The organism is Pseudomonadota bacterium (genome assembly GCA_008501635.1).
Classification (GTDB): Bacteria; Pseudomonadota; Gammaproteobacteria; order QQUJ01; family QQUJ01; genus QQUJ01.
The window spans coordinates 57,672-143,427 of record QQUJ01000023.1; the positions used below are offsets into that span (position 1 = coordinate 57,672).

Annotated in this window: 75 protein-coding genes, 1 tRNA gene and 1 pseudogene (1 of these 77 running past the window's edge); 37 read left to right on the plus strand and 40 right to left on the minus strand. The window is 60.8% G+C overall.

Annotated features, from left to right (window positions below; genetic code table 11):
• Positions 1 to 230 carry the 5' portion of a pyruvate dehydrogenase (acetyl-transferring), homodimeric type gene (gene aceE, locus DWQ09_14770; protein ID KAA3626846.1) on the minus strand. 2,446 nt of this gene lie to the left of the window's left edge, so the window shows 230 of its 2,676 coding nt (coding positions 1-230); it begins with the start codon at positions 228 to 230; its stop codon lies beyond the left edge, outside the window.
• A 331-nt stretch (positions 231 to 561) separates the two neighbouring features.
• Between aceE and DWQ09_14775 the strand changes: the two genes are divergently transcribed.
• On the plus strand, positions 562 to 1,305 hold the full coding sequence (locus DWQ09_14775; GenBank protein KAA3626847.1) for an FCD domain-containing protein: 744 nt from the start codon (positions 562 to 564) through the stop codon (positions 1,303 to 1,305).
• A 68-nt stretch (positions 1,306 to 1,373) separates the two neighbouring features.
• The gene (locus tag DWQ09_14780; protein KAA3626848.1) at positions 1,374 to 2,258 is read left to right on the plus strand and encodes a DMT family transporter; all 885 of its coding nucleotides are present in this window, start codon (positions 1,374 to 1,376) and stop codon (positions 2,256 to 2,258) included.
• On the opposite strand, the gene DWQ09_14785 is transcribed toward DWQ09_14780, so the two are convergent.
• From DWQ09_14785 to DWQ09_14795, 3 genes are all read right to left on the minus strand, one after another.
• Positions 2,201 to 4,672, minus strand: coding sequence for a thioredoxin domain-containing protein (locus DWQ09_14785; protein KAA3626849.1), 2,472 nt, complete (start codon positions 4,670 to 4,672; stop codon positions 2,201 to 2,203). The genes DWQ09_14780 and DWQ09_14785 overlap by 58 nt on opposite strands.
• 86 nt (positions 4,673 to 4,758) lie before the next feature.
• Positions 4,759 to 5,133, minus strand: a complete 375-nt coding sequence (trxA, locus tag DWQ09_14790; protein KAA3626850.1) for a thioredoxin — start codon at positions 5,131 to 5,133, stop codon at positions 4,759 to 4,761.
• A gap of 178 nt (positions 5,134 to 5,311) precedes the next feature.
• On the minus strand, positions 5,312 to 5,899 hold the full coding sequence (locus DWQ09_14795) for an exonuclease (protein KAA3626851.1): 588 nt from the start codon (positions 5,897 to 5,899) through the stop codon (positions 5,312 to 5,314).
• Here DWQ09_14795 and DWQ09_14800 point away from each other — a divergent pair.
• From DWQ09_14800 to DWQ09_14810, 3 genes are all read left to right on the plus strand, one after another.
• Positions 5,898 to 7,466: a DUF945 domain-containing protein gene (locus tag DWQ09_14800; protein ID KAA3626852.1), complete on the plus strand. Its 1,569-nt coding sequence runs from the start codon at positions 5,898 to 5,900 to the stop codon at positions 7,464 to 7,466. The genes DWQ09_14795 and DWQ09_14800 overlap by 2 nt on opposite strands.
• Positions 7,467 to 7,626: 160 nt before the next feature.
• On the plus strand, positions 7,627 to 8,367 hold the full coding sequence (locus DWQ09_14805; GenBank protein ID KAA3626853.1) for a hypothetical protein: 741 nt from the start codon (positions 7,627 to 7,629) through the stop codon (positions 8,365 to 8,367).
• 33 nt (positions 8,368 to 8,400) lie between these two features.
• Positions 8,401 to 9,096 (plus strand): HAD family hydrolase, encoded by a 696-nt coding sequence (locus tag DWQ09_14810; protein ID KAA3626854.1) that lies wholly within the window; start codon positions 8,401 to 8,403, stop codon positions 9,094 to 9,096.
• Positions 9,097 to 9,273: 177 nt separating this feature from the next.
• On the opposite strand, the gene DWQ09_14815 is transcribed toward DWQ09_14810, so the two are convergent.
• From DWQ09_14815 to DWQ09_14830, 4 genes are all read right to left on the minus strand, one after another.
• Positions 9,274 to 10,305 carry a GGDEF domain-containing protein gene (locus DWQ09_14815; protein KAA3626855.1) on the minus strand — a complete coding sequence of 344 codons (1,032 nt, stop codon included), beginning with the start codon at positions 10,303 to 10,305 and terminating at the stop codon, positions 9,274 to 9,276.
• Positions 10,306 to 10,540: 235 nt separating this feature from the next.
• Positions 10,541 to 11,401, minus strand: a complete 861-nt coding sequence (locus DWQ09_14820) for a hypothetical protein (protein ID KAA3626856.1) — start codon at positions 11,399 to 11,401, stop codon at positions 10,541 to 10,543.
• Positions 11,402 to 11,794: 393 nt separating this feature from the next.
• Positions 11,795 to 12,163: a hypothetical protein gene (locus tag DWQ09_14825; GenBank protein ID KAA3626857.1), complete on the minus strand. Its 369-nt coding sequence runs from the start codon at positions 12,161 to 12,163 to the stop codon at positions 11,795 to 11,797.
• Between the two features lie 134 nt (positions 12,164 to 12,297).
• Entirely contained in the window at positions 12,298 to 12,579 is a 282-nt protein-coding gene (locus tag DWQ09_14830; protein KAA3626858.1) for a hypothetical protein, read from the minus strand.
• A 593-nt stretch (positions 12,580 to 13,172) separates the two neighbouring features.
• Here DWQ09_14830 and DWQ09_14835 point away from each other — a divergent pair.
• The 3 genes from DWQ09_14835 to DWQ09_14845 all read left to right on the plus strand — a co-directional run bounded on the left by DWQ09_14835 (position 13,173) and on the right by DWQ09_14845 (position 16,955).
• Positions 13,173 to 15,350 (plus strand): tRNA(Met) cytidine acetyltransferase, encoded by a 2,178-nt coding sequence (locus DWQ09_14835; GenBank protein KAA3626859.1) that lies wholly within the window; start codon positions 13,173 to 13,175, stop codon positions 15,348 to 15,350.
• Between the two features lie 158 nt (positions 15,351 to 15,508).
• Complete coding sequence (locus tag DWQ09_14840; GenBank protein ID KAA3626860.1) at positions 15,509 to 16,369, plus strand: hypothetical protein; 861 nt, start codon at positions 15,509 to 15,511, stop codon at positions 16,367 to 16,369.
• A 19-nt stretch (positions 16,370 to 16,388) separates the two neighbouring features.
• Positions 16,389 to 16,955 (plus strand): hypothetical protein, encoded by a 567-nt coding sequence (locus DWQ09_14845; GenBank protein ID KAA3626861.1) that lies wholly within the window; start codon positions 16,389 to 16,391, stop codon positions 16,953 to 16,955.
• A gap of 89 nt (positions 16,956 to 17,044) precedes the next feature.
• On the opposite strand, the gene DWQ09_14850 is transcribed toward DWQ09_14845, so the two are convergent.
• Positions 17,045 to 17,767, minus strand: a complete 723-nt coding sequence (locus DWQ09_14850; GenBank protein KAA3626862.1) for a divalent cation transporter — start codon at positions 17,765 to 17,767, stop codon at positions 17,045 to 17,047.
• A gap of 220 nt (positions 17,768 to 17,987) precedes the next feature.
• Between DWQ09_14850 and DWQ09_14855 the strand changes: the two genes are divergently transcribed.
• On the plus strand, positions 17,988 to 18,311 hold the full coding sequence (locus DWQ09_14855) for a PepSY domain-containing protein (GenBank protein ID KAA3626863.1): 324 nt from the start codon (positions 17,988 to 17,990) through the stop codon (positions 18,309 to 18,311).
• A 98-nt stretch (positions 18,312 to 18,409) separates the two neighbouring features.
• Positions 18,410 to 19,729 carry a ferric reductase gene (locus tag DWQ09_14860; GenBank protein KAA3626864.1) on the plus strand — a complete coding sequence of 440 codons (1,320 nt, stop codon included), beginning with the start codon at positions 18,410 to 18,412 and terminating at the stop codon, positions 19,727 to 19,729.
• 306 nt (positions 19,730 to 20,035) lie between these two features.
• Here DWQ09_14860 and DWQ09_14865 read toward each other — a convergent pair whose 3' ends face one another.
• From DWQ09_14865 to DWQ09_14880, 4 genes are all read right to left on the minus strand, one after another.
• Entirely contained in the window at positions 20,036 to 20,827 is a 792-nt protein-coding gene (locus tag DWQ09_14865; protein KAA3626865.1) for an MBL fold metallo-hydrolase, read from the minus strand.
• A gap of 220 nt (positions 20,828 to 21,047) precedes the next feature.
• Complete coding sequence (locus DWQ09_14870) at positions 21,048 to 22,013, minus strand: sodium:calcium antiporter (protein ID KAA3626866.1); 966 nt, start codon at positions 22,011 to 22,013, stop codon at positions 21,048 to 21,050.
• A gap of 155 nt (positions 22,014 to 22,168) precedes the next feature.
• Positions 22,169 to 24,139, minus strand: coding sequence for a hypothetical protein (locus DWQ09_14875; GenBank protein KAA3626867.1), 1,971 nt, complete (start codon positions 24,137 to 24,139; stop codon positions 22,169 to 22,171).
• Positions 24,140 to 24,371: 232 nt separating this feature from the next.
• A complete protein-coding gene (locus DWQ09_14880) occupies positions 24,372 to 25,784 on the minus strand; it encodes an aminotransferase class V-fold PLP-dependent enzyme (protein KAA3626868.1) in 1,413 nt (470 codons plus the stop codon).
• Between the two features lie 621 nt (positions 25,785 to 26,405).
• Between DWQ09_14880 and DWQ09_14885 the strand changes: the two genes are divergently transcribed.
• Positions 26,406 to 27,212 carry a kinase/pyrophosphorylase gene (locus DWQ09_14885; protein KAA3626869.1) on the plus strand — a complete coding sequence of 269 codons (807 nt, stop codon included), beginning with the start codon at positions 26,406 to 26,408 and terminating at the stop codon, positions 27,210 to 27,212.
• A gap of 34 nt (positions 27,213 to 27,246) precedes the next feature.
• Here the strand turns inward: DWQ09_14885 and DWQ09_14890 are convergent, their stop codons facing one another.
• From DWQ09_14890 to DWQ09_14930, 9 genes are all read right to left on the minus strand, one after another.
• Positions 27,247 to 28,314, minus strand: coding sequence for a peptidase M48 Ste24p (locus DWQ09_14890; GenBank protein ID KAA3626870.1), 1,068 nt, complete (start codon positions 28,312 to 28,314; stop codon positions 27,247 to 27,249).
• Positions 28,302 to 29,726 carry a DUF898 domain-containing protein gene (locus tag DWQ09_14895; protein KAA3626871.1) on the minus strand — a complete coding sequence of 475 codons (1,425 nt, stop codon included), beginning with the start codon at positions 29,724 to 29,726 and terminating at the stop codon, positions 28,302 to 28,304. The genes DWQ09_14890 and DWQ09_14895 overlap by 13 nt, the downstream gene beginning before the upstream one ends.
• A 79-nt stretch (positions 29,727 to 29,805) precedes the next feature.
• The gene (locus DWQ09_14900; protein ID KAA3626872.1) at positions 29,806 to 30,981 is read right to left on the minus strand and encodes a hypothetical protein; all 1,176 of its coding nucleotides are present in this window, start codon (positions 30,979 to 30,981) and stop codon (positions 29,806 to 29,808) included.
• Between the two features lie 91 nt (positions 30,982 to 31,072).
• Positions 31,073 to 32,272 (minus strand): hypothetical protein, encoded by a 1,200-nt coding sequence (locus DWQ09_14905; GenBank protein ID KAA3626873.1) that lies wholly within the window; start codon positions 32,270 to 32,272, stop codon positions 31,073 to 31,075.
• Positions 32,269 to 33,315, minus strand: a complete 1,047-nt coding sequence (locus DWQ09_14910; GenBank protein KAA3626874.1) for an AAA family ATPase — start codon at positions 33,313 to 33,315, stop codon at positions 32,269 to 32,271. The genes DWQ09_14905 and DWQ09_14910 overlap by 4 nt, the downstream gene beginning before the upstream one ends.
• A gap of 144 nt (positions 33,316 to 33,459) precedes the next feature.
• Positions 33,460 to 34,227, minus strand: a complete 768-nt coding sequence (locus DWQ09_14915) for a DeoR/GlpR transcriptional regulator (protein KAA3626875.1) — start codon at positions 34,225 to 34,227, stop codon at positions 33,460 to 33,462.
• A gap of 1 nt (position 34,228) precedes the next feature.
• Complete coding sequence (locus tag DWQ09_14920; protein KAA3626876.1) at positions 34,229 to 35,908, minus strand: ABC transporter permease subunit; 1,680 nt, start codon at positions 35,906 to 35,908, stop codon at positions 34,229 to 34,231.
• Entirely contained in the window at positions 35,908 to 36,936 is a 1,029-nt protein-coding gene (locus tag DWQ09_14925) for an ABC transporter ATP-binding protein (GenBank protein KAA3626877.1), read from the minus strand. The genes DWQ09_14920 and DWQ09_14925 overlap by 1 nt, the downstream gene beginning before the upstream one ends.
• A gap of 100 nt (positions 36,937 to 37,036) precedes the next feature.
• Positions 37,037 to 38,050, minus strand: coding sequence for an extracellular solute-binding protein (locus DWQ09_14930; protein ID KAA3626878.1), 1,014 nt, complete (start codon positions 38,048 to 38,050; stop codon positions 37,037 to 37,039).
• Between the two features lie 165 nt (positions 38,051 to 38,215).
• Here DWQ09_14930 and hisN point away from each other — a divergent pair, with 165 nt between their 5' ends.
• Positions 38,216 to 39,034 carry a histidinol-phosphatase gene (gene hisN, locus DWQ09_14935; protein ID KAA3626879.1) on the plus strand — a complete coding sequence of 273 codons (819 nt, stop codon included), beginning with the start codon at positions 38,216 to 38,218 and terminating at the stop codon, positions 39,032 to 39,034.
• A gap of 179 nt (positions 39,035 to 39,213) precedes the next feature.
• On the opposite strand, the gene DWQ09_14940 is transcribed toward hisN, so the two are convergent.
• Positions 39,214 to 39,290: transfer RNA gene (locus tag DWQ09_14940), tRNA-Met, on the minus strand.
• Between the two features lie 260 nt (positions 39,291 to 39,550).
• Here DWQ09_14940 and DWQ09_14945 point away from each other — a divergent pair.
• Positions 39,551 to 42,163, plus strand: a complete 2,613-nt coding sequence (locus DWQ09_14945; protein KAA3626880.1) for an EAL domain-containing protein — start codon at positions 39,551 to 39,553, stop codon at positions 42,161 to 42,163.
• On the opposite strand, the gene DWQ09_14950 is transcribed toward DWQ09_14945, so the two are convergent.
• The gene (locus tag DWQ09_14950) at positions 42,153 to 43,247 is read right to left on the minus strand and encodes a redox-regulated ATPase YchF (GenBank protein KAA3626881.1); all 1,095 of its coding nucleotides are present in this window, start codon (positions 43,245 to 43,247) and stop codon (positions 42,153 to 42,155) included. The genes DWQ09_14945 and DWQ09_14950 overlap by 11 nt on opposite strands.
• A gap of 92 nt (positions 43,248 to 43,339) precedes the next feature.
• Here DWQ09_14950 and DWQ09_14955 point away from each other — a divergent pair, with 92 nt between their 5' ends.
• Positions 43,340 to 44,014: a DUF1295 domain-containing protein gene (locus tag DWQ09_14955; protein KAA3626926.1), complete on the plus strand. Its 675-nt coding sequence runs from the start codon at positions 43,340 to 43,342 to the stop codon at positions 44,012 to 44,014.
• A 477-nt stretch (positions 44,015 to 44,491) separates the two neighbouring features.
• On the opposite strand, the gene DWQ09_14960 is transcribed toward DWQ09_14955, so the two are convergent.
• Positions 44,492 to 45,586: a sensor domain-containing diguanylate cyclase gene (locus tag DWQ09_14960; GenBank protein KAA3626882.1), complete on the minus strand. Its 1,095-nt coding sequence runs from the start codon at positions 45,584 to 45,586 to the stop codon at positions 44,492 to 44,494.
• Positions 45,587 to 45,716: 130 nt separating this feature from the next.
• Positions 45,717 to 48,131 carry an ATP-binding protein gene (locus DWQ09_14965; protein KAA3626883.1) on the minus strand — a complete coding sequence of 805 codons (2,415 nt, stop codon included), beginning with the start codon at positions 48,129 to 48,131 and terminating at the stop codon, positions 45,717 to 45,719.
• A gap of 158 nt (positions 48,132 to 48,289) precedes the next feature.
• Here DWQ09_14965 and DWQ09_14970 point away from each other — a divergent pair, with 158 nt between their 5' ends.
• From DWQ09_14970 to DWQ09_14980, 3 genes are all read left to right on the plus strand, one after another.
• Positions 48,290 to 49,048 (plus strand): DUF4197 domain-containing protein, encoded by a 759-nt coding sequence (locus tag DWQ09_14970; GenBank protein ID KAA3626884.1) that lies wholly within the window; start codon positions 48,290 to 48,292, stop codon positions 49,046 to 49,048.
• A gap of 644 nt (positions 49,049 to 49,692) precedes the next feature.
• On the plus strand, positions 49,693 to 50,814 hold the full coding sequence (locus DWQ09_14975; GenBank protein KAA3626885.1) for a hypothetical protein: 1,122 nt from the start codon (positions 49,693 to 49,695) through the stop codon (positions 50,812 to 50,814).
• Positions 50,815 to 50,940: 126 nt separating this feature from the next.
• Positions 50,941 to 51,471, plus strand: a complete 531-nt coding sequence (locus DWQ09_14980) for an NlpC/P60 family protein (GenBank protein KAA3626886.1) — start codon at positions 50,941 to 50,943, stop codon at positions 51,469 to 51,471.
• Positions 51,472 to 51,484: 13 nt separating this feature from the next.
• Here the strand turns inward: DWQ09_14980 and DWQ09_14985 are convergent, their stop codons facing one another.
• Both DWQ09_14985 and DWQ09_14990 read right to left on the minus strand, forming a co-directional pair.
• Positions 51,485 to 52,138 carry a cation/multidrug efflux pump gene (locus DWQ09_14985; GenBank protein ID KAA3626887.1) on the minus strand — a complete coding sequence of 218 codons (654 nt, stop codon included), beginning with the start codon at positions 52,136 to 52,138 and terminating at the stop codon, positions 51,485 to 51,487.
• Entirely contained in the window at positions 52,138 to 53,148 is a 1,011-nt protein-coding gene (locus DWQ09_14990; protein KAA3626888.1) for a hydrolase, read from the minus strand. Before DWQ09_14990 ends, DWQ09_14985 begins: the two co-directional genes overlap by 1 nt.
• A 95-nt stretch (positions 53,149 to 53,243) precedes the next feature.
• On the opposite strand from DWQ09_14990, the gene DWQ09_14995 reads away from it, so the two are divergent.
• From DWQ09_14995 to DWQ09_15030, 8 genes are all read left to right on the plus strand, one after another.
• Positions 53,244 to 54,602, plus strand: a complete 1,359-nt coding sequence (locus tag DWQ09_14995) for a YihY/virulence factor BrkB family protein (GenBank protein KAA3626889.1) — start codon at positions 53,244 to 53,246, stop codon at positions 54,600 to 54,602.
• A 91-nt stretch (positions 54,603 to 54,693) separates the two neighbouring features.
• Positions 54,694 to 55,371 carry an FKBP-type peptidyl-prolyl cis-trans isomerase gene (locus DWQ09_15000; GenBank protein ID KAA3626890.1) on the plus strand — a complete coding sequence of 226 codons (678 nt, stop codon included), beginning with the start codon at positions 54,694 to 54,696 and terminating at the stop codon, positions 55,369 to 55,371.
• Positions 55,372 to 55,506: 135 nt separating this feature from the next.
• On the plus strand, positions 55,507 to 57,969 hold the full coding sequence (locus tag DWQ09_15005; protein KAA3626891.1) for a CHASE2 domain-containing protein: 2,463 nt from the start codon (positions 55,507 to 55,509) through the stop codon (positions 57,967 to 57,969).
• A gap of 361 nt (positions 57,970 to 58,330) precedes the next feature.
• Positions 58,331 to 58,690 (plus strand): FHA domain-containing protein, encoded by a 360-nt coding sequence (locus DWQ09_15010; protein KAA3626892.1) that lies wholly within the window; start codon positions 58,331 to 58,333, stop codon positions 58,688 to 58,690.
• 48 nt (positions 58,691 to 58,738) lie between these two features.
• Positions 58,739 to 59,251 (plus strand): peptidyl-prolyl cis-trans isomerase, encoded by a 513-nt coding sequence (locus tag DWQ09_15015; GenBank protein ID KAA3626893.1) that lies wholly within the window; start codon positions 58,739 to 58,741, stop codon positions 59,249 to 59,251.
• A 40-nt stretch (positions 59,252 to 59,291) separates the two neighbouring features.
• Complete coding sequence (locus DWQ09_15020; protein KAA3626894.1) at positions 59,292 to 59,867, plus strand: molecular chaperone DnaJ; 576 nt, start codon at positions 59,292 to 59,294, stop codon at positions 59,865 to 59,867.
• The gene (locus DWQ09_15025; GenBank protein ID KAA3626895.1) at positions 59,864 to 61,747 is read left to right on the plus strand and encodes an ATP-binding cassette domain-containing protein; all 1,884 of its coding nucleotides are present in this window, start codon (positions 59,864 to 59,866) and stop codon (positions 61,745 to 61,747) included. The genes DWQ09_15020 and DWQ09_15025 overlap by 4 nt, the downstream gene beginning before the upstream one ends.
• Positions 61,748 to 61,916: 169 nt before the next feature.
• On the plus strand, positions 61,917 to 62,201 hold the full coding sequence (locus tag DWQ09_15030; GenBank protein ID KAA3626896.1) for a diguanylate cyclase: 285 nt from the start codon (positions 61,917 to 61,919) through the stop codon (positions 62,199 to 62,201).
• Positions 62,202 to 62,535: 334 nt separating this feature from the next.
• Here the strand turns inward: DWQ09_15030 and DWQ09_15035 are convergent, their stop codons facing one another.
• The gene (locus DWQ09_15035; GenBank protein KAA3626897.1) at positions 62,536 to 62,742 is read right to left on the minus strand and encodes a cold-shock protein; all 207 of its coding nucleotides are present in this window, start codon (positions 62,740 to 62,742) and stop codon (positions 62,536 to 62,538) included.
• A gap of 306 nt (positions 62,743 to 63,048) precedes the next feature.
• Here DWQ09_15035 and DWQ09_15040 point away from each other — a divergent pair, with 306 nt between their 5' ends.
• The 5 genes from DWQ09_15040 to DWQ09_15060 all read left to right on the plus strand — a co-directional run bounded on the left by DWQ09_15040 (position 63,049) and on the right by DWQ09_15060 (position 66,357).
• A complete protein-coding gene (locus DWQ09_15040) occupies positions 63,049 to 63,918 on the plus strand; it encodes an HDOD domain-containing protein (GenBank protein KAA3626898.1) in 870 nt (289 codons plus the stop codon).
• A gap of 36 nt (positions 63,919 to 63,954) precedes the next feature.
• On the plus strand, positions 63,955 to 64,641 hold the full coding sequence (locus DWQ09_15045) for a DUF502 domain-containing protein (protein ID KAA3626899.1): 687 nt from the start codon (positions 63,955 to 63,957) through the stop codon (positions 64,639 to 64,641).
• Between the two features lie 24 nt (positions 64,642 to 64,665).
• Positions 64,666 to 65,532, plus strand: coding sequence for an alpha/beta hydrolase (locus DWQ09_15050; protein ID KAA3626900.1), 867 nt, complete (start codon positions 64,666 to 64,668; stop codon positions 65,530 to 65,532).
• On the plus strand, positions 65,529 to 65,816 hold the full coding sequence (locus DWQ09_15055; protein ID KAA3626901.1) for a YcgL domain-containing protein: 288 nt from the start codon (positions 65,529 to 65,531) through the stop codon (positions 65,814 to 65,816). The genes DWQ09_15050 and DWQ09_15055 overlap by 4 nt, the downstream gene beginning before the upstream one ends.
• A 157-nt stretch (positions 65,817 to 65,973) precedes the next feature.
• Positions 65,974 to 66,357 (plus strand): hypothetical protein, encoded by a 384-nt coding sequence (locus DWQ09_15060; protein ID KAA3626902.1) that lies wholly within the window; start codon positions 65,974 to 65,976, stop codon positions 66,355 to 66,357.
• A 49-nt stretch (positions 66,358 to 66,406) separates the two neighbouring features.
• Here DWQ09_15060 and DWQ09_15065 read toward each other — a convergent pair whose 3' ends face one another.
• The 8 genes from DWQ09_15065 to DWQ09_15100 form a co-directional block, all read right to left on the minus strand.
• Complete coding sequence (locus DWQ09_15065) at positions 66,407 to 66,811, minus strand: hypothetical protein (GenBank protein KAA3626903.1); 405 nt, start codon at positions 66,809 to 66,811, stop codon at positions 66,407 to 66,409.
• Between the two features lie 296 nt (positions 66,812 to 67,107).
• Positions 67,108 to 70,794, minus strand: coding sequence for a methionine synthase (locus DWQ09_15070; protein ID KAA3626904.1), 3,687 nt, complete (start codon positions 70,792 to 70,794; stop codon positions 67,108 to 67,110).
• Positions 70,795 to 70,872: 78 nt separating this feature from the next.
• Positions 70,873 to 71,775 carry a hypothetical protein gene (locus tag DWQ09_15075; GenBank protein KAA3626905.1) on the minus strand — a complete coding sequence of 301 codons (903 nt, stop codon included), beginning with the start codon at positions 71,773 to 71,775 and terminating at the stop codon, positions 70,873 to 70,875.
• Positions 71,776 to 72,079: 304 nt separating this feature from the next.
• Positions 72,080 to 72,538: a hypothetical protein gene (locus tag DWQ09_15080; protein KAA3626906.1), complete on the minus strand. Its 459-nt coding sequence runs from the start codon at positions 72,536 to 72,538 to the stop codon at positions 72,080 to 72,082.
• A gap of 397 nt (positions 72,539 to 72,935) precedes the next feature.
• Positions 72,936 to 73,319, minus strand: coding sequence for a DUF454 domain-containing protein (locus DWQ09_15085; protein ID KAA3626907.1), 384 nt, complete (start codon positions 73,317 to 73,319; stop codon positions 72,936 to 72,938).
• A 197-nt stretch (positions 73,320 to 73,516) separates the two neighbouring features.
• On the minus strand, positions 73,517 to 75,142 hold the full coding sequence (locus DWQ09_15090) for a formate--tetrahydrofolate ligase (protein KAA3626908.1): 1,626 nt from the start codon (positions 75,140 to 75,142) through the stop codon (positions 73,517 to 73,519).
• Positions 75,143 to 75,349: 207 nt separating this feature from the next.
• Positions 75,350 to 76,528, minus strand: coding sequence for a CoA transferase (locus DWQ09_15095; protein ID KAA3626909.1), 1,179 nt, complete (start codon positions 76,526 to 76,528; stop codon positions 75,350 to 75,352).
• A 36-nt stretch (positions 76,529 to 76,564) separates the two neighbouring features.
• Entirely contained in the window at positions 76,565 to 77,095 is a 531-nt protein-coding gene (locus tag DWQ09_15100) for a hypothetical protein (GenBank protein KAA3626910.1), read from the minus strand.
• A gap of 204 nt (positions 77,096 to 77,299) precedes the next feature.
• Here DWQ09_15100 and DWQ09_15105 point away from each other — a divergent pair, with 204 nt between their 5' ends.
• The 4 genes and pseudogenes from DWQ09_15105 to DWQ09_15120 all read left to right on the plus strand — a co-directional run bounded on the left by DWQ09_15105 (position 77,300) and on the right by DWQ09_15120 (position 79,322).
• On the plus strand, positions 77,300 to 77,668 hold the full coding sequence (locus DWQ09_15105) for a terminase (protein KAA3626911.1): 369 nt from the start codon (positions 77,300 to 77,302) through the stop codon (positions 77,666 to 77,668).
• A gap of 21 nt (positions 77,669 to 77,689) precedes the next feature.
• A pseudogene (locus DWQ09_15110) lies at positions 77,690 to 78,188 on the plus strand (hypothetical protein).
• Positions 78,189 to 78,386: 198 nt separating this feature from the next.
• The gene (locus DWQ09_15115; GenBank protein ID KAA3626912.1) at positions 78,387 to 78,944 is read left to right on the plus strand and encodes a hypothetical protein; all 558 of its coding nucleotides are present in this window, start codon (positions 78,387 to 78,389) and stop codon (positions 78,942 to 78,944) included.
• A 144-nt stretch (positions 78,945 to 79,088) separates the two neighbouring features.
• On the plus strand, positions 79,089 to 79,322 hold the full coding sequence (locus DWQ09_15120; protein KAA3626913.1) for a hypothetical protein: 234 nt from the start codon (positions 79,089 to 79,091) through the stop codon (positions 79,320 to 79,322).
• Between the two features lie 27 nt (positions 79,323 to 79,349).
• Here the strand turns inward: DWQ09_15120 and DWQ09_15125 are convergent, their stop codons facing one another.
• Both DWQ09_15125 and DWQ09_15130 read right to left on the minus strand, forming a co-directional pair.
• On the minus strand, positions 79,350 to 80,834 hold the full coding sequence (locus DWQ09_15125) for a M20/M25/M40 family metallo-hydrolase (GenBank protein ID KAA3626914.1): 1,485 nt from the start codon (positions 80,832 to 80,834) through the stop codon (positions 79,350 to 79,352).
• Entirely contained in the window at positions 80,788 to 81,369 is a 582-nt protein-coding gene (locus tag DWQ09_15130) for a DUF1043 family protein (GenBank protein KAA3626915.1), read from the minus strand. The genes DWQ09_15125 and DWQ09_15130 overlap by 47 nt, the downstream gene beginning before the upstream one ends.
• Positions 81,370 to 81,478: 109 nt before the next feature.
• Between DWQ09_15130 and DWQ09_15135 the strand changes: the two genes are divergently transcribed.
• On the plus strand, positions 81,479 to 82,177 hold the full coding sequence (locus DWQ09_15135; GenBank protein KAA3626916.1) for a glutathione S-transferase family protein: 699 nt from the start codon (positions 81,479 to 81,481) through the stop codon (positions 82,175 to 82,177).
• A gap of 233 nt (positions 82,178 to 82,410) precedes the next feature.
• Here DWQ09_15135 and DWQ09_15140 read toward each other — a convergent pair whose 3' ends face one another.
• Entirely contained in the window at positions 82,411 to 82,623 is a 213-nt protein-coding gene (locus DWQ09_15140; protein ID KAA3626917.1) for a hypothetical protein, read from the minus strand.
• Positions 82,624 to 82,955: 332 nt separating this feature from the next.
• Here DWQ09_15140 and DWQ09_15145 point away from each other — a divergent pair, with 332 nt between their 5' ends.
• The gene (locus tag DWQ09_15145) at positions 82,956 to 83,438 is read left to right on the plus strand and encodes a YajQ family cyclic di-GMP-binding protein (protein KAA3626918.1); all 483 of its coding nucleotides are present in this window, start codon (positions 82,956 to 82,958) and stop codon (positions 83,436 to 83,438) included.
• Between the two features lie 55 nt (positions 83,439 to 83,493).
• On the plus strand, positions 83,494 to 85,407 hold the full coding sequence (locus DWQ09_15150) for an ATP-binding cassette domain-containing protein (GenBank protein ID KAA3626919.1): 1,914 nt from the start codon (positions 83,494 to 83,496) through the stop codon (positions 85,405 to 85,407).
• Positions 85,408 to 85,756 lie beyond the last annotated feature (349 nt).

The window sequence follows — 85,756 nt, forward strand, 5'->3', positions numbered from 1 at the left end:
TCGATGGCCAGATCGCCGGGATGTTGGGGCTCGCGCGCCACCGGAATCGTGTTCAGATACGGCGTGCGGCTAGTATCCGGGGGCTCGGCGCCACCCGCCGAAGCCGTATCGATCGCTTGCTTGAGCAGGAATTTGGCCCGCTCCGGTCCCTCGCGCTCCAGCACCACATCGATGGCCTCCTGCCATTCGCGGGTCTCCTGGGGATCTACGTCTTGGTATTGATCACGCATCTGCTCATGCTCCTTTGGTTATTGGCCGGCCGCGTTCCTGACGCACCGCCGGTCCCTCTCAAATCTACGCCTGATTGGCGTTTGCCATGGTTTTATTATCCAATATTTAAATGGCCAGACCATTTTCGTCTTTTTTCCATTCTTGTCAACTGAGAACCCCACTTTGTGTGGGACAGGAAAATCAGGATTCGGTTAATCGCGTTGTTTCTATTCACTATAATCAGGCCTATCAACATTCATACTATAGAGGCTGTCCATTGATGAGCTGAATTTAGAATGGTCTGACATCTTGGTTCTATGTATACTTTCGGCTAGTCAACGGAGAAGACCCATGCAACTGCAACCCATCAAACCGTCGCGTGTCTCCGACACCATCGCTGATCAAATCATGGCACTGATTCGTAAGGGCGTGGTGCGCCCGGGCGAAAAACTGCCCGCCGAGAGGGAGCTCATGTCCCAACTCAAGGTCTCGCGCGCCTCGGTCCGCGAAGCGCTGCTCAAGCTCGAGGCAAAGGGGCTGATCTACAGCCGCCAGGGTGGCGGCACCTTCGTCTCGCAGGTACTGACGCCCAACATCACCGATCCCCTGGCTCACCTCATTCACGACAATCCCGAGGCGCTTTCCGATGTACTGGAGTGCCGCCACGGTCTGGAGGTGCTCGCCGCCAGCCATGCCGCCGTGCGCGCCACGCCCACGGTCCGCGAAGTCATCCGCGAGCGCTTTTCCGATCTTGAGGCCGCCTATCAACGCCGTGACCTGACTCAGGAGGCCAAGGCCGACACCGAATTCCATATGGCCATCGCCGAGGCGTCGAACAACGTCGCGCTGATCCATCTGACCCGCAGCCTCTTCAACCTGCTGGGCGATCAGATAATCCACAACTGGGAGCGGATCTATCAGCAGCAGGAGAGCCGCAACGCCATCCACAGCCAGCACAAGGCAATCCTGGACGCGATCCTGGCACGCGATGCCGAGCGGGCCCGCGCGGCGGCCCAGACCCATCTCGCCTATGTCGCCCGGTGCCTGCGCGAGGGCGAGTTCGGCGTTGTCGCGGCGCCTTCCGTCAACGCCTAGGCACCACCCGGCAGCGGCAGCGCAAACCCTCTTCGCAAGCCGTGGGCAGGTCCGCACTTTTTCTCCCGATGCTCGCCCTGGGTATCGCGGTAATCATCTGGGGCACTTCGTTCGCCGCCACCAAAGCGGCGCTGGCCGCCTTCGCCCCTATCACGCTGATCTGGCTGCGCATGGCGATCGCCAGCGTCATCGTGATCGCTCTGTGGCGCTACATCCCCAAGCCGCAATACCACCGTGGTGACTGGCGTTGGCTGGCACTGATGGTGCTGTGCGAACCGTGCCTCTACTTCCTGCTGGAAGGTTATGCGTTGCGCTACACCAGCGCCGGACAGGCTGGCGTGATCTCGGCGCTGGTGCCGCTGATGGTGGCGGCTGGTGCCTGGCTGTTTCTCAAGGAGCGCATCACGGTGCGCATCATCGGGGGACTGGCCATTTCCCTGGCCGGCGTGGTCGTGCTTTCGCTGCTCGGCGTCAGCGACGCCCACGCCCCCGATCCCCTGCTGGGCAACCTCCTCGAACTGGCCGCGATGATCTGCGCCGCGGGCTACATCCTCACCCTCAAACATCTCACGTCGCGCTACCATCCGTGGCTGCTCACCAGCCTGCAGGCGTTGGCCGGCGCCCTTTTCTTTCTGCCCGGGCTCGCGCTGGATCAGCCTGTGAACTGGACCGAGGTGCCAGGCGGGACCTGGCTGACGGTGTTCTACCTCGGTACCTTTGTCACCTTGGGTGCTTTCGGACTCTACAACTACGGCGTCAGCCAGGTGCCTGCCTCGCGCGCCGCCCTCTTCATCAATCTCATCCCGGTGGTTGCCGTGATATCGGGCTGGATGGCGTTCAACGAACAGTTGACGCTGTGGCAGCTCGCCGCTGCGGCAGGGATACTCCTCGGCGTCTATCTGGGCGAGAGCCGTTCGCGGTCCCCAAGGCCCACCGTAGGGGCCGCCGAGTAGGCCGCGGCCGCGCCCGAGGGATAGAGCAGCAACCGTTCGGGTTGCAGGCAGAGCCGATCGTTGCAGGCCTGGATGCGCAGGTGCAGGGGAACCAGCGCCGGGACTGCCGGAGAGGGGTCACCGACCCGCTCCACCTGCGCACGGATCAGAACCTCCTCCTCATAAAGGGCCAGCGGTTCGGACTGGAATCCCAACGATCGCTCCACCGCGCCCGGGTAGTCAATCGCCACCATGCGCCAGCCGGGGCGCGTTCCACCCAGTTGCACCTCGGTTGCCATCAATTCCGCCTGCAGCGGCTGATGGGCATTGACGTGCCACCCGGGTTGCAGACGCAGGCGAATCACCAGTTCCGCGCTATCGCCGTGCCACGCGATGATTTCCGCCGTCGCCTCCAGGTTGCCCTGCGCCGCATAGGCCCGGGCATTGACCTCGCCGTATTGGCCTTCGTTGACCGCCAACAGCGTGGCGGCGAACCGATCGGGTGCGGCAGCGATGCCCGGCGACAGGCTGGCCAGAGTCGCCTCGGCACGTTCGCGGAAGCGGTACTCCCCGCTGCGTCGATAGAGACGCTGCAGCAGGTCAAACGCCGCCGCATTGCCCGATGCAAGCGTTTCGTCATGGACACTTTTGACTCGCATCGGTACCCATTTGGCGGATTCAACACTCACCGAGTAAAATCCGCCATCCTTAGGGTCCCAGAACTGCTCGATCATCACCTCCGCGAGCGCGCGGCTGCGACTCAACCAGCGCAACTCCTGCGTCGCATCGTAGAGCGCCACCAGCGCCTGACCGAAATAGGCGTAATCCTCTAGTTGGGCCGCAACCGATGTCCGCCCTCCCCGCGAGACGCGCCACAAGCTGCCATCCTCTGCCCGGTGGATGCGCCACAGGTAGTCGGCGGCACGCTCCGCCGCCAGGCGATAGCGGTTATCGCCCGCGAGCACAGCGGCCTCCGCCAGCGTGGCGATCATCAGTCCGTTCCAGCCCAGCAGCACCTTGTCATCGCGCGCCGGCGGAATACGGCGCTGCTCGCGCTCCTGGCGTAACCGCTCCCGGATGCCGTTTAGGCGGGTGATGACCGCCTGCTCCGTCGCGCCCGTTCGGGCAGCGATCGCCGCGGGGGTTTCGGTCAGCCGCAGAACATTGGCGCCCGCGAAAGCACCGACTGCCGTGACACCCAACAGGTCGGCAGCCCAATCAGCGTCAATTCCCGGGAGGGCGCTGCGGAGCTGATCGAGTGTCCAGAGGTAATAGATCCCCTCCTCACCCGCACTGTCGGCATCGATGGCTGCATGGAACGCTCCCTCGGGGGTACGGAAATCACACAGCGTCGCATCCAGGGTCCGCAGTGCCGTATCGCGGTAGAGCAGACTGCCGTTGCGCGCCCAGGCCCGTAGATAAACCCGCGACAGACCGGCCTGGTTGTAGAGCATCTTCTCGAAATGCGGGGTGTCCCATCCGGGATCGATGGCGTAACGGTGGAACCCTCCCCCCGCCTGATCGTGGATTCCGCCCAGGGCCATGGCCGTGAGCGTGGTGTCGAGCGGTTCAACCAGTGCAATCCCGCCCTCGAGGACCACGCGTGCCTGCAGAAACAGCAGCCAGGGTTCGCGGGGAAACTTGGCGGTTTCGCCGAACCCGCCCTGCAGATCGTCGAGGCGGGCGCGCAGATTCCGCTCCGCAGCCAGGAGCACGGCCTCGTCCACCGCCTGAGTCCCGCCCCGCAGCTCCGTCGCCTCACGGAGCTTCGCTTGAGCCGCCTGCGCCTGTTTGCGCAGCGCGGACCGCTGATCGCGCCATTGTTGGGCTACGTGATCGATGAATTCAGTGAAGGGCTCGTTGGGGAGGTAGGTAGTACTCACTATCGGGTGACCCTCGGCCGTCAGGACAAGGGTCAGCGGCCAACCGCTCTGTCCCTGCAGCAGCCGTGCCGCCAGGGCGTACAAGCGGTCGACTTCCGGGTGCTGCTCGCGATCCAGCTTGATGGCGACGAAGTGCCGGTTGATCGACGCTGCGGTGCGCGGATCGTCGAAGCTTTCGCGCGCCATCACATGGCACCAGTGGCAACTCGAATAGCCGATCGAAAGCAGGATGGGTTTGCCGGAGCGCCGCGCTTCGGCGAACGCCGCCTCGCCCCACGGGTACCACTCCACCGGATTGTGGGCATGCTGCAGCAGGTAGAGGGCATCCTCCAGGATCAGGCGATTGGTAAAACGGGGACGACCGTCGGGCAGCAGATGCCTGGTGCGCGGTCGATAACTGCTTCCCGTCTGCGCCAACACCCGTTGCAGCTGCAATGGCGAGGGTGGCGAGCGGGATTCGTCACTCGCCGCATTCGCCGCACGCGTATCGGGCAATACGGTCACTCCCACGCTCAGCGCTATGAGGCAGATCGATACGAGGCGCACGTTCACCTCCTCGTGGAGCCGCGATCAGATCCTCATAGTAAAACACCCCCGCGGTGCGGGAGATGTCCGCAAGTGAACCACAGAAGTCTGGATCAAGCGTTACTCGCGGCCTGCTGGCTGACAATCTCCTTGCGCACCTCGTCCATGTCCAGCTCCCTGGCCTTCTGAATGATCTCCTCCAGGGCCGACTCCGGCAGCACGCCCGCCTGCTGAAACAGGATGACCTTCTCGCGGAACAGCATCAGCGTCGGAATGGAGCGAATGGCGAAATGCCCGGCCAGTTCCTGCTCCTCCTCGGTATTCACCTTGGTGAAGACCACATCGGGGAAACGCTCCGAAACGGCCTCGTAGACGGGCGCAAACATCTGGCACGGACCGCACCACGAAGCCCAGAAATCCACCAGGACGATGTCGTTGCCCTGCACGGTCTCCTCAAAATTGGCGCCGGTCAGCTCAATGACAGCCATATCGCCACTCCTTTCAATTAAGTAATTTAGCAATTACTAATATAGTAGTGGCTACCACCAGCGACTTCAAGCCGTGTCAGTGAACTATTGTGTAGCCCTCAGTCGCTGCAATTTCGCTCCGGATCCGTCTCTGGCGGGCCACCCTCCCGGTCCCGCGCCTCCCGAGCTTCCCTCTCGATCACTCGCTCTGTCCTGCCGTGTTCTCCTTGAGCATATTGATGAACAGCAGCCCCTGCTCACGCGCATCGTCCAACGCCACATGCGAGTGCCCCTGCTCGGGGAACCAGCGCTGCGGCAGGTAGTTCTTGCCACATTTCATGAACTCGCGTTGCCGCATGCCCATGGCGTATGAGCGGATATCGATCCCATGCTCGGAGAAAGGGCGCTTGCCGGTGAAGCGGACGAGGTACCAGTAGATCCACATGAAGTCCCAGGTGGCCGGCCAGGCCGTGAAGATGGGCAGTCCGGGGAGCTTTTCCACCCAGCGCACGAACTCCGCCATGACGGTTTTCGGCTCGCGCGGATTCACCTGACACGCCTCCCACGCAGTGGGAAACTGACTCCACCACTCCATGGTTTTGGGATGAGGGGACGCCTCGGGCAAGGGGATGAGGTTGGCGCTGTACTCGGCCACTGTCTCCCCGTTCGGCGCGAGAGCGACCGCGCCAATGCTCAACATCGAGTGCGGGCCGGGAATCGGGCCATCGGCCTCGATATCGACGCTGACATAGATTTCGTTCTTGGACCTGGTCTTGGAAGTCGGCATGAAGAATCTGCTGCGGGCGAGGGAATCGCCCTATTATGCCTGCAATACGATCAAGGGTTTGGCCGTTGCAATTCGTGGCTTCACTTCGCCTTGTCCGGAGCCACACCTGATAAACTCCCCTGCAAGGCGACCCAAAGGATTTCACATGAAAAGATTGCTCATCATCCTGATCGTTGTCCTGATCGTGGTTTTTGGGCTTGCACCGCGTCTGGTGGGCGGCAGGGCGCAAGGCCAGTACGAGCAGATGATCGAGCAGTTACGCTCCGGCGGCGCGCAGGTAACCAGTGTGAAATACAATCGTGGCTGGTTCGGCGCCCAGGCCAATACCGAGTTGGTTTTCCCATTGCCACCGGCCGCAAAAGAGATCCCGGAGCTGCCGCAAGAGTTACGTTTCTCGCTGGCCAGCACGCTGCGCCACGGCCCGCTGACCTCGCTGGGAGGATTCGGGCTGGCCGAAATCGATACCCAGATCCTGCTCAACGGCAAACAGCTCTTCCCGGCCGACTACCCCGCGCAGTTGCGCACCCTCGTGGCGCTGAATGGGGGAACGCGTACCCTGCTCGAGCTCCCCGCAGTGAATATCCCGGCCGCCGGCAATCGACCCGCAATCGATTTCCGCGGCCTCTCGGGCATCCTCAACGCCGATGCAGCATTCAATCGGATTGACACCCGGCTGGAGTCGCCCGGTGCGGATATTGCCGGGGGCAAGATTCAACGACTTGTCATCGGCGATATCACCATCGACTCCAGGACAGCCCGCAGTATCGCAGGCCTGATGCTGGGTGATGTCAAGATCGCCTTGAGCCACCTGAGCCTCACCGCTGCCGATGCAGGCGATACGTTGCAGATGAAGCAGCTGTTTATTGAGGGGCTCAGCAACGCCGAGGGCGAGATGGTGAGTGGTTCGGCCCGTTACCACATCGGCTCGCTGAAAATCGGCGGGAAAGAATTCACGGGAGCCGAACTGAAGGTCACAGCAGGCAATCTCTCCGCGCCGGTGTTGGCCGGGATTCAAACCGCACTGAATGATATCCAGTCCCAGCGTATCGAACCCGATATGCAGGGTACGGCCATCATGAATACGCTCGTGACACAACTCCCGCTGTTGCTTCCGCACGATCCCACCCTCGCCATCGATAACCTGCAGATCGATACACCCGATGGACGTATTGAAGGTCGCCTCAAGGTCCAGGCGCTGGGCATGCGGTTGCAGGACCTGCAGGGCGGTATGGGTTTCATCAACAAGCTACAGGCCGATGCCGAGATCAAGGTGCCCGAAACCGTATTTCGCCACTTGAGCAGGCTGCAAACCGAGAAAGAGATCAACCGCGAAATAGAGATGCGCCGTGAACTGGGCGAAGAGGTGGTAGTACCGTCACCGGCCGAGTTGAAACAATTGATCGACGAAATCACCGAACAGCAGATTGCCAACCTTCTGGAACAGCGGTTGATAGTGCGCGAAGAGCAGCAACTGGTATCGACAGCCACCTTCCGCAACGGCAGGCTGACGGTCAACGGCACACTTGTGCCGTTGCCCTTCCTGCCGCCTCCCGTTGCCAAAAAATAGGATCCCGGTCGGTACGACTTCAAACCAGTGAGGACATACGCGCCTGCGCAGTGACGGCAGGCCCAGCGCACCCCTGGGGCTCAACACAGCACGCGCGGGATTTTGAGATAGGTTCTAGAATTCGGGTGACATCCTTAATGATCGAAAGAGGTCAAACGTGATGAGTTGGATCAAGGACCTGCTTCTCCCGTCGGGTTTGATCATGCTGCTCCTGCTGCTTTCCAGCGTCTTACTGTTCCTACCGCGGTGGCGACGGATCGCTTACCTGGCGATTGCATCGGCGACGTCTTTTTATCTGGTCTTCAGTTCCGGTTGGACATCCTCGTTGCTGTTGTCGCCCCTGGAATACCGTTATGAATCGTTGCAACAACCGGGGAACTATCCAGACGTCGAGAACATCGTCGTCCTCACGGCGTATGTCGCGGATGATCCGCTGATGCCCTTAAGCTCCAGGTTCAACAGCAACTCGCTCTTCCGCATCGTGGAAGCACACAATATCTACAAGGCCTGCGAACGCTGCAGGATCATTGTCTCCGGTACCGCTCGTTACGTTGAGCTGATGCATGAACAACTTCTGGCGCTTGGCATACCGGGCACCGATCTGCTCACCGACCCGATTGACGGACACACAGTGGATAGCGCAGAAAGCCTGGCCTGGAAACTAGAGTCAAAACAGTTCTTCCTGGTCACTTCCGCCGGCCACATGGTGCGTTCCATGGGGGTTTTCAGGAAACAGGGCTTTCGGCCGGTGCCGGCCCCGACCGATTACCTGATGCCGAAGGACTTCACCCGGGCCTCGATCATGCCCACTGCGCAGCACCTGATGTTTACCGATCTCGCCGTCAACGAGTACCTGGGAATACTCTGGTACCGGATGACAGGAAAAATAGAGAGCCTGTAGAAAAGTAAATTCCCGCCAATCAAAGGATCCCGGATGCAGCAAACCCCACTAAACCAGCCACCCCGGCCCGAAGCAGCAAACCTCCGCCGTCGGAACTGGAGCAATGCGCAAGCGATTCTGCTGGATCTCGATCGTACCCTGATCGACATAGAGAGCGAGGTGGACTACTGCGCAGCATTGGCACGTCTGCAGCGTGCCGGATTCGGGTTACGCGATGATCTCGGCGCAGCCACTTCGTGGGGCGACTGCACGCGACGCGTGATCGATCTGCTCATCGGGCAGCCGGACCGGGAAACGTGGCAGCGCGCCGACGCGATCGTCGTGCCCTGCGAATTGGAGGGCGCAGAGCGCGCGCGTGCGATGCCCGGGCTCGAAACGTTGTTACGCGCCCTTACCGGGCGCCCGGTGGGCATCGTCACGCTGGCATCGGCAGCCGCGACACAACGGGTGATCGAACGCTACGGACTGATTGTCGACGCTGTGGTGGCGCGCAGCTTTGAAGTGCCCGCCAAACCGCATCCCGATCAATTGCTGGTCGCCCTCGGCACGCTCGGAGTGGAACCGGCACACGCCGTCATGGTCGGCGACAGCGAGCGCGACGAAATGGCGGCGCAGGCGGCAGGGTTGGCGTTTATCGGGGTGACCAACGGGCGCAATGATCACCGTTTTGACACCGCAGCGGCATTGGCGATGGATCTGAACGAAGTCGCCGCACTGCTAAGCGAGTAAACCGCAGTTATTGGAGCCGTGCTCAGCGGCAGACCCGGTTACCGATCAACGAGTCCGTAGTTCAAAGGGTAGTGTCCGGAATTTTCCGCACTTTTATGGGCGGGTGGCATCCGGTTGCTTGGAAATCTGTTCCTCAAGTCATCTACTTGATGGGGAAGCTTACGATGCCCCCCACTTTTACATTTTCTTTTTCTCAGGGAAAACCTGGTCTGTGTCGGACCGTTCTGATTGCCCGGCAATTCTGCCAGCCATCACACGGTTTTTTCCGGCATGTTTCGCCTCGTAGAGTGCCCTGTCGGCGCTATCCAGCAGAATGTGGGCGGACATTCGGTCGTTCGGCACGGCGCAGGCGGTGCCGAGACTGACGGTAATCTCCCGCGGGAGCGGATCGGAAATTCGCGTGTTGATCGATGCAACACTCAGGCGAATGTTTTCCGATATCTTCAGTGCATTGTCGAGATCGGCTTCGGGCAGCAATACAGCGAACTCCTCGCCGCCGATGCGGGCAACGAGATCGCTGCGCCGGTGCAGACATGCCTGGATAGCAGTCGCGACCTCTTTCAGGCAGCGATCACCTTGTATGTGCCCGTGTTGATCATTGAACTTCTTGAAGTCGTCGATATCGATGATCGTTACGGCAAGCGCGAATTTCAGCCGTTGACCGCGATCCCACTCCCGCACAAGTATGCTGTCGAAGTAGCGGCGATTCGCCAAACCGGTCAGATGATCGTAGTTGGCCTGCTTTTCCAACTCGCCGCGCAGCTCGCGATTGTTCTTATCGTAGATGCGACCGATCCAGAAACAGTACGCCGAACCACAAAGTATGACGAGTGCCAGTACGATCTCCCTGTTACCACCACTCAGGTCGGTGGGGGGAATAAAGCCCCAGCGATTCGCCAGATAGAGCAGCGGCAAAATCGTGCATACCCCCAGCATGCTCGCCCACGCACCTTTTCCTTCGTTGGCGTATGACGCCATCACAACAATGACCGGCAGCAAGGCGACGGCGGGCGCAGACAACCCCCCCGCATAGTAGGCCGCAACAGCCACGAGCATGAATGCCCCACCAATGCCCACGATCAGGCCGAAGGTCAGGGATTGCGTCTTGTTGATCGACCACGGCACCAGGGCCAGCAAGACCATGTAGGAGACAAACACCGCGACGACCGGGAGGGCGTACGGATTGCCCGTAATCAGGCGCGTCGCCATCAGCAAGCTGCCTGCCACGATTACGGAGAGGGCAAGCCTTTTTACAAAAACAAGTTTATGTCGATTATTTTGCACGATGTCGGTCGATGTTCTTTTTTTCGATCGCCATAAGCGATTCTTGACTCTGAATCCACGGCTTTCCAATCACTTTATCACGCTGCACATCCCTACAGCGCATGGCATTACCAAAATAGCCATGGCATATCGTAGGGAGAATGGATCGCGCAGCTTCCCCTCACTCATTCATAATAAACGCGGATTCCTCATAGAACCGAATCCGCCCGCGCACCTCCAGATCATCCACATAGTCGCGCAGATGTTTCTCTTTCGCCGCATCGCTGTCGAGCGCTGTCAGAAACGCGAGATCGATGTTCAGACCCAGAGCGCGCCCGGGGATGTTGTGACGTGAAATGCCCGTGGGGATCATCACCCCGGCATCCACCAGCTGCAGCAGCTCCACCTTGGTCAACTTCGGGTACAACACCAGTTGATGCTCCATGGTCTTGAACACATCCGGCAGGTTCGAGTAGTCGGCGAGCTTGATGCGTTCCAGGCGGGTCTTGCCCTCGTAGGCGGCGACCACCTGTTCCAGGATCCGCATCCAGCCGATGAGATCGGCGGGGCCGGACTCATGCTCTGACGACAGACCCCAGCAGGTGGTGGTTTCATCGACCAGCACTGCGTACAAGCGGCGCAGTTCGAGTTGGGGGGTCAGCTCCTCGCAGTCGATCCTGCGCAGCGTAACGCCCGGGATGGCTTCGTACCTGGCGCGCAGATCCAGAGAACGACCCTCCTGCAACAGGTGATGCCAGCCCTTCAGTGTGACGTGCGGGTCGCCGTAGTCGACCACCTGCACCGGGACGTGCGAATAGCCGAGTGCGCGGAAAGCGCTGACGCGGTTGGCGCCATCGAGCAGCACGTACTCGCCGGGGCGCAGCGTGGCGACGATGGGGGGGTTGCGCAGAAATCGGTCTTCGCGCAGACGCTCGACCAACCGCAGGGTGCGGTTGTGCTCCGGGTTCTCGTGGAAACGGATACTGCCGCTGGGAGCCAATACCAGGTGGGGGATGTGCTCGAAAGCTTTCACGATGCGCAATCCTCTCCCTGGTATGAAACGTCGACTTCGCGGCGGCCGTCTATTTGGAGTTATCCAAGGCAGCGCTCGGGGGAGCCGTTGCCATTGGGGATACGCAGAGCATAGGAGCCCTGCCCGCCGATGTAAACGACCCCTGAGACACCGCACGGCTACGCGTTTCCCGCCGGATTCGGGCATTCGGGGTGCTCAAACCCATCTCAAGATTGTTGTTTTGGATCAAGCGCCTCAATTCACAGGTCCCGCAACGTCGATCGTGATACCGGGCTTGACCCGCCATTCAAAGCCTTCCCGGATTCCGATCACCGCTGCGCTTCATCCGGAATGACGACACTACCGGGACAGGTCCAGCCGACCATCGCCGTCGGGCGTCAGCGAGCGGCGGATCAATCGCAGTCAGGCATCTTTTTTGGTGTTTTCGCCAAACAGGGAATTGAGCGCGGCGAAAGGATCTTCCTTGGGCTTAGTCTGTGCCTCATCCGCCTCCTCCTCCTTCGGTTCCGGGCGGCCGAACAGATCATCGAGCCGGCTTCTGGCCTCCGCCGCCTCGCGCTGCTCGCGCCCGATGAAGGCATCGGGATCGGGTTTGAAGTACTGACAGAAGTTGGCGAGTTCGCGATCACGCGGCGGTTCCGCCAGCTCGTGATCGCACTGGCTGATGTAGCGCGGCGCGTAGTGGCGGCACAGGCGGCACACATGCAGGTCGGTGCCGCACTGCTTGCACTGCTCAAGGCGCGGAAAGGTGCGCGGCAGATCCTTGCGCAATGGATGTCCACACCTCCAGCACACCAGCTTGGCTGACATAACACCCTCCGATGAGCGCGAACCGGTTTCCAACTATGCGTTGGCGGGCCAGCGGATGCAACGGTCGGACACCCGATGGCACAGGTCGGTGATACTCAACTCTTGCCGGAAATGTTGATGATGTGCTCGGGTCGGCCTCCTGCAGCGAGCGCACCATCAGCGGCAGGCTCGGGCACCGCCGCTTCCACTTCGACCGGCGGCACCCAGATACCACCGCTCTTCAACATGTCATCGGTGCGCCCGGCATAAAGGAAATGGCCGGCATCGCCTTGAAAGAATTTGTCCCCCGTATACAGCCCGGAGCCGAGCATGGTCTCTTCGGTCTTCTCGTGCTTGTTCCAGTAACAAGCCGCGGCGCTGTCGCCCGGGATCAGCAGGGTGCCGGCCCCACCGGGGGAACATCGTTGAACTGTTCATCGACGATGCGCGCCTGATAACCGGGGACCAGCAATCCGGTGCGACCGGGACGCGCTTCGCCCGGCAGCTTGGAGATGAAGCAGTGCGACATTTTGGTCGCGGTGTTGAGCACCGTCTTCCCGTTTACCCAGTCAAACGGCGCGCCAACTCTGATAGTTATGTCTGCGGCGGCGCCAAGACTCTGGAACAAAAGGGATAATTGTTGGCCTCGGCCCACCATGAAATGCAGCATTCAGACGGGCTGCGCTGCCAGTCGTGCAAAAATCGGAGCATCGGTGTAAACGACCTTTGCACGCGAATCCGCCGCCACCCCCGCGAAGTCAGAGCTCCAGGAAGTTCAGCTTCGGTTCTCCCGCCAAGACGCAGGGAGCGCCAAGAACGGCCTGTTTCTGTTGAGCCTCGGAAGATTGCGATCTCAGCAGCAGGGCGGGTCGTGATCGTTATCTCGGGTCCTCCTGGCGCCTTGGCGAGAATCCACGCCTTCAACCCCGTAGGGACACACCCACGAGCACGTTACAATCCACCCCTGCCGGATCAACCGCGAATCGATAGGATGTTTGATTCAAATCTCACGCAGCTTCGCCACAAGGCCCGGGATCTGCATCAGCGCCGCCTGATCGTCGTATCGGGAAGCGTCGCCTGGTGCCGCGAACGCGCTGTCGAGATTTTCGCGACCAGCACCGGTGAGACGTTGTGGATCGGCGACGAGGCACGGCACGGCATCGCAACACTCGGTGCCGCGCGCAGCCGCAAGGTGTTGGGCCGCGAAGTGGATACCCTGGTCTTCGACGCCCACTGCGGTTTCGATCCCGATGCCTTCGGCGCCACGCTGGGCGCGGTACGCGGTGGCGGGTTGGCGGTACTGCTCACCCCGCCGGTGGTAACGTGGCCCACCTTCAACGATCCGCAGAACCGACGCATCACGGTGGCGGGTTACGATCCGGCAACTTTGAGCGCGCGCTACATCACTCGCCTGCTGCGCGTGCTGCGCGCGGACCCACACCTCTGGTGGCTGCAAGAGGGAGAGCCGATACCACCGCTTCCATCCGGTGCCTTGGAAACCCTTCCGCAGCCTGCCGAGCATGTCGCTCACGCACCCTGCCGCACCACAGATCAAGCCCGCGCTGTCGAGGCCATCCTGCACACCGCCACCGGACACCGCCATCGCCCCGCCGTTCTGATCGCCGATCGCGGGCGCGGCAAATCGGCTGCTCTGGGTATCGCCGCCGCGCACCTTTTGCACGAACGCGACTGCTACATCGTCGTTACCGCTCCGCGCCGTGATGCCGTCGAACCGGTGTTCGCGCTCGCTCGATCGCTCGCTGCGAGTGAAACGCCCCACGGCGGCGGCCTGCTGGAGTTCGTGCCTCCGGATGAGCTGGTGCGCCATCCGCCCGCCGCCGATCTGGTGATGGTCGACGAAGCAGCGGGCATCCCCGCGCCTTTGCTGGCACAGATGCTGGTGCACTTTCCGCGCATCGTCTTCGCCACAACCGTACACGGCTACGAAGGAACCGGGCGCGGTTTTGCGCTGCGCTTTCAGCGCCTGCTCGACCGCGAAACGCCTGGATGGCGCGCACTGCAACTGAAAACGCCGATCCGCTGGTCGCCCAACGATCCCGTCGAAGCGCTGGCGTTTCGCGCCCTGCTGATGGATGCCAGGGCGGCCCCGGAAGAGGCGATCGCCGACGCTGATCCGGATGGCTGTCCCATCGACTTTATCGATCGCGACCAATTGATCAGCGATGAACCGTTGCTGTGTGAACTCTTCGGCCTGCTGGTCAACGCCCACTACCGCACCACGCCGCTGGATCTGCGTCATCTGCTCGACGGTCCCAACCTCGACATCGCGGTGCAGCGGCACCAGGGTCATGTCGTCGCGACGGCGTTGATGGCGCGTGAGGGCGGCTTCGATGCGGCAACGGCGCGCGCCATCTGGTCCGGCCGCCGCCGTCCGCAGGGACATCTGCTCGCGCAATCGCTGGCGGCGTATCTTGGCATCGAAGAGGGACCGCAATTGATCGGTGCGCGCATTCTGCGCATCGCCGTGCATCCCGCAGTACAACGGCGCGGTTTCGGCACAGCGTTGATCGCGCACCTCACGGCCACCAGCCAGGCGCAGGGACTGGACTATCTCGGATCGAGTTTCGGCGCCACAGCGGAACTGATGCGTTTCTGGGCCGCCTGCGGTTGCCGCCCGATCCGCATCGGTCACCGTCGTGAGGCCTCCAGTGGCCAGCACTCCGTGCTGGTTTTTCATCCGCTATCGCAACGTGGGCAACGCATCGACGCGCAAGCACGCGAACGCTATCGGCGCAACCTGCAGGTCGGACTCAACAGCAGTTTTGCCGACCTTGAACCGGAGTTGCTCACGTTGTTGCTTGAGGAGACTGTCCCGACTTCAGGCGACACGCTCGATACGCACGACTGGCACGATCTCGTCGCCTTCGCCTTCGCGCTGCGCGGTTACGAATCCGCGCAAGCGGCAATCGAGCGCTTCACCCCATTCGCGTTGACACAGGCCAGCGCCGATGGGCAGATTGCGGACGACGTCCGCGCACTGCTCATCTTCAAGATCATCCAGCGTCACGACTGGCCCGAAACCGCGGCGCAATTCGGCTTCGCTGGACGCCGTGAATGCGTGGAACGACTGCGCGCAGCACTACGGCCGTTGCTGCTGCGACATGGGGATGATTCGGTACGAGATCTGATCGAACAGCTGTCCAATTAGCTCAGCACCGATCCGAGTATGGCGAATCACTGCGCCGGTAGGGCACGTGGGCCCCGACAACACCCTCATCATCACCCTACCCGCGATCGCCTATACTTTGAACCGTACCGCGCGCAGCCACGACTGAGTGTCTGGACACGAGTGCAAAGGAGAACAGGGTGGCGCAACGATGGACCCGCAAGCAGATATTGGGTGCCTGGCTCGCCGTCGTGTCATCACCCGCGCTGGCGGCACCCGCTGACTTCGGCGCCAAACCCATCGCGCCACCCGCGAAATCTGCTCCCACCATCGCCCGCTATACCTACACCGCGCAGATACGCACCGCGGTACGCCCATCAAATCCGGTCGTTGCCGGCGGTATCTCCTGGCAATGCACTGGATCGTGGTGCACCGCCAGCGGACCCTGGCTCGTGCCCTCCGTGGAGAGTTGTCGCGCCCTGGCCGAAATCGTCGGCGCTATCACCGCCTATGGACGACCCGGAAGAACACTGAGCGCGGCAGATCTGGCACGATGCAATGCTACTCAAGCGAAATTCAATTCGGGCAGTCAGCATAGCGAGATCAACCAGAAAACCCGGAAACGTATTCCCGCCAAGACACCTGAATGGAGCAGCTTTCAACCCAGCGATCCCGGCACTCCCCTCCTCAAACACAATGAAATGGCGGAACATGGCCATCGCGGAGCAGCACAATCGAAACTCCCGCCCATTACCGGTGCGCGGTTGCCGAAGCCCGCAGTAAAGCCTGCGCGCCCCCCTGCGCCAGCTACAAGTTCAGCGCGCTTCGAACTCAACTTTCTCGCCACCCCGAGGGCGGGCGCAACACCAGCTGCGCCTGGCGCCCCGGCAGGCTCGGCGAGTGGCGGGCCGCGCGCGCAACGGTTCGAGCATAACTTCATCGCGACGCCCAGGGCGGGTGTGGTTCCGGCGGCCCCGACAAGACCCGAAGAGACCACCGGCGCCGATCTGCGCACAACTCGGTTCGAACTCAATTTCATTGCGCAACCCAGAACGCGCTAAGCACCCGGGAGGATCCCTTATGAAACCGTTATCGAAGCATTGGCCACTGTATCTGCTGCTCGCAACATTGCCCGGTGGGACAACAAGTTACGCGCAATTCCCGCAGCCGGGAATCGGACATCAATCCTATGGCGGTCCGCGCGAGACAATCACCATCAGCGGGCGCGTCGTCACCGATGACGGAACTCCCGTTTCCGGTATCGAGCTCGGGGTGCCGATCAGTGGTGGTCTACTGGGCTTGCCTGTCAGGCGGCCATTCCGTGGCATGAGTTCCATGTGTTTCGATAACTTCCGCGGTAGCTTTACCACCGACGAGATGGGGCGCTACAGCTTCACCGTCGATTATCTGCCCGAAGCGCCCAGCGGTCTGGGGGGTGACGAACGTTGCCACCAGCAGCGCAGCCGTATGACTCAAAACAATATCAACGTCATTCCGTCGCCGTTCGGCCCGATCAACTCAAACTACACCCTGCGTGTGGCGACCGGTCCATTGCCCACGCGCCCGCTACCGACACCAACGCTCCTACAAAATCCGAATCCCGCGCGCCGGACCCCGGGGGGCTTCGCGCCGAGTCTATCGCGCTAACTCTGAAGTTCCAGTGCGAGGAACGATGCGCATTCAATCAGCGCATCGAGCAGTCGCCCGTTAGCCCCCCTGGCTGATCAAAGGAGCTTTCAGGTGCCGCTGATAATCAGTTTCCCGAGCAACCCCACGGCAAACCCCGACACTGCACCCAGCGGAGGAAACCAATGACGTCGCAAGTGCGACTGCGGCGCTATGTCCTGGAAAATCAGATACAGGATACCGCCGGACGCAACCAGCATCAGTGCACCGAGGAAATGGGTGTGTACGGAAATAAATGCCCACCCGAGAAGACCCATGACAGGCCCGATCGGGACGAGAAGGCACATTAGAACAAGTACTCGACGGGATCTTGCACCTTTCACCGACATCAATTCCCGATACGAATTAAAACCCTCGGGCAGGTTTTGCAGTCCGATGAAAATCGCCAACAAAGGGGCGGCACCCGACCCCACGGCAAACACCCCTCCCAGCGCTATCGACTCCGGTACATAGTCAAGCAGCGTGGCACTGAACTGTGGGGAGTCGCGTCGGCGAAGTCCTAACGCGCGCTCCATCAGGAAAAACAGAACACCGCCCAACAGAAAGTAGAGCACGCAAAAGTATGGCTGCTGCACATAGTCCACACCCTCGGGCAGCAACACCAATGCCACCGCGGCCAGCAGAATACCGCCGCCAAATGCAATGACAAAATGCCTGAACTCCTTCTCCAGCCATTGGGGACGGATGCGTTCGATCTTTGCAATGAAACCCCCCAATGGGATACAAGCACCAGCCGCCGCCGTGTAAGCCACTATCTCAACGATTTCCTCCATAACCTGCCCCAAGCGGGTTCGTCTCCTTGTCGGTTTTCAATCAATGGGTGCTCTTGGTTTCAGGACAACACCCGTTTTCGCCTGAAGGTCTGCAAACGGCTGTTTCCATACTGCCATCACCTGGATGTTTTTTCAGGATGAATTCAGCTGGCTGTTTCATACTGCGCTCACGGTCGTTACCCAGATCACCATTTAACACTGCCCAACTGGAGATTTAATCATGAAAACATCACATGCCATTTTGGCCATCGCCCTGACCAGCGCCACCATTGGTGGTAGCGCGTTTGCCGTATCGGCAAACGATACCGCCAACAGGTCCAGCACAACTCCCGCGAACTGGCTGGAAATACCCGCCATCTACGCCAAGGTAAAAGCCGCCGGCTTCAACGATATTTATGAAATCGAGCGTGAGCACAATGGCTATGAAGTAAAGGCCATCGGCCCCAATGGCGAGCGCGTCAAGCTGCTGGTCGACCCGGTGACCGGAGAGGTGCTTCAGTCCCGTTTCAAGCAGGACAAATATCGCGGATACCGCAGCGATTAATCGACCATGAGACGCCCCTGTCACCCCGTTGAAGCGGGGAGCAGGGGCGCCCCTCGGAGTAGCAAAATCAGTTCCATACCTGATCACTGAGGCCGCCCATGAAGACCATCCTCACCAGCTTTCTTGCTCTCATCACCGTTGCCTGGGGCTGGGAGATACTCTCGCCGCAGCACCTCACGGCCGGCTCATTGCCTTGGACCCTGCGCCAGGAGGCGCTCTATCTGACCGGCCTCTGGTCCATCTCCCTGATGTCGCTGGCGATGGTGCTGGCCACCCGCCCCGCCTGGCTGGAACGGCCGCTGGGCGGCATGGACCGTATCTACCGACTGCACAAATGGAGCGGCATCCTGGCGGTCGGATTCGCGGCCGTGCACTGGCTGGTGGAGATGTCGGACGACCTGCTCAAGGCAACCGTCGGACGCGCCGGCCGCATCAGAAAGGATGACTTCTCGGCCTTCGCCGAGCCGGTACAAGATTTTGGTGAAGCCCTGGGCGAGTGGGCAATCTATGTACTCTTCGTGCTGCTGGCGTTGACCCTGTGGAATCAATTTTCCTACCGCCTGTGGCGGCCGCTGCATCGCGCGATGCCGGTGCTCTATCTGCTGCTCGCTTTCCACTCAATCGTGCTGGCACCGGCAAATTACTGGAGTCAGCCCACGGGGCTGCTGCTGTCCGTGCTGCTCACAGCCGGTGTGATGGCCAGCGTGTTGTCACTTACCGGGCGCATCGGGCGCGGAAGGCGGGTAACCGGTCATGTAGTCGCGGTGGAAAACCCGACTCCCGATATCGTTGAGGTACGTTGCCGTCTGGCTGATGGGTGGCGCGGCCATCGCCCGGGCCAGTTTGCCTTCGTGACCTTTGACAGCAGCGAGGGCGCACACCCCTTCACCATCGCCAGTGCCGATCACGGCGACCACATCGTCACCTTCGCCATCAAGTCATTGGGCGACTATACCCGCAAACTGTCCAGGCAACTGGTAGTCGGCAACCCGGTTCAGGTCGAGGGTCCCTATGGTCGATTCGAGCTCGACCGTACCAACCGCCGTGCACGGCAGATCTGGATCGCGGCCGGCATCGGCGTCACGCCATTTATCGCCTGGCTGGAATCCCTCCAGGGTGAGCGTGCCGCAGAGGTCGCAGCCGATCTCCACTACTGCGTACGTGACCGCACGACCGACCCATTTGTACAGCGTCTGCAGGAATTGTGCGCGGAGCTGCCGGAGGTCCGGTTGCATCTGCATGACGAGCAGAGCGGCCCACTGACCGCCGAGGCCCTGGCGGCGACATCCGGCAATGTCAAACGCGCCGAGGTGTGGTTCTGTGGACCCCGCAGCTTCGCCGAGACCCTGCGCAACGGTCTGCGTCAGGTCTGGCCGGGAAGCGTCCGTTTTCATCAGGAAGCGTTCAAGATGCGCTGAGCAGGTTAATTTTCCAGTCCTGGCGGGAACCAAGTTGTGTAACGTGTTGAAGTCAGTGTGCAGCGGGTGTGGGACCCCGGCATCCGCTGGTTGCACTGCATTAACCGGTTGTCGGTGCTGGCCCCGTCAGGCAGCGGAATGGTTATCTACAACGGCTGGGATCTTGGCACATCGCCGGCGACGCCAGGATCTGGCTCAAGGAGTTACATGTATGGAGAAACCGGGTCAGAGCGCAATTGTTTCCAATATTGGAATGTATTGCTCTCTGACCCGGTTTTTAAATATGAGCAGGGTCGGTCTCGCTCACTAAATCGTAATCTCCTCCCCATACCCCATGACCTGGCACTCTGCGCCTCTGCTCTCCACCTGTTTCTTAAAGTAGCGAACATCAGCCGAGTTACCGCCTCTTATCCAAAAAAACGCACCATCGTAATGGCATGGGATCACCAGTTTGGGTGCGATGAGCTCAACCGCTGCCAGCGCCTCGTCTTCGTTCATCGTGTTCTTTGGAAGGCGCCCTCCGATGGGAATCATCAGTACATCGGCTTTCAGGTCTTCCCATTCCTGTTGCAGCAAGGTGTCGCCAAGGTTGACGAGCGTGGTTCCACCGACCGTAATCTTGAATCCAATGCTACCCAGGCCTATACGTTCTCCCGGCCCGGGTGTGATCTCGTGCCGCAGGAGACCAAAAAAGAAAGAGAGGGCCAGGGGACCGTGAACCGTTTTGATCCCCTCGATCCGCACGCCGTCGACCTCGACAGCCTGACCAACCTCCAGGGGATACAACCGATCGAGCCTGGTGGAATACCGAATCCCCCGTTTCCTCGGATCCAGCAGCACCCTCTCTTTTCCGTTCTCCTTTACCAGCGCCTTCCCGCAGATGACGGGCGCATTAGCACACCGCGCCACGCGATCAACGTACCAGTAATGATCGGGATCACCGTGGGTGGCCAGTACGTGCGTGACATCGCCCCACTCTACCTTGGGTATCAGGCTGTTCAGCTTGCCGATCCAGAGATTGAGGCCGGGATCGATAGCGATCTTGGTCGCGGCCTCTTCTATCAAAAAGGCGTTGTACAGAAAGTATCTCAATCGCATGGCATATACGCCTCATTTCAGTGGTGGGCCACGCCGATGGTCACCCTCTGCAATCGACGTTTACGTGAATAGATCGTGTCGCTGTCGCGCGGCTTGCACCGGTCCCACTGTCGCATCGACAAAACGTGGTACCGCTGAGTGTGTGAAATTAAATCCGTCCCCCTTTTGCTGCCTTTTTGCTTGAGATCATTCTATGCAGCCAGCATACAATCTTCTGACGTTACCCACTGAGTGCATTAAAACTCAAGCCGACATAAACACTATAACCGGCCAAGAGTATTCCACCTTCCACCCTGCTCAGACAACGCCCCGTATACAAGAACACCAACAACAGTATAGAAGTTCCCAGCATGACCCATTGGTCGAACTGCAGAATCCTTGCGTGCACAGGGAGTGGCTGAAGTAGAGCGGATACGCCTAAGATTCCCAACAGGTTGAAGATATTACTTCCAAGTACGTTTCCAACGGCCACATCCGCGTGCCGACGTAGCGCTGCAATCACGGAAATCGAAAGCTCTGGAAGGGACGTGCCCACTGCGACAAGCGTCAAGCCGATTACCGCCTCCGAAACCCCCAATTCCTCGGCAATCCCAACAGCTCCCTTTAGCAGCACCCGTGAACCCACGATTAACAGTGTTAGACCAGCAATTACATTCGTTACAGTCCATGTGGCAGATTTCGGCAGAGCGGTTAGTTCTTCGGCTTCAGCCTGATGAAGTTCCGAAGCAGGTGCATCGTGAAAGCGTTCGCTACGATAGGCCCATATCAAATAAGCCATCAAAGCCATCAAAAATATCACAGCATCCGCACGCCTTAGCTCACTGCCACCGACCAGAATCAGAAACAATATGCTTGCCGCCACGACCGTGACCGCGTCTCGGCGTAGTGCCAGTGGCTTGACTGCCAAGGGTGTGATTAGGGCGCATGTTCCAAGGATCAGCAAAACATTGGCGATATTACTACCCACGACATTGCCGATAGCAATATCCGGTTGTTGGTTTAATGCAGCATCTACAGAGACCACCAACTCCGGCGCTGAGGTGCCGAAGCCCACAATAACTAGACCGCTTAGCAAGGGCGATACACCAAGACGCTTGGCGGCAGCCAACGAACCTCGAATCAGCCCTTCACCACCAACAGTAAGCAAGCCAATACCGATCACCAAGTACAGTACATTATTAACCATCGTCAACTGCTATTAAGTATTGAAATAGAAGGACTCCTAAAAACCATATCAGTGGCCCAGCAAACATTGAAAATAGATCTATCCCCCCATTTACCAAACAGACGAACCCGGCTTGCGCCGGGCTCGTCTGTTCCACTGACTGCTGTAATTGGCCGCTATTCAAAATCGGTCAGATAAGCCAGCACCAGATCATTACCTTCGATGCGCACCGAGTTCAGCGTGCCGATACGCAGACCGCGCAGCGACGGCAACAGCGCTATGGCGACCTGGTCGCGCACGGCCGGTGTATCCAGCACATTCATGAAGCTGGACTCGACGATGGTTCTGATCAGGCCGCGATAGTCGCTGATCGCGGAGCAGAGTAAATCCACCACCCGGCACAGGCCGTCGGCTTGCGCATCCACATTAGGAACGACCCGTACGCGGGAGAAGCTGAGGCTGATGGGTGCCGTGCGCGAGTAGTAGCGATCGAGCGTGAAGAAGATGTCGACCGCGATACTTGCCTGCACGTCGGGCGCGCCGGCGCCACAGAACAAATCCCACCCATCCTGGCCGCAGGTGCCGATCAACTCCGTGCCGTTGGACTCGAAGACCATGGCGACGCGCAGTTCGTTTTCCGCGGGCAGTACGCGGGTGCTGGCGAGGTTGATGTCGTTGATGTAGTACTTACGCGGACCGCTGACCGCGGGACCGATGTTGAAGCGACGCTCGGTGCCGCCCAGCGCATCGGAGAGCCGCACGAAAGAGTCATTCTCGCGTGTGCGCCGCGTGGCCGGATCGTAGTTGTTGATACGGATCTGGGTGCCGTTAAAGGCGCTCTGAACCAACCCGGATACGATGCGCATCGCAATACGGCGCGTCTGCATGCCGACGCGAAATTCGAACGCCCTCGTCGCGCGCGACTGATCGTAGCTGAGGCGTACCGTACCGCGCTCCGGCACCCAGGCGCCGCCGGTGCAGGTAATACCGACCAGTTCGGGTCGCAGCTCCACTTCATCCGAAGAGGTCGAAGGCGGCAGGTTCATTTCGTAGCGAATGGCAAAGTCGTTGCCGGGCACGCCCTGCCCCATCGTTGAGCCAATCTGACGGCCTTCGCGAAACGCACGGACCCGCACGTTACCCGCCCCGGCGCCGCAGTTGGTGACACGGATATCACCCACCGCCGTGAACTGCGTCGGGCAGACGCGAAGCTCGCGGGTGGTGTTGCTGATCGGGTTGTTGCGCTCATCGACCATCGCCACCACGTAACGTTGTCCCGGCAGTACAAATGAACGCTCGGGCAGTTGCGCGGTGATACGCCCATCGCTCCAACTGTAGACACCGAAGACGGCACGGATGGGCGTATGGCGCACCGGGGTCATGAACATCAGCCGCCGCGAACCGGCTTCAGCACCGAAGTTGCGGCCTGTCACCGTGAAATCGCGTCGCGAGCAACTCAGTCCATCACTGTCCGTAACACGATCGATGACCGGACGGCTGCCGATGCCGGCAGCCGCTTCGCGGATGGTTTCCGCAGCGCCGCGCGGTGGTGCACTACCGAAACCGCCCGGTGAACCCGAGGGCGTTGATCCGGGGCGGATACCGGGGGCAGGCAGGGCGGGCGCCATCGCGGGCCCGGCGGCCGATTGCCGCGGTACCACCGGGCGCGTCGGCGGTTCGGGCTGCGGACCGGCTTGCGCACGACTGGATGGTTTGATCTGCGTGGCAATGGCGGGCGCCTTCTGTTTCGCGCCGCCACTCGGCGCGGTAGCAGCGGATGCGGTCGCGTTGCATTCACCCAGTTGAGCCGCATTCAGCTGCGCGCCCTTGTAACCGTAGGATTTGATGCGCCCTACTTCACCTGCCAACGCTTTGCAGGCCGCGACCCCCGGTTTGGGCCACGGCCCACTCGCCGTGCAGCGGGCGCCCTGGCACTGCCACTGGATACCCAAGGCGGTGACTGCGCCCTGCTTGGCGGCCGTCGCTTGGATAGCGGCAGAATAGTGATAGATCTTGGGTGGGGCGACACTGTTTAGCGATCCGGTCGGTGGTGCGGCAAAGATCGCGGTCGAGGTCAACAACAAGGCCGCGATTGCGATCTCGTTTCTAATGCGGAGTGGCGTGCTACTGCGGATCTTCCTGTTCATTGTTCTCTCCTCCGGGTCGGCATTCTGCTGCTGGGTATGCCTGTGGGTCGCTTTTTTTTGCACCGAGGTTCAACTCTGATCGGTTGAGTTAGGTATAGCGCACGATCAGCTTCCTCGGGAGGAAATTGAGATCAGCATTGCGAGGTGCCGGCCCGGAACGCTTGGCCGTTATTCACGATCCGTCGCTGCAGCAGATTCGCGTGTTCCCTGCCGGGGAAGTACTACCGCCGGTTTACTGCCCCATGGCACGCAGTGCCGCGACCAGCGCCTCGATCTCCGCCAGGCCGGACCGCGGATTCATGAACACCGCCCGCAGATACCAGCGTCCGTTGAGCTGTGCGGTGGAGAGATGGAAGCTGCCCTCCCCGATCAGACGATCCCGCGCACGCAGATGCTCTTTGTCCCAGTCCCGGTACGCGAAGCAGATGATGTTGCTCTGCGGTTCGATGGGCGCGCTGAAATCGGGTTGGCTATTGAGGAAATGATAGGCCTCCAGCGCAATTCCCGTCTGATGATCCACATACTCGGCGAGGCCGGACTCGCCCATGGCGCCCAGCACCATGAACAGCCGCAGGCCCAGCGCCGCCTTGGTGCATTCGATGGTGCGATGGATCAGATCGATGCCGGGTTGCGCCTTGTCGTGAAAGAGGTAGCTGGCCTGTTGATGGAAGGCGCCATCCAGAGCGCGATGATCGCGCACCAGCACCGCGGCGCACAGCGACGGTGCGCGCATCAGCTTGTGGGCATCCCAGATCAGCGAATCGGCCTGTTCGACACCGCGCAGCCGCAGGCGCTGACGCGGTGACAACAGCGCGCTGGCCCCATGCGCGCCATCGACATGAAACCAGATACCGTGCTCACGGCAGAAAGCCCCGATCTCGGCCAGGGGATCGTACAGACCCGCTGCCGTACTGCAGGCGTTGGCCACCAGCGCCATGGGGCGACGCCCCTCCTCCGTCACCCGCTGCAAGGCGTGAGGCAGGCGATCGGGGATCACCACGCCCCGCTCATCCACCGCCAGCGCGATCACGCCGCGCGCGCCGATGCCGAGGATGCCGGCGGCGCGTGCCACCGAGTAGTGCGACTGTTCGGGCGCCAGTATCGCCAGGTCGGCGGGGACGCCGTTCTCCCACACATCGGGTGCCATGCGGGTGCGCGCCGCGATGAGTGCGGTCAGATTGGCCAGCGAGCCGCCGTGGGTCAGCACGCCGCCGCCGTAACTGCCGGGTTCGCCCGTTCCCGGCGGCAACGGCGCCGGCGTCCATCCGACCTTGTGCAGCAACCAGTTGATCATGTAGTACTCGATGGCCGCGGCCGGTGGGCCCATCTCGTAGATCGCCATCGGGTTGCTGGTGAAGGCATCGGTGAAGGCCCCCAACGCCCCCGCGTAGTGCGGTACCGACACCTGGTGCGCGAGCGAGGCAGGATGGTAGAGGCGCGTCGTCGCGTCGAGATAACGCTCCAGAAACTCCCGCAGCTCATCCCCGGTGAGACCGCCCTGCTGCGCGTAGCGCTCGAGTTCCAGCCGCTCCACCAGCTCGCGCAGCGGCGGCAGCGCGATGACCGGCTTCGCGGCGGCCTCCGATTCGTGCTGGTAGCGAGCCAGCAGCCCGATCAGCAGTTCGGCGTCGGCTTCGAATCCCATGGCTCAATACTCTCCCTTGGCATGACATTGTAGGAGCGGCTTCAGCCGCGATTGGGGCAATTGCCAGCACTTCGTTTTCGCGGCTGAAGCCGCTCCTACGGGTGCTCAACAGTCGCGCGACGCGACGCCGGGAGCACAAGGATAAGCCTGTCCCCCGCGTTTTTTCCTTGTTATTTGCGGCGCCAAATCGAGTAAAGGTACTGTATTCGTGCTGTGTTCATTCAATTTTTGGTTGATTCCTGCGCCAATTCCGGGAGAGATGCGATGACCGACAAACCGCTGGACAGCTTTGACTGGCAGATCCTCGCCATCAAGACCGGCGGGGGGCTGCCGCTCGCGGGGCAACCGGGTCGACTGTAGGTGCAGGTTCAACCGCAAATGCCATGGTTGGCTGGGCTGCGGTTCGCGGCTGAAGCCGTTCCTACGGGCGGATAGATTCACTTGGAACGGCGTCAACCGCGAACAGCGGAGCTCGATAAGGGAAGCGGATCGCGAATGAATCCGCTCCTGCAAGGGGGTACGATGACGATGGGTCGGTGGACGCAACAGAAGGGGGGTGAGTAGCACGGGTGCTAACCGCTACAATCCCCGGGCACTCACCACAGCAGCGAGCCCGCTCCGATGTCCGACGAAAAGACCTTCTTCCTGCTATCCGACGCCACCGGCGAAACCGCCGAAACCATCGTCGAAGCGGCACTTACACAGTTCCAATCCGAAGTGGTGCATGTGCGTCGCGTCAGCAACATCCGCACCCAGAAGCAGCTTTTCGAGTTGCTGCCCGAGGCCGAGGCGTGCAACGCCCTGGTCTTCTTCACCTTTGTCGACCGTGAACTCGCCACCTTCACCGAGCGCGAATGCGCAGCGCTGGGCCTGGAGTGCCTCGACCTGATCAGCCCACTGTTGCACAAGATGGCGCGTTACTTCGGTCACTTGCCGATGGGGACGCCGGGACTGCTGCACGAAGTGGGTGAGGAGTACTACCAGCGGGTCGAAGCGATGGAGTTCGCACTAAAGTTCGACGACGGGCAGAACCCGACCGGACTCAGCGCGGCCGACATCATCCTGGTGGGCGTTTCGCGCACCAGCAAGACACCGCTCTCGATCTATCTCTCCTGCCGCGGCTGGAAGGTGGCCAACGTGCCGTTGGTCAAGGGGATCGCCATACCGGCCGAGTTGGAGCTCATCAATCCCAAACGGGTGGTGGGCCTGTTCATCGACGCACAACGCCTCATCGAACGGCGCTCGGCGCGCCTGCAGAATATCGGCGAAACACCGCTGACCGACTACACCGACTACGAAGAAGTGCGCGACGAACTGCGCTGGGCGCGTGCGCTGTGCCGCAAGCACGGCTGGGCGACGGTCAATGTCTCGGGAAGATCAATCGAAGAGAATGCCCACGAGATACTGGTAGCGCTCAAACTCAAATAGACTACGGGCGTTCAGCATCGATACCCGGATCACCCTAACGAGCCGCCTCCGCCCGCGCCGCGCGCTCGTCACTGCCGGGGTGCGAGGAGAGGTAGTCGTGCCACTGCGATAATTCCCCGGGATCGCACTCCTCCCTGTTCTTGCCGGCGCAGGCGTGCGCCGCCTCGAGACGGCGCATGACGGCGGCGAAATGGGTGGCGGAGGTTCCCCGCCCGCTCAGGTAGGCAATGGCATAGCTATCGGCTTCGCGCTCGAAGTCCCGCGAGTAGGCAAGTTCGGTAAGCAGTATCGGAATTCCGAGAAAGAATTCCGAAGTGCCCGAGATATCGCCGGCGATCACCGTCAACAGAAACGCCAGCACCGAGCCCTGAATCAGGCGGCGCATGCTGTGCCGATACTCGACATGCCCGATCTCGTGCACGAATACGGCGAGCAGCTCATCGTCGTGCTCAGCCAGGCGCACCATCGCATCGGTCATGATGATGGTGCCGTCGGGCAGCGCAAAAGCGTTGGGACCGATCTCCTCGCTGGTGCGAAACTCCAATCGCAGACGCAGATGGGGATGATCGGCAATGGCCGGCGCCAGATGCTTCACGACGCGCTCGCGCACCGCATCGGACAGTTCGCTGGGCTCAAACAGGAGATCGTCCAGGGTCTCCAGAGCCTGTTCGCCAATCAGTTGCACCGCCGCATCGGGCACCCACGCCGCGCCCACCCTGGCGATCGCAGGCGCACCATAACGACCCACCAGCCCGATAAAGACGATGACCAACAGCAGGGTCAGCACGACGAAGCGTTTGTGACTCTCCAGCCGATGCACCCAGTTGTGTCGCGCATGGGGCTGCAGCCGTGCCAATGCACGATCCACCGCCTCGTTGTCAGTGGTTTCGACGCGTTGCCCTTCAGGAAAATCGAGAAAGCGTGGCGTGTTGCCCAAACGCGACGAGACACGCAGCGTTTCGAAGAGACCGTGATGGAGCTCCGCGCCAGAGGCGTCGAGCACATCGACGCCGCCGACATCGTCTATGCGCAGTAGGCACGGCACCCGGGCGGAGGTCCGCCCGTCATACCAGTGGCCGTTGATTTCGATCACAAGCCAAATTCGAAGTCGAACATCTCGCCCATCTCTTCGCCCAGCGCGCTGAGCTCAGCTTCTTCTTGAGCGACGAAGCCGTCCAGATTCTCCTCGGCCAGGAGGTGCAGATGTTCGCACTTATAGCGCACCGTACGCACCATGGCCCAGGGGCGGAACAACCCTAAAGTGAAGACGGTCGCCAACGTATTGACCACTACCAGCTTGGTGTAACCGCCCAGCTCCATGTCGGCCGCAAACCCGCTATGGCTCAACAGCGTGTTGTTGAAGCGCAGGTTGAACGCCTGCACCGAGAAATAGATGAAAACGAAGAGGTATGCGGCAAGGATCATCGGCAATCCGATGAACGGCAGAAAGCCACTGATCATTGCGCCACCAAAAACACCGCCGAGAAAGACCAGCACCAGTACGACGAACATCTTGATGTAGTCCTTGGCGCCGGCCTCGAAATGAAAGCGCGCCGTCCCGTAGCTGTGGTTTTCCACGAAAAAGCGTTGCTGATAGTAGAAGGCGAAGGGTGCGAGGATACCAAATGTCACCACCGTCGCCAGTGGCAGCATCGCAAAAGCGATATAGGCGTGTTTCAGCGATCCGTCGAAGCGCAGTCGCACATTACGATAGATGCTGTTGCGCGCATTGAACATCAGCGAGCGCGTGATCATCCACGGCATCACCGCGAGCAGCAGCAGAAACAGCAGCAAACCCAACGCCGGGAAAAGCTGACTGACAACCGAGTAGACAATGAACAGCGCGCCGGCGATGAGACGTCCCTTGAGGATGGCCTTGGGTTTTCCAGTGTACTCGAAAGGCGCACCATCCAACTCGGTGCTGCCGTAGAAGTACTGCTTGTTGCGTACCTTCGCCCACGCGGAATAGATACCCAGGGTCACGATGGTGAGCAGGATATTGACGATCCAGATACTGAAGTACTCCCTGCCCTGGCCATGAAACACAAAACGGACGGTGCGCGGCTCGGCGTAGGTGTCGCTGGTGGCTGTCGCCGGTGTCTCTGCCCGCGGCGGGGCAGCGTCACCTGCGGCGGATTGCTGCGCCTCCGGCGAGCCCTGCGCCGCCCCTTCCCGACCGACGGGCACCAGACCCCAACTGCTGCTGTCGTCGGTGGCGCTTGCCGGTGCCTGCGCCGCCGCGGCGGTGGGTACCTGGCCATCGGGCCGCGGAGTAGCCAGGGCAAGCGGCTTGATATGCACGACCAGGCCCGCCTTGGCCAGCGTTGATCTGAAGTGCTCGGCCTTGCCTTCGTTCAATCCGGATTTGATGACCGTGCCTGGACGCGCAAAGATCTTTTCGATCTGCTCGACCGGCTGCTTGAACAGCGTAACGAGCCGAGCCTTCACATCGGCGAGTTCGAACCCCTCGACAAGATCACCGTTACATACGATCGCGTATTCGGTACCCGACATTCCCGGCCCCCCTTTCTGTCGCGCAGCGGCTTGGCGCCACTAGTGCTGCATCGGCAGCTTGTTCATTGTTCTTGAGGGCTTATTTTCCGCGCCTGGATCGTCGTGCCCGTTGTGGTGCGGGATCGCTGTACCCGGTCGCGTCACGCAACGCGGCGATATGCGCGATGAGCGGCCTGAGAGTGGGAGTGAGTTTGCTCTGCAGCAAACTACCCGAGGCGGTGCTGCGCGCAAAAAGTTCGAGAAATATGCGCTCGCTGACGCCCGCCAGTATGAACAATGAAGTCACCAGCGGCGCAAGGTCGGAATGGTGCTCGGCCACTTCCCGATACGGGGAAGATCCCGTACCCGTTACGGCGTTCACGGCATCGGCGACGATCTCCTGCAGATCGCGGCTGGCGACATCGCGATCGACCAGACCGAGATAGTCGCCCAGGACATTGGCCCCCGCGCAGACGACGCTCTGATCTACAGCGTGCTGCAGCAGCGCCTGACTTTCACGCAGAAAGGTTTGTCCCTGGGCGTCGAGCAATCGATACAGCGTTGCGGCCACCGCATTGCCTTGCTGTCGCAACGTCTGCAACACTTCGCCGTGGGTTTCGAGCAGTGGATGCGGCGGTTCGGGTTCGGGAAGACGATCCGCCGCCCCTTGCAGAAATCCGACCCGATACTGCGGTTTGCTTTCGCGCCGCGACCACAACCGGGTGACCGCCGCCGGATTCAGCAACCCCGGGCGCAACAATTGGCGCACCGTCTCCATCTCCGCCTCCGGGTCGTTCTCGAAAGCCAGATGATCCACCAGATACTCGGCCAGGCGACAGCCCAACGGGCCCGCTTCACGCATCGCAGCCAACAGCGTGCGCGCCACTTCCGGCGACGGATCCGCCCACCACGCCAACTCGGCGAGCCCGGCCTCGAGATCCGGCAAGCGGGCAACAGCACGCACCGCCTCGGGTTCACCGAGTTTCAACAACTGCCGCGCCTTGATGCCCGACAGTGCGCCACTGTCGCTCCAGCGCTTGATGTAGACCGGAAACCCCGATGGCTGGCCGAGCACGATCTCCGACAACAGACAACGCACATTGTGCAGATAGCGGTACTCCGCGCCGCGCGGATGGAGCTGCACCGTCCACTCACGATCACCCGCCCGACCCAACACGCACATGGCGCCCTCGTCGACACGCACCGCGTCCACCTGCGCCATCAGCACGCTGAGCCGCAGATGGTCTTCGCTGGTCAGTTCACTTGAAGTACTCATGCTTCAGCCAATGTAGGTCGGGTTGGCGAAGCGTAACCCGACACACCCTTCATTCGTCGGGTTATGCTTCGCCAACCCGACCTGCGTTTACTCAATTGAGCTGTATGCGTTCACCCCAGGGCACCGATGCGGCGCCCTTCACCAACCACACCACCGGGTACTCGGGCGGTGTCGCAGGAAATTCTCCGCGGGCGTCGGTGAAGTAGATCAGCAGATCGGGGCGGTGCCCTTGCTCGTTGAGCCAGCGAAAGACGGGGCAAAACGAAGTACCACCACCGCCCGCCACTGTTTCGGGTAGCGCCAGCGCCTCCCACACCTCGTACACCCAGGGCCCGGCACCGGCCAGTTCGTTATCGCAGGCGTGCAGCGTGATGCGCGCGCTCACCTGGCCCTTGAGCGCATTGAGCTCGGCAACGAACTCGTTCAGCTCGGCGGCGGTAATGGATCCACTGGTATCGATCACCGCGACGACGTCGATCTGATGACTGCGCAGGGTGGGCAGGATCGCCGCCCCTTCACGCCGCGCGGGTCGGGCGTAACTGTAGTCCTCGCGTCCCGCCGCCTGCAGGTAGCGGGCGAGCAGCGCACGCCACGGCAGACGCGGTTGGATCAGCCGATCGACATAGCGGGCCATCGTCGGGCTCAGACGTCCGGCCTGCAACGCCTGTTGAGCGGCCGTGGCCAGATGCTGGCGCCACTGCGCGGCGAGGCGTTCGCGCTCGTCGTGATCGGGTGGTGAAGGCGCTGTCTGCCGCCCGCCGCCGGGTGGCGGTTCCCCCTCCCCGGCTTGTGGCGACTGGCTGCCCTCCGCCCCGCCGCCCCCCTGGCCCTGGTCGGTCGAATCCTGATCATAGAGGTGCTGGTCCAGCGTCTCCTGATCATCGTTGTCGTCGAGACAGGGATAGATCTCTTCGGCCGTCATGCCGGCGAACGCATCCAGCGCCAGGGTGCCGGGCGGCGCTTTCAACCCTTCGGCCTGTAGCAACGGATTGATGGCGAAATCGCAGGCCAGATCCCAGCGGCTGCGGTTGCGATGCTGGCGGCGATGGAAGTGACCCAACGCGCAATGCAGCGCTTCGTGCGCGAGCACGAACTCGGTCTCACCGCCGGTGAGATCGGCGAGATAGTCACTGTTGAAATAGATGGCGCGGGCATCGGTGGCGCTGGTCTTGCACCACCTGGGATCGCCTGCGCGTAACGGCAGGCGCAGCGTGAGCGCCCCAAGAAACGGGTGATCGAGGATCAGGCGGGCGCGCGCCGCGGTCAGCTTGTCGTGCAGCTCGGGGGTCATGCCTCGGCGTCGGAGAGGATGACGTGCCCGACATCCTGCGCCCACTCTTTGAATTGCGGCAGCTGGCAGATCTGGGGTCCCACCGTGCGGTGCAGATCCACCACCAGCATCACCCCCATCTCGCGCAGCGGAAAGCGCCGCGCGTAATCCAGCAAGTGGCCGTTGAGGCGCGCCGAGTCGGCGCTCGCGCGCGCCGCCAGCGCGCGCTTGACCAGGGCGGTGGCGACCGCGTACTGCAGATCCACCCCGTCGGGGACCTCCGCGGATTCGCCGCGGGCAATGGCCTCGACATCGGGCATCTGCGCCAGACTGCGCAGAAAGGCCGCCAGCTCGAGCCCCGCCGCTTCGCCGACGCAGGCCTGCAGCGCGCCGGTCAGCAGGTCGCCGTCGAATTTCTGCAACGCGCGATGGGCGAACTCCCAGGTGCGCGGCGAGGGGAAGGCGGTCGGGTTGTGGGCGGGATCGAAGTCGAAGAGCAGGTCGGGCCGGAAACGCAGAAAGGCGATCAGGCGTTCGTCGATGTCACTGGCGTAGGCCCACGCCACCCAATCGTCGAGATGGGGTTCCACCTCCAGATGCGCAAAACGGTTGGCCAGCGGGGCGGGCATCACGTAGGTGACCGCCCGATCCCCCTGCCGGTTGCCTGCCGCGAAGATGGCCCAACCCGCGGGGACCTGATACTCCCCCAGTCGCCGATCGAGAATGAGCTGATAGGCCGCCGCCGATACCGAGGGCGGCGCGGCGTTGACCTCGTCGAGAAACAGGATGCCGCGCGCACCTTGACGAGCACTGTCGGGCAGCAGTGCGGGTATCGCCCACTCCACCCGCTCCTCGACCCGGAACGGGATGCCACGCAGATCGGAAGGCTCCAGTTGCGAAAGCCGCAGATCGATCACCGGCACCCCATGACGCTCGGCCACCTGACGCACCATATCCGATTTACCGATCCCCGGCGGCCCCCACAGCATCACCGGTGTGTGGTGGCCCTCGGCCGCGCTGAGAAACTCCCGTTCCAGGATCTGTTGCACCTGTGAATGCCGCATTGTTATCCCCGTCCAAGCCAGTCAACTATTTTAGTTTGACGAAGCCTGGCGGCAGGAATCAACCCAAGCGGGCCGTTCTATCTCGGGTGGGATAGTGTTTGAAGAAGGATCCCGGCAGGTTGGCGATGGCGGCGGCGGTGTAAATCACCGCGCCTTGACTACGCTCTTCACACCCGCGCGTTTAAGCTGGGCAAGCTTTTCCGCGCTGGCACTGGCACCGGTGACCAGGGTATCGATTTGCCCGCAGGTGCAGAACCGCACCTGGCTGGAGACGCAGAGCTTGGCATGATCGGCCAGCATGATCAGTTTCGCCGACTGCTCGATCATGGCCCGCGCCACCTCCGCCTCGTGCAAATCGTAATTGCCCGCGCCGCCCTCGGGATGGAGGGCGACCGGCGAAACCACCGCGACATCGGTGCGAAACCGCGCAATCTCCGAGAGCGTCAGTTCCCCGTAGGTCCCCGGCACATCGGTCACGATGCGCCCGCCGAGCAGCAGGACACTGGTGCCCGACTCCGCGCGGCGCAGCGTGGTTGCGATATCGAAGGAGTTGGTGACGACCGAGATGCCCGAGACCTTGGCCAGTTCGGCGGCGAACACCGAGGTCGTGGTGCCGGCATCGACGAACAGGCTCTGCCCCGGCTTGATCAGGCGGGCGGCTGCCTTGGCGATGGCGATCTTCTCGTCCCGATGGGCGGCCATGCGCTTCCTGAACGGCTCCTCCGGCGCCGGGCCGGGCAGCACGACGCCACCGTGGACACGCCGCAGCAAGCCCGCATTCTCCAACTCCATGAGGTCGCGGCGCACGGTCTCGCGCGAGACCTCGAGCTCCCGGCTCAGTGCATCCGTGGTCACCTGCTGGCGCGCCGCCAGTAGCGCGAGGATCTTCTGATGTCGATTTTGCGACCACATCTCAAACGGCTCTCTGCTTGCCTAAGCGGTTGACCACCGCGTTCATGGCGATCATCGCCACCCCCACGATCAGCATCACACACGTGGAGTAAGCGGCGGCCTGCGACGTGAGCCCCGCATCGTCGAGCCGCATGATGGTGACGGAGGCCACCGTCAGCGTCGGCGTGGTGAGGAAGATAATCGCGGAGAGCGTCACCATGGAGCGCATGAAGAGGAAGAAAAACACCGAAACCAGCATTGGAAAGACATACGGAGCGATCACATCCGCCGCGATGCGCAACAGGCCCGAACCGAGGCAGGCCGACGCCTCCTCCAACGCCACCGGAATCTGGCGAAAACCGGCCATCATCGTGAGAAAGCCCTGGGTGTGAAAATGATAGAAATTGCTCAACGCGAGCAGCGCCACTGTCCCATAGAGCAGATGCAGCGGCGTATCCAGTGAATTGAACGCGAAGACATACGACAAGCCAAGCACCATCCCCGGCACCGCTGCCGGCAGCATGGAGAGGAAATGAAGCAGCTTGGCGATGCCCCTCGGCATGCGCCGGATCCCCATGCCCAGTAGAAACAGCGCAACCACGCCACCCACCGCAGCCAGCAACGAGACCTCGATAGTGGTCCACAAGGGTGAGTAGCCGCCAGCCAGCGTGATGTCGTAGTGCTTGAAGGTGAGATCGAACCGGTAGGGCCAGAGTCTGACGAAACTGGCGTAGACCACGATGGCGATGACACTGGCGGTGGCGGCGGCGATCAGATACGAGGCGATCGCCATGGGCACATCGCGCGCGGCGCGAAAGCTCGGCACGAAGGGCACGGCGCTCTCCGACTGTGCACCGAACTGCCGTTTCTCGGCGAGTCGTTCGATGTAATAGGAGATCACCGTCGGCAGCAGCAGCAGGATACCCACCACCGCACCCAGGTTGAAGTTCATCTGGCCGATCACCTGACTGTAGATCTCGGTGGCCAGCACCGAGTAGTCGCCGCCAATCACCGCCGCATTGCCGAAATCAGTGATGGTGACCGTGAAGGCGACGAAGGCCGCGCCGAGGATGCCAAACCTGGCGTTGGGCAGGGTGATATCCAGAAACTGCCGCCACGGCGACGCGCCTATCACCTCCGCCGCCTCGTAGGTGCGCGCATCGGAGAGCGAGAGCGTCGCGCCGATGATCATCACCACCTGCGGCAGGGCGTAAAAAACGTTGGCAAGCAGCAGCCCCCAGAACCCGTAGATGTCGAGCTCCAGACCGAACCAATTGTTGATCAACCCGTTGCGGCCGAGGAGAAAGATCAGACCCAGGCCCTGCACCAGCGAGGGCGCCAGTAACGGCAGCACGATGGCGGCACGGATCAGCGTCTTGCCGCGAAACGAACAGCGGTGGGTGCCATGCGCGATGACAAAGCCCAGCAGCAGGCTGATCGCGGTGGTGGAAAGCCCCATCTCCAGGCTGTGCCCGGTGGCACGCCAGAAACCCTTGGAGGAGAGGATCTCCAGGTAATTACCGATACCGTAACCCCCATCCGCCTCGGTGATGGAGCGCAGAAATACCTGCGACAGGGGGTAGACAAAGAACGCCAGCAATCCCAGCACCGGAACCACGACGCACGCTGCAATGAGGAGTCGGTCACCGTCCCATCCGCGCCTGCGTGCGACCGGGACAACCGCCTTTTCAACCACGCTCATCAGCCACCGCTGGCCCGGGTCTCGGTCCTCACCCAGGAGCAGTCTTCCGGTCGGATATCGAGCCGCACCGGCTGCCCGACGGTGATTTCCATGCGTCCGTGCGCCTCGATCAGGAGATCGCCCGCGGGACAGTCCACCCTGATACGGCTGACATTCCCCAGGAAGGAGATGTCCTTCACTACCGCGTGACCCGTGGGATCGGGAGCGAGGGCAATCTGTTCGGGCCGGATACAGGCGACATAGGCGTGATCGTCGCCGGTGGGGCGATGCGCCATCAGGGCAGGCATGCACTCGCGTATCGACGGAGTCTGAATGAGATTGCTGACCCCCATGAAGTCGGCGACGAAATGGGTCGCCGGGCGCAGGTAGAGATCCTCCGGCGTACCACTCTGCTCCACCCGGCCATCCTTCATGCAGATGATGCGGTCCGCCAGCAGCATTGCCTCTTCCTGATCATGGGTCACCATCAGCGTCGGAATGCCCAGGGATCGCTGCAGTTCGCGGATCTCGATCCGCAGCTCCGCCCGCACCTTGGCATCCAGGGCGGAGAGCGGTTCGTCGAGCAACAGCAGAAGCGGATCCACCGCAATGGCGCGCGCCAGGGCAATGCGCTGCTGCTGCCCACCCGAGAGTTGGCGCGGAAACCGGTCGGCCAGTTCCGGGAGCTTGATGGTCTCCAACAGGCCATCGACGCGCGCGGCGATGTCCGCTTTGGTCGCACCGCGAATTTTCAGACCATAGCCGATGTTCTCGCTGACGGTCATGTTGGGGAACAACGAGTAGGACTGAAACACAATGCCGAAGCCGCGCTTGCGCGCGGGCAGGCCGGCGAGATCCTCGCCCTGCAGGCGAACCGATCCCGAGTCGTGATCAGTCAATCCGGCGATGATGCGCAGCAGGGTGGTTTTGCCACAGCCGCTGGGACCCAGCAGGCAGACGAACTCGTGACGCTCCAACTGGAAAGAGACGTTTTCCAGCGCGGTGAAATCGCCGAAGGTTTTCGTCAGATCATGAACGTCGAGATACATTCTGACTGGTCCTTTTGGCACCCGCAGAACACCGGGGGGTGCTGCAGGAAACCGGCGGGCGACTCCACCTGCCAGAGTGCCCGCCGGAAACGCAGCTCGATCAGCGACCGAACTTCTCTTTCCAGGTCTTCTTGATCTCTGTCTGCGCTTTCGCGGAGGCGGCAAAATCGATCTTTGCCAGCGCACCGCTCAGATCCGCCGGCAGACCCGCCTTTTCCGCCGCTGCCGACGGCTTGACGCCCGGCACGGTGATCAGAGCCTTGAAAGCACCGTACAGGTCCGTTGCATCCTTGGAAAGCGTCCAGTCGAGAAACCGCTTGGCGTCGCCTTTGTTCTTGCTGGACACCATCAGCGCCGAGGCCTCCAGCTCGTAGCCGGCACCGCCCTTGGGAATCACCATTTTCAGCGGATAGCCGCTTTCGATGGACTTCAGCGCCGTAAAGGCCAGCGAGGCTCCGACGGTGTATTCCCCGGCGCGTGCCGCCTTGCACGGCTTGGAACCCGACGAGGTGTACTGCGCCATGTTGGGATCGACGGCGGCCAGCTGTGCCCAACCCTGCTCCTCGCCCATGCCCTGGAGCAGCGAGATCACGTGCAGGTAACCGGTACCGGAAGAGTTGGGATCAGGCATCAGCACCTCGCCTTTGAAGCGCGGATCGGCCAGATCCTGCCAGCTGGTCGGCATGGGCAGCCCTTTCTGCGCCAGCCTTTCGGTGTTGACGCAGAACGCCCCCATGTACCCGGTGGGCGCGAACCAGCGCCCCTGCTGATCGCGATGGGCGGCGTTGAGCTTATCCGCTCCCTTTGCCGCATAGGGTTCGAGCATCGCCAGGATGCGCGGATCCATCATCGCGGTAACCGCCCAGCCCCAGATCACGTCGGCCTGCGGATTCTCCGCTTCCGCCAGTATCCGTGCTCCCAGCTTGCCAGTGGATAGACGCAGCACATTTACCTTGATATCGGGCATCGCCTTGCTGGCGGCAGCAATATAGTCGGCGATCTCCTCTTCTTCGAGGGCCGTGTAGACCGTGATTTCACCGGCATGCGCCACTGTGGAGCCAACAAGGCAAACCGCAGCAGCCATAAGCGATAACAGCCAATTGGAATTTTTCATTGTGTCCTCCTGAGAGGTGGGTTCAGGCTCCCTGGACCTGAGGGGGGTGAGATTCCACGAACGGTTGGCACCTTGCCTCGAATGTGGAATATTGTGGATTATTGCATTTTTATGGTTGTTGTCTAGGGTGTCAGAAGAAGTGCAGCGAAAGGCGATCGGCCATCCATGAGCCCCCAGGACACGGATAGCAACCCTGCCGGGGCCGCCCCGGAGCCCGAACTGATCCGGTTCGCAGAAGACCTCGCGGATGCCGCCCGGCCGGTGGCGTTGCGCTATTTCCGCAATCCCCTGGAGGTGGAGCACAAAGCCGACGCATCGCCGGTTACCATTGCCGATCGGACGGTCGAATCGACCATGCGCGAGATGATCACCGCCCGCTACCCGCACCACGGCATCCTCGGTGAGGAACATGGCGGGAGCAACTTGGAGGGTGCGGAAACCTGGGTGCTGGATCCCATCGATGGCACCCAGAGCTTCATCACCGGCATGCCGACTTTCGGCACCCTGATCGCCCTGCTGCAACATGGCCGGCCGGTGATCGGCATCGTCGACATGCCGGCCCTGGGCGAGCGTTGGGCGGGGGCATCGAGCCGGGCGACCACGCTGAACGGGCGGCCCTGTCGCACGCGCGCCTGCCGTGAACTCCGCCAGGCCAGCGTCTACGCCACTTCGGTCGACATCTTCACCCCCGAGGAACTCGATGCGCTGAACACCGTCACCGCCCGCGCCGCCCTGCGCCGCTTCGGCGGTGACTGCTACAGCTACGCGCTGCTTGCTGCGGGATACGTGGACGCCGTGATGGAGTCCTCCCTGAAACCCTACGATTACCTTCCCCTGGTGCCCATCATCGAAGGCGCAGGCGGTGTGATAACGGACTGGACGGGGGCAGCGCTGCATCTGCGTTCCGACGGGCGCGTGATAGCCGCGGCCACTCCGGAACTGCACGCAGAGCTACTCTCGACGCTACCCGAAGCGTTCAGATAAGGTGTCGATGCACCGCCGGACGGCCATCACCCGCATGGTCTTCGCTCCGATCGGAACCGCCTCGCTTCCCGCGTTGACCGGCGAGCGGAACCTTTGTAGCCGTAGACACGTGGTGCTCATTCGCTACTGAGAATAGGAAACGCAAAAAAGCCCGCCGGAAGGCGGGCCTGGAGGTCATCTGGTGGCTATGCCCTGACTCGAACAGGGGACCCCATCATTATGAGTGATGTGCTCTAACCAACTGAGCTACATAGCCATTTTGCTCGGCTTCGGCAGCTAACCGAAAGAGACCGCGTATTTTCATGCCCGCATCATCCTGTGTCAAGGCAAGCTCCAGTTTCAATTATGGGTTGACCTTGAGGCTTGTACTGGTACCGTTACCCCAATCATCCACCTTTATCCGGTGTGTTGTTTCCCGCCTTCGTCATCGCACAGCATCGGAATGGCTGATCGCGTTTCATTTTTTTAGTTAAAACAAGAACGATTTTGATTGTTGCTCTGCATAAGGAAGTAAGGATGCTTTCCACGTTACGAAGCCGCTTCCGGCGTGTCGTGTTTGTCGCGTGCGCGGTACTGGCCGGAACCGCGCCGCACCATGCCGCGGCGAGTGTGGTGTTCGGAAGCGACCGCGACTACCCTCCCTTTGAGTACCTCGACAGCGATGGCATACCCCGTGGTTTCAATGTCGATCTGATCCGCGCCGTTGGCGAGGCGGGCGGCTTTGAGATCGCCATAAAACTCGGGCCCTGGGCGGAGATCCGCCGCGCCTTTGAGACCGAAAAAACCGTCCATATCGCCGACATGACCCGCTCGCGCGAACGCGAGATACGCCTCGATTTCGCCACACCGTTCGCCATCATCACTGACCAGCTTTTTGCGCGCAAAGGCGAGAGCGCTCGCTGCGACCCCGCCAGACTCGACGGCACGCGCGTACTGGTTCAGGACAGCGCCAGCACGCAAGAGTATCTTGCCACGCGCTTCCCTGGCGTGATCACGCTGCCCGTTCCCTCGGCACCCGATGCAATCCGGCAGCTGCAGGCCGGCAACGGTGACTGCGCGATTGTCACCAACCTGATCAGTCAGTATCTGATCACCCGCCAGCAGATCAGGAACGTGGTCCCGGTCGGTCGCCCCTTCATGCCCCGCGAATACGGTTTTGCCGTCCTCAAGGGCAATACGGCGCTGCTTGACCGGGTCAACAGCGGACTCAAGAAGGTGCTCGAATCCGGTGAATACGCAACCATTTATCAGAAGTGGTTTACGCCGAAACGTGTCACACCGCGAACCGCGGGCGAGCTTGTCCGCGATGCACTGCCGATTGCCGGGCCCATCGCCGCGGCTCTGCTCCTGACCGGTTTCTGGGTCATCTCTCTGCGTCGCCTGGTGCGCTCGCGCACCTTTGATCTACGGGAAGAGCTGGCGCGCCGTGAAACCGCGGAACAGGAGGCTCGCACCAGCCACGAGCAGTTCAATCAACTGGCGAACAATGTCGATGAGGTGCTGTGGATCAAGGATCAGCGCAGCGGCGCCAAGCTTTATGTGAGTCCCGCCTACGAGCGGATCTGGGAACTGTCCCGTGAAGACCTCTACCGCGATCCGCTCGATTTCCTGCGCCGGGTCCATCCCGAGGATTACGATCGCGTCAAGGTCGCGCAGGCCAGCCGTCCGACCGAACACTATAACGAGGAGTATCGCATCGTCAGACCGGATGGTTCGCTGCGCTGGGTTGTCTCGCGCGGCTATCCCATATGCGACGAGCAGGGCGAGCCCTATCAGATGGTCGGCATCACGCGCGATATTACCGAGCGCAAGATGGCCGAAGAGCGCATCGAGTGGCTGGCAACCCGCGATGCGCTGACCGAACTGCCCAACCGCTATCTGCTCGGCGATCGTCTCAAACAATCGATCGCCCACGCCCAGCGCGAAGAGTTGCGCCTCGCGGTACTGTTTATCGACCTCGATCGATTCAAACGCATCAACGATTCGTTGGGACACACCGTGGGCGACGAGCTGCTGCGGGAAGTCGCTACGCGTTTGAACAAAGGTCTGCGTGCCGACGATTCGTTGGCGCGCATCGGCGGCGACGAGTTTGTGCTGGTGCTGCGCGGCATCCAAGAAGCCGAGGAGATACTGCCGGTCGTTACCAAGATCATCAGCTCACTCGCACAACCCTTTGCCATCGACGCCCATCAGCTCAACATCTCCTGCAGCGTGGGGATCAGCATTTTCCCCGACGACGCGACCACCAGCGCGGAGCTGCTGCGTTGCGCCGATACCGCCATGTACCACGCCAAAACCAAGGGTCGAAACGACTTCTGTTTCTACGCCGCGGAGATGAACAGTCTGGCTGTCGAACGTTTGCGTCTGGAGGGCGAACTGCGTCGGGCGCTGGCGGACAATGAGTTCGAACTCTTCTACCAACCCATCGTCGCCGTGAGCAGTGGCCAGATCGTCGCCTGCGAGGCCCTGATCCGCTGGCGTCATCCGGTGCGCGGCATGGTGGCGCCCGATCGCTTTATCGAGGTGGCCGAGGAGATGGGACTGATCCCGCGCATCGGTGCCTGGGTTATCGAAAGCGCCTGCCTGCAACGCAAGCGTTGGTCCCGGTTGGGGTATCCGCTGCGCATGTGCGTCAACGTCTCGGCGCTGCAACTCAACCCCGGGTTATTGAAGACGATTTCGGACCTCGATTGCCCAATGACACCCGAAAGTCCCTGGTTGGAACTGGAACTGACCGAAAGCGTTCTGATCGAGAACCGCGAAGAGAACATCGAGTTGCTGCGCGAACTCAAGGCGCTGGGCGTCTCGCTTTCCATCGACGATTTCGGAACCGGGTACTCCTCGCTGAGTTATCTCAAAGGTTTCCCAGTTGAGACACTGAAGATCGACCGCAGTTTTATTGCCGACCTGGAGAGTGATGAGGGCAGCCTCGCCATCATCAACGCGGTGGCGAGCATCGCCAAGACGCTGAATCTGCGATTGATCGCCGAGGGCGTGGAGAACGAAGCGCAATTGGTTCAGGTGCGCCGCACCGGCTGCGACGAGTACCAGGGCTATCTGTTTCAACGCCCCTTGCCCGCCGAGGAACTGAGCGCTCTACTGCAGGCGCAACAGCCGGTCAGACATTGAAGCGGAAGTGGATGACATCGCCGTCCTGGACGATGTACTCCTTGCCCTCCAGGCGCCATTTACCCGCCTCTTTGGCCCCTTGTTCGCCTCGGCAGGCAATGAAATCATCGTAGGCGATCACTTCGGCGCGGATAAAACCCTTCTGAAAATCGGTGTGGATCACCGCGGCCGCCTCGGGCGCCGTGGCGCCGATGCGAACGGTCCAGGCGCGCACCTCCTTCTCGCCCGCGGTGAAATAGGTCTGCAACCCCAGCAGGCGATAACCCACGTGCACCACGCGATCCAACCCGGCTTCCTCAAGACCCATTTCGGCGAGAAACTCCGCCTTGTCGGCCTCTTCGAGTTGCGCGATCTCGGCCTCCATCGCGGCGCAGAACGGCACCACTTCGGAACCGTCGGTAGCGGCGATTGCGAACACGGCATCGAGGTGAGGATTGTTCTCGAATCCGTCCTCGGTCACGTTGGCGAGGTACATCGTCGGTTTGATCGTCAGGAAATGGAGATCGCGGATCAGCAGGAGTTGCTCTTTGGACAGCTCCATGGCCCGCACCGGACGGCCTTCGTTCAAGTGTGCCTCGATCTTGATCAACAGCTCCCGGCGTGCGATGGCTTCTTTATCACCGCCCGCCTTGGTCGCCTTGCGTGCGCGCTCGACCGCCTTCTCCACGGTCGCAAGATCGGCCAATGCCAGCTCCGTATTGATCACCTCGATATCCGAGGCCGGATTGATACGACCGGAGACATGCGTCACATCATCGTCCTCGAAGCAACGCACCACATGAGCGATGGCGTCAGTCTCGCGGATATTGGCCAGGAACTGGTTGCCCAACCCCTCACCCTTTGAAGCACCTGCCACCAGACCGGCGATATCGACAAACTGCATGGTGGTGGGAACCACTCGCTGCGGCTTGACGATTGCCGCCAACGCGTCCTGGCGCGCATCGCGCAACGGCACCACCCCCACGTTGGGTTCAATGGTGCAGAACGGGTAGTTCTCGGCCGCGATGGCGGCCCTGGTGAGCGCGTTGAACAGTGTGGATTTACCCACGTTGGGCAATCCAACGATGCCGCATCTGAATCCCATGGAGAGGTACCTGGCGTAAAATGAGTGCTCATTGTATGGATTGGCACAAAGAGCGCAACGCTCATACGCCGAGCGCTACAATGGTCCTGGACATGGAACTCACCGCACTTCAGATAATCGTCCTGATACTCGCCTGGGCAGGCTATGGGCTGCTGCATTCACTGCTGGCGACCCTCGCTCTCAAGCGCCGGGCTGCCAGCCGCTGGCCATGGGCACCGCGTGTTTACCGCCTGGCCTTCAATGGCCTCGCCGTCGTTCTGCTCGCACCGCCGCTCTATCTCATGCATCGCTGGCAGGGGACTCCGCTCTGGCAATGGACCGGCGTGAGCTTGTGGGTTGCCAACTCCCTGGCCGTCCTTGCTTTGGTCGGCTTTGTATTGACATTGAAAGACTATGACACCGCGGAGTTTCTGGGCACCCGGCAATGGCGCGGTTCTGAACGACGGGTCGAGGATCAGGAAAGCTTGCACATATCGCATCTTCACCGCTATGTGCGCCACCCCTGGTACTTTCTGGCATTGGTACTTATCTGGACGCGCCAGATGGATGGCGCATTCCTGGTCAGTGCGCTCTGCATCACCGCGTACTTCATCGTTGGCTCCCGATTCGAGGAGCACAAGCTGATCCAATACCACGGCGATGCTTACCGGGAATATATGCAACGAGTACCCGGCATAGTGCCCATGCCAGGCCGGTTTTTGTCAACGCGGGAAGCCAGAATTCTGACAAAAAAATACCGGGACACATCGGGCCCCGGTACCGAGTAACAGCTTTTCATTTATTATTATGTATGTACGCCCTTCGATTGCACGGAGCGCGTAACCCCCCTCCTCCTCCATTTTGTCTGGAGTGTTCTGTGTCTTTTAAACGATAAAAATCAGGTTGCTGACCACAACCGCTACGACTGTGACCACGAACAGTTTGAACATCACTTCCTCCGCAAGCCGTAAACTACTTTTGGTTTAATTAGGTAACTATCGGCACGCGGCGGATTCCCTTCCACCAACTGCATCCCATTACGGGGTTGCAGTTACATAGTCGTCGTGATGCGAACGGCGCGACTCCATGCTGCCTGGGGGCAGCCTCCCTGGTTTTATTGTAATACCCCTACTTGAGTACATATTATTTGCAGGTAACGCGCGACGCTACCCGTTGACGTTTGAGTTGTCAACCCCTTTTTCAACGCTGTGCCGACTGACCGTGGTAAAAACCACTGCGGCTTTGCGCCATGCTTACACCGCGCATCAGACGGCAACGCTCGCTCTCACTACTCGATTGCGCCCCCCATCCTTGGCCTCGTACAACGCGTTGTCCGCGGTCTCAATCAGTTTCTGTCCCAGCATTTGCGGAAGCGGATCGCCGTCCGCCACACCGGCAACCCCTATGGAAAGGGTAACCCGAAACGGATCATGATCCGGATGGTTGAAGGTCTCCTGTTCCACGGCGGAGCGTATCCGTTCGGCAATGATTACCGCCTCCTCCGTCGCCGTGCCCGGCAAAACCGCGACGAACTCCTCACCTCCGTAACGGGCCAGAATGTCGACGTTACGAAGATGCGCTTTGATGATCCTGGCCACACCCTGCAGCACATAGTCGCCCACGGTATGCCCGTAAGTGTCGTTGACTCGTTTGAAGTGATCGATATCGAGAAAAAGACACGCCAATGCATGGTGTTCCCGTTCCACCCTGCGCAGCTCTTCTTCGTATCGCTGATCGAAATAGCGGCGGTTCGCAACCGAGGTGAGGGTATCGGTCAACCCCACCAGTTTAAGTCGTTCATGGTTCAGCGCGTTCTCCAGACAAACCGCAACCACTGCGCCAAAATGCGCCAGAAAATCGGTGAAGTGAGTGCCCCGATAGCGATCGACATCTTCGCTGCCGAGGTTGATGCTGCCGATTATCCTCCCATCGCGCACCAGCGGCAGCAGCGCGGTACTTCGCGGTTGCCGCAGTGGCGAAGGAAACAATCGAGCGGACAACTCGGGTGCGCAACCACTCAAGGCAGGTTCGCGCTTTTCGTTGAACAAGGCTTCGATAACCTCGGCCACGTCGACGAACAGCAACTGCGGAAGTTCTGCGGGCTTGACGCCCAGATGTTGAAGCAAATGGCGAATCTCGTGATCGCCGTCCAACAATACCAGAGTGATGACCTCGAGCTTGAATTTGACACGCGTCTCATGCACCAGCATCAACAATAATTCGTAGAGCGAATTGATGCCGAGAAGCCGCAACTCCTGCGCCTGAAAACGTCGCATGCGCTCTTCATTCTCTTCGGCCCAGCGCATCAGCACTTTAAGCCTTCTATGCAGAGCGCGATTTTCCGCTTCCAGATCCTTCATCTTTGTGATCTCGCGCAATCTGTGTCCCCGGCAACGGCAGGCAAGTCCCGCGCTATCGCCCGCTCAACTTTGCGCAACCGCCGCAGGCGAACGTGACCCAGCCATCGCTGTTCCAGTTTCCTCGGTTGCATCAAGCTGTGGAGTCCAATCCGTCAGCGCCCTCCTTGCTGTGTTCGCTGAACGAACGACGGATCTCAGCGAATTGATACAGTCGTTCAGAAACGCGCGCATTGATGCTGCCCTGCGGATAGTACTCACCATCGCGCTGCACTCCCGCTTCCACGCCGGTCAATATCTCAATCGCCTCATCGACATTGCGAACCGAGTGGACGTGGAACCGCCCGGCGGCCGCAGCTTCGACGATATCCTCGCGCAACATCAGGTGTTGGACATTGTACTCCGGTACCAACACGCCTTGACGCCCCGTCAGGCCACGCGCTTTACAGAGATCGAAAAAACCCTCGATCTTTTCGTTGACGCCGCCGATTGCCTGCACCACACCGTGTTGGTTCACCGACCCTGTCACCGCCAAGCATTGCCTGATCGGCGCCTGCGCCAATACGGAAAGCAGCGCGCACAGCTCCGCCACGGAAGCACTATCGCCCTCCACATACCCGTAATTCTGTTCGAAAACGACCGTCGCCGACAGCGACAGCGGGTTCTCACTGGCATAACGTGACGCGAGATAGGCTGAAAGAATCATCACCCCCTTGGAGTGCAGTGCACCACCCAGTTCCACCTCGCGTTCAATGTCGATGACCTCGCCTTCGCCAAGGCGCACGGTTGCAGTGATTCGCGACGGTTGCCCGAATCTGTGCGCTCCCAATTCGAGCACTGACAGGCCGTTGATCTGTCCAATCATTTCACCATCGGTGTCGATCAACACCAGGTTCCGACGCATCGCTTCGATCAACCGATCGGGAACCCGGTTGGCGCGATAGGTCTGCTCGCTGATCGCACGACGCACATCGTCAATACGAACCACTTCCTGCTTCGCCTGCCCGGCCCAGTAATTCGCTTCACGCATCAGATCCGCCATACTGCGCATATGCGTCGAGAGCTGGGTGGCATCCGCCGCCAAGCGCGCCGCCTGCTCGATGACGCGCCCCACGGCAAGCCGATCAAAATGACGCAACCCCTCCTTGCGTACCAGGGTGCTGATCAGACGTGCGTAGAGGAGGTCACTCTCGTCGTTTCGCTCGATGCGGTCTTCAAAATCCGCCGCTACCTTGAAGAGTTCATTGAAGTCTGGATCATACTCACACAGCAGGTAATAGAGCAGGCGCTCGCCGATCAGCACCACTTTGACATTGAGCGGAATGGGCTGCGGTTCGAGACCTGCCGTCGCGACCAGACTCAGCGCCTGCCCAAGCGACTCGATGCACACTTGACTGGCCCGTAACGCGCGCTTCAATCCCGCCCATGCGAACGGTTGACTCAGTATCTTATGCGCGTCGAGCACCAGATAACCGCCGTTGGCACGATGCAGGGCTCCCGCACGAATCAAAGTGAAATCGGTGATCAGCGCTCCCATCTGGGCAATGTGTTCAACACGGCCCACCAGATTTTGATAGGTAGGGTGGTCTTCGAAAACAACGGGTGCGCCCCGTTCTACCGCACCATTGTCCACTATGAGATTTACGGTATAGCGTCGAGCCCACTCTGTAGCCGATGACCCGGAAGCGATTATCTCTTCACCGTCCGATTTCTGAAACTCGTTCAAATGCTCGAGCACATCACGCTGCAGATCATCCAGATAGCGTTGCACATCGGGCAGGTCGACATAATGTTCGTGAATCTCCGCCATCTGGCAGCCGACCGCTTCCAGGGCGATTTGCTCGTTCAACAAACGCACCTTCTCCCGCGTTTCACGCCGCCAACGCGGGATCTCACGCAACAGTTTCTCCAGCTTCACTTCAAGCTTTTCACGCTCTGCCTGCAAGCGATTCAACTCCTCCTCGGGCAGTTCAGCCACCTTTTCAGGTGCCAGAACCTCACCATCTCGTAAAGGCGCGAAAAGGAACCCGGCGGGCATACGAATCAATCCCAATCCGTGTGTTGCCGCCTCGCTGCCCAACTCCTCGAAAGCCTGCTCCTGACGGTGCTTGAGTTCCTCATCCATAGAGCGGATGGCTTTCTGATATTCATCGCTCTCGAAGGCGGCCGGGATAACCGACTTGAGTTCCTCCAGCAGTTGCTCCATATCCGTCTTGAACCGATGCCCCCTGCCTGCGGGCAGTGTCAGAACACGCGGTTGCCGGGGATTCTGGAAGTTGTTGACATAGCACCAATCCGGCGGTCGCTGCTGATGGGTCGCCTGCAGTTCCAGGTACTGGCGTACCGCTGTCTGTTTTCCGGTTCCAGGCGGCCCAAGAACGTAGAGGTTGTAACCTTCAGAGCGCATCCCGATACCGAACTGCAGTGCCGCCAATGCCCGCCCCTGTCCAATAATGCCATCCAACGCGGCGAGTTCCGCCGTGGTGTCAAACTTGAACTTCGCGGAATCGCAGCGTCGATAAAGCTCAGCGGCATCGAGTAGGGGCACGGATCGCGTCTCTTTTTGTAAAAGCGGTGAGAGTGAACGCCGATGATACACGAACCCATCTATCAGGAGCGTCCCCACGCAATAGCGCAGCCCTGCAGAGATACGCTGCGCAATTCACGCTATTATTTCGGTTCTGGCCTATTCCCGAGAGATCCCCCATGGCTGCTCGACATTTTTTAATGGCACTCCCGCTCCTGGCACTTATGATCGCAATGCCCATTGGTGCCCACGCTGATTGGAAGGGCTTTCTGCAAGATCTCAAACAGAGCCTCTCGGGGAAAGGAACGGCCAGTTCCCCGGACAGCGCGGCGATTGGCGAAAAAGAAATCGCCGCGGGCCTGCGTGAAGCGTTGCTGGTGGCTGCGAAACGAGCGACGGAACGCTTGGGTAAGGCCAACGGTTTCCTCGATCATCCCCAGCTCCGCATCCCCATGCCGGAATCCTTGGGGAAAGTCGAAAAGCTTCTGCGCACGCTCAAACAGGATCAACTCGCCGACGAGTTCATCGCAACCATGAACCATGCCGCCGAACGCGCGGTGAGTGACGGTCTCGACATTTTCACCACTGCTATACGCGACATGAGCTGGCAGGATGCGACCGCTATCCTGAAGGGTCCCAACGATGCGGCCACAAGCTATTTCCAGACACGCACCCGGGCTCCACTTACCGAACGCATGTTGCCTATCGTTAAAACCGCCACCGAAACCGCGGGAGTGACACGCACCTACAAGCGCGTCATCGACAAGGCGGATTTTGTCACCCGCTATATGAAACCTGAAGAAGTGGATCTCGACGGCTACGTCACGCAGCGCGCTTTGGATGGTTTGTTCCATGAATTGGCGTTGGAGGAACAGCGGATACGGGAGAATCCAGTGGCGCGGACATCGGAACTGTTGCGCAAGGTGTTTGGGCAGTAGAGGATAGCTTGGCGACGATACAGCTCACGGACACATATGTTTCACTCACACAAGAGAAGCAATTTCTTCTGTGCGGCTGCGCCGCGGTTATTTGGTGCGGGGATTCCGTCTCCGCAGCCGGACCTCTTTTCTTTGCATGCCCAAAGAAAAGAGGCGAAAAGAAAGGGCACCCAACGGCCGCGCCGATCTTTGATCGGTTCCCTGCGTTGCTCGGTCTGTGAGGGGTTTCATCGACAGCGCATCCTTGCGCTGACGATGAAAGCTCGCCTTCCCTGGCTTCGCCCCTGCGGGCCTTGACCTCACAGCCCTCCGCTACTCGGCGCTGCCGACGGGAGGGTAAACACCCTTTTTCCCCTTCAGCGCAGCCGAGCACCGGAGCGAACAGCGGGACGGAGCGAGCGCATGTCTGAGTGATCCCGCAGGGATCGCGAGTTCGCGAGCGCCGCTGGTCGCGGAGGCGCGCAGGGTACCCGCCAAAGGCGGGCTGCGATGTGGGGTGTCATTTCTTTTGGCTACTTTTCTTTGGGCATGCAAAGAAAAGTAGTCCGAGTTCGGGGGCGGACTCCCCGATTCAATACAACGCGGCGCAGCCGCGCAAATCCAACCCTAAACCTCAACCCCCAACTCCATTACACTCCCAACCCATGAGTCAAAAACGCATCATCATCGTCGGCTGCGGTTTTGGGGGACTGGCAGCCGCACAGGAACTTGCCCGCCTACGGCGAGCCGATCTCGATATCACCGTATTCAATAAAACCCCGGTGCTCTACAACTATCCGATACTGCCGCGACTGCTGATGGGTGATATCCCCGACCGGCATCTCAATTGGCCGCTCCGGGAACTGCTCGACCACGACTGCATCCGTTTCCTGGCGCAACGCATTGAACGCATCGACCTCGAGTCCAAACAGGTCGAAACGCAAACGCAGCGGTCGTCATTCGACTATCTGATTCTCGCGCCCGGCGGCAAGGCGATACCCATCGAGCAGGACGATGGCTTTTGCGTCTACTACCCCAAAGCAACGCGCCATCTGCTGCGCTTGCGAGACGAGATTCGCGAACTTTGCGGTTTGCAGGCCTGTAAACCGGAGAGACAATCGCTGGTCGTGGTAGGGGGCGGCCTCACCGGAATCGAGTTTTCCATCGGTATCCGGTTGCTGTGCGACCGCCTCTGCGGGGAGCACAATATGGCCCCTCAGCGCATCGCAGTCACACTCATCGAACAGGAATCCCGCCTCGCTCCCCGGTGTCACCCACGACTTAGCGCGACACTGCTCCGCCAGCTCACACGTAGCGGTATCGAGGTGTTGACCGGACAGCGGGCAGCGCGTATAGGCCACGACCGGGTGATAAGCTCACAGGGTGAACTACCGGCACGGCGCGTGCTGTGCTGCATCGGCAGTCACACCGATTTACGATTTGCGATGCAGGGATTGCGGACAACGGCAGCTAGCCTGACGGTTACCCCAACATTGCAATTAACAGATCACCCGCATTGTTTCGTGGTCGGCGATGCGACGGAAATCGCGGGCAATCGTTACCAGGAAACGAAAAGGGCCAGCCACGCCATGCACCAGGGGCGCGCCGTCGTGGCAAACCTCGCGCGACTCCTCGATGGAAGGCACGCCGTTCCCTATCGTGCACCGCGACATCCCACACTGGTCACACTGGGTAACGAACAAGCGACATTGGAATACGGCGGGCTCTGTTTTACCGGACGCTGGCCCGCGCACTTGAAGCATTTCCTGGAAAAACGTTACCTTTAGGGAGCGCTTTTCAACACCGAAATCACCGCTCCGGGACGGCAGAATCGCTGAACACGACTCGATCAGAGGTTCCTTGGCCATGAACTGCCAAGCCGATCACAGATCCTGCCGCAGCGTTGGGTTGGGATGAAACGCGCAAGCCGCAACGGGGACCGGTTCATGTTTGCAACGCGACTCCATTATCTGTTGATCTTCGGCATTCTTATGGCACTCGAAGGTTGTGCCAGTGCCGTCCGCTGGACTCCGCCAACGACCCCTCAGCAAACCGCCACCCAACCGGCGATCGTCGAGCGCACCGGTGTTCGTGTCGTGCGTACCGCTGCCGGGCTGGTGGGAGCGCCCTATCGCTACGGCGGTGCCTCGCCGCGTGGCTTCGATTGCAGTGGCCTGGTCTACTACTCCTACCGGAGCGCCGGTGTACATGTCCCTCGCACAACCCGCGACCTCTATCGCACCGCACAACCGATCGATCTGGCGGAACTGACCCCCGGGGATCTGCTCTTTTTCTATTTCAACGAAAAAGTGGGGCATGTCGCGATCTATTCCGGCAGCAATGAGTTTGTACATGCCCCCTCGAGTGGCAAGCATGTCACCCGCGGCTCGCTCAATGATCGATTCTGGCGTGAACGCCTGGTCAGCGCCGGACGCCTGCTCTAGAAGGCCGATCCGCTTACCAGCGTCGCAATGCCTCTTTGGCCGCCTCATTGGCCGGCCGCGCGACCAGACCATTGGCATTGATGGTGACTGTGTACTGCGCCTTGTCGGCCATGGGCAGATAGGTGGCACTGCCGTAAGCGGCATCGACGAACGGCAACCACTCTTCGTAACCCTTCGCCAATTGCCACAGATCGAGACCCGCTGACGGGTTCAACGCATGGACGCTGCGCGGCGCCTCCCGTTCACGTTGCAGATCGCGGTAGCGCCCGCTGAGCCGCTCCAATCGATACAGCGGATCCAGTCCCAGCAACGTAGCCTTGCCCTGCCAGCGCAACAGACGCACATCCAGCTGCCACTCGTCGCCGCCAACCTCCCAATGCTGCACGCCGCTTTGTGGATCGATGACAGCAACCCGATAACGCTGATCGGCCAGCCGTTCAAAATTGAGATCCACCACGGCCTGTTCATGGGTGAAGCGGTTGTAGGTGTAGAGGTTGCTCGCCAACCCCAGACCGAGAGCAGCGGCGCCGGCTAACGCGGCACCCAGCGTGGTCAGGCCGCCGCCGGTGACCAAACGACGTCGAAAAACGCGCACCACTCCGCTGGCCAGCGCGACAAGACCCGCCAAACCGAGAGCGAGCAGCACCACGATGGTCAGCGGCTCCATCACGCCACGCTCTCCTGTGCGAGCGACCGGTCGGGCCGCGCAGCGCGCAGCGTGTCATCCAGATAGCGGGGAATACATTCCTCCAGCCAATAAATGGCACGCCACGGCGAATTGCCGGATACAAAACCCACATGACCCCCGTAATCGCTCACCTCAAGCTCCACGCCTGCGCCGAGTTCATCGCGCAACGGCACGACATCGGGCGTCATGAACGGATCGTCCAGGGCATGAAGAATCAGTGTGGGAACGGAAATGGTTTTCAGAAACTGACGCGAACTGGAACGTCGGTAATAATCCTCGACGCCCGCAAATCCATGCAACGGTGCCGTCACCGCATCGTCGAAACGCCGGAAGCTGGTTAACGCCTCCACCTGCAGTGGCCCAATCGGCAATGGCACGTTCGCCATTTTTCGTTTCAGGTTGATGCGCATTCGTCGCAACAGAACCCACTGGTAAAAACGCGAGAACCCGCGCCCCAGCCGATCGGCGACACGTCCCAACTGAAACGGTACCGATACCGCGACGGCGGCATTCACGGGTGCGCGATCACCCATCTCGCCCAACCACTTCAGCAGCACATTACCTCCCAGTGAATAGCCCACGACGGCCAAAGCCCGCCCCGGGTAGCGCTTGCGCATCACGCCGACCAGATGCATCAAGTCGCTGGTCTCCCCGGAATGGTAGCCGCGCGGCAGCCGATTGGGTTCGCCGCTGCAACCGCGAAAGTGCATTACCAACGCGGTGTACCCCGCATCCTGAAGTACCCGCAGCAATCCCGACGCGTAGTTCGAATTCACCGAACCCTCCAGGCCGTGCAGAATCAGCACCACGGGACCGTCACCGCCCACCGCCCAATCCAGATCGAGGAAGTCGCCATCGGGCAGTCCCAGCCGTTCGCGCTGCAATCGCGGTCGTGGTGTACGCCGCAGACTGCTGGCCCACAGTGTCTGCGCATGGGGTCCACGCAACCACCAGGCTGGCCGAAAACGGCCCGTTTTGATCTTGCCCATTCTGAGTATCCCTCTCCCGTCCCGCCGCCGGAATAGTCGTCCACCGCTGGGCAGCGCCGCCCGATGGCACTACCATTGCCACAAGGAGACCGTCGATGCCCTCTATCGTTCAACTCAGAGAACAACTCACGCACCTTGTCTGGCGCGATCGCCTGGCGTCGATCCCAGCGCCGCGGCGCTGGCTGGTTCAGGCGGCGCGCACGCTCTACGTGGTGGTGCGCGACATCGCCGAAGGACAACTGACGCTGCGTGCGATGAGTCTGGTCTATACCACCCTGTTGTCGCTGGTCCCGCTGCTGGCGGTCAGTTTTTCAGTGCTCAAAGGGTTTGGCGTCGAGAGCCGCATCGAGTCGCTGATGCTCAATGTACTCGAACCGATGGGCGAAAAGGGAATCGAGATTACGGAGAAAGTCATCGGATTTGTTGGCAATGTGAAGGCAGGCGTGCTCGGCGGCGTCGGCCTGATACTGCTCTTCTACACCGTGGTTTCCCTGCTGCAAAAGATCGAGCGCGCATTCAACTACACCTGGCGCGTCAGCGATGCGCGCAGCTTCGCGCAGCGCTTCAGCGACTATCTGAGCGTCGTGGTGATCGGGCCGGTGCTGGTCTTCACGGCGGTGGGGCTTACCGCCTCGGCCATGAGCAACAGCGTCGTCGATGCCCTGCGTGCACTGCCGGTGATGGGTATGCTCTTCGATGCGGTGGGGCGTCTGGTGCCCTACATGCTCATCGTCGCTGCCTTCACCATGATCTACATCTTCGTGCCCAACACCCGTGTGCGGCTCAAATCGGCATTGATCGGTGGCATCGTCGCCGGCATCCTCTGGCAGTCGACAGGCTGGGCCTTCGCCGCATTTATCGTCAACTCGGCCAAATACACCGCCATTTACTCCGCGTTCGCCAGCCTCGTCCTGTTCATGATCTGGCTTTATCTGGGATGGCTGATCCTGCTGATCGGTGCCAGCATCGCATTTTATCATCAGAACCCGCACCATCTGCGCCACTCACGCGAAGTGTTACGCCTGAGCAATCGCGAGCGCGAAGCACTGGCGTTGCAGGTCGGCCTGCTGGTGGGTCGCGCCTTCCATGAGGGACGCCCGCCACTGAATGAGGCCGAACTGGCCCACCGATTGGCGGCAACGGAAGATGCCGTCGGTATCATTACGCACGCGCTCTGCCAGCAGGGCTTGCTGCACGAAACCCACAGCCCCGCGGGATTGGCCCCGACACGATCGCTGGAGAACATCACGCTCATCGAACTGTACAATGCCGTGCGTGGCGAGAGCATTGCCACCGAGCGCACGGCCATGGTCGCCGACTCCAGCGTCGCGGCAGTCACCCGCGAAGTCGAGCAGGCCATTGCCGGCTCTCTGGGGGAACGCACGCTACGCGATCTGGTCCTGGAAGAGATTGAGTCCTCCGGCCGCAAACCGCTGGCGGCCGCCAACGAATGAGGTGGCCCATGCTTTCCGCCTGTGGGAAGATGGCGGCCTTGCCAATGGCAGATGCCAAGAACACCTTTCCATTAAAACGTAAGGAGTCATCATGAGATATCCCCTGCTGGGCGCCGCCCTTCTGCTGCTGGCGGCCACCCCCGCACAGGCTGCCGAGGTCACCGAACTGACCACCCAACAGCAGAAACTGGGTTACACCATCGGCCTGCAGATCGGACAGGGTCTGAAGCGCGATGGTCTCAATCTCGACGCCGATGCCCTCGCCCAAGCGGTGAAGGATGTGTACGCCGGCCGCTCTTCGCGGTTGACCGCCGAGGAACGCCAGGCGGTGTTGCAGGTGGTCCGTGAGGAGCAGAATAAGAAACAGGCCGCGGCAGCCGTGAGTGCGATGGAAACCGGGAAGAAGTTTCTGGCCGAAAACGCCAAAAAAGAGGGCGTCACCCAGACCCCCAGCGGACTGCAGTACAAGGTCATCAAGGCGGGTGCCGGTAAACAACCCACCAAGGACGATACCGTGGTGGCGCACTATCGCGGCACCCTGATCAACGGCACCGAGTTCGACAGCTCCTTCACCCGGGGCGAACCCGCCTCCTTTCCGGTGGGGGGTGTCATCCCCGGCTGGCAGGAGGTCCTGCAACTGATGAAAGAGGGCGCGCGCTGGCAGGTCTTCATCCCCTCCGAGCTGGCCTATGCCGAACGCGGCGCGGGCGATGTCATTGGACCGAACGAGACCCTGATCTTTGAAATCGAGCTGCTCACCGTCAAATAGCGCCACGCGAGGATCGGCGGCCGCGCCGCCGATCCTCGCCTTCATTGAGCCGATCCGCGAATTCAAGGACAATCGGGATTCCATAACAAAGCGATCCCGGAACCGGGATCTCAACACAGGCTCAACTGATTCGCCGTGTTACGCCGTCTGCTCGTCAGCTATCGGATCGTGCTGTGCCTGACCACCCTCGTGGTGGTCCTGGCCACCTATGCCGCGCCGGTACAGCAGATCGAGCAGTGGGCGTTGCGTCTCGCCATGTCATTGGTACCGGTGGCCCCGGTCAGCCAGCGAGTCACCGTAGCCACCGTCGACAGCGAGGCCATCCAACGATTTGGCCCCTGGCCCTGGCCGCGTGATCGCATCGCCTCGGTGGTCGACCAGCTGCACAAGCTGGGTGCCCGCACCATCGGCCTGGCCTTCCCGCTTGCCGAACCGCAGACACCGGCCCGCCTGCCCGAATATCAGGAACAAGCCGTCGGCCTGCCCAAAGACGCACGCGACCGGGTACGTGACTGGCTGCGCCGGCTCGATACCGATCGCATCCTGGCGCAATCGCTGCAGCGCGCGGGAACGGTCGTGCTGGGCGCGGATCGCGGGGTTCCGGGCCAGCGGCACGAGGCGCTCAGTTGGCCGCTGAAACCCGCCGGTGCCGGAGGGCTTCCTGGCGCACTCGCACCCCTGATGGCGGCGCCCAGCGCCAAGGCGCCGCCCGATCGCCTGCCGTTGCCCGAGTTCAACCAGGCGGCCGCCGGCATCGGACATCTGGAAACCATGAGTGACAGCACGCCTACCGGATCACGCCTCGCCTGGCGCGAAGGCGAGCGATTGATCCCCTCCTTCGCCCTGCGGGTGGCGATGAACGGTCTTGCCTTTCGCGAAGCCGATTTGACGCTCCTCCCCAACGGCCGTCTGCAATTGGGGCGGAATCCGGTAACGACCGCCACCGACTGGGTGGCCTACCCCCCGCCTGCCGAGGCGCGCAACGGGCAAAGCGCGGTTGAAGAGGTCCCGATCATGTCGCTCTGGACCCGCAGCGATGCCTCGCGCTCGGTGCGTAACCGGGTGGTGCTGTTCGGCCCCGTGGCGCCGGAATCGGTGGCGCCGGTGACCGCACCCGGCGGCTATCAGCTGGCGCCGGTACTGTGGCAGGCGCACACCGTGGCCGCGTTGCTGAACCGTTCGGCGCTGGATGTGCCGGCCTGGTTCCACGGTTCCCAGCGCGGCCTGTTGCTGGGAATACTCCTTTATCTCGTGCTGCTGCCGGCGCGCTGGCATGGGCGTATCGGGTTGCTGATCGGGGGCGTCGGCACCCTGGTCCTGCTCAACTCCGGTGTGCTGGTTCTGGTAACGCAGGGACAGTGGCTGCCGGTGACGATCCCCAGTCTCTTTCTGCTCGGCGGTCAGGCCGCGCTCTTCTCCAACCAGCGCCACGCCTCCCGCCTTACCGCGATGCAGCGACGCACCAGTGATGCGCTGCGCACTCTGGCCGAAAACCTGATGAATCAGGGCAGGCTGGATCTCGCCTACGAACGCCTTTGCCAATGCCCGCCGGGAAGGGAGACTCTCGAACCGTTCTACCATCTCGCTCTTGAGTTCGAGCGCCGGCGCCAGTTCAGCAAGGCGCTCGCTTCCTATGACCGGATTTCTGAGATTGACCCGGCCTACCGCGATGTGGAGAGCCGTCGTCAACGTTTCCGCACCGTCACCCACCATGCATCGCTGACGGGAACCAGCGGCAGCAATGCCACCACGGTGGTGATGGTCAACGACCCCACCATCGAACGCCCGGTGATCGGCCGCTATCACATCGAGTGCGAACTGGGACGAGGCGCCATGGGTGTGGTCTACCGCGGCGTCGATCCCAAGATCGGCCGCAAAGTGGCCATCAAGTGCCTCGCCTTCACCGAGGAGTTCGAGGGTCATGAACTCGAGGATATCCAACGCCGCTTCCATCGCGAGGCCGAGGCTGCCGGCAGGCTCGATCATCCCAACGTGGTCACCGTCTACGATGTCGGCGAGGAGCACGATCTGGCCTACATCGCCATGGACTATGTGGAGGGCAGCAGCCTCGAGGCCTACACCCATCCCGACCACCTGCTGCCGGTCGAGGAGGCGCTGGAGGTTATCGCCCAGGTGGCGGAAGCGCTCGATTATGCCCATAGCCGCAATGTGGTCCATCGCGATATCAAACCCGGCAACATCATCTACAACCGTGACACCGGTGTTTTGAAGGTGACCGATTTCGGCATCGCCCGCCTCACCGACGAAAGCAAGACCAAATCGGGCTCGATTCTCGGCAGCCCGGCCTATATGTCGCCCGAGCAGGTGGCGGGCAAGAAAGTGGACGGGCGCTCGGATCTGTTCTCGCTCGGCTCCACTCTCTATCAGCTGCTGACCGGCGAGCTGCCGTTCACGGGCGACTCCGTGACCAACGTGCTCTATCGCATCCTCAACGAAAAACCCAAAGCCGTAACGCGCCTGCGCCCGGAACTCTCCACGGGTTTGAGCCGCCTGGTAAGCCGTACGCTGAACAAGGATCCGAAGAAACGCTACCAGAGCGGTGCCGCACTGGCCGAGGCGCTGCGCCGCTGCATCTGACCGAGGTGGTCCGGGCTGATACAAAGAGCCCTGCGGAATCAGGGGTTGGTAAAATAGTTTCAACGTGAAGACGCCAAGGCGCAGAGTTCGCCAAGATTGGGAAATTGGAGGATGGCACCGCAAGGACCCTGTTTTCTTTACGCACTTTGAATCTTGGCGTCTTTGCGTTGAGATAATTCAATGCAGTTGAAGGGCGATTGGCCGAGAAGCGAAGCCTGAGTGAGATTTCGGCGTCTGCGGTGGTTTCCCAGCATTTCGTCCCGCCGGCCGCTATCCACAGATTCTCCCGATTAGCCTTGCTATAATCCCCCGACCGCCGTCGCCGCACGGCCTTAGTTGCCGCAGGAATTCAATCGCCGCCATGCCCAAACTGGTCAAGATCGTCAACGGGGTTGTCGTTCGCGAATACCCCCTCGAAGGCAAAGAGATCACCATCGGCCGTGCCGCCAAACATCCGATCCAGCTCGATGACTCCACCGTGAGCAGCCTGCATGCGCGCCTGCAGATTCTACCCAGCGCCTACCTGGAGGGTTTCAACGACGTGTGGCTGGAAGACAAGAACAGCACCAACGGCACGCTGATCAATGGGCGGCGCATCACCCGCGAACGGCTCAAGCACGGCGATGTCATCGGTATCGGTGCCCACAAACTGGAGTTCATCGACGAGGCCAACCTGGGTACCGAAACCACCCGCCTGTTGCTCAACGATACCCGCGACTGACCTTTTGTCAGGCGTCACCAGGCCCCAACCTCCAACCAAGGAAACCCAATGAGTGATCAACAACCCCGCGTAGTGCTGAAGACCAACCACGGTGACATCACTGTAGAGCTCAACGCCGAGAAGGCGCCGAAAACCGTAGCCAACTTCATCCAGTATGTGCAGGATGGCTTCTTCGACGGCACGGTCTTTCACCGGGTGATCAAGGGTTTCATGATCCAGGGCGGTGGCTTTGACGCCGACATGAAACAGAAAGCGACCCGCGAGCAGATCAAGAACGAGGCCGACAACGGCCTGACCAACAAACGCGGCACCCTCGCCATGGCCCGCACCCAGGTGGTGGACAGCGCCACCGCGCAGTTTTTCATCAACCTGGTCGACAACGGCTTTCTCAACCACCGTGATCCCACGCCACAGGGCTATGGCTACGCGGTATTCGGTGAGGTCGTCGACGGCATGGAGACGGTGGATGCCATCGCCAACGTCCCGACCGGCAACAGCGGTTTCCATCAGGATGTACCGACCGAGGTGGTGGTGATCGAGAGCGCCACGCTCGTTGAATAACCGCTAGCGCGGGGTTATACCGGTACCTGAAATAGCCCCACTGCTGGCGAAACTGCGGGAACTGCTGACTGCGAACGCTCAGGGACTGCGGGAATACGAGCTGATCCGCCGGCTGCGCGAGGATCGTACTCCCGGTTTTCCCGCGGGACCGCTCAGTGACCCGGTGGTACTGTTTCAGAGCCACTTCCTGCTACGCCATGCGCTCTATCGACTGCGCGATCAATACCTCCAGGAGGGCAGCGCGCTTCTGGAGATGAATGCCCTGGAGATTCGTCTCGCGGACTACCGCGAAGGCGGCAACGGTATCGCGCTCCACGATCCGCTGCGCGCTTATTACGACGACCTTGCTCACCTGGAGACGACCGATCGTGACGAGGTGGAGCGACTGCTGACCCGGTTCTGGGAACGACTGGCCGCCAACGAACGCCGCCAAGCGGCGCTGGCGGTGCTCGACTTGGCGGATCCGGTGGATCATGACACCATCACGCGCCGCTACCGCCGTCTGGCCCAGCGCCACCATCCGGACCGCGGCGGTGATTCAATCCGATTCCGCGCCATCCGCAGGGCGTTCGAGACGCTGCAGAAATCCGCACCCCCGGGAACCCAACGTAAATGAGCCTGATTCGCCTGCGCGACATCGACCTGACCATCGGTAACCAGATCGTCCTCGATCGGGTCGCGCTCAACGTCGAACAGGGCGAGCGCATCGCTCTGGTAGGCCGCAATGGTGCCGGCAAAACCACCTTGCTGCGTATCATCGAAGGCGCACTGGCCGCCGACAGCGGCGAGCGCGTCGCCGACCCCAGCGTACGCATCGCACGTCTCGAGCAGGAGGTGCCGCGCAGCGCCGCCGGGCGCAACGTCTTCGACGTCGTGGCCGATGGACTGGGCGAGATCGGCACTCTGATCCAACGTCATCACGACCTCAGTCACGCACTCGCGAGCGGCGACGAAACCGCGCTCGCCAAACTCGACCGCGTCCACCACGCCCTGGAGGCTGCCGGCGGCTGGTTGCTCAACCAGCGGGTCGAGGCAACACTCTCGCGCCTGAAACTCGATCCCGATACCCCGTTCGACAGTCTCTCCGGCGGACAACGCCGACGCACGCTGCTGGCCCGCGCCCTGGTGATCGAGCCTGATGTGCTGCTGCTCGACGAACCGACCAATCACCTGGACCTGACGACCATCGAGTGGCTGGAACAGGAACTGCTCAAGTTCAACGGCACGGTGATCTTCGTGACCCACGACCGGGTATTCCTTCAGCATCTCGCCACCCGCATCGTCGAAATCGATCGCGGCTGGCTGACCGACTGGCCTGGCGACTACGCCAACTACCTGCGCCGGCGTGAGGAGCGCCTGGCAGCCAAACAGGCTGAACAGGCACGCTTCGACAAAAAACTCGCGGCAGAAGAGGTCTGGATCCGCCAGGGCATCAAAGCACGGCGCACACGCAACGAAGGTCGGGTACGGGCCCTGGAGCGCATGCGCCAGGAGCGCGGCCAACGCCGCAACCTGGTGGGGAACGCCAGGCTGCACATCGCCGAGGCGGAGCGCTCTGGTCGCTCGGTCATCGAGGCCGAAGGAATCAGCTTCCGCTACGACGGCACCACGCTATTCAGCAATTTCTCCACCACCATTCTGCGCGGTGACAAAATCGGCATCATCGGTCCCAACGGTTGCGGCAAGAGCACACTGCTGCGTGTGCTGTTGGGCGATCTGCAGCCCACCGGCGGCACCGTGAAACACGGCACCCGATTGGAGATCGCCTATTTCGATCAATTTCGCGCCCAACTCGAAGAAGAACGCAGTGTCATCGACAACGTAGCGCACGGCAGCGAGCGCATCACCCTCGGTGGCCAATCACGCCACATCATCAGTTATCTGCAGGATTTCCTCTTCACCCCGGAGCGGGCGCGCAGCGCCGTGCGCAGTCTTTCCGGTGGTGAACGCAACCGTGTGCTGCTCGCACGGCTCTTCACTCAACCGGCCAATGTATTGGTGCTGGACGAACCCACCAACGACCTCGACGTGGAGACCCTCGAGCTGTTGGAGGAGCGTCTCACGGAGTTCGGCGGCACCGTACTGCTGGTCAGTCACGACCGGGCGCTACTCGACAATGTGGTCACCAGTACCATGGTCTTCGAAGGAGACGGTGAACTCCGCGAGTACGTGGGCGGTTACGAAGACTGGTTGCGGCAACGCAAAGCGCAAGCCACCGGCTCCACCCGCACAGCAAACTCCGCCCCCGTCGTCAAAAGCGCGACCGCCGCTGCGCGCAAGTTGAGCTACAAAGAACAACGGCAACTGGATCAGCTGCCCGGGAGAATCGAAAGCCTCGAAACCGAGCAGGCGTCGCTGCACCAGCAGCTCGGCGATCCGGCACTCTATCGCGAGCAGAGTGCGAATGTAACGCTGCTGCAACAGCGCTTGAGCGTCATCGAAGAAGAACTGGCACTGGCGTATCAGCAGTGGGAGGCGTTGGAATCAAAACAGTAGCACGCCGGGAACAAGGGCTCGCGATACGCGAGATGGCCGCGACAGGGACAGACCCTAGCGCTGTGCACTGACCGCTTGCTCGGCAAGTCAGGCAACGCATCCAGGTTCAGAGAGCCTGACAAACCGCCGCAACGGTGAGGGAATCCTCATCCACGATTCCGCCCCACCGATGCGCGATCCCAACGGGCGTGTGCGTGGCGCGCCTCATCTGCGTGCCTGCCCTGCGCAGCACGATCCGCTGACCGCTCCGCGCAACCGCCGTGAAGTCGAACAGCGGCTCGAGGAACCCGTCACCTCCGCACGCGAGCTTGGCGTCCATCACGCGCTCCGTTACATCGCTCTCGACAACTTCAACCCCATCACAGACACCTGCGGCCACGACGCCGGCGGCAAGCTGTTGCAGCAGGTTATCTTTCTCCTCAGCAAGCGTGTACGTGGCACGAGCCCTGTGTGATCTGATTGGGAATTTTCGCTTCACGTGGCCGGAACAACCGTTCGAGATCGGCGCCGGCACAGGTGTCGCTCCGATCACGCCCGAAGTGATCAACACATCGCAGATCATGAGCCAGGCCGATGCGCCTGCTGCCTTGCCAAGAACTTGGTCGCAATCGAGTGCAGCTTGCAGGGCTACGCCATTGCCAAACCGCAACCGCTGCTTGAGGCCATCCGGTGGTTATCACAGCAAGAGGGCGAAACTTCGCCAACCGGCGCTACAGCATAGACCTTACCCGAATAAAAACCCCGCCGTTGCGGCGGGGCTTTTGTTACCACTTATGGTTGGTGCGGAACTACGTGATGATACTGACACCGGAAGCCTGCAAACCCTTCGGGCCGCGCTCCACCTCGAACGTCACCTTCTGCCCCTCATTGAGCGTACGGAATCCCTCGGACTGAATCGCCGAAAAATGAACGAACACGTCCTCACCACCCTCCTCCGGAGAAATGAATCCAAACCCCTTTGCATCATTGAACCACTTCACTGTTCCTGTTTTCATACTCAATAACCCCTTACTAACTCTTATCGTAATCAAGTTTTGTGCTGCACACTTCGGGACCGCCCCTCCGATTTTTCGATCACTTGGCGCCCAAAGCAAACAACCTCAGGCAGTATAGACATTCATTTGTAGGCTTTCTATGGGCTATTTATTGCGGCACTGCGACAAAACCCATTCAGTTCTGTCCCCTGCAAGAGACATTTCCGCCCCGTTAAAAAGGCCCTGATTGCCGTATCGCCATACCAGTCGCTTTGTTAGAATCGGGCACAATTTCAGGCATTTACATTCAGGGGGAGAGGCGTACGCATGAACAGCAAGGAACTGGTTGCAAGGGTTGCACAGCTGGTTTCATTGCCGGAGGTCTGCCACCGCGTCAATGAAATGTTGAATGATCCCAACTTCACATCGAACCAGGTTGGACGCGTAATCCGACTCGACCCCGCACTTACTGCTCGTTTGCTGAAGATTGTCAACAGCGCTTTGTACGGCTTTCGTTCGCGCATCGATACCGTCTCACAGGCGGTTACCATTATCGGCCTGGAAGAGTTGCGTTCGCTGGTAATGGCTTCGTCGGCGAACGTGGTCTTTAACAAGATTTCCACTGATCTGGTGGATATGGATTCGTTCTGGCATCACAGCGTCTACACCGGTCTGGTATCACGCAATCTTGCGGCGCAGTGCAATCTGCCCGGACGCGAAACGATCTTTCTGACGGGGCTGCTGCACGACGTCGGGCAACTGGTGATCTACAGCCAGCTACCGAATGAAGCAAGCATCATCCTGGCGCAATGCGACGACCAGGAGAAAACGCTGTGCAGTATCGAGCGCGAGGTGCTTGGTTTTGATCACGCCGAAGTGGGCGCGGAACTGCTCAAATTGTGGGATTTGCCGCAAAGCCTGTGGGAACCGGTACGCTACCACCACACGCCAATGAAAAGTGAAGCGTTTCCGCAACAGACCGCGCTCCTGCATATCGCCAATGCCATCGCCAATACCATCGAGCCCATTCTGAAGAGCAGCACGCCGCCGGCCTCGACGGCGCCGCTCGTCGATCATGCTGCCTGGGAGATCACCGGACTCAGCGACGATGTGGTCGATCCGGTGACGCGCACCGTCAACCTGGAGTTGCTTGATGTCCTGGAAGTCATCTGTCCAGCCATTCCGCCGCACGCTTGATCCGGTGTGCCGCGCCCCCATCAGGACACGATGCTTATGAGCAAAGACGGCGCCAAGGGCCTGCTACCCCGCACCCGCAACAACCTGTTTGCCGGGATACTGGTGGTAATTCCGTTGTGGATCACATGGCTGGTCTTCGAATTTCTCTTCAAGCAACTCGCCTCCATCGGCACGCCATGGGTACGCATGGCGGCACGCGCCCTCTCCCAGTCCTCGCCCACCTTGTCGGAGTGGATGCTGCAACCCTGGTTTCAGAACTCCATCGCCGTCGTGATGATGATCGTCGGGCTCTACCTGCTCGGCTGGTTGGCCAGTTGGGTGATCGGGCAGCGGTTGATAGGGGTTTTCGATAGCATCATGCGCCGCATTCCATTGGTCAAAAAAATCTATGGCTCCACGCAACAGCTGCTTTCGGTGCTGCGCCAGGAACCAGAGAGCGCCCAACGCGTGGTGCTGATTGAATTCCCCTCACCCGGTATGTACGCGGTCGGCTTCGTCACCCGCACGCTTACCGATCAAAGCACCGGCAAGGAGTTTGCCGCGGTTTACGTCCCGACCACACCCAATCCCACTTCGGGTTATCTGGAGTTGGTGCCAATCGAAAACGTCGTCTCGACCGATTGGAGCATGGACGAAGCGATGACTTTCATCATCTCCGGTGGCGCCGTCGCGCCCAAGGAGCTGAGAACCATGGCAGCGCCAACGGCAAGTGGTGAGGAGTAACGCGGCTCGGTGAGGCGTAACGTAATGTCCGCACTCGGTTCTCTGGCGACACTGGTACTTGCCGTTTATCTGCTGTTTGGCCTCCTGCTCTACTTCTCCCAGGAGAGGATGATTTACTATCCCGAGCTTCCTTCGCGCGCGATCACGCTCACACCGCGCGATCACGGCATGGCGTTCGAGGCGGTCGTCTTTCACACCGAAGACGGCGAGCGCCTCACCGGCTGGTTCGTCCCAACCGAGAAGCCGCGCGCCACGCTGCTCTTTCACCACGGCAACGCCGGCAACATCTCGCATCGCCTGGATTCGATCCGGCAGTTTCACGACCTCGGTCTTGCGGTGTTCATCTTCGACTATCGCGGCTACGGCGAGAGCAGCGGCAAACCCAGCGAGGCCGGCACCTATCGCGATGCCGAAGCGGCCTGGCGCTACCTCACCGAAATCCGGGGCGTGGAGCCGCGCGATATTGTCATTTTCGGCCGTTCACTGGGCGCCGCGATCGCCGCGAATCTCGCGCGCAAGCATCCGCCGCGGGCCCTGATCGTCGAGTCCACCTTCACTTCGGTGCCCGACTTCGGTGCCGAGCAGTACCGATTCTTTCCGGTGCGCCTGCTGGCGAGCATCCGCTACGACACCCGCAGCGCGCTACAGGCGCTGCACAGCCCGGTACTGATCGTGCACAGCCGCGACGACGATATCATTCCCTTCCATCACGGTGAGCGGCTCTATGCCGCCGCCAATGAGCCCAAGCGTTTCCTGACCATCTCCGGTGACCACAACGGCGGTTTTCTGCAAAGCGGTACCGTCTACCGCGACGGCGTAAACGCGTTTCTCGATGAGCACCTCGATACCCCTCCCACCTCCAACCCCCCTCGAGTGGAAGCCGGGCCATGAGCGACGCTCGGCGCAGCGCGCATTGCTGGATCTACAAAAGCCTGAAGAAGGAAGAGATGTATCTCTACGTCAGCGAGGAGGACTACGAGCAGCTCGTGCCCGAAGCGCTGCTGCGCGCCATGGGCAGACTGGAAAAGGTGATGGAAATCGATCTCCACCCCGATCGGCCACTGGCCAGGGTCGATGTCAACCAGGTGATCGCTCACCTCCGCGATCATGGCTACTTTCTACAGATGCCGCCGAAGCTGATTCCGGAACTCAACGACACCAGTGATGGGTTTTGACCGCAGCGATTGCCCGCACCGTCGTACGCGCGTCGCGCGCGGATTGCAATCGCTGACGGATCACAATGTGCGAGCGCGGTTACCACCAAACACGACACCGCGTGGTCTATCCCCGGTAAACGTTGACCGATACGAGTCGATTCATTGGAGAGCCATCATGCGGAACAGGCTGGAAGCGAATAAACAGAACGCCATTGCCTTCTACCGCACTGCGTATCTGGGTGATCCTGCCAAGGCTGTCGAAATCTACGTCGGTGCCGACTACATTCAACACAATCCGCTGGTAGGAGACGGAAAGCAGGCTTTCATTGACTATTTCACTGAAATGGCGGCGCACTACCCGAACAAGGAAATCGAGTTCGTGCGTGCGGTCGCCGAGGGGGACCTGGTCGCCTTACATACCCATCAGACCTGGCCGGACAATGGGGAGTACGTAACGATGGATTTCTTCCGCTTCGATGCGGACGGCAAGATCATTGAGCATTGGGATGCGATTCAGGAAATTCCCGCGGTAACCAAGAACGGCAATCCAATGTATTGAATTCGCATCGAACGGAATGCCGCACACAGGTTCCTGGCATCAGAGCGGATCACTTGAACCGCGGCAATTCGCTTTCCAGAAACCACAGCTCAGCTTGCGCATCGTAGACCCAGACCTGCGTGTGCTCGATCGTGCGCACCGCGGGATTCGATGACCAGTAGTAGTCGATGTTTACCACGCGGGTGATGCGGTCGCCGTTGTCCGCTGGAACCTCCCCCCGCAACTCATAGGCAGTGACTTTGACATCCTTGTACTCGGGATAGTCGCCAGGCATCTGCCCCGGCTCGCGCCTGCGATAGGTATCGGCCGACTTGAACTTTCCCCAGCGTATGGCGTTTTCAAAACCCAGCATCTGCAGATCGAACTGAGACGATCGCTTGCCGCCGGACAACGCGCCGCATCCTGCGAGCAACGTCATCACGACAACCAGTGCGGTCTGCGCGCAGCATTTCATTGATCGAGCCATCTTGATCTCCCTTCTCCCAATTTCGGTCCGCACATCATCGAGCTTAAAACCATAGACCGCAAAGTACCCAAGGTTCACAAAGTTATTAAACGCTACAAAAAGAACGACCGACTGACGCTCACGGTAGCGCAATCCCACTTATGAGTTAAACAACCGTGGTGGACAGGCTCAGATAGCAGGATGGTTCTGTCATTTACTCACTCATAGATTGTTTATGAACCACTTCGTGGTAAAAACAATCCTTACGCAGATGGAACAACCCACTCACCGTCGGAATGCACACTCTACGACGGCTCGTACCCAAGATTGGGCGCCAGCCAGCGCTCGGCCTCCGCCAGACTCATTCCTTTACGCTTGGCGTAGTCGGCCACCTGATCGCGGTTGATCTTGCCGACGGTGAAGTAGCGTGCCTCGGGGTGCGCAAAATAGATGCCGCTCACCGACGCTGCTGGCTGCATTGCGCACTGCTCGGTGAGCACGATACCCGTGCGTGCCTCGACATCCAGCAGCGACCACAAGGTGCGCTTCTCGGTGTGCTCGGGACAGGCAGGGTAACCTGGCGCGGGACGGATGCCGCGGTACTGCTCATGGATCAGAGCCGCGTTGTCCAGGGTTTCATCCACGGCATAACCCCAGTACTCGGTACGCACCTGCTGATGCAGGCGTTCGGCAAGCGCTTCGGCCAATCGATCGGCGAGCGCCTTCAGCATGATGGCGCTGTAATCGTCGTGCGCGGTGGTAAACTCCTGCAGCTTACGCTCGATACCCAATCCCGTGGTCACCGCGAACAGCCCCATATGATCTGCGATCCCGCTGGCCCGGGGCGCGACGAAATCGGCCAGCGAGTAATTCGGCTTGCCCGCTTTTGCCTGCTGCTGGCGCAGAAAATGGAACCGGGTGATCACTGCGGATCGCGTTTCATCGCTGTAGAGTTCCACATCATCACCCACCGCATTGGCGGGATAAAACCCGATCACTGCGCGCGCCTGCAGCCAGCGCTCGGCGACCAGACGTTCAAGCATCGCCTGTGCATCAGCGAATACCTTGCGTGCCTCCTCGCCTTTGGCGGTATCGTCGAAGATCCTGGGGTAACTCCCTTTCAACTCCCAGGTATGAAAAAACGGTGTCCAGTCGATGTAATCAACCAGCTCCGCCAAAGGATAATCTTCGAATACCGTCACACCCGGCCGCTGTGGGATTGGAGCATCGTAGCCCGCCCAGTCGATCTTCGCGCCATTGGTGCGGGCGGCCTCCAGGCTTTGCCACTCCGCACGCGCCTGGCGCCCGGCGTGCGCTGCGCGCACCTGCTCGTACTCGGCGGCAAGATTCTCGACAAAGGGCTCGCGCAGATCGCGGCTCATCAGACTCTGTGCCACGCCCACGGCGCGTGATGCATCCTTGACCCACACAACCGGCTGTTGGTATTTGGGCACGATCTTGATGGCGGTGTGCGCCTTCGAGGTGGTCGCCCCGCCAATCAGCAGAGGCACATCGAATCCTTCGCGCTGCATCTCGCTGGCCACATGGGCCATCTCTTCCAGCGAAGGTGTTATCAATCCTGACAAACCGATCAGGTCCGCCTCTTCAGCGCGTGCTGCTTCAAGAATCTGCTGGGTCGGAACCATGACGCCGAGATCGACGACGTCGAAGTTATTGCACTGGAGCACCACGCCGACGATGTTTTTGCCGATGTCGTGCACGTCGCCCTTCACGGTCGCCATCACTATCTTGCCCTTGGCCCTGGCGCCCGCTTCTTTTCCCGCCTCGATGTATGGGATCAGATAGGCAACGGCCTTCTTCATCACCCGCGCACTCTTCACGACCTGGGGCAAAAACATCTTGCCGTCGCCGAACAGATCACCGACGGTGTTCATACCGTCCATCAACGGGCCTTCGATCACCTCGATAGGCCGTTCGGTCTGCTGTCGGGCCTCCTCGGTGTCCTGCTCCACGTAGGCGTCGATGCCCTTGACCAGTGCATGTTCCAGTCGCCTGGACACCGGCCACTCGCGCCAGGCGAGATCCTCGCTCCTGGCCACCACTCCGTCACCCTGGAACTGACCGGCAATCTCCAGCAGCCGCTCGGTGGCGTCGGGGCGGCGATTCAGCACCACATCTTCGACACGTTCGCGCAGATCCGCGGGTAGCTCGTCGTAAACGCCCAGCTGTCCGGCATTGACGATGCCCATGGTCATGCCGGCCTTGATGGCGTGGTAGAGAAAGACGGTATGGATTGCCTCGCGTACCGGATTATTGCCACGGAACGAGAATGAGACGTTGGAGACACCGCCCGACACGCCAACGCCCGGCAGTAAGCGCCGGATCTCGCGTGTCGCCTCGATGAAATCCACGGCGTAGTTGTTGTGCTCTTCAATACCGGTGGCGATGGCAAAGATGTTGGGATCGAAGATGATGTCCCGGGGTGCGAAACCGACCTGCTCAGTAAGCAGTTGATAAGAGCGCCGACAGATCTCTATCTTGCGCGCTTTAGTGTCGGCCTGGCCCTGCTCGTCGAAGGCCATCACGATCACCGCCGCTCCGTACCTGCGGATCTTCTCGGCTTGCGCGAAAAACGCATCTTCGCCCTCCTTCAGGCTGATGGAGTTGACGATGCCCTTGCCCTGCAGGCACTTCAGTCCTGCTTCGATGATCGACCACTTGGAGGAATCGACCATCACCGGCACGCGCGAAATGTCGGGTTCACTGGCACAGAGTTTCAGAAAGCGCCCCATGGCCGCTTCGCCGTCGAGCATCGCTTCGTCCATATTGACGTCGATCACCTGGGCGCCGTCTTCCACCTGCTCGCGCGCCACGCTCAAGGCGGCCTCGTAGTCGCCTTCGAGAATCAGGCGTTTGAACTTCGCCGACCCCGTAACATTGGCGCGCTCGCCCACATTGACGAACAACGAGCCTTCGCCAACATTGAGCGCTTCCAGACCGCTAAGGCGCAACTCGGGAGGCAGTTCGGGAATCGTGCGCACTGCTTTGTCCGCTACCACCGCGGCCATGGCGCGGATATGTTCCGGTGTCGTACCGCAGCAACCGCCGACGATATTGAGATAGCCGCTCGCCGCCCACTCGCCGATGTGCGCGGCCATCTGTTCGGGCGTGAGATCGTAACCGCCGAATTCATTGGGCAGCCCCGCGTTGGGGTGCGCGCTGACGAAACACGACGCGATGCCGGAAAGTTCTTCCACATGCTCGCGCAGCTCCTCGGGGCCCAACGCGCAGTTGAGTCCGAAACTGATCGGTCGCGCATGAGCCAGCGAACTCCAGAACGCCGCCACTGTCTGCCCCGACAGGGTACGGCCGCTGGCATCGGTGATGGTGCCGGAGATCATCACCGGCAAGCGTGCACCACGCTCGGCGAAGAGTTCCTCCAGCGCGTAGACCGCGGCCTTGGCGTTGAGGGTGTCGAAGATGGTTTCGATCAGCAGCAGATCGGCACCACCGTCCATCAGGCCCGCGCCGGCCTCGCGATAGGCGGTTACCAGCGTATCGAAATCGACGTTGCGGTAACCGGGGTCATTGACGTCGGGCGAGATCGACGCGGTGCGCGATGTAGGGCCCAGAACGCCGGCAACGAAACGCGGTTTGTCGGGGGTCTTGGCCGTCGCCGCCGCCGCGGCTTCGCGGGCGATGCGCGCCGCCTCGCGATTCAGTTCATGCACCACCTCCTGCAGGCCATAGTCAGCCTGCGAAATCGTCGTGGCATTGAAGGTGTTGGTCTCGATGATGTCGGCACCGGCATCCAGGTAGGCATCGTGGATCTCGCGCACAATTTCGGGACGGGTCAGCACCAGCAGGTCGTTGTTGCCTTTCAGCTCGCTCTCGTGCGCGGCAAAGCGCACGCCGCGATAGTCCGACTCGCCGAGCGCGTAGCCCTGGATCATGGTGCCGGTGGCGCCATCCAGCAGCAGGATGCGCTCGCGGAGCAGCTCGGTGAGTTGGGCGGTACGGTCGTGGGTCATGGGGGATTATCCGGTCTACAGCGTGTCGCAACGGGCCAGTGATTGTAACGTTCGCCGCCAGCCGAGGCGAATCCGCCGCTAAACGACTATGTAGAGGAAGATCGGCAAGTAGATGAAAGCCAGCAACAGGTTCATCGACACGATGGTGGCTGCCAGTTCGGTATCCAGCCCTTCGCGCGCGGCGAAAACCAGTACATTGAATCCCACCGGCGCCAGGGCACCCATCAGTACCAGCAGACGATCCAGGCCCTGCAGATCAAACAGCACCACCAGTAACAGCGCAATGCCCGATCCCAGCACCACCCGCAGCGCGATGGCCAGCACCGCCGGCAGCGGCAACGACAGGCGGGGGCGAAAATGGATACCCAGCGAAATCATGATCAACAGCACCGCGGCGCTGCCGGAGGTGTTCAGGATGCTCGCGAGTCCAGCCGGCATCGCGATATCCCAACGATTCATCAGCAACGCAATGGCCAGGGCCCACAACGGTGGAAACGAAGCCAGGCGCTTGCCGATGCCGCGGATATCGCCCGCGCGACCGCCATAGATACAGGCCAGGGTATAGGTCAGCGTGAAGACCACCAGCGAGTTGCCGAGATCGAACAGGGCAAACCGCCCGAAACCCTCTGTCCCCCACACCGCCAGCACAAAGGGATACTCGGCCGCCAGATTCATCACCATCGGCGAAATGACGAACACGCCGAGGGCCGGCGCAGGCAGTGCGAGTCGCTTGCCCAGGAACACGGCCACCGGCCAGGAGAGCACCAGAATCAACGCACCCGCCAGGGGCAGAAACATCAGATCGGCCTGCAGGGGCAGTGTCGTCACCGTACCCAGGATCAGCGCCGGCATGGCGAACCACAGCACGATGGTCAGCATGCGACGCGCGTCCACCTCGTCGAACCAGCTGCGACGGCGCGCCAACACGCCGAATGCAAACAGGGCAAGGATGGGGAACAGGCGGGGCAGCAGTTCGGACATCGGGTGCTTGTTTGACGCAAACCAGAGGGCGGGATCATCGCACAGGCACAAAGCGCATTGCGACACAATTTCACCGACCTGTTCGAAGCCGCGATGGAAACAACGCGATGACGCGGATGAAGAATCCGCTAGCGGGTGGAGCAGGATTTACCAAGACAATCACCAACCAAGCCTCGTTCCGCGGGTCATTCCCGGCGGACCGCGCCCTGATCCGCAGTCTTTGGGGTACTCTGGATCCGGCCTGATTAGTGATTCGCTCTGCATGCCTGCACCCGCCGTTGCGACAGGTGCCCGCTGGGTGCGATCAGCGTACGCGAAACGCCTCGTGGCAGCCGCGGCACGCGGAGGTGACGCCGTTCAACACTCCCAACATTTTTTTGTAACCCCCCTTGTTGTCTTCCACCGATGCGTTCTGCGCTACGATCACGAAATCACTGGCAGTCCGATACATGGCGTCCGCCATTCTCTGCATCGGTGCAACCCAGTGGCTGGCCACTTCCTGATCACCACGACGCACCAGAGAACTCCAGCCCAAACGGGATTCCGCGATCATTCCCGCTTTATCGTAGGCACCTTCCTGGACCGCGGAAATGACATCGTCCAGAGTCCCGATGTGATCGCGCATATTGATCAACATCTTGCTCTCGATCTCCGGTGGAAGTTGGATCAATTCCCGCGTGTCCTGCATATCAGCTGCATTGACGGTAAACGAACCGGCAATCGCGACGACCGCCAGCACAGCAAACGTTTTAATGGGACGCATCTGATTCCCCGCCAGTGGGTACGCTGTAAATCACTCGTGGACGACGAGCAGCCTGTTAACGGGGGAATGCCATCTTCTGGACGCTTGACGAACGGTGCATGAAAAGTCCCCTTTGTCTGTCTTGGTAGAACCCCCACTCGCCATTGGAAAGGCCATGGCCGATCATGGACAAAGAACTGGAATAACACCTTCAGTGGACTGGGATACACCACCCCCCTCCCCGCGCTTGCTGTCGCCGGTCGATCCGCCTCTTCTTATTCTATTCGAAGCGTAGTTTCACTACTTCGGAGCGCCATATCCCGTACGAGACGTGATCTCTATTCTCAGGTGGGTAGCACGATTTGCCGGGGGTTCGGGCGGCGGGCAACCCGGCGGCACTATCGGGAATCGCGGGTTTTCAACCCGCCTCGGGAGCGGCCGACGGGCGGGACAGGATGAACAGCGCCGTGAGGGTCACCACCGTGGCGTGCACCGAGATGGCAATGGCGTTGTCGGTCATCCAGTAGACCATCACGACACTCGCCGCCATGGCGGTGATGGCGACCACCTTGATACCGCGGCGAATGGCGCCGTACTCGTGCCAATCGCGCAGCGTCTCTCCATAGCGCGGATGGTCGAAGAGCCATTGCTGAAGACGCGGCGAACTCTTGCTGAAGGCCCACAGGGCGACCAGCAGGAACGGGGTGGTGGGCATGACCGGTAAAAACGCGCCCACTATCCCCAGGCCGGTGCACAACCAGCCAACGGCGATGTAGATCCAGTGGAGGGCTTTGGGTGTCATGACGTTTACGGAAATCGGATCCTGCCAGATTGTACGGGGCGGCTGTGCAGCGGGGACTATCTTAGTGCAGATTGGCGTTGCGAGAAACACCATCACCCCCACCCCAACCCTCTCCCAGCCAGGGAGAGGGAGAAAACCGTGCCAGGCTCCCTGGAAAGCTCTCGAGCGCGCCGCCAGTAGGGTTGGCGGCATCCGCACTAAATCCCCACCACCTCCCCCTCTGCGGAGAGATCGATATGATGCGCGGCCGGCTGTTTCGGCAGTCCCGGCATGGTGACGATATCGCCGGTCAGCGCCAGCAGATAGCCCGCGCCAGCCGAGATGCGCACCGATTCGACCGGCAGCAGAAAATCCCGTGGCTTGCCGTGCCGGGTCGGGTCGCCCGACAGCGACAGGTGGGTCTTGGCGATACAGACCGGCAGCTTGTCGTAACCGAGACCCGCGACCTGCTCCAGATCCTTGCGCGCCAGGCGGCTGATCTCGAGACCGGCGGCACCGTAGATGGTGTGCGCCACGGCGGCGATCTTCTCCTCCGGCGTCTGCTCCAGCTCGTAAAGAAAACGCGGCGTGTGCGCCGGGCGATCAGCGGCGTCGACAACGGCCCGGGCCAGCTCCTCAGCCCCCGCGCCGCCTTCACTGAATGCGGTGCATCGCGCCACGCTCAGGCCGCGCGTGCGGCACGCCTTTTCGATCAGTTGCATCTCCGCGTCAGTATCGTCGGCAAAGCGGTTGATGGCGATTACGGGCTCAAAGCCAAAGACGCGCACGCTCTCCACATGATGATCGAGATGTTCCAAGCCGCGCTCGATCTCGTGTAGCGGGCCGCCATTACCCAACTCGCCGCCGCCGTGAATACGCAGCGCCCGCGCCGTCACCACCAGCACCACCGCGCGTGGCCACAGGTTGGCGCTGCGACATTTGAGGTCGAAAAATTTCTCCGCGCCCAGATCGAAACCGAAACCGGCCTCGGTCACCACGTAGTCGGCGCAAGCCATGGCGGCCTTGGTGGCAACCACGCTGTTGCAGCCGTGAGCGATGTTGCCGAAGGGACCGCCGTGGACGAACGCCGGCACGCCCTCGCCGGTCTGCACCAGATTGGGCAGGCGTGCATCCTGCAACAACGCGGCCATGGCGCCGCTGGCCTGCAGCCGTTCGGCGGTGACCGGATCGCCCGCGCGGTCGAATCCCACCAGAATATTACCCAACCGCGTTTTGAGATCGGCGATGCCCTCGTGCAGACAGAGGATCGCCATCACCTCCGAGGCGGCGGTGATATCGAAGCCGTCCTCGCGCGGCACGCCGTTCAGCCGCCCGCCCAGGCCGATCACCGTCTTGCGCAGCGCGCGGTCGTTGACGTCCAGCACCCGCCGCCAGAAGACCTGGCGATGCTCCAGATCCAGTTCGCTGTGCGAGTGCACCGCATTGTCCACCAGCGCGGCCAACAGGTTGTGCACCGAGGTCACCGCGTGCATATCGCCGGTGAAGTGCATGTTGATGCGACTGGAGGGCTCCAGTGTGCAGCGCCCGCCGCCGGTGCCGCCGCCCTTCATGCCGAAGATCGGACCCAGTGAGGGCTCGCGCAGCGCCAGCGCCGTCCTGCGCCCGATGCGCTTCATCCCCTGCGCCAGCCCCACCGCCACCGTCGTCTTGCCCTCGCCCGCGCGTGTCGGATTGATCGCCGAGACCAGTATGATCTTGCCCGCCAGATTCGCCTCGGGCGCCGGCAGCGCGTTCATGCCCACCTTGGCCATGTGCTCGCCATAGGTCATCAGATCGGCGGGGGCAAGGCCGAGATCGGCGGCGACATCGACAATCGGGCGCATGGAGAAATCCTTTACGAAGAGTTACCCCCTGAGGGTAGAAGGCAAAACCAAGATTCGCGAGATTATGGTTGTCACCCGTTCGCCGCGCCATCCAGACACCTCCTGCGAACCCCCCGGCCCCGGCAGACCGGGTCAGCGCAGCATAACCTCTTACCTTGCGAGCCGTTGCAGGTCGGGTCAGCGCAGCGTAGCCCGACTAATACCCCCTCAAACCACACCCGCTTTGCGCAACGCCTCCACCTCCGACCGCGAGTACCCCAGCTCCGCCAATATCGATTCCGTATGCTCGCCCAACGCCGGAATCGCATCCATGCGCGGATCGAACGCGCTGTTGCCGGCGGGAGGCAATAAAGCGGGTAGCGCCCCGACGGGGCTCTGCACCTCACGCCAACGATGGCGGGCTGACAGTTGCGGGTGATTCCACACCTCCCCCATGGCATTCACCCGCGCATTGGCAATGCCCGCGGCGTCCAGGCGTTGTACGACCGCCTGCGGCTCCAGCGACATGAATACCTCCTCGATGATCCCCCGCAGCTCGTCGCGATGGGTATTGCGCAACGAATTGCCTGCGAAACGCACATCCCGAGCCAGTTCCGGACGTCGCAGCACATCGTGGCAAAAGCACGCCCACTCGCGCTCGTTCTGCACGCTGAGCAGCACCTGTTCGTCGTCGCCGGTACGAAAGGGACCGTAGGGAAAGATGGTTGCATGCTCCGCCCCGCTGCGCGGCGGTGGATCGGCGCCGTCGCTGGCGTAATAGAGCGGAAAGCCCATCCACTCAGCGAGCGCCTCCAGCATCGACACCTCGACATGACTCCCCTCCCCGGCGCGATCCCGCAGCCGTAGCGCGGCGAGGATGCCCGAGTAGGCGTACATCCCTGCGGCGATATCGGCGACGGAGATGCCCGCCTTGGCCGGCGCACCCGCCGTGCCGGTGACCGAGAGGAGTCCCGCCTCCGCCTGAATCATCAGGTCGTAGGCCTTCTTGTCGCGATAGGGGCCGTCGGGTCCGTAGCCGGAGATATCGCAGACGATGAGTCGCGGATGCCGTTCGCGCAGCGCCGCCGCCGTCAGCCCCAAGCGCTCGGCCGCCCCCGGCGCCAGGTTCTGCATGAACACATCGGCGCGCTCCAGCAAACGCAGCAACACCTCACGTCCCCGCGCTGTCTTCACGTCCAGCGTCAGGCTCTCCTTGGAGCGATTGGTCCAGACGAAATGCGAACAGAGCCCCCGCACCCGCTCGTCGTAGCGGCGTGCAAAGTCGCCCGACCCCGGCCGTTCGATCTTGATCACCCGCGCACCCAGGTCGGCGAGATGACGCGTCGCCAACGGCGCGGCGATGGCGTGTTCCAGCGCGATGACAGTGATGTCATCCAAGGGTTTCATGGGATGCCCCTATGATTTTTTGCTCGTGCGTTGGCTTCAGTTGGCTTGCAGTCCGGCGAAACGCGTCAGCTTTGCCCGGGAGACCCGCCAGTCGCCGCTCTCAACACGCAACTCCATTGCCAGCGTAAACAGATCGGCATTGGCGTCGACCACAGCCAACCACCCTACCGGATCGTCGCGCAGCGTTTCCAACGCAGGGAAGAGTTGCTCTTTATTGACGATCAGAAAGTGCAGGGTTGCGCTGGCCTGCCGCCTGTTCTCGGCCAACGTGATCGATGGCCGCGGATGATGGATACGAAAATTCCCGTAGCGCTTCATGCCCACAAATAGAAAGCGCTTTGCCTCGTTGCGCGGGTAGTTGCCTGGTTCGGCCAGGAAATCATCGGTCGACAAGTCCAGCACGCCACCCAGGTCATGAGCCTCTGCATACTTCACGCCTGAGGCGATCAGTTCCTGAATAGCGGTTTCCTCATCGCTGCGCGTGCAGGCGGAGAGAGCCATGACCAGCAGCACCAATCCAAGGACATAGGCACTGAATGACAGCGCAGACTGCGGTAATCGATTCATCGGTTTCAGCACGTAGCGGTCGGTGTAGGATTCACCAACCTTCCCGTATCTGACAATAGCATCCTGGCGGGACAGCTTACGGATCTTTCCCCTTAGGGGCGGGGCAGGATCGAGATCCCTATAGTCTATATTTCGATTACCAGCAGGCTGATGCGGGGCCGAGCATTTGTGGTCGGTGTTTACGTCACCCAAATGGAATCCTTTATGAATCTCAGCGAACTGATGGCATGGCAATGGAAGACGTACCCCGAGAATCACCGCAATCGGGCGAATCTACTAACCCACATCTTCGCTGTTCCGTTGTTTTTGGCGGGTAATATCGGCGTAATCGTTGCTCTCACCAAAGCCTCGGTGTTGATCGGTGTTGCCGCTCTGGTGATTATGGGCCTGGCCATGGCGCTGCAGGGCCGAGGACACGCGCTGGAGCGGGTCCCGCCCAAACCTTTCACCGGGCCGGGCAATGCCCTGGCGCGCATCTTCGCGGAACAGTGGGTGACCTTCCCCCGCTACGTGCTGTCGGGCGGATGGCAGCGCGCACTACGCGCAACCAACGGATCACCACTGGCACCCTGACGGACCAGACGGAGCGGGCAAATGAAAATCAATGCGCTACCCAAATACGATGCCGGCGATAACCCCACCGGCTGTTGCCCGCGCTTCAAGCATGAGGATTGGGACGCTCAGGAATTGCATTTCAAGGACAAATTATTCGTCGAGGCCAGCAACCGCTGCCCGTTTCATATCCCCCTCAACATGGGCTCGGTATTTCCCAAGACCTTTGCCGCCATCGAGCAGGCCGGCGCGCACAGCACCGATCAGCTCATCGTGCTTTCGCCCGACCCCTCGGCCTGGAAGGGTAAACACCAACCAAGGAGGTGCCCGGCCAGGAGATGGTCCGCCTGAGCGGCGACTTTCTGACCAAGGTTTTCGAAGGCCCTTACAGGGATGTACCCAAATAGGAGAAGCAGATGGAGGAGCTTGTTCATGGTCAGGGGAAGCGGATGGAAAAGACCCGCTGCTTCTACACCACCTGCCCCAAGTGCCCAAACATTATGGCAAGAACTACGTGGTCGCCGTGGCAAGGGTGCAGTAGTTCGGCTTCAGGCAAGCATCGCCCAGGATCCGTTGAACCGATGAGATCGCGTAGCCGACCCAACATGCAGACCCCTAGCTGTTCATATCGTCGTGTCGAGTTGTCTCGATCTCACTCAGGGACTACTCAGCAGGAAAAGTAGCAATCGGGCCTGTCGGAATCAACCGATTGAGTGTTAGCGCCCTGTTCAGTCAAACCATGGAGGTGGCCATGAACATCAAGCAGTTTACAACCGCAATCGCGATGAGCTTATTTGCCTGCAGCACCATGGCGCAGATCGCCATCCCGCCCAGCAAGATCGGGCCGAACACCATCAATCCCAATCTCAAGCGAGATTTACAGAAAGAAGCCATGCCCAAGAAGCAGAAGCGGGCGATAGAGCAGGCAGCCAAACCTCGCAACCGGGTCCAGCGCGGTAGCCTGAGTGTTTACTCGGTTCCGTTCGATACTTGGTGCACAGAGACCAGCGAGCAGACTCAAGGGCGTGTCACCTTGGTTTACGACTGGCCCGGTGAACGCAATACCACCACGCTCGATGTGATACTTCGGGTGCGAACGCCGGCCGGGCGCACGCTCGACCAGCGCACGCGAATCTACGGAGGGCGCACCGGCCTCGAACTGATCAGCGAGACCCTGGACTTCAACCACAACGATGTCTGCCCGAGCGGCTGCGTACAGGCACGGCTTGTGCCCATCACAGCGGCCGACAGCAATCGCGTCGATCAGCGTTGGATGCGCGCCTGTCAGGCACGTTAGCTTGTTACTTTTTGGATTGCGCACGATAGGCTATTGGCGTGATATATCGGCATTGATGGACGAAAACGCCGGATGCGCGAAACGTCCCTGGTGAGGGGATTGTTCTGAATCCGCACTCGCTGCGGCTGACTATCGCGCTAGCGTATGCGCCAGAAGAGACCAGGAATTAGGCAGACAGTGCTACTAGCGCTTGTCGATTGCGCGACTTCTACAATCGCGTGCAGCAACCGGCGGCTATATGGGGGCTTCAAGGCCGGCAGCAGAAACGAGTGCCTTAAATTGCCCGCTTCGCAACAGCAGGAGTGCATGGATCGCTACGGCGTCGGCTATGACCAATACTGGCGCGAGAAAGAGAAGCTGGAAAGTGGCGCCGGATAGTTCAACCCACGCTCCGATTGCTGCCCATCACTGCGCAGCATCAGGGCTTTGATTGGCGTGATCCGCAATCAACCGCGCCACGCAACAGGTAAGTCGTTTGGCGGTGGGAATATGCAGAAACTCGTTGGGGCCGTGGGCGTTGGCCTGGGGGCCCAGCACACCGGTGATAACGAACTGGGCAGCGGGGAACCGCTCGCCCAACATGGCCATGAAGGGGATGGTGCCACCCTCGCCCATGTACACCGCTTCCTTGCCGAAGCAGGCCTGGGAGGCCTGCTGCAACGATTCTTCCAACCAGGGCGCCAGCTCCGGCGCCTCCCAGCCGTCCGCGACCATGCCAGGCTCGAAACTGACCCTGGCGCGGTAGGGCACCTGGTCGAGCAGCAGCGACCCGAGGCGCTCCAGCACCTCCGCAGCGTCAACACGCGGCGGCAGACGCAGCGACAGACGCAGCGCTGTGTAAGGACGCAGCGTGTTACCCGCCGAGACCAGCGCGGGAAGCCCGTCAGCCCCGGTCACCGACAGCGCGGGCCGCCAGGTGCGATTAAGGATCAGCTCGGCAGGATCCTCGCTGAGCGGCAGCGCGCCGGTTTCGAAGGGAAAGCGCTCGAAGATCGAACTGCCCAACACTTCGGCGGCGTGCTGCGCCTGTTGCCGACGCGGCGCCGGGATGGGCACGCGGCAGAATTCGGGGAGGATGTCGCCCGACGCTTCGTCTTCCAGACGGCTCAAAAGTCGCCTCGCGATGCGAAAACTGGAAGGCACGATGCCACTGGCGTCGCCCGAGTGGACCCCCTCGCGCAGGATACTCACACTGAGATCGCCCGAAACGGCGCCACGCAGCGACGTGGTGAGCCAAAGCTGGTCGTAGTTGCCGCAGCCCGAATCGAGGCAGATCACCAGATCCGGCTGCCCGAGACGCTCACTTAGCGCCGTAATGTAATGGGGAAGATCGTAACTGCCGCTCTCCTCGCAGCACTCGATGAGCAGTACGCAACGGGCATGGGGGATGCCCTGCTCACGCAACGCGCGAATCGCCAGCAGCGAGGCGAAGACGGCATAGCCATCATCGGCACCGCCTCGCCCGTAAAGTCGATCGCCCTCCAGTACCGGCAGCCAAGGACCAAGATCCTCCCGCCATTCGCCCATCTCCGGTTGTTTGTCGAGATGCCCGTAGAGCAGCACACAGCCGTCAGCCCTGCCGGGCACCTCCACCAGCAACAGCGGGGTACGCCCCTCGAGCCGCGCCACCTCCACCTGCATGCCGGCGATGGGTTGGCTGCGACACCAATCGGCGGCCAGCTGCACAGCGGCCTCCATGTGACCGTTCTCCTCCCAACGGGGATCGAAATGGGGCGACTTGTTGGGAATGCGGATGTAGTCCATCAACCGGGGCGTGATCCCGGTGTCCCATTCACGTCCTACGAAGGCCTGAAGCGTTGTGGTGTCCACGGGTGGAACGGTCTCAGTGCAGCGTCTTGTCGCGATCTTCCTCCTCGCTCTCAGCCGCATAGTCGAGGGGGGCGCGCGGTTCTTCCGGCGCCGGCTGCTCGCTCTCGGTGTCGGCGGAGACCTCGGGAGCCTCTTCAGATTCAGCAGGTTGGCGCTCCTCGGGGGCGGTTACCGTGGTAGCCTCCCCAGCCGTGCCCGCGGCGTTCTCATCGACCTGCTCCAAGCCTGGATCACCCTCGCGCGAACCGGCCTCGGGAGTTTCGGTCGTGGATTCAGGGTCGCCCTCTTCAAGCAACGGAGCCGGCTTCAGATCGAGCAGTTGCCCACCCTCGCCGCACAACCGCGACGCACCCACGCGCAGCTTGTCATAGACCTGGCGGTAGCTCTCGGTCATCGCATTGACCGCTTCCGCCGTATCGCGGAAATGGTCGGCAACCTCGCCCTTGTAATCGCTGAATTCCTTCCTGGTCTTCTCCAACTCCTGCTGCAGCTGCTTCTCGCGCCCACTTTCGGCGCCAAAGATGCGGACCAGAAACCCGCCCAGCAGCGCGCCGCCCAGCAGCAACACCACGCCTGTTACCCAATCCAAACCCATCAGTGCCACGTCGCGCCCCTCTTTAGCAGATCTCAAATCGATGAGGATGCAGTATACCAAGCCCCATTTGCTAATCTTTAGTGCACCTGCTTAACGATTACTTGCCGCCATGCGCCTCACCGCGAAACCGCTACAACTCTACAGTGCGCAGGTTTGCCCCTTTGCCCAGCGTACCCGTTTGGTGTTGAGGACCAAGGGTCTCGACTTCGAGATCAACGAGATCGACCTCGACAATCCTCCTGCCGACTTTCGTGAAATCTCGCCCTCTGGCAAAGTGCCATTACTGGCCCACGAGGGGAACCTCATTTGGGAATCGACCATAATCAACGAGTACCTGGAAGAGCGTTTTCCCACGCCCGCGCTGATGCCGGCTACACCTGGCGAGCGCGCTCGGGCTCGCATCTGGATCGATTACGCCAACAACCAGTTCGTACCCCTGTACTACAAGCTGCTGCTGGCTCAGGCTGGAGAAGAGCAGGACAACCTTTCCGAGCGACTCACTCAGACGCTTCTATACATGGAGACGCAAGGCCTGGCCCATGCGCAGCCCTATTGGATGGGCACGCAACCCGGCCTGGTGGATTTCGCCTTCTATCCCTTTTTTGAGCGCTTCTGCGTACTGGCTCATTATCGGGCATTCGCAATCCCGCCATCGTGCCGCCAACACGGGCTCTGGCTGAAGAAGATGGCGGACCTTCCGGCGGTCAGCGAGTTGGCCAACCCGGTCGAGTTCTACATCGAGCGCTATTCACGCTACGCCAATGGCACCGTCGGTAACGACACCGCGCGGGTGATGTGCGAGAAATAGCTTAGGGAAGCTCTGATTAAGCCTGTTTAGAGGAGAGTGTTGTTCAGAAGCGGCAAGTTCAAGGCGGAAAGTGCAGCTAATAACCCGCTATTGCCAAGCTTTTCAACATCGAAATCGCCGCTTCCGGGCAACAGAATCACTGAACACGACCTGATCAGAGGTTCCTTAAGGAATGGCGCAGAAAGATGCCGGCTTGTTTCACCGGCATGAGGAGGAGGGCAGAACTGAAACTATCAAACGGCTCTATCGAGCCTCTCACTGTAACGATGGCATTCGTAACACTGCTTGGTAGGAAGCACCTGTGCGATCTGCGGCACCTGCTGCCCGGTGTCGGTCGAAAATGCCGCCGACAACACCATGCCTATAAAGATGCCGAAACCGATGCAGCCGGTAACGATGATGAAACTGATCATGCCGAACCCCTTTCTGGTGTAACGGGCGGGCATTCCTCTTAGCGAATCGGTGCTCTCCTAGCTTACAAACCTCCCTGCCACGCCAAGGAAAAAGCCTTTATTTCCCCTAAGTTGGGCAAGGTTTATCTCAACTTACCGGAAGAGGCTAGCCCTAAATTACTGATCCAGCAACTCAATTATCGAATAATTCACTCGACTATTGTTGATCTTTGTCACAAAACCGTAATCGATTCTTCCATTTTTCCAGCCGGACATTTCCAGATAGCCGTTATTCAGGTGCTTGGCCATAGGGAAACACGCCTCGCAAAACCCCCCTGCCCTGCGTAAAATCCCAAGCCCGCAAACCGCACAGGAGAACCATCGGCATGCCCTCATTCGATGTCGTATCGGAGATCGACGAGCACGAATTGACCAACGCGATTGACCAGGCCAATCGCGAAATCGGCAACCGTTTCGACTTCAAGGGCAGCAGCGCCCGGGTGGATCGCAACGCTTTTGAGCTGACGCTGATCGCCGACGCCGAGTTTCAGGTGAAGCAGGTGGATGATGTATTGCAGAAAAAACTGGCTGCGCGCGGAATCGATCTGGGCTGCCTGGAAATGGGCGAGATCGTCATGAGCGGAAAGGAGGCGCGGCAACTCGTCAAGGTGCGCCAGGGTGTCGACAAGGACCTCGCCCGCAAGATCGTCAAGCTGATCAAGGATTCCAAGCTTAAGGTCCAGGCCCAGATACAGGGCGAACAGGTGCGCGTCACCGGCAAGAAGCGTGATGACCTGCAGGAGGTGATTACGCTGCTACGCGGCGCAAAACTCGAGCTGCCGCTGCAGTACATCAACTTCCGCGACTGACAGCCCACTCTCAATGCCGTTTTGACAGTCGAGCGCTGCGCTTGTCGCCCACCTTATGCTGACACTCTCTGACATCGCTCTCTATCGCGGGCCGCGCTGCCTGTTCGAAGCGGTCAACCTGACGCTCTATGCCGGTCAGAAGATCGGGATAACGGGTCGCAACGGTACCGGGAAATCGAGTCTCCTGGCCCTGATCCGTGGTGAATTGCACGCCGATCGCGGTGACTGCACGCTGCCAGCCGACGTGCGTATCGCACATGTTGCGCAGGAAACGCCGGCCCTTGCGCGCGGCGCGCTCGAGTACGTCATCGATGGCGACAGCGTGCTGCGGAAAACTGAAACGGCACTGCTGGCCGCGGAGCGCGCCAACGACGGCGAGCTTCTCGCGCACCTCCATCACGACTATGAAGTGCTGGGAGGTTATACGGCACAGGCCCGCGCAGCGCGGCTGCTGAACGGTTTAGGTTTTGCACAGCCGGATTTGCAGCGCCCGGTGAAGGATTTCTCAGGCGGCTGGCGCATGCGACTGAATCTTGCTCAGGCGTTGATGTGTCCTTCGGATCTCCTGCTGCTCGATGAACCGACCAATCATCTGGATCTCGATGCCGTAATCTGGCTCGAGGATTGGCTCAACAGCTACTCCGGAACCCTGCTGCTCATTTCCCACGATCGGGATTTTCTGGATCGCATCGTGACCCACGTGGTGCACATCGAAGCGCAGCGTCTGCGTCTCTACAAGGGCAACTACTCCGAATTTGAACGGCAGCGCTGCGAACAGCTCATGCAACACCAGGCGCTGTACGAGAAACAACAGCGCGAGATCAAACACATTCAGACGTTCGTCGATCGGTTTCGCGCCAAGGCCACGAAGGCGCGCCAGGCGCAGAGTCGACTCAAAACCCTGGAGCGCCTCGAGCGTATCGAAGCGGCGCATATCGACTCGCCGTTTCATTTTGCGTTTCGCGAATCGGGGGAACTCCCTTCCCCGTTGTTGAAAATCGAGCATGCCAGCGTCGGTTATCGACCTGAAGCACCGGTGATCAGAGACTTGAATCTCACCCTGCAACCCGGGCAGCGGCTCGGCTTGCTGGGGCGCAACGGCGCCGGCAAATCGACCTTGGTCAAGTTGCTGGCCGGCGATCTGCAGCCTCTGAGTGGCGAGGTGCTGCCGGCGAAAAAGCTGCGTGTCGGTTACTTCGCACAACATCAACTGGAACAACTGCCGGCCGACGAGAGCCCCTTCCGAGCGCTGCAACGTATCGCACCCGATCAGAGCGAGCAGTCGCTGCGCGACTATCTGGGTGGCTTCGACTTCCGCGGTGATCGGCTCACCGAGCCGTGCGGCACGTTCTCAGGCGGGGAAAAGGCGCGCCTGGTCTTGGCGCTGATCGCCTGGCAGGCGCCCAATCTGCTGTTGCTCGACGAACCAACCAATCACCTGGATCTGGAGATGCGCCACGCGCTCAATCGCGCACTCCAGAACTACCAGGGAGCACTGGTTCTGGTCTCGCACGATCGTCATCTGCTGCGCGCCACCACCGACGAGTTTGTTCTTGTACACTCGGGCAACGCCCATCCGTTCGACGGCGATCTCGAGGACTACCGCCGTTGGGTGACCACCGAGCAGGCCAAAATCGAAGCTCCGCGAACGGCAGAGGCAACCGGAGACAACAGTGCAACAAACCGCAAAGCTCTGCGTCGCGACGCCGCCGAGCTGCGTCAGCGACGCAAACCCCTGCTCAATGAAATTCACAAGCTCGAGCGTGATCTGGAACGCCTGAGCCACGAGAAAAAAGAGCTCGAAAAACTCCTCGCCGACCCCGATCTGTATGGCGAGAACAGCAAGGACGCGCTGAAAAGAACCCTGATGACCCAGGCGCAGCTTGAACGCGATATCGCGACCGCCGAGCAGCGCTGGCTGACGCTGCATGAAGCACTCGAGGCGTACGACCTCCAGGAGACGGTCTGAGCCCTTCCTTCGTGAACGTGGGAAACCCGGGAACCCCCGCCCGTATCAATCCGCCCTTTTCCACCGTAGCGCGAGCCTCCGGCCACCCGTGAGCGGATACCGCTTACCGGAGGTTCTAGAACCTATGGAACGTCTGAATAAGTGATGCAAACCAGCACGGCCGATTCAATATGTTTGTGTTTTTCATCATAAGGAGCGTTTGCAGGCAGTATTCGGCTCAATATGGGCCGTTTTCTAGCCGTTTTGTGCGCCGTTGCGGTTTATCAGGCGCACCAATCCTATGTCGGGCATCGCAATCGTCGCCGCGCCAGGTACAGATTGGTCAATGCACTCAGTACAAACAAGGCAT

Coding starts and splice junctions, on each gene's coding strand:
- DWQ09_14775 (KAA3626847.1), top strand. CDS start 562: ATGCAACTGCAACCCATCAAACCGTCGCGTGTCTCCGACACCATCGCT.
- DWQ09_14780 (KAA3626848.1), top strand. CDS start 1,374: ATGCTCGCCCTGGGTATCGCGGTAATCATCTGGGGCACTTCGTTCGCC.
- trxA (KAA3626850.1), bottom strand. CDS start 5,133: ATGGCTGTCATTGAGCTGACCGGCGCCAATTTTGAGGAGACCGTGCAG.
- DWQ09_14800 (KAA3626852.1), top strand. CDS start 5,898: ATGAAGAATCTGCTGCGGGCGAGGGAATCGCCCTATTATGCCTGCAAT.
- DWQ09_14795 (KAA3626851.1), bottom strand. CDS start 5,899: ATGCCGACTTCCAAGACCAGGTCCAAGAACGAAATCTATGTCAGCGTC.
- DWQ09_14805 (KAA3626853.1), top strand. CDS start 7,627: ATGAGTTGGATCAAGGACCTGCTTCTCCCGTCGGGTTTGATCATGCTG.
- DWQ09_14810 (KAA3626854.1), top strand. CDS start 8,401: ATGCAGCAAACCCCACTAAACCAGCCACCCCGGCCCGAAGCAGCAAAC.
- DWQ09_14815 (KAA3626855.1), bottom strand. CDS start 10,305: ATGGCGACGCGCCTGATTACGGGCAATCCGTACGCCCTCCCGGTCGTC.
- DWQ09_14835 (KAA3626859.1), top strand. CDS start 13,173: ATGTTTGATTCAAATCTCACGCAGCTTCGCCACAAGGCCCGGGATCTG.
- DWQ09_14845 (KAA3626861.1), top strand. CDS start 16,389: ATGAAACCGTTATCGAAGCATTGGCCACTGTATCTGCTGCTCGCAACA.
- DWQ09_14850 (KAA3626862.1), bottom strand. CDS start 17,767: ATGGAGGAAATCGTTGAGATAGTGGCTTACACGGCGGCGGCTGGTGCT.
- DWQ09_14855 (KAA3626863.1), top strand. CDS start 17,988: ATGAAAACATCACATGCCATTTTGGCCATCGCCCTGACCAGCGCCACC.
- DWQ09_14860 (KAA3626864.1), top strand. CDS start 18,410: ATGAAGACCATCCTCACCAGCTTTCTTGCTCTCATCACCGTTGCCTGG.
- DWQ09_14865 (KAA3626865.1), bottom strand. CDS start 20,827: ATGCGATTGAGATACTTTCTGTACAACGCCTTTTTGATAGAAGAGGCC.
- DWQ09_14870 (KAA3626866.1), bottom strand. CDS start 22,013: ATGGTTAATAATGTACTGTACTTGGTGATCGGTATTGGCTTGCTTACT.
- DWQ09_14875 (KAA3626867.1), bottom strand. CDS start 24,139: ATGAACAGGAAGATCCGCAGTAGCACGCCACTCCGCATTAGAAACGAG.
- DWQ09_14880 (KAA3626868.1), bottom strand. CDS start 25,784: ATGGGATTCGAAGCCGACGCCGAACTGCTGATCGGGCTGCTGGCTCGC.
- DWQ09_14885 (KAA3626869.1), top strand. CDS start 26,406: ATGTCCGACGAAAAGACCTTCTTCCTGCTATCCGACGCCACCGGCGAA.
- DWQ09_14895 (KAA3626871.1), bottom strand. CDS start 29,726: ATGTCGGGTACCGAATACGCGATCGTATGTAACGGTGATCTTGTCGAG.
- DWQ09_14900 (KAA3626872.1), bottom strand. CDS start 30,981: ATGAGTACTTCAAGTGAACTGACCAGCGAAGACCATCTGCGGCTCAGC.
- DWQ09_14905 (KAA3626873.1), bottom strand. CDS start 32,272: ATGACCCCCGAGCTGCACGACAAGCTGACCGCGGCGCGCGCCCGCCTG.
- DWQ09_14910 (KAA3626874.1), bottom strand. CDS start 33,315: ATGCGGCATTCACAGGTGCAACAGATCCTGGAACGGGAGTTTCTCAGC.
- DWQ09_14915 (KAA3626875.1), bottom strand. CDS start 34,227: ATGTGGTCGCAAAATCGACATCAGAAGATCCTCGCGCTACTGGCGGCG.
- DWQ09_14920 (KAA3626876.1), bottom strand. CDS start 35,908: ATGAGCGTGGTTGAAAAGGCGGTTGTCCCGGTCGCACGCAGGCGCGGA.
- DWQ09_14925 (KAA3626877.1), bottom strand. CDS start 36,936: ATGTATCTCGACGTTCATGATCTGACGAAAACCTTCGGCGATTTCACC.
- DWQ09_14930 (KAA3626878.1), bottom strand. CDS start 38,050: ATGAAAAATTCCAATTGGCTGTTATCGCTTATGGCTGCTGCGGTTTGC.
- hisN (KAA3626879.1), top strand. CDS start 38,216: ATGAGCCCCCAGGACACGGATAGCAACCCTGCCGGGGCCGCCCCGGAG.
- DWQ09_14945 (KAA3626880.1), top strand. CDS start 39,551: ATGCTTTCCACGTTACGAAGCCGCTTCCGGCGTGTCGTGTTTGTCGCG.
- DWQ09_14950 (KAA3626881.1), bottom strand. CDS start 43,247: ATGGGATTCAGATGCGGCATCGTTGGATTGCCCAACGTGGGTAAATCC.
- DWQ09_14955 (KAA3626926.1), top strand. CDS start 43,340: ATGGAACTCACCGCACTTCAGATAATCGTCCTGATACTCGCCTGGGCA.
- DWQ09_14960 (KAA3626882.1), bottom strand. CDS start 45,586: ATGAAGGATCTGGAAGCGGAAAATCGCGCTCTGCATAGAAGGCTTAAA.
- DWQ09_14970 (KAA3626884.1), top strand. CDS start 48,290: ATGGCTGCTCGACATTTTTTAATGGCACTCCCGCTCCTGGCACTTATG.
- DWQ09_14975 (KAA3626885.1), top strand. CDS start 49,693: ATGAGTCAAAAACGCATCATCATCGTCGGCTGCGGTTTTGGGGGACTG.
- DWQ09_14980 (KAA3626886.1), top strand. CDS start 50,941: ATGAAACGCGCAAGCCGCAACGGGGACCGGTTCATGTTTGCAACGCGA.
- DWQ09_14985 (KAA3626887.1), bottom strand. CDS start 52,138: ATGGAGCCGCTGACCATCGTGGTGCTGCTCGCTCTCGGTTTGGCGGGT.
- DWQ09_14990 (KAA3626888.1), bottom strand. CDS start 53,148: ATGGGCAAGATCAAAACGGGCCGTTTTCGGCCAGCCTGGTGGTTGCGT.
- DWQ09_14995 (KAA3626889.1), top strand. CDS start 53,244: ATGCCCTCTATCGTTCAACTCAGAGAACAACTCACGCACCTTGTCTGG.
- DWQ09_15000 (KAA3626890.1), top strand. CDS start 54,694: ATGAGATATCCCCTGCTGGGCGCCGCCCTTCTGCTGCTGGCGGCCACC.
- DWQ09_15010 (KAA3626892.1), top strand. CDS start 58,331: ATGCCCAAACTGGTCAAGATCGTCAACGGGGTTGTCGTTCGCGAATAC.
- DWQ09_15015 (KAA3626893.1), top strand. CDS start 58,739: ATGAGTGATCAACAACCCCGCGTAGTGCTGAAGACCAACCACGGTGAC.
- DWQ09_15025 (KAA3626895.1), top strand. CDS start 59,864: ATGAGCCTGATTCGCCTGCGCGACATCGACCTGACCATCGGTAACCAG.
- DWQ09_15030 (KAA3626896.1), top strand. CDS start 61,917: ATGCGCGATCCCAACGGGCGTGTGCGTGGCGCGCCTCATCTGCGTGCC.
- DWQ09_15035 (KAA3626897.1), bottom strand. CDS start 62,742: ATGAAAACAGGAACAGTGAAGTGGTTCAATGATGCAAAGGGGTTTGGA.
- DWQ09_15040 (KAA3626898.1), top strand. CDS start 63,049: ATGAACAGCAAGGAACTGGTTGCAAGGGTTGCACAGCTGGTTTCATTG.
- DWQ09_15045 (KAA3626899.1), top strand. CDS start 63,955: ATGAGCAAAGACGGCGCCAAGGGCCTGCTACCCCGCACCCGCAACAAC.
- DWQ09_15050 (KAA3626900.1), top strand. CDS start 64,666: ATGTCCGCACTCGGTTCTCTGGCGACACTGGTACTTGCCGTTTATCTG.
- DWQ09_15055 (KAA3626901.1), top strand. CDS start 65,529: ATGAGCGACGCTCGGCGCAGCGCGCATTGCTGGATCTACAAAAGCCTG.
- DWQ09_15060 (KAA3626902.1), top strand. CDS start 65,974: ATGCGGAACAGGCTGGAAGCGAATAAACAGAACGCCATTGCCTTCTAC.
- DWQ09_15065 (KAA3626903.1), bottom strand. CDS start 66,811: ATGAAATGCTGCGCGCAGACCGCACTGGTTGTCGTGATGACGTTGCTC.
- DWQ09_15070 (KAA3626904.1), bottom strand. CDS start 70,794: ATGACCCACGACCGTACCGCCCAACTCACCGAGCTGCTCCGCGAGCGC.
- DWQ09_15075 (KAA3626905.1), bottom strand. CDS start 71,775: ATGTCCGAACTGCTGCCCCGCCTGTTCCCCATCCTTGCCCTGTTTGCA.
- DWQ09_15080 (KAA3626906.1), bottom strand. CDS start 72,538: ATGCGTCCCATTAAAACGTTTGCTGTGCTGGCGGTCGTCGCGATTGCC.
- DWQ09_15085 (KAA3626907.1), bottom strand. CDS start 73,319: ATGACACCCAAAGCCCTCCACTGGATCTACATCGCCGTTGGCTGGTTG.
- DWQ09_15090 (KAA3626908.1), bottom strand. CDS start 75,142: ATGCGCCCGATTGTCGATGTCGCCGCCGATCTCGGCCTTGCCCCCGCC.
- DWQ09_15095 (KAA3626909.1), bottom strand. CDS start 76,528: ATGAAACCCTTGGATGACATCACTGTCATCGCGCTGGAACACGCCATC.
- DWQ09_15100 (KAA3626910.1), bottom strand. CDS start 77,095: ATGAATCGATTACCGCAGTCTGCGCTGTCATTCAGTGCCTATGTCCTT.
- DWQ09_15105 (KAA3626911.1), top strand. CDS start 77,300: ATGAATCTCAGCGAACTGATGGCATGGCAATGGAAGACGTACCCCGAG.
- DWQ09_15115 (KAA3626912.1), top strand. CDS start 78,387: ATGGAGGTGGCCATGAACATCAAGCAGTTTACAACCGCAATCGCGATG.
- DWQ09_15120 (KAA3626913.1), top strand. CDS start 79,089: ATGCGCCAGAAGAGACCAGGAATTAGGCAGACAGTGCTACTAGCGCTT.
- DWQ09_15125 (KAA3626914.1), bottom strand. CDS start 80,834: ATGCGGCTGAGAGCGAGGAGGAAGATCGCGACAAGACGCTGCACTGAG.
- DWQ09_15130 (KAA3626915.1), bottom strand. CDS start 81,369: ATGGGTTTGGATTGGGTAACAGGCGTGGTGTTGCTGCTGGGCGGCGCG.
- DWQ09_15135 (KAA3626916.1), top strand. CDS start 81,479: ATGCGCCTCACCGCGAAACCGCTACAACTCTACAGTGCGCAGGTTTGC.
- DWQ09_15140 (KAA3626917.1), bottom strand. CDS start 82,623: ATGCCCGCCCGTTACACCAGAAAGGGGTTCGGCATGATCAGTTTCATC.
- DWQ09_15145 (KAA3626918.1), top strand. CDS start 82,956: ATGCCCTCATTCGATGTCGTATCGGAGATCGACGAGCACGAATTGACC.
- DWQ09_15150 (KAA3626919.1), top strand. CDS start 83,494: ATGCTGACACTCTCTGACATCGCTCTCTATCGCGGGCCGCGCTGCCTG.